At 39.5% G+C, this 115,343-nt stretch carries 104 protein-coding genes and 1 pseudogene (2 of these 105 running past the window's edge); 62 read left to right on the top strand and 43 right to left on the bottom strand.

Features of this window, described 5'->3' with window-relative positions:
* The 5 genes from rpoD to rsmD form a co-directional block, all read right to left on the bottom strand.
* Nucleotides 1–1,081: the 5' portion of an RNA polymerase sigma factor RpoD gene (gene rpoD / locus ATS76_RS13460; RefSeq protein WP_058552535.1), read on the bottom strand. It extends 764 nt beyond the left edge of the window; the window shows 1,081 of its 1,845 coding nt (coding positions 1–1,081); the start codon lies at nucleotides 1,079–1,081; the stop codon falls past the left edge of the window.
* Nucleotides 1,082–1,205: 124 nt separating this feature from the next.
* Nucleotides 1,206–2,957 carry a DNA primase gene (dnaG, locus tag ATS76_RS13455; protein ID WP_058552534.1) on the bottom strand — a complete coding sequence of 584 codons (1,752 nt, stop codon included), beginning with the start codon at nucleotides 2,955–2,957 and terminating at the stop codon, nucleotides 1,206–1,208.
* Between the two features lie 240 nt (nucleotides 2,958–3,197).
* Nucleotides 3,198–3,644, bottom strand: coding sequence for a GatB/YqeY domain-containing protein (locus ATS76_RS13450; protein WP_008114877.1), 447 nt, complete (start codon nucleotides 3,642–3,644; stop codon nucleotides 3,198–3,200).
* Nucleotides 3,645–3,663: 19 nt separating this feature from the next.
* Entirely contained in the window at nucleotides 3,664–3,879 is a 216-nt protein-coding gene (gene rpsU, locus ATS76_RS13445) for a 30S ribosomal protein S21 (RefSeq protein WP_002957797.1), read from the bottom strand.
* A 145-nt stretch (nucleotides 3,880–4,024) separates the two neighbouring features.
* Entirely contained in the window at nucleotides 4,025–4,630 is a 606-nt protein-coding gene (gene rsmD / locus ATS76_RS13440) for a 16S rRNA (guanine(966)-N(2))-methyltransferase RsmD (protein WP_058552533.1), read from the bottom strand.
* 206 nt (nucleotides 4,631–4,836) lie between these two features.
* Between rsmD and ftsY the strand changes: the two genes are divergently transcribed.
* The 5 genes from ftsY (at nucleotide 4,837) to ATS76_RS13410 (ending at nucleotide 10,468) form a co-directional block, all read left to right on the top strand.
* Nucleotides 4,837–6,600: a signal recognition particle-docking protein FtsY gene (gene ftsY, locus ATS76_RS13435; protein WP_058552604.1), complete on the top strand. Its 1,764-nt coding sequence runs from the start codon at nucleotides 4,837–4,839 to the stop codon at nucleotides 6,598–6,600.
* A gap of 85 nt (nucleotides 6,601–6,685) precedes the next feature.
* A complete protein-coding gene (ftsE, locus tag ATS76_RS13430; protein ID WP_058404528.1) occupies nucleotides 6,686–7,363 on the top strand; it encodes a cell division ATP-binding protein FtsE in 678 nt (225 codons plus the stop codon).
* Nucleotides 7,360–8,346 carry a permease-like cell division protein FtsX gene (ftsX, locus tag ATS76_RS13425; RefSeq protein ID WP_058552532.1) on the top strand — a complete coding sequence of 329 codons (987 nt, stop codon included), beginning with the start codon at nucleotides 7,360–7,362 and terminating at the stop codon, nucleotides 8,344–8,346. The genes ftsE and ftsX overlap by 4 nt, the downstream gene beginning before the upstream one ends.
* A 443-nt stretch (nucleotides 8,347–8,789) precedes the next feature.
* Complete coding sequence (gene rpoH, locus ATS76_RS13420) at nucleotides 8,790–9,653, top strand: RNA polymerase sigma factor RpoH (protein WP_008128777.1); 864 nt, start codon at nucleotides 8,790–8,792, stop codon at nucleotides 9,651–9,653.
* A 398-nt stretch (nucleotides 9,654–10,051) separates the two neighbouring features.
* Nucleotides 10,052–10,468 (top strand): hypothetical protein, encoded by a 417-nt coding sequence (locus tag ATS76_RS13410; RefSeq protein WP_058552530.1) that lies wholly within the window; start codon nucleotides 10,052–10,054, stop codon nucleotides 10,466–10,468.
* On the opposite strand, the gene ATS76_RS13405 is transcribed toward ATS76_RS13410, so the two are convergent.
* The 4 genes from ATS76_RS13405 to gpmM form a co-directional block, all read right to left on the bottom strand.
* A complete protein-coding gene (locus ATS76_RS13405; RefSeq protein ID WP_058552529.1) occupies nucleotides 10,469–11,218 on the bottom strand; it encodes a divergent polysaccharide deacetylase family protein in 750 nt (249 codons plus the stop codon).
* Between the two features lie 76 nt (nucleotides 11,219–11,294).
* Complete coding sequence (locus tag ATS76_RS13400; RefSeq protein WP_058552528.1) at nucleotides 11,295–12,542, bottom strand: S41 family peptidase; 1,248 nt, start codon at nucleotides 12,540–12,542, stop codon at nucleotides 11,295–11,297.
* 34 nt (nucleotides 12,543–12,576) lie between these two features.
* Nucleotides 12,577–13,716, bottom strand: a complete 1,140-nt coding sequence (locus ATS76_RS13395) for a murein hydrolase activator EnvC family protein (protein ID WP_058552527.1) — start codon at nucleotides 13,714–13,716, stop codon at nucleotides 12,577–12,579.
* Between the two features lie 3 nt (nucleotides 13,717–13,719).
* Nucleotides 13,720–15,264: a 2,3-bisphosphoglycerate-independent phosphoglycerate mutase gene (gene gpmM, locus ATS76_RS13390; RefSeq protein WP_058552526.1), complete on the bottom strand. Its 1,545-nt coding sequence runs from the start codon at nucleotides 15,262–15,264 to the stop codon at nucleotides 13,720–13,722.
* Between the two features lie 271 nt (nucleotides 15,265–15,535).
* Between gpmM and ATS76_RS13385 the strand changes: the two genes are divergently transcribed.
* The 4 genes from ATS76_RS13385 to gpsA are packed head-to-tail and all read left to right on the top strand — an operon-like array spanning nucleotide 15,536 to nucleotide 17,791.
* Complete coding sequence (locus tag ATS76_RS13385; protein ID WP_058404523.1) at nucleotides 15,536–15,967, top strand: rhodanese-like domain-containing protein; 432 nt, start codon at nucleotides 15,536–15,538, stop codon at nucleotides 15,965–15,967.
* A gap of 32 nt (nucleotides 15,968–15,999) precedes the next feature.
* On the top strand, nucleotides 16,000–16,257 hold the full coding sequence (gene grxC, locus ATS76_RS13380; protein WP_058404522.1) for a glutaredoxin 3: 258 nt from the start codon (nucleotides 16,000–16,002) through the stop codon (nucleotides 16,255–16,257).
* A gap of 34 nt (nucleotides 16,258–16,291) precedes the next feature.
* Nucleotides 16,292–16,780 (top strand): protein-export chaperone SecB, encoded by a 489-nt coding sequence (gene secB / locus ATS76_RS13375; RefSeq protein ID WP_006794821.1) that lies wholly within the window; start codon nucleotides 16,292–16,294, stop codon nucleotides 16,778–16,780.
* A 3-nt stretch (nucleotides 16,781–16,783) separates the two neighbouring features.
* On the top strand, nucleotides 16,784–17,791 hold the full coding sequence (gene gpsA, locus ATS76_RS13370; RefSeq protein WP_058552525.1) for an NAD(P)H-dependent glycerol-3-phosphate dehydrogenase: 1,008 nt from the start codon (nucleotides 16,784–16,786) through the stop codon (nucleotides 17,789–17,791).
* Nucleotides 17,792–17,863: 72 nt separating this feature from the next.
* On the opposite strand, the gene trmL is transcribed toward gpsA, so the two are convergent.
* Nucleotides 17,864–18,328, bottom strand: coding sequence for a tRNA (uridine(34)/cytosine(34)/5-carboxymethylaminomethyluridine(34)-2'-O)-methyltransferase TrmL (gene trmL / locus ATS76_RS13365; RefSeq protein WP_058404519.1), 465 nt, complete (start codon nucleotides 18,326–18,328; stop codon nucleotides 17,864–17,866).
* A gap of 157 nt (nucleotides 18,329–18,485) precedes the next feature.
* Between trmL and ATS76_RS13360 the strand changes: the two genes are divergently transcribed.
* On the top strand, nucleotides 18,486–19,352 hold the full coding sequence (locus ATS76_RS13360) for a cation diffusion facilitator family transporter (protein ID WP_082664351.1): 867 nt from the start codon (nucleotides 18,486–18,488) through the stop codon (nucleotides 19,350–19,352).
* On the opposite strand, the gene ATS76_RS13355 is transcribed toward ATS76_RS13360, so the two are convergent.
* From ATS76_RS13355 to ATS76_RS13345, 3 genes are read right to left on the bottom strand one after another with little or no spacing between them, the layout of a single operon-like run.
* The gene (locus tag ATS76_RS13355) at nucleotides 19,312–20,259 is read right to left on the bottom strand and encodes an alpha/beta fold hydrolase (protein WP_058552524.1); all 948 of its coding nucleotides are present in this window, start codon (nucleotides 20,257–20,259) and stop codon (nucleotides 19,312–19,314) included. The two genes, ATS76_RS13360 and ATS76_RS13355, sit on opposite strands and share 41 nt — an antisense overlap.
* Nucleotides 20,260–20,262: 3 nt before the next feature.
* Nucleotides 20,263–21,678 (bottom strand): ATP-binding protein, encoded by a 1,416-nt coding sequence (locus ATS76_RS13350; RefSeq protein ID WP_058552523.1) that lies wholly within the window; start codon nucleotides 21,676–21,678, stop codon nucleotides 20,263–20,265.
* Nucleotides 21,656–22,345: a response regulator transcription factor gene (locus tag ATS76_RS13345; RefSeq protein ID WP_058552522.1), complete on the bottom strand. Its 690-nt coding sequence runs from the start codon at nucleotides 22,343–22,345 to the stop codon at nucleotides 21,656–21,658. The genes ATS76_RS13350 and ATS76_RS13345 overlap by 23 nt, the downstream gene beginning before the upstream one ends.
* A gap of 184 nt (nucleotides 22,346–22,529) precedes the next feature.
* Between ATS76_RS13345 and ATS76_RS13340 the strand changes: the two genes are divergently transcribed.
* Nucleotides 22,530–23,021 carry a Spy/CpxP family protein refolding chaperone gene (locus tag ATS76_RS13340; protein WP_058552521.1) on the top strand — a complete coding sequence of 164 codons (492 nt, stop codon included), beginning with the start codon at nucleotides 22,530–22,532 and terminating at the stop codon, nucleotides 23,019–23,021.
* Nucleotides 23,022–23,118: 97 nt separating this feature from the next.
* Here the strand turns inward: ATS76_RS13340 and yacG are convergent, their stop codons facing one another.
* The 7 genes from yacG to nadC all read right to left on the bottom strand — a co-directional run bounded on the left by yacG (nucleotide 23,119) and on the right by nadC (nucleotide 30,052).
* Complete coding sequence (gene yacG / locus ATS76_RS13335; protein WP_006794561.1) at nucleotides 23,119–23,349, bottom strand: DNA gyrase inhibitor YacG; 231 nt, start codon at nucleotides 23,347–23,349, stop codon at nucleotides 23,119–23,121.
* A gap of 110 nt (nucleotides 23,350–23,459) precedes the next feature.
* On the bottom strand, nucleotides 23,460–25,136 hold the full coding sequence (gene pilB / locus ATS76_RS13330; protein ID WP_058552520.1) for a type IV-A pilus assembly ATPase PilB: 1,677 nt from the start codon (nucleotides 25,134–25,136) through the stop codon (nucleotides 23,460–23,462).
* A gap of 132 nt (nucleotides 25,137–25,268) precedes the next feature.
* A complete protein-coding gene (gene coaE / locus ATS76_RS13325; protein ID WP_058552519.1) occupies nucleotides 25,269–25,901 on the bottom strand; it encodes a dephospho-CoA kinase in 633 nt (210 codons plus the stop codon).
* 17 nt (nucleotides 25,902–25,918) lie between these two features.
* Nucleotides 25,919–26,812, bottom strand: coding sequence for a prepilin peptidase (locus ATS76_RS13320; RefSeq protein ID WP_058552518.1), 894 nt, complete (start codon nucleotides 26,810–26,812; stop codon nucleotides 25,919–25,921).
* A 133-nt stretch (nucleotides 26,813–26,945) separates the two neighbouring features.
* Nucleotides 26,946–28,178 carry a type II secretion system F family protein gene (locus ATS76_RS13315; RefSeq protein WP_058552517.1) on the bottom strand — a complete coding sequence of 411 codons (1,233 nt, stop codon included), beginning with the start codon at nucleotides 28,176–28,178 and terminating at the stop codon, nucleotides 26,946–26,948.
* A gap of 62 nt (nucleotides 28,179–28,240) precedes the next feature.
* A complete protein-coding gene (locus tag ATS76_RS13310; protein WP_327078155.1) occupies nucleotides 28,241–28,678 on the bottom strand; it encodes a pilin in 438 nt (145 codons plus the stop codon).
* A gap of 528 nt (nucleotides 28,679–29,206) precedes the next feature.
* Nucleotides 29,207–30,052, bottom strand: a complete 846-nt coding sequence (gene nadC / locus ATS76_RS13305; protein ID WP_058552516.1) for a carboxylating nicotinate-nucleotide diphosphorylase — start codon at nucleotides 30,050–30,052, stop codon at nucleotides 29,207–29,209.
* A gap of 216 nt (nucleotides 30,053–30,268) precedes the next feature.
* Between nadC and ampD the strand changes: the two genes are divergently transcribed.
* The 11 genes from ampD (at nucleotide 30,269) to ATS76_RS13245 (ending at nucleotide 45,701) form a co-directional block, all read left to right on the top strand.
* Nucleotides 30,269–30,823, top strand: a complete 555-nt coding sequence (gene ampD, locus ATS76_RS13300; RefSeq protein ID WP_058552515.1) for a 1,6-anhydro-N-acetylmuramyl-L-alanine amidase AmpD — start codon at nucleotides 30,269–30,271, stop codon at nucleotides 30,821–30,823.
* Nucleotides 30,824–30,836: 13 nt separating this feature from the next.
* On the top strand, nucleotides 30,837–31,688 hold the full coding sequence (ampE, locus tag ATS76_RS13295; RefSeq protein WP_058552514.1) for a beta-lactamase regulator AmpE: 852 nt from the start codon (nucleotides 30,837–30,839) through the stop codon (nucleotides 31,686–31,688).
* A gap of 386 nt (nucleotides 31,689–32,074) precedes the next feature.
* A complete protein-coding gene (pdhR, locus tag ATS76_RS13290) occupies nucleotides 32,075–32,824 on the top strand; it encodes a pyruvate dehydrogenase complex transcriptional repressor PdhR (RefSeq protein WP_058552513.1) in 750 nt (249 codons plus the stop codon).
* An 89-nt stretch (nucleotides 32,825–32,913) separates the two neighbouring features.
* Nucleotides 32,914–35,580, top strand: coding sequence for a pyruvate dehydrogenase (acetyl-transferring), homodimeric type (aceE, locus tag ATS76_RS13285; protein ID WP_058552512.1), 2,667 nt, complete (start codon nucleotides 32,914–32,916; stop codon nucleotides 35,578–35,580).
* A gap of 10 nt (nucleotides 35,581–35,590) precedes the next feature.
* A complete protein-coding gene (aceF, locus tag ATS76_RS13280) occupies nucleotides 35,591–37,495 on the top strand; it encodes a pyruvate dehydrogenase complex dihydrolipoyllysine-residue acetyltransferase (RefSeq protein ID WP_058552511.1) in 1,905 nt (634 codons plus the stop codon).
* A 334-nt stretch (nucleotides 37,496–37,829) separates the two neighbouring features.
* Complete coding sequence (gene lpdA / locus ATS76_RS13275; protein WP_039038017.1) at nucleotides 37,830–39,257, top strand: dihydrolipoyl dehydrogenase; 1,428 nt, start codon at nucleotides 37,830–37,832, stop codon at nucleotides 39,255–39,257.
* A gap of 320 nt (nucleotides 39,258–39,577) precedes the next feature.
* The gene (locus ATS76_RS13265) at nucleotides 39,578–40,270 is read left to right on the top strand and encodes a tRNA-uridine aminocarboxypropyltransferase (RefSeq protein ID WP_058552509.1); all 693 of its coding nucleotides are present in this window, start codon (nucleotides 39,578–39,580) and stop codon (nucleotides 40,268–40,270) included.
* A 798-nt stretch (nucleotides 40,271–41,068) separates the two neighbouring features.
* Nucleotides 41,069–42,073: a Fe(3+) ABC transporter substrate-binding protein gene (locus tag ATS76_RS13260; protein WP_058552508.1), complete on the top strand. Its 1,005-nt coding sequence runs from the start codon at nucleotides 41,069–41,071 to the stop codon at nucleotides 42,071–42,073.
* Nucleotides 42,073–43,704 (top strand): ABC transporter permease, encoded by a 1,632-nt coding sequence (locus tag ATS76_RS13255; RefSeq protein ID WP_058552507.1) that lies wholly within the window; start codon nucleotides 42,073–42,075, stop codon nucleotides 43,702–43,704. The genes ATS76_RS13260 and ATS76_RS13255 overlap by 1 nt, the downstream gene beginning before the upstream one ends.
* Nucleotides 43,705–44,754, top strand: a complete 1,050-nt coding sequence (locus ATS76_RS13250; RefSeq protein ID WP_058552506.1) for an ABC transporter ATP-binding protein — start codon at nucleotides 43,705–43,707, stop codon at nucleotides 44,752–44,754.
* A 47-nt stretch (nucleotides 44,755–44,801) separates the two neighbouring features.
* Entirely contained in the window at nucleotides 44,802–45,701 is a 900-nt protein-coding gene (locus tag ATS76_RS13245) for a Dyp-type peroxidase (RefSeq protein ID WP_058552505.1), read from the top strand.
* On the opposite strand, the gene argR is transcribed toward ATS76_RS13245, so the two are convergent.
* Nucleotides 45,698–46,165 carry a transcriptional regulator ArgR gene (argR, locus tag ATS76_RS13240; RefSeq protein ID WP_006794541.1) on the bottom strand — a complete coding sequence of 156 codons (468 nt, stop codon included), beginning with the start codon at nucleotides 46,163–46,165 and terminating at the stop codon, nucleotides 45,698–45,700. The genes ATS76_RS13245 and argR overlap by 4 nt on opposite strands.
* 224 nt (nucleotides 46,166–46,389) lie before the next feature.
* On the opposite strand from argR, the gene mdh reads away from it, so the two are divergent.
* Nucleotides 46,390–47,322, top strand: coding sequence for a malate dehydrogenase (mdh, locus tag ATS76_RS13235; protein ID WP_058552504.1), 933 nt, complete (start codon nucleotides 46,390–46,392; stop codon nucleotides 47,320–47,322).
* 81 nt (nucleotides 47,323–47,403) lie between these two features.
* On the opposite strand, the gene ispB is transcribed toward mdh, so the two are convergent.
* Nucleotides 47,404–48,375, bottom strand: a complete 972-nt coding sequence (gene ispB, locus ATS76_RS13230; RefSeq protein WP_058552503.1) for an octaprenyl diphosphate synthase — start codon at nucleotides 48,373–48,375, stop codon at nucleotides 47,404–47,406.
* Nucleotides 48,376–48,796: 421 nt separating this feature from the next.
* On the opposite strand from ispB, the gene rplU reads away from it, so the two are divergent.
* The 5 genes from rplU to ATS76_RS13205 all read left to right on the top strand — a co-directional run bounded on the left by rplU (nucleotide 48,797) and on the right by ATS76_RS13205 (nucleotide 51,692).
* Nucleotides 48,797–49,108 (top strand): 50S ribosomal protein L21, encoded by a 312-nt coding sequence (rplU, locus tag ATS76_RS13225; RefSeq protein WP_006794538.1) that lies wholly within the window; start codon nucleotides 48,797–48,799, stop codon nucleotides 49,106–49,108.
* A 16-nt stretch (nucleotides 49,109–49,124) separates the two neighbouring features.
* The gene (gene rpmA, locus ATS76_RS13220; RefSeq protein WP_002957747.1) at nucleotides 49,125–49,382 is read left to right on the top strand and encodes a 50S ribosomal protein L27; all 258 of its coding nucleotides are present in this window, start codon (nucleotides 49,125–49,127) and stop codon (nucleotides 49,380–49,382) included.
* Between the two features lie 141 nt (nucleotides 49,383–49,523).
* On the top strand, nucleotides 49,524–50,675 hold the full coding sequence (gene cgtA / locus ATS76_RS13215; protein ID WP_058404498.1) for an Obg family GTPase CgtA: 1,152 nt from the start codon (nucleotides 49,524–49,526) through the stop codon (nucleotides 50,673–50,675).
* A gap of 71 nt (nucleotides 50,676–50,746) precedes the next feature.
* Nucleotides 50,747–51,238, top strand: a complete 492-nt coding sequence (gene folA / locus ATS76_RS13210) for a type 3 dihydrofolate reductase (protein ID WP_058552502.1) — start codon at nucleotides 50,747–50,749, stop codon at nucleotides 51,236–51,238.
* 79 nt (nucleotides 51,239–51,317) lie between these two features.
* Entirely contained in the window at nucleotides 51,318–51,692 is a 375-nt protein-coding gene (locus ATS76_RS13205; RefSeq protein WP_058552501.1) for a DUF3718 domain-containing protein, read from the top strand.
* A 335-nt stretch (nucleotides 51,693–52,027) separates the two neighbouring features.
* Here ATS76_RS13205 and ATS76_RS13200 read toward each other — a convergent pair whose 3' ends face one another.
* From ATS76_RS13200 to coaBC, 3 genes are all read right to left on the bottom strand, one after another.
* Nucleotides 52,028–54,802 (bottom strand): S9 family peptidase, encoded by a 2,775-nt coding sequence (locus ATS76_RS13200; protein ID WP_058552500.1) that lies wholly within the window; start codon nucleotides 54,800–54,802, stop codon nucleotides 52,028–52,030.
* 161 nt (nucleotides 54,803–54,963) lie between these two features.
* Complete coding sequence (gene slmA / locus ATS76_RS13195) at nucleotides 54,964–55,551, bottom strand: nucleoid occlusion factor SlmA (RefSeq protein WP_058404494.1); 588 nt, start codon at nucleotides 55,549–55,551, stop codon at nucleotides 54,964–54,966.
* A 101-nt stretch (nucleotides 55,552–55,652) separates the two neighbouring features.
* The gene (gene coaBC, locus ATS76_RS13190; protein WP_058552499.1) at nucleotides 55,653–56,846 is read right to left on the bottom strand and encodes a bifunctional phosphopantothenoylcysteine decarboxylase/phosphopantothenate--cysteine ligase CoaBC; all 1,194 of its coding nucleotides are present in this window, start codon (nucleotides 56,844–56,846) and stop codon (nucleotides 55,653–55,655) included.
* 141 nt (nucleotides 56,847–56,987) lie between these two features.
* Here coaBC and radC point away from each other — a divergent pair, with 141 nt between their 5' ends.
* The 3 genes from radC to rpmG all read left to right on the top strand — a co-directional run bounded on the left by radC (nucleotide 56,988) and on the right by rpmG (nucleotide 58,336).
* Entirely contained in the window at nucleotides 56,988–57,662 is a 675-nt protein-coding gene (gene radC, locus ATS76_RS13185) for a RadC family protein (protein ID WP_058404492.1), read from the top strand.
* Nucleotides 57,663–57,932: 270 nt separating this feature from the next.
* Entirely contained in the window at nucleotides 57,933–58,169 is a 237-nt protein-coding gene (rpmB, locus tag ATS76_RS13180) for a 50S ribosomal protein L28 (RefSeq protein WP_004335549.1), read from the top strand.
* An 11-nt stretch (nucleotides 58,170–58,180) separates the two neighbouring features.
* Nucleotides 58,181–58,336 (top strand): 50S ribosomal protein L33, encoded by a 156-nt coding sequence (gene rpmG / locus ATS76_RS13175; protein WP_058404491.1) that lies wholly within the window; start codon nucleotides 58,181–58,183, stop codon nucleotides 58,334–58,336.
* 393 nt (nucleotides 58,337–58,729) lie between these two features.
* Here the strand turns inward: rpmG and ATS76_RS13170 are convergent, their stop codons facing one another.
* A complete protein-coding gene (locus ATS76_RS13170; RefSeq protein ID WP_058552498.1) occupies nucleotides 58,730–60,865 on the bottom strand; it encodes a S8 family peptidase in 2,136 nt (711 codons plus the stop codon).
* A gap of 331 nt (nucleotides 60,866–61,196) precedes the next feature.
* Between ATS76_RS13170 and ATS76_RS13165 the strand changes: the two genes are divergently transcribed.
* Nucleotides 61,197–62,381: an NAD(P)/FAD-dependent oxidoreductase gene (locus ATS76_RS13165; protein ID WP_058552497.1), complete on the top strand. Its 1,185-nt coding sequence runs from the start codon at nucleotides 61,197–61,199 to the stop codon at nucleotides 62,379–62,381.
* Between the two features lie 73 nt (nucleotides 62,382–62,454).
* Nucleotides 62,455–63,360, top strand: a complete 906-nt coding sequence (locus ATS76_RS13160; RefSeq protein ID WP_058552496.1) for a tetratricopeptide repeat protein — start codon at nucleotides 62,455–62,457, stop codon at nucleotides 63,358–63,360.
* Between the two features lie 236 nt (nucleotides 63,361–63,596).
* Here ATS76_RS13160 and ATS76_RS13155 read toward each other — a convergent pair whose 3' ends face one another.
* Nucleotides 63,597–64,523, bottom strand: a complete 927-nt coding sequence (locus tag ATS76_RS13155) for a manganese-dependent inorganic pyrophosphatase (RefSeq protein ID WP_058552495.1) — start codon at nucleotides 64,521–64,523, stop codon at nucleotides 63,597–63,599.
* 118 nt (nucleotides 64,524–64,641) lie between these two features.
* On the opposite strand from ATS76_RS13155, the gene ATS76_RS13150 reads away from it, so the two are divergent.
* Together ATS76_RS13150 and mutM are read left to right on the top strand one after the other, a co-directional pair.
* Nucleotides 64,642–65,157 (top strand): hypothetical protein, encoded by a 516-nt coding sequence (locus ATS76_RS13150; protein WP_058552494.1) that lies wholly within the window; start codon nucleotides 64,642–64,644, stop codon nucleotides 65,155–65,157.
* Nucleotides 65,157–65,966 (top strand): bifunctional DNA-formamidopyrimidine glycosylase/DNA-(apurinic or apyrimidinic site) lyase, encoded by an 810-nt coding sequence (gene mutM, locus ATS76_RS13145; protein WP_058552493.1) that lies wholly within the window; start codon nucleotides 65,157–65,159, stop codon nucleotides 65,964–65,966. The genes ATS76_RS13150 and mutM overlap by 1 nt, the downstream gene beginning before the upstream one ends.
* Nucleotides 65,967–66,045: 79 nt before the next feature.
* Here the strand turns inward: mutM and ATS76_RS13140 are convergent, their stop codons facing one another.
* The 7 genes from ATS76_RS13140 to lptD form a co-directional block, all read right to left on the bottom strand.
* A complete protein-coding gene (locus ATS76_RS13140; RefSeq protein WP_058552492.1) occupies nucleotides 66,046–68,061 on the bottom strand; it encodes a methyl-accepting chemotaxis protein in 2,016 nt (671 codons plus the stop codon).
* A gap of 155 nt (nucleotides 68,062–68,216) precedes the next feature.
* Nucleotides 68,217–69,017: a symmetrical bis(5'-nucleosyl)-tetraphosphatase gene (locus tag ATS76_RS13135; RefSeq protein ID WP_058552491.1), complete on the bottom strand. Its 801-nt coding sequence runs from the start codon at nucleotides 69,015–69,017 to the stop codon at nucleotides 68,217–68,219.
* Between the two features lie 12 nt (nucleotides 69,018–69,029).
* Nucleotides 69,030–69,419, bottom strand: a complete 390-nt coding sequence (gene apaG / locus ATS76_RS13130) for a Co2+/Mg2+ efflux protein ApaG (protein WP_006793227.1) — start codon at nucleotides 69,417–69,419, stop codon at nucleotides 69,030–69,032.
* Entirely contained in the window at nucleotides 69,403–70,209 is an 807-nt protein-coding gene (gene rsmA / locus ATS76_RS13125) for a 16S rRNA (adenine(1518)-N(6)/adenine(1519)-N(6))-dimethyltransferase RsmA (protein WP_010556602.1), read from the bottom strand. Before rsmA ends, apaG begins: the two co-directional genes overlap by 17 nt.
* Nucleotides 70,206–71,198, bottom strand: coding sequence for a 4-hydroxythreonine-4-phosphate dehydrogenase PdxA (gene pdxA / locus ATS76_RS13120; protein WP_058552490.1), 993 nt, complete (start codon nucleotides 71,196–71,198; stop codon nucleotides 70,206–70,208). The genes rsmA and pdxA overlap by 4 nt, the downstream gene beginning before the upstream one ends.
* Nucleotides 71,199–71,200: 2 nt before the next feature.
* A complete protein-coding gene (gene surA, locus ATS76_RS13115; RefSeq protein WP_058552489.1) occupies nucleotides 71,201–72,496 on the bottom strand; it encodes a peptidylprolyl isomerase SurA in 1,296 nt (431 codons plus the stop codon).
* Between the two features lie 39 nt (nucleotides 72,497–72,535).
* Nucleotides 72,536–74,782, bottom strand: a complete 2,247-nt coding sequence (lptD, locus tag ATS76_RS13110) for an LPS assembly protein LptD (RefSeq protein ID WP_058552488.1) — start codon at nucleotides 74,780–74,782, stop codon at nucleotides 72,536–72,538.
* Nucleotides 74,783–74,894: 112 nt separating this feature from the next.
* On the opposite strand from lptD, the gene ATS76_RS13105 reads away from it, so the two are divergent.
* Genes ATS76_RS13105 through djlA form a run of 3 tightly spaced genes read left to right on the top strand, consistent with a single transcriptional unit; the run spans nucleotide 74,895 to nucleotide 77,437 of the window.
* The gene (locus ATS76_RS13105; RefSeq protein ID WP_058552487.1) at nucleotides 74,895–75,896 is read left to right on the top strand and encodes an aminoglycoside phosphotransferase family protein; all 1,002 of its coding nucleotides are present in this window, start codon (nucleotides 74,895–74,897) and stop codon (nucleotides 75,894–75,896) included.
* A complete protein-coding gene (gene murU / locus ATS76_RS13100; RefSeq protein WP_058552486.1) occupies nucleotides 75,893–76,558 on the top strand; it encodes an N-acetylmuramate alpha-1-phosphate uridylyltransferase MurU in 666 nt (221 codons plus the stop codon). The genes ATS76_RS13105 and murU overlap by 4 nt, the downstream gene beginning before the upstream one ends.
* 21 nt (nucleotides 76,559–76,579) lie before the next feature.
* Nucleotides 76,580–77,437, top strand: a complete 858-nt coding sequence (gene djlA / locus ATS76_RS13095) for a co-chaperone DjlA (RefSeq protein ID WP_058552485.1) — start codon at nucleotides 76,580–76,582, stop codon at nucleotides 77,435–77,437.
* Here the strand turns inward: djlA and ATS76_RS13090 are convergent.
* The 3 genes from ATS76_RS13090 to rapA form a co-directional block, all read right to left on the bottom strand.
* Nucleotides 77,420–78,325 carry a DUF3530 family protein gene (locus tag ATS76_RS13090; protein WP_152995649.1) on the bottom strand — a complete coding sequence of 302 codons (906 nt, stop codon included), beginning with the start codon at nucleotides 78,323–78,325 and terminating at the stop codon, nucleotides 77,420–77,422. The genes djlA and ATS76_RS13090 overlap by 18 nt on opposite strands.
* A gap of 120 nt (nucleotides 78,326–78,445) precedes the next feature.
* On the bottom strand, nucleotides 78,446–79,099 hold the full coding sequence (gene rluA, locus ATS76_RS13085) for a bifunctional tRNA pseudouridine(32) synthase/23S rRNA pseudouridine(746) synthase RluA (RefSeq protein WP_058405772.1): 654 nt from the start codon (nucleotides 79,097–79,099) through the stop codon (nucleotides 78,446–78,448).
* 200 nt (nucleotides 79,100–79,299) lie between these two features.
* Nucleotides 79,300–82,194 (bottom strand): RNA polymerase-associated protein RapA, encoded by a 2,895-nt coding sequence (gene rapA / locus ATS76_RS13080; RefSeq protein WP_058552483.1) that lies wholly within the window; start codon nucleotides 82,192–82,194, stop codon nucleotides 79,300–79,302.
* A gap of 307 nt (nucleotides 82,195–82,501) precedes the next feature.
* Between rapA and ATS76_RS13075 the strand changes: the two are divergent.
* From ATS76_RS13075 to ATS76_RS13035, 10 genes and pseudogenes are all read left to right on the top strand, one after another.
* Nucleotides 82,502–83,542: pseudogene (locus ATS76_RS13075) on the top strand (PhoH family protein); the annotation flags it as partial.
* 83 nt (nucleotides 83,543–83,625) lie between these two features.
* Entirely contained in the window at nucleotides 83,626–85,959 is a 2,334-nt protein-coding gene (locus tag ATS76_RS13070) for a hypothetical protein (RefSeq protein WP_058552482.1), read from the top strand.
* Between the two features lies 1 nt (nucleotide 85,960).
* On the top strand, nucleotides 85,961–88,243 hold the full coding sequence (locus ATS76_RS13065; protein ID WP_058552481.1) for a hypothetical protein: 2,283 nt from the start codon (nucleotides 85,961–85,963) through the stop codon (nucleotides 88,241–88,243).
* Nucleotides 88,236–88,787: a hypothetical protein gene (locus ATS76_RS13060; RefSeq protein WP_058552480.1), complete on the top strand. Its 552-nt coding sequence runs from the start codon at nucleotides 88,236–88,238 to the stop codon at nucleotides 88,785–88,787. Before ATS76_RS13065 ends, ATS76_RS13060 begins: the two co-directional genes overlap by 8 nt.
* Nucleotides 88,784–90,220 (top strand): tyrosine-type recombinase/integrase, encoded by a 1,437-nt coding sequence (locus ATS76_RS13055; RefSeq protein WP_058552479.1) that lies wholly within the window; start codon nucleotides 88,784–88,786, stop codon nucleotides 90,218–90,220. Before ATS76_RS13060 ends, ATS76_RS13055 begins: the two co-directional genes overlap by 4 nt.
* Before the next feature lie 499 nt (nucleotides 90,221–90,719).
* Nucleotides 90,720–90,875, top strand: a complete 156-nt coding sequence (locus tag ATS76_RS19230) for a hypothetical protein (protein ID WP_160327118.1) — start codon at nucleotides 90,720–90,722, stop codon at nucleotides 90,873–90,875.
* 12 nt (nucleotides 90,876–90,887) lie between these two features.
* Complete coding sequence (locus tag ATS76_RS13050) at nucleotides 90,888–92,270, top strand: PhoH family protein (protein WP_058552478.1); 1,383 nt, start codon at nucleotides 90,888–90,890, stop codon at nucleotides 92,268–92,270.
* A 191-nt stretch (nucleotides 92,271–92,461) separates the two neighbouring features.
* Complete coding sequence (locus tag ATS76_RS13045) at nucleotides 92,462–92,827, top strand: hypothetical protein (protein ID WP_058552477.1); 366 nt, start codon at nucleotides 92,462–92,464, stop codon at nucleotides 92,825–92,827.
* Nucleotides 92,828–93,034: 207 nt separating this feature from the next.
* Complete coding sequence (locus tag ATS76_RS13040) at nucleotides 93,035–94,072, top strand: hypothetical protein (RefSeq protein WP_058405776.1); 1,038 nt, start codon at nucleotides 93,035–93,037, stop codon at nucleotides 94,070–94,072.
* Entirely contained in the window at nucleotides 94,069–94,416 is a 348-nt protein-coding gene (locus ATS76_RS13035) for a hypothetical protein (RefSeq protein WP_058405777.1), read from the top strand. The genes ATS76_RS13040 and ATS76_RS13035 overlap by 4 nt, the downstream gene beginning before the upstream one ends.
* A gap of 137 nt (nucleotides 94,417–94,553) precedes the next feature.
* On the opposite strand, the gene ATS76_RS13030 is transcribed toward ATS76_RS13035, so the two are convergent.
* The 4 genes from ATS76_RS13030 to ATS76_RS13015 form a co-directional block, all read right to left on the bottom strand.
* Nucleotides 94,554–97,754: an efflux RND transporter permease subunit gene (locus ATS76_RS13030; RefSeq protein WP_058405778.1), complete on the bottom strand. Its 3,201-nt coding sequence runs from the start codon at nucleotides 97,752–97,754 to the stop codon at nucleotides 94,554–94,556.
* Nucleotides 97,755–97,765: 11 nt separating this feature from the next.
* Nucleotides 97,766–99,100, bottom strand: a complete 1,335-nt coding sequence (locus ATS76_RS13025) for an efflux RND transporter periplasmic adaptor subunit (protein ID WP_058552476.1) — start codon at nucleotides 99,098–99,100, stop codon at nucleotides 97,766–97,768.
* A 66-nt stretch (nucleotides 99,101–99,166) separates the two neighbouring features.
* Nucleotides 99,167–100,384 (bottom strand): TolC family protein, encoded by a 1,218-nt coding sequence (locus ATS76_RS13020; RefSeq protein WP_008128666.1) that lies wholly within the window; start codon nucleotides 100,382–100,384, stop codon nucleotides 99,167–99,169.
* An 83-nt stretch (nucleotides 100,385–100,467) separates the two neighbouring features.
* Complete coding sequence (locus ATS76_RS13015; protein WP_008128668.1) at nucleotides 100,468–100,818, bottom strand: hypothetical protein; 351 nt, start codon at nucleotides 100,816–100,818, stop codon at nucleotides 100,468–100,470.
* A gap of 166 nt (nucleotides 100,819–100,984) precedes the next feature.
* On the opposite strand from ATS76_RS13015, the gene ATS76_RS13010 reads away from it, so the two are divergent.
* From ATS76_RS13010 to ATS76_RS12990, 5 genes are all read left to right on the top strand, one after another.
* Nucleotides 100,985–101,884, top strand: a complete 900-nt coding sequence (locus ATS76_RS13010) for a cation transporter (RefSeq protein ID WP_058405780.1) — start codon at nucleotides 100,985–100,987, stop codon at nucleotides 101,882–101,884.
* 8 nt (nucleotides 101,885–101,892) lie between these two features.
* Nucleotides 101,893–102,264 (top strand): hypothetical protein, encoded by a 372-nt coding sequence (locus ATS76_RS13005; protein ID WP_235590936.1) that lies wholly within the window; start codon nucleotides 101,893–101,895, stop codon nucleotides 102,262–102,264.
* 72 nt (nucleotides 102,265–102,336) lie between these two features.
* Entirely contained in the window at nucleotides 102,337–103,629 is a 1,293-nt protein-coding gene (locus tag ATS76_RS13000) for a TolC family protein (protein ID WP_008128677.1), read from the top strand.
* Nucleotides 103,630–103,699: 70 nt separating this feature from the next.
* Nucleotides 103,700–104,596 (top strand): efflux RND transporter periplasmic adaptor subunit, encoded by an 897-nt coding sequence (locus ATS76_RS12995; RefSeq protein ID WP_008128679.1) that lies wholly within the window; start codon nucleotides 103,700–103,702, stop codon nucleotides 104,594–104,596.
* A 10-nt stretch (nucleotides 104,597–104,606) separates the two neighbouring features.
* A complete protein-coding gene (locus tag ATS76_RS12990; RefSeq protein ID WP_058405782.1) occupies nucleotides 104,607–107,735 on the top strand; it encodes an efflux RND transporter permease subunit in 3,129 nt (1,042 codons plus the stop codon).
* Between the two features lie 71 nt (nucleotides 107,736–107,806).
* Here the strand turns inward: ATS76_RS12990 and ATS76_RS12985 are convergent, their stop codons facing one another.
* Complete coding sequence (locus tag ATS76_RS12985; protein ID WP_058405783.1) at nucleotides 107,807–108,694, bottom strand: cation diffusion facilitator family transporter; 888 nt, start codon at nucleotides 108,692–108,694, stop codon at nucleotides 107,807–107,809.
* On the bottom strand, nucleotides 108,681–109,412 hold the full coding sequence (locus ATS76_RS12980; protein ID WP_058405784.1) for a transglutaminase-like domain-containing protein: 732 nt from the start codon (nucleotides 109,410–109,412) through the stop codon (nucleotides 108,681–108,683). Before ATS76_RS12980 ends, ATS76_RS12985 begins: the two co-directional genes overlap by 14 nt.
* A 77-nt stretch (nucleotides 109,413–109,489) precedes the next feature.
* Between ATS76_RS12980 and cadR the strand changes: the two genes are divergently transcribed.
* The 9 genes from cadR to ATS76_RS12940 all read left to right on the top strand — a co-directional run.
* Nucleotides 109,490–109,879 carry a Cd(II)/Pb(II)-responsive transcriptional regulator gene (gene cadR / locus ATS76_RS12975; protein ID WP_008128687.1) on the top strand — a complete coding sequence of 130 codons (390 nt, stop codon included), beginning with the start codon at nucleotides 109,490–109,492 and terminating at the stop codon, nucleotides 109,877–109,879.
* 42 nt (nucleotides 109,880–109,921) lie between these two features.
* Nucleotides 109,922–110,299, top strand: a complete 378-nt coding sequence (locus ATS76_RS12970; RefSeq protein ID WP_058552475.1) for a MerR family transcriptional regulator — start codon at nucleotides 109,922–109,924, stop codon at nucleotides 110,297–110,299.
* A gap of 61 nt (nucleotides 110,300–110,360) precedes the next feature.
* Complete coding sequence (gene merC, locus ATS76_RS12965; protein ID WP_058405786.1) at nucleotides 110,361–110,750, top strand: organomercurial transporter MerC; 390 nt, start codon at nucleotides 110,361–110,363, stop codon at nucleotides 110,748–110,750.
* On the top strand, nucleotides 110,738–110,962 hold the full coding sequence (locus ATS76_RS19435; protein WP_082653641.1) for a GDCCVxC domain-containing (seleno)protein: 225 nt from the start codon (nucleotides 110,738–110,740) through the stop codon (nucleotides 110,960–110,962). The genes merC and ATS76_RS19435 overlap by 13 nt, the downstream gene beginning before the upstream one ends.
* A gap of 133 nt (nucleotides 110,963–111,095) precedes the next feature.
* A complete protein-coding gene (locus tag ATS76_RS12960; protein ID WP_058552474.1) occupies nucleotides 111,096–111,476 on the top strand; it encodes a hypothetical protein in 381 nt (126 codons plus the stop codon).
* Between the two features lie 107 nt (nucleotides 111,477–111,583).
* Nucleotides 111,584–112,081: a DUF411 domain-containing protein gene (locus ATS76_RS12955; RefSeq protein WP_004589252.1), complete on the top strand. Its 498-nt coding sequence runs from the start codon at nucleotides 111,584–111,586 to the stop codon at nucleotides 112,079–112,081.
* Nucleotides 112,081–113,508 (top strand): TolC family protein, encoded by a 1,428-nt coding sequence (locus ATS76_RS12950; protein ID WP_004589253.1) that lies wholly within the window; start codon nucleotides 112,081–112,083, stop codon nucleotides 113,506–113,508. Before ATS76_RS12955 ends, ATS76_RS12950 begins: the two co-directional genes overlap by 1 nt.
* On the top strand, nucleotides 113,508–115,250 hold the full coding sequence (locus ATS76_RS12945) for an efflux RND transporter periplasmic adaptor subunit (protein ID WP_058552473.1): 1,743 nt from the start codon (nucleotides 113,508–113,510) through the stop codon (nucleotides 115,248–115,250). Before ATS76_RS12950 ends, ATS76_RS12945 begins: the two co-directional genes overlap by 1 nt.
* 14 nt (nucleotides 115,251–115,264) lie before the next feature.
* Nucleotides 115,265–115,343: the beginning of an efflux RND transporter permease subunit gene (locus ATS76_RS12940; RefSeq protein WP_058552472.1), read on the top strand. It continues 3,086 nt past the right edge of the window; 79 of the gene's 3,165 nt are visible here — the first part of the coding sequence; it begins with the start codon at nucleotides 115,265–115,267; its stop codon lies beyond the right edge, outside the window.

The following is a 115,343-nucleotide window of genomic DNA, read 5'->3' as shown; positions in this document are numbered from 1 at the left end:
TGTCTTTAATGCGCTCAATGCTTAAACCTGTTGTTTGCTCAATAATAGATAGCTTATTAATACAGCGAATTATTTCAGGTTTAACTTCTTCTAGTTTAGCTGAGTACTTTTCATTATTTGAAATTTCTAAATCAACCCACGAAGCGTCAGTTTCGTTATTAGCAAAATGCTTAACGAATGCTTTTTTAGGTAGCTTAGCAATTTGTACAGCTTGTTTCATGATTAGGCGCTCTTGAACACGAACACGATCCATCATTTCGCGCATGTTATTTACCATGCGATCAAACTGTTTAGGAATTAGTTTAAAGGTTCTGAAAAGCTCGCCAATTTCAAAAATAGCATCTTGTGAATCAGGATGTGAACGACCTTTAGCCTCAAACGTATCACGTGCTTTATTGTATAAATCACGTAAGTTTTCAAAATGAATTCGAGCTTCTTCAGGATCTGGGCCTGTGTCTACTTCTTCTTCATCTTCATCGTCGTCGCTTTTATCTTCATCGTCATCGTCGTCATCAAGTTGTTTTTCACTTAATTCTGAACCAATGTTAGTTGCTGAAATTGGCGCTTCGTCTTCGTTTGGATCAATGAATCCTACGATGATATCGCTTAAACGCATTTCTTCTGCTTCAAACTTATCCCACTGCTCTAGTAGGTAAGTGATTGCTTCAGGGTATTCAGCAACCGAAATTTGTACTTGGTTGATCCCTTCTTCAATACGCTTAGCGATTACAATTTCGCCTTCGCGTGTAAGAAGTTCAACGGTGCCCATTTCGCGCATGTACATGCGAACGGGATCGGTAGTGCGGCCAATTTCTTTTTCTACCGTAGCAAGTGCAGCAGCGGCAGCTTCAGCTGCGTCTTCGTCTGTCGTTGTTTCTTGCATCATTAATTCATCGGCATCAGGCGCATTTTCGCTAACCTTAATACCCATGTCATTAATCATGCTTATGATATCTTCTACTTGATCTGAGTCAATTATGTCTTGTGGAAGGTGATCATTTACTTCTGCAAAAGTTAAGTAGCCTTGCTCTTTACCTTTTTGAATCAGAAGTTTTAATTGTGACTGAGGAGTTGGATCCATAGAGATTGTTTCTTCCACTCTGATAAGTTGATACAACAGGCGCCATCACTTGGTTTACATTAATGCCAACCAGAACAATGTGACGCAGTGAATAGCACAGTATAACATCCAAAACTAGATCTGACTAGCTGTTAGTCGCTTTTAACGCTGTCATTAGTAAATGACATTCAAGCCTTTCGTCGCTATTTAGACCTTGTGTCTTGTCCTTTATTAATAGGGTCTCTAGTCGATAATTTAAACACTGATCTTCAATAAATTTAAAAGTATTTTTAAAAACAGTCTCTAAACGCTCTTCATTTATTTCATGTTGCCAAGTAGCGAGCTTAATAAGAGGCTCATAATCGTCAGTATCTCTAAAAAATTCGAGTAGCTGAGCCGTAGTGATATTCTCTTTTTCAAGTGCTTGTTGCTGCAAGCGAAGCAATAAACCAATACCTGCAATGTTCATTTGTGCAAGTTCTGGTAAAAAAGGAACGCTTTTAGCTAAATTGGGATGCTGAACTAAAATACCGATAGCCTGTCGCATCGGGGTTATTTTAAATTTTCGCTCAATAGCGTGCTGTTGTTTTGGTGTTTTTAAGCGGTTATTAAGTTGTTCACGCGTGCGCCCAATTAATCGGCCTAATTGCTCTAAAATGTTTTCTTGATAAAATTCACTCGGAATTTTTTCAATGAGTGGCAACGCTGCACTAAGTAATTTTGCTTTACCTGAATCTAATGTTAAGTCAATTTCTTGGCTTAATTTATTAAACATAACTTTAGTAAAGTCATCGGCCTCACTTAGACGCTGTTCGAATGCATCTTTACCTTCTTTTTGCACTAATGAATCGGGGTCTTCTCCGTCAGGTAAAAATACAAAATTTAATGCTTTACCGTCATTTAAATAGGGGAGTGCATTTTCAAGTGCTCGCCAAGCTGCGTCGCGTCCAGCTCGGTCGCCATCATAACAACAAATGACCTTATCGGTTGTTCTGAATAAGGTATGCATGTGCTCGCTTGTTGTGGCTGTTCCCAGTGCTGCAACGGCGTATTCAATCTCTTTTTCTGCAAGTGCAACAACATCCATGTAGCCTTCTACAATAAGAATGTGCTCTAATTTTTTGTGCGCTTGTTTTGCTTCATAAAGACCGTAAAGTTCAAACCCTTTATGAAAAATTCGGGTTTCTGGAGAGTTTAAATATTTAGGGCCTTGATCAGCTTGCATAACGCGTCCGCCAAAAGCGACTACTCTGCCGCGTTTATCACGAATAGGAAACATTAAGCGGTCGCGGAAAAAGTCGAACTGCCTGCCGGGTGTTTTTTCTGAGGCGAGCTTTAATTCTACGAGTTGCTCTTTTTGTTCTTTATTACGACCAAGTTGCAAACATAAACCATCCCATTCACTAGGGGCGTAGCCAACCATAAACTTTTTAACGGTTTCGCCACTCAGTCCTCTACCTTTAACATAGTCAATGACTGCGGCCGAGTTAGCGTGGTGCTTAAGTTGGTGCTGATAAAAGCGAGCTGTATGAAGCATCAAATCGTAATCTGAGCGTTTTTGCGCTGCAGTGCGCTCTGGCGCCGAACTACCTCCTTGTTCGCGAGGCACGTCTAAGTTAAGCATACTGGCTATTTCTTCAATAGCATCAACAAACTCAAGCTTTTCGTATTCCATAACAAACGAAATAGCATTCCCGTTAGCGCCACAGCCAAAGCAATGATAAAACTGTTTATCTTGTGATACAGTAAATGAAGGTGATTTTTCGTTATGAAAAGGGCAACATGCCTGATAGTCCTTGCCGGCTTTTTTTAGGCCAACTTTGGAGTCTATCAGATCGACAATATCGGTTCTGGCAAGTAAATCATCTATAAAACTTCGTGGGATCTTTCCAGCCATTAGTAAAATACAGTCCTGAAATATTAAGAAGAATAACGAAAGTGAAACTCACAGTTTATACCAGTGAGGTATAAACAATTGGACCTTAACTTACCAAAATGACGGCCAAATAAATAGAGTCAGTATGAATAATTTCATTTTTTGAATATAGGCCTAAAGTTTACTTTTTAGTGACGTAAAAACAAAGAAACCGAGCACAAGGCTCGGTTTACTTCAATTATACTTTACGTATAGGGAGTGTTAGGCAGTTAATCTTTGCTTAATTAAACCAGAGATCTTACCCATATCGGCGCGACCTTCAGCTTTGCTTTTGATTATACCCATTACTTTACCCATGTCTTGCATACCTGCTGCGTTAGTATCAGCAATAGCCGCGTCAATGAGAGCTATGATTTCTTCTTCGCTCAATTGTTGAGGTAAGAAGGCTTCAAGTGCTGTTATTTCATTGGCTTCAATTTCAGCTAAATCATCACGCCCAGCATCTTTATACTGAGTGTAAGAGTCGCGACGCTGTTTAACAAGCTTTACTATAACGGAGGTAATACCTGCGTCGTCTAGTGTTATCTGCTCGTCAATCTCACGTTGCTTGATTGCAGCAAGTACCATGCGAATAGGGTTAAGACGTTGTTTGTCTTTAGCTCTCATCGCATCTTTTTGCGCATCTTTTAGCGTTATTAAAAGGCTCATTTATACAAGACCAAATGTATTAGTATAATTTAACGCGACGAGCGTTATCACGAGAAAGTTTTTTCATGTGACGCTTAACTGCTGCAGCTTTTTTACGCTTACGCTCAGCTGTTGGCTTTTCATAGTGCTCGCGACGACGAACTTCTGAAAGGATACCTGCTTTTTCACATGAACGCTTGAAGCGACGAAGTGCTACGTCAAACGGTTCGTTCTCTCTTACTTTAATTACTGGCATTAAAAATTCACCTACCTAAATTATGAGCGTTGCTCAAGTTGATCAAACATTGATCAAGTGGTTCAAAAATGGTGCGGTATTGTAATCCGAAGCAACACCACATGTAAAGGATAATATTAACAGAAACCCATAGCGTTAAACAGTCTTAATTTGTTTGGCGACGGTAGAGCCTGCTAAACACTTGTCCAGATTTTTTTTCTTTAATTAACAGCCAGTTAGTTGGGGTGTTGAATGTATTTAGATCGCTCTCAACTTCAACATAAATAAGCGCATCTTCGTTAAGCCAGTTATTTATTTCTAATAAGTTACAGCTAGTTTGGGCTAAATTTTTGCGAAAAGGCGGGTCAACAAAAACCAAATCAAATGGCGTGTTAATATTTTTTTGTTCTAAAAATGAAAGTGAGTTTGTATGTTTTACCTGCGCATTGATCAGTTTTAGCGTTGAGATATTCTGCCCTAGTTGCTTTGCTGCACTTGGGTCAAGTTCTAAAAATGTAGCGTTGCTTGCAAACCGTGAAAGTGCTTCAAATCCTAATCCCCCTGATCCTGCAAAACAATCGAGAACATTTGCGTCGCGCGTGTCTTGCATCAACCAGTTAAATACCGTTTCTTTGATTCTGTCGGTTGTGGGGCGTAAGCCTTGTACGTCTTTTACTGGAAGCTTACGGCCCCGAAATTGCCCACTTATCACTCTAATAAAGCCATCAGTAGATTTGCTAATTGCTTTATTTTTAGTTGTTTTATTTCTCATTTAGCTCACTAAAAAATGGTATCTGGGATCTAGCTCAGATAATATTGTAGTAGATTACGTATAGCTTCATTTTTCAACCGCATTAAAAGTGTTACTATTGAACACTTATGTTTTGAATGGTTGTTTGGCTGGCAAAGTATGTTGGCTCTTCCAAGCTATTTTCAAATTTTAGTTTATCAGATTTTTATAAGTGGTTATTAGCAAGTATGGCAAAAAAAAGTAAATTAATGTCTTGGCTCGGCTTTGGTAAGTCAGATAAGAAACAAGCCGAACAAAAAGCAGAGGCTGATAAACAACAAGCTTTAGCAGAGCAGGAAGCTAAACGCTTAGAAGAAGAACGCGTTGTCGCTGAAAAAGCCGAACAAGAGCGTGTTGCTGTAGAGCAAGCTGAAAAATTAGCAATAGAACAAGCAAATGCTGAACTGCTAGCAAAAGAACAGGCGGAAGCCGAGCAGCAGAGAGTGGAGCTGCAAAATCGCCTTGCAGAGCAAGCAGAAGCGCAGCGTTTAGAACAAGAACGTGCTGCAGCAGAGCAAGCAGAGGCCCAGCGTTTAGAGCAGGAACGCGCTGCTGAGCAAGCTGAGGCGCAACGTTTAGAGCAAGAGCGTATAGCAGCTGAACAAGCAGAAGCCCAGCGTTTAGAGCAAGAGCGTATAGCAGCTGAACAAGCAGAAACGCAGCGATTAGAACAAGAGCGTGTTGCGGCAGAGCAAGCAAAAGCCCAGCGCATAGAGCAAAAGCGTATAGCAGCTGAGCAAGCAGAAGCGCAGCGCATAGAGCAAGAACGTATTGCAGCAGAGCAAGCTGAGGCGCAGCGTTTAGAACAAGAGCGAATTACTGCAGAGCAAGCAGAAGCGCAGCGTTTAGAACAAGAACGCATTGCAGCAGAGCAAGCAGAAGCCCAGCGTTTAGAGCAGGAACGTATAGCAGCTGAACAAGCAGAAGCGCAAGCCGAGGCGCAGCGTTTAGAGCAAGAGCGCCTTGCTTCAGAAAAAGCTAAGCAAGCAGAAAAGGGCAAGCGAGAAGAAAAACCTAAAAAAGAAGGGTTTTTCTCTCGTCTTAAAAAAGGGTTACTAAAAACTCGCGTTAATATAGGCGCTGGCTTTTCATCTATTTTTAGCGGTAAAAAAATAGACGATGATCTTTTTGAAGAGCTGGAAACTCAATTATTAACGGCTGATTTAGGTGTTGATACGACCATGAAGTTAATCGATAGATTAACGGATGGTGCAAATAGAAAGCAGCTGAAAGACGGCGATGCACTGTATGAATTAATGAAGCAAGAGATGGCCAGCATGCTCAAGACTGCTGAGCAGCCATTAATAATACCCGCAGAAAAAAAACCGTTTGTGATTTTAATGGTAGGTGTAAATGGTGTTGGTAAAACAACGACCATTGGTAAGCTGGCAAAACAGTTTCAAAATGAAGGTAAGTCGGTCATGCTTGCTGCGGGCGACACTTTTAGAGCCGCTGCGGTTGAGCAACTTCAAGTATGGGGTGAGCGTAACAGCATCCCGGTTATAGCGCAGCACACCGGAGCCGATAGTGCGTCGGTGGTATTTGATGCTTTTCAGGCTGCAAAGGCGCGTAATGTTGATGTGTTAATTGCTGATACAGCTGGCCGCCTGCAAAATAAAGATAATTTAATGCAAGAGCTTGAAAAAATAGCTCGCGTAATGAAAAAAATAGATCCTGATGCACCGCATGAAGTTATGCTAACAATAGATGCTGGCACAGGGCAAAATGCGATTAGCCAAGTAAACTTGTTTAACCAATGTGTAGGTTTAACGGGTATTACTTTGTCAAAACTTGATGGTACAGCAAAAGGTGGGGTTATTTTTGCAGTAGCGGATAAGTTTAACATTCCAATTCGTTATATTGGTGTTGGTGAAGGTATTGATGATTTACGTTCTTTCAAGAGCGATGATTTTATTGATGCATTATTTAGCCAAGATGAGGACGACGTTTAATTTACCAAGAAGGGAGCTTGCTCCCTTTTTAATTGCAAGGAATACCAATTGCATTAACACTTTAATGAGGTTGGCATAATAAAAAATGATAAACTTTCAGCAAGTAAGTAAAACCTATCCAGGTGGGCATCGAGCCCTCGAAAAAGTTAATTTTCATATCAAACCCGGCGAACTTGCCTTTTTAACAGGTCACAGTGGCGCAGGTAAAAGTACGCTTTTAAAATTAATTAGTTTAATGGAACGCCCTTCTGCCGGTAATGTGTTTATTAATGGTATTGATTTGAATAAAGTTAATTCGCGTCAAATTCCTTATGCACGACGAGATATTGGTATTATTTTTCAAAATCATCGATTACTAGAGCGATACACTGTATTTGATAATGTTGCGTTACCGTTGATCATTGAAGGTACTCACCGTAATCAAATTGCAAAGCGTGTTCATGGTGCGCTCGATAAAGTGGGTTTAATCGATAAGGTTAAATGTCACCCATCTATGTTGTCAGGTGGTGAGCAACAGCGAGTTGGTATTGCACGTGCTATTGTAAATTCTCCGCCAATTTTACTTGCCGATGAGCCAACGGGTAACCTAGATCCTGAACTGTCTATGGAAATACTTAAATTATTTGAAGACTTTAATAAACACGGCACAACCGTACTTATTGCTACCCATGACTTAGGGCTTGTTGCGCGCATGAAGTATAGGAGCTTAACGTTAAAGGATGGCAGAATGCTTGAAGATCCATTAGCGCAGGGGGCATTATGAGTTTATTGTTTAAAAGCCGCCAAAACAAAAACGAAAAACAAAAAAAATCATTCATTTCAAATGGCTATTTTTTTATCGTTAATATTTTCCGTCAAGGGATTCATAGTCTGGGTGAAATGTGGCGCACACCACTGGCATCTATGATGACAATTGCGGTACTTGGATTAAGCTTAACGCTTCCTGCTACACTTTACTTAGTGGTTAAAAACGTGCAGCAAGTAAGCAGTGGCTTTGAAGAGGCCAGTGAAATATCATTATTTGTAAAACAAACAATGACGGAACAAGAAACAACAACGTTAGTTAAGCGCTTAGCCTTATACCCTGAAGTAGAGAGCGTAACGTTTATTTCTAAGCAGCAAGCATTAAAAGAATTTCAGGAAGCGTCAGGTTTTGGGCAAGCGCTAGAATATCTAGATAGCAATCCATTACCCGATGTTGTGCTAGTTACACCCACTAAGCGGCACCGCCAGCCTAATGCTGCAAAGGTGCTTTTAACTAAGTTAGAAGCGGAGCGTGAGGTTGATTTTGGCAAGCTTGATATAGCCTGGTTAGAGCGCTTAAATGCACTACTTGGCTTGCTAAAAGAAAGTGTTATAACCATTACCTTGTTATTATTAACGTCTGTAACGCTCATAATAGGTAACACTATTCGCTTATCTATCATGGACAAAAAAGAAGAAATTCAAGTAATGAAGCTTGTAGGTGCTACAAATACGTTTATCCACGCGCCATTTTTATGGACCGGTATTTGGTATGGCGTTATTGGTGGATTGTTTGCTTTTATATCCGTTGCGCTAATGATGTGGTGGCTTTCTTCAGCCGTAAATAGCGTGGCTGGTGTGTATCAAACTAACTTTTTACTCATTGGTTTAACGCTTAGCGAATTTGGCTTTTTGGTTTTACTTGCTACAAGCTTGGGTTTTGTTGGCTCTTACTTATCTGTAAATAGATACATTAAAGAGATAGAGCCAGACAAAGTGTAATAGGCACCTGCATAGCTCGTTGCTAATTAAGCGAGCTATATAGGTTATGCTATTGATGTTTTATTCACTTTGAAGTGAAACTTTTTTGAATAGACATTTAACTTTATGAGTGTGCTGCTCTCTTCCTCATCTACACAAACTTTTATAAGTGAACTAACTCAGCGCTTAGCGCGTATGCTAACTAGTTGGGTTGTACAGCCTCTATATAAACTGTCACATTTATCTACTACCCTCCATATTTGGCATGAATTGTAAATAAGGTGAAAAACTCACGTTAATCACCTGCAATCCCTTAATTCATCGCTTATTCAGTCGCTTATAGTAGACTTGAATAACGCTAAAAAACCGCTTGATTTATGCTTTAAAAAAGTTTTAAATTGGGGTTAGCACTCTTAGAGAAAGAGTGCTAAGATGGTTTCAAATGTTTATCACCGAGGTGAAAAATGAGTAAAGATTTATACGCAATGGCACTTACAGTTGGACAACAAAGCGCAAGCATGGATGGCTACCTTCAAGCGGTGAGCACTATCCCTATGCTTAAAGTTGAAGAAGAGCAAGAACTTGCTAAAAAGCTTCAGGAAGAAGGCGATCTTAGTGCTGCAAAGCAACTCATTATGTCGCATTTGCGCTTTGTAGCGCATATAGCTAAAAGCTACTCGGGATACGGTTTACCACAAGCTGACCTTATTCAAGAAGGTAATATAGGCCTGATGAAAGCGGTCAAACGTTTCGACCCAAGCGTGGGTGTTCGTTTAGTCTCATTTGCAGTGCACTGGATTAAAGCCGAAATACACGAATTTGTTCTGAAGAATTGGCGTATTGTTAAAGTAGCTACAACTAAAGCACAGCGTAAATTATTTTTTAATCTTCGTAAAAATAAAAAGCGTCTAGGCTGGTTTAACCAAGCAGAGGTTAGCACGGTTGCTAGTGAGCTGGGTGTAAGTGAAAAAGAAGTGCGTGAAATGGAATCTCGCATGAGCGGTCAAGATATGGGGTTTGATTTAACGGGTGACGATAATGACGACGCGCCAACAAGCACTTATTCACCGGTACAATATTTAACAGATGGTTCTGCTGATTTAGCAGATGACATTGAACAACAGCAATGGCAAGAACAATCACATACTCGTTTGTTCAGCGCACTTAAAACACTTGATGAGCGTTCACAAGATATAGTTAGTGCTCGTTGGTTGTCAGACGATAAAGCAACACTGCAAGAGCTTGCTGAGAAATACAGCGTATCAGCTGAGCGTGTTCGTCAGCTTGAAAAAACAGCAATGAAAAAGCTTCAAAGCGCTATGAGTTGATACGTTCTAAAAGCGTAACATTTTAAAAGCCCTGCATGAAAATGCAGGGCTTTTTTGTTGAAAATTTATGCGGGTTCATGTAATTTCTAGTGATTATAAAAAAGCTTTAAAAGGATATTTAGCTTTGAATTACTACTTAATGTCGTTAATTATAGCCCTAGGAGTGATTATTAGTATTGGGCTTGACCCACACTATTACGAAGTAAACTACATCTTAATCCCCGCTTTTTTGCTCACTATATTTGGTTTTATTTATAGATTAACTAGTAAGAAGATATTTGGCTTTGTAGCAATGCTTGGCTTTATTTTTTTTGTGCCTATTGGCCTGATAGGTATCTACGCAATCAGAAACATGATGGATGATCATGCTAAATTACTATTCAAAAGGACACTGAAAAATGACAACAGAAACCATAGATGAACCTACAGGTATTATTAAAGTTGATAAAGGTAAACTACAAATACAATTATATGTAGGCATATTAATTTTACCTGTAGCCTTCTTTACACCAATGGCTGCATTTTATGGTGTACTACTCATTACTATGTATTTTGTTAATAGCAATATTGAAGTGATTAGGTTTTATTCTAAATATTCAGAGGTTAAACAAGGTTTAATTCGTTCTCGTTGGTTAATAGCTAATAGCGCGGTTGTAAGTGCAAAAAAGTTAGATGAACACATAGTTCTTACATTGATGGAAGATGAAAAGCTAATAACACGAAAAATAACACTGAAACCAATTAGTGAAGATGGCCAAAAGAGTATTTTGAAATACTATCAGGCACAAGCAAGAAAGAATAAGTACCCTATTTAATTATCGCGCGCTAATTGTTTTCCCTTGAGCCTGCGCTAACTGAATGTATTTGCGTTGTACTAACTGAGAAACTGGCACTAATTCATAGCCTTGTTGGCTCAGCTCTGGCAGTGCTTTACGCAAAAAATCTATCGTCTCTGGGTAGGGGTGGGCAATGGCAATAGCAAAGTTGTGTTTAGTTGCTTTTTGTTTTAGTTCATCGAGCCTAAACTGAAGCTGATCTGCTGTTGTTATGTTGTCTAAAAAAACATGACGACTAACATTTTCGACCCCAAAAAAATTGGCGGCATTTTGTGCTTGGCTTAGGCCTGTTGTCCGGCTATCTAAAAAGTATAACTGACGCTTTTTAAGTACTTCCATTGTCCATTTCATGGCTTGGCTTTGCTGAGTTAATGCCGAGCCCATGTGATTATTCACGCCTCTAACCTGCGGCAAACTTGCTAGTGCTGTTCCTAGGGTTTGTTGTAGTTGAGCTTTGTCCATATCAAGGGTTAGCGCACCTGGCCCAAGCGCTTTGCCGTTAAGCGCCTGCATAGGCACATGTAACAGTAACTCTTTATTTGCTTTGCTAGCACGTGTTGCAAAAATTTGTGAATAGGGTGTGTGGGGCAAAATTGAATAGGTCAATTGCCCAGGTAAGGTTAAAAACTCTAAGTCTCTTTGGTGGTAGCCTATATCATCAATGACTATCGCTATTTGTTTAGCGTTAGCGCTAAAGCAAGCAATACATATGCTGATAAAAAGCCACATTCGTATGTTTTTGTTAATAGTCTTCACGTTTATAATTTTTATTATCTTTTTCTCAGTAAATGCCAGAATTTAACTGTTACTGCATGCTGAGTAATTGTTTCGCTTTAACTAATTGTAAATCAGTTAAGGTATTAACAAGCTGGTTTTGGTTATTTTTTGCTTGCTCATTTTTTATTATAACGGCTTTATTGTTTTGTGGAAGTATTGTTTGATTAATCGTCACATCGGGTGTTATTCCAACGCCATCAATTGATTTACCAGAAGGGGTAAAATACTTTGCGGTGGTGAGCTTTAATGCGGTTTTACCATTCCCTAATGGTATAAGTGATTGCACCGACCCTTTCCCAAACGATTGGCTTCCAACCACTTTTGCTCTGTGGTTGTCTTTTAAGGCGCCGGCTAAAATTTCAGCCGCAGAAGCTGAGTTTTCGTTAATAAGTACAACAATTGGGGCGCCTTTGAGTATGTCGCCCCGTTTAGCATAAAAAGCCTGGTTAGCGTCAAAGTATCGGCCCTTAGTTGTAACTATTGTTCCACTTTGTAAAAAGAGATCCGAGACAGCAATCGCACTTTTTAACGTGCCACCGGGGTTATCACGTAAATCAATAACAAGTCCTAATAATGGGTAATCGTAATTATTTTGCATTGCTGCAATTTGCAGTGCTACTTCATGTAGCGTGTGATTAGAAAAACTATTGATAGCTAAGTAGCCAATGCCTAACTCTAAAATTTTACTGGTTACACTTTCTAGTTGTATTTGCGTACGAGCTACGTTAAACGACACAAGGTCTGGGCTTTCATTTCGCTTAACGGTGAGGTTAATCGTTGTAAATTGATTTTCTTTTATTAACACGGCCACCTCTTCAACGCTGAGCGTGTTTACCGCTTTTTGATTAACACTTACAATAATATCGTTTGCTAGTATCCCCGCTTTTTTGGCTGGAGAGTTACTCACTACATTGACAATTTTTATATCTTTATTAACTTTTTTAACCTCAATACCAATGCCTGTGTAGCGGCCATTGGTATTGTCAAATAAGGCGTCTAGCTCGTGTTGATTTAGGTATTTAGAGTAGGGGTCTAGCTTTGAGTATAAGCGCTCAAATTGTTTGTTGTTGTATTGTACATAATGGCTGTTTTGTAGATCTAAATCGTCAACATAATAAGCGTGTATGTTAAATAAAATTTCATCGATTTGTTGGCTTTTTAGATTTTTTACTGAGCTTGCGAGTGCACTGTTAAATACTAAAATAAAAGTGAATAAAAGCAGGCTGGAAACATAGCCTGCTTTTTTAAATGCGGGTATTACATTATTGTTTTTCATCAGCTGCTCCTCAGCGGAGCAGCGGTTTAGTCAATTAAATTCGTCTGCACCATTTTACGGGATTTACTGCGCGTCCTTTATGTCGTATTTCAAAGTATAGACCAGAACTTGCCTGCCCGCCGCTTTGACCAACCAACGCTAATGTTTCACCTTGTCGCACCATGTCACCTACGTCCCTTAGTAGCGTTTGGGCATGGCCATACAAGCTCATAAAGCCTTCACCATGATCGACTACAATTACCCAGCCATAACCTTTTAACCAATCTGCAAATACAACTTGCCCATTGTGGACACTATTTACATTGGTACCTTCTTTTGCACCTATAAGCACGCCTTTCCAGTCAATGCCGCCATGCTTTCGTTGGCCAAATGTGTGCTGTAATTTCCCTTTACTCGGCCAGTTTAATTTCCCTTTATTTTTATTAAGACCAAGTAATTCTATTTTTTCTGTTTTTTCTTTTTCAAGTTCTTCAATAGTGGTAACCAATATTTGCTGATTTTCTTTTAAATAATCGATTGAGCTTTTAGTACTTGTAAGTTGAGCCTGAAGGTTCCTGAGGTTTGCCTGGCGTTCACTTTGTGCATTTACTAAAGCTGTTTGACGCCTTTTTTGCTCATCGTACAAAGCTATTAGCTTTTGTTTTGTTTTGTTTAGTGCAACTTGGTTTAACGCGATTTGTTGTTTAAGTTCTTTTAATTCTTCTATCTGTTTAATTCGTGCTTTGTTGAGGTAATTATAATAGCTCAGTGTCCGCTCAAATTGCGCTGTGTTTTCTTGATTCAGTAACATTTTAGAGTAGTCATCACCACCTGCCATGTAAGCACTTTTTAACTGCGCCCCTAAAATACGTTGAAATTCGATATGTTTTTTATCTAGCTCATCAGCTTTTTTTTGTTGTTGATTTTGCTGTTGCTGGGTTTCTTTAACAGACTGCTCAGCCATGTTGAGTGCTTTAGCGTTTTTAGCTATTTCAAGCTCATGGCTTTTAAGGTTTTTTTGAAGTTGAGATATTTTTTTTCGTTGTTGATTATACTCAGATTGGCTTTGTTCAAGTGCTTGTTTCACCTGTGAGAGATCTTTTTTAGTGCGATCTTCATTGGCAACTGCTGATGCAGTCACCAATGAGGCGAGTATTAAGCCGCACTTACAGTATCGGTTAACACGTTTAATCATGGGTTATTTCAACGTCATGATCGGTGTGCCAGTCATTTCACTTGGCTGCTCCATGCCCATTAAGTGCAGCATAGTAGGGGCAACATCACTTAATGCTTTACCCTCTGATGGTGTAGCATCGCGACCAACATAAATAAATGGCACCGGTTCACTTGTATGCGCGGTATGTGCTTGGCCCGTTTTAAGGTTAGCCATTTGTTCTGCATTACCATGATCGGCCGTGATCAACGCTTCACCGCCAAATTCATTTAATGCATCAACTACACGGCCAATACATGCGTCAACGGCTTCACAGGCTTTTACGGCGGCATCAAATACACCTGAGTGGCCAACCATATCGCCATTAGGGTAGTTACATATAATGGCATCGTATTTTCCGCTTTTAATAGCTTCTACGAGTTTGTCGGTCAGCATTTCTGAGTTCATTTCAGGTTGTAAATCGTAGGTTGCTACTTGTGGTGAAGGGATTAATTCACGCGTTTCACCTTCAAATTCGTCTTCTCGTCCGCCACTAAAAAAGAAGGTAACGTGTGCGTATTTTTCTGTTTCAGAAATACGTAATTGCGTTTTACCTTGCTTTTCAAACCATTCCCCTAATACGTTAGCAAGAGGAGTTGGGCCAAATGCAACGGGTGCGTCTATATCGGCTGCATATTCTGTCATCATGACAAATGCGCTAAGAGCCGGAGATTTTTTCTTGGTAAAGCCGTCAAACTCAGGCTCAACAAAGGCGCGTGTAATTTCACGTGCTCGGTCTGCCCTAAAGTTTGCAAAAATAACGGTGTCGCCATCATTAATCTGGGCCGCTTCGGTACCTTCTGGTGTAATGGTTGTAGGAGCAACAAACTCGTCGTTTTCATCGCGTTCATACGCTGCATTTAATGCGGTTACGCCATTGGCGTAATTAAATTCTCCAATGCCTGAGGTCATTACATCATAGGCTTTTTCTACACGATTCCAGCGGTTATCTCTATCCATTGCATAATAACGACCAACGAGTGTTGCTAATCGTCCACAATTAAGTTTTGCAAATAACGATTCTATACGCTCAATAGATGCTTTGGCACTGCGTGGTGGGGTATCACGACCATCTAAAAATGCATGAAAATAGACTTCCTTAGCACCGCGTTTAGCAGCCAGCTCTATGGTTGCAACAATATGGTCTTCATGGCTATGAACGCCACCCGGGCTCAATAGCCCCATAACATGAACAGCTTTACCAGCGTTTACTGCTTTATCAATATTTTCAACAAGTGCAGGGGTTGAGTCAAATTCACCGTCATTTATCGCTTTGGTGATCCGAGTAAAGTCTTGATACACGATACGACCAGCACCTAAGTTTACGTGCCCAACCTCAGAGTTACCCATTTGTCCATCAGGGAGACCTACATCAAAACCAGATGCTGAAATTAACGTGCGAGGGCGAGTTGCCCATAAATCGTCTAATACTGGGGTGTTTGCAGCGAGTATTGCGTTGCTTTGCTCATCTTCACGATATCCCCACCCGTCTAAAATCATTAATACCAGTGGTTTTTTATGTTCAGTCATAGTCACTCCTAAAAGTTAGCACCTGTTTAGCTTTAGCATACCGTGTTTTGTTACTTGAATCAGCATACAAAACAGCATATTAAATTTTTTCACTTAATTGAATATCGTATTGATGACGATGTGCGGTTAATAACCTTTATATGGGGTGTTTTTAGTACTTTTAAACTCTGCGTAAACTCGCATTTTAAGTTGGTTTGGGTATACTTGCGTGGCTAAAGTCTAAAATGTCTAAAACATTGCGTTTTGGGATGTAATTTATAGTGGAAGTCGAATGGATCAATATATTGAATTTATAAGCAATCACCCTATTTTAAGCCTAGCTTGGGTTGGTATTGTATTTCTTATTGTCAGTGGTTGGATAAAAAGTAAGTTTTCAGCTATCCGTCAAATAAACCCTCAGCAGCTAACGCTACTTATTAATCGTGAAGACGGTCAAGTAGTCGATATGCGTGCACAAAAAGAGTTTACGTCTGGTCGTATTTCGGGTGCTGAACATTTAAGCCCTGAAAATGCAAAAAAATCTGACTTTTCAGCCCTTGAAAAGTACAAGACTAAACCCATTATATTAGTATGTACTACAGGTATGACAGCCCAAGGTACTGCTACAGCAATGCATAAAGCCGGTTTTGAGCAGGTTTATGTATTAGCAGGCGGAATGGGTGCATGGCAATCTGCTAGCTTACCAACGATAACAGGTCGCTAATCACATTTAGCTGGGCCGATAGAGGATTTATTATGAGTAACGTTGTTTTATACACCAAGGCATATTGTCCATTTTGTCAGCGCGCTATGGCGCTTTTAAAAAGCAAAGGCGTTGAGTTCACTAATTATGATATTGGTGTACAACCTGAGCTTCGTGATGAAATGATCACTAAAGCAGGTGGCGCAAGCACTGTACCGCAAATTTTTATTAACGATGAACATATCGGTGGCTGTGACGACATGATGGCTATTGAAGCGCAAGGCAAACTTGACGCTAAGCTACACGCTTAATTTAATTATAATAACGAACAAGTTAGGAATAACAATGAACGAAGAAACTCAAAACGCAGCAGCGGCACAAGACGCAGGCGCACAATTTACTATTCAACGTATTTACACTAAAGACGTGTCGTTTGAAACGCCAAACTCTCCGGCGATTTTTCAAAAAGAATGGACGCCAGAAGTTAAGCTAGACCTAGATACTCGCTCTAACAAGTTAGACGAAGGTGTATTTGAAGTTGTTTTAGCATTAACGGTTACAGCATCAATTGGCGAAGAAACTGCGTTTTTATGTGAAATTCAACAAGCGGGTATTTTTACTATTGCTGAGGTTGAAGAAGTACAGCTTGCTCATATGCTAGGTGCATTTTGTCCTAACGTATTGTTCCCATATGCACGTGAAGCAGTATCTAACCTAGTAAATCGTGGTACCTTCCCACAGCTGAACCTTGCGCCAGTAAATTTTGACGCGTTATTTGCACAGTACATGCAACAACGTACTGCGCAAGCTGACCAGGTTACAGCAGACGCATAACTTATGAGTACAGCAACTTCAGCTGTTACTGTATTAGGGGCGGGGTCTTATGGCACCGCCCTTGCTATTTGTTTAGCCCGAAATGGTCATAACGTGACGCTTTGGGGACGCAATAGCGACGACGTTGCCACGCTTGCAGCTGAGCGGAAAAATCAACGTTACTTACCTGACGCACCATTCCCAGAAACGCTAAAACTAGAAGCCGATTTACAACGTGCAGTTGCATGCAGTGCTATTGTGCTCGTTGTTGTGCCTAGCCATGCATTTGGCGACACGCTTGCGCAGATAAAGCCTGCGTTGCAAATCGATGCTAAAGTAGCATGGGCGACTAAGGGCCTTGAGCCTAATACGGGGCGCTTATTACAAGAAGTTGCACAGCAAGAGTTGGGTGATGAAATGGCACTTGCGGTACTCTCGGGTCCTACATTTGCTAAAGAAATGGCAATGGGTTCACCAACAGCTATTTCTGTTTCGTCTACTTCACCTGAGTTTGCACAGCAGCTTGCCGATTTACTGCATTGTGGTCGCTCGTTTCGTGTGTACAACAATGATGACTTTATTGGTATACAACTGGGCGGTGCGGTTAAAAATGTAATTGCTATTGGCGCGGGTATTTCTGATGGCGTAGGTTTTGGAGCGAATGCTCGTACAGCCTTGATCACTCGAGGCCTTGCTGAACTGACTCGGTTAGGTTGTGCACTGGGCGCTAAGCCAGAAACCTTTATGGGGATGGCGGGTTTGGGTGACTTAATTTTAACCTGTACCGATAACCAATCGCGTAATCGTCGTTTTGGTTTAGCACTGGGTAAAGGTGAAAGTGTTGAAGCCGCTATTGAGTCGATAGGCCAAGTAGTTGAAGGCTTTAGAAACACCAAAGAAGTGTATTTACTTGCCCAGCGTGCAGGCGTTGAAATGCCTATCACTGAACAAATCTATAAAGTTCTTTATGAAAATAAAGACATGAAAGCCGCTGCAATGGCATTGCTAGGTAGAGAGCAACGCTCAGAGTAACTTTCATCATTGTGAGTAAAACTAAAAAACCGACGTAATGTCGGTTTTTTGTTTTCTTTGATAAAGCGGGTATTACTGCGCGTTTGGAAAGCCCAGCTGTCGCCATGATTCGTAAACAAATACCGCTACCGCATTTGATAGGTTCATGCTTCGGCTATTGGGTTGCATTGGAATACGCACGCGCTGATCGTTTGGTAGCGCTTGAATCATTTCATCGGGGAGGCCACGTGTTTCAGGCCCAAATACTAAACAGTCGCCTGCTTCGTAACGTGCTTCATGATGAAATTGGCTACCTTTGGTTGTGCATGCATATACCTTTTTGGGTTTACATTTTTCAAGGTATGCTTCAAATGATGCATGACGCTGAACATGGCTGAATTCATGGTAATCAAGGCCTGCACGCTTTACACGTTTATCGTCCCACTCAAACCCTAAAGGCTCAATTAAATGCAACGAAAAACCGGTATTTGCACAAAGGCGGATAATATTCCCCGTGTTAGGTGGAATTTCAGGTTGGTATAAAACAATATCCAGCATAATTAGCCTTTTTAATTAACGGTATTTGACGGAAGCAGTATACACGAAACCCTTAAAAAAAATGATATACTCACAGCATTGAATACTCTTATTAGCGGATGAAAACGTGCATAACCGCAGTTACGAATTTTGGGTTAAAGCCTCTAGCATTATTACAATGGTAATGGTGAGTTTAATGATTGCAGCAAAAGCGTGGGCCTGGCTTGCTTCAGGCTCAGCTTCAATGCTTGGCTCGTTAACAGACTCATTAATGGACATTACCGCTACATTCATGAGCTTCTTAGTTTTGGGTTACGCACTGCGTCCTGCCGACGATGATCACCGGTTTGGTCACGGTAAAGCCGAGGCATTAGCAGGGCTTGGGCAAGCTGCGTTTATAGCAGGTTCGGGCTGTTTACTGGCATTCCATGGTATAGAGCGTTTATTTAATCCTATAGAGCTTACACATTCATTATTAGGTGTATGGGTAAGTGCTTTTGCTATTGCTTGTACTTTGGTGATTGTTTTTGTGCAAACAAAAGTAATTAAACATACAGAGTCTATTGCTATAAAAGCAGATTCGGTGCACTACAAAGGTGATTTGATTTTAAATGCCGCCGTTTTAATTGCGATTGCTTTATCTTATTACGGAATGATGTATGCCGATCCTGTTTTTGCAATAGGGGTCGCAGGCTACCTACTGTATAACAGTTGGGATATTGCTAGAGATAGTGCCGATCATTTAATGGATAAAGAACTCCCCGACGATGAAAAGCAAAGTATTTTTGATATTGCTAAAGAGCATACCGACGTGCATGGTGTACACGGAATTCGTACTCGCCAAGGTGGTAAAATTAAGTTTATTCAAATGCATTTAGAGCTTGATGACCATTTAAGCCTGATCCGAGCTCATACTGTGGCCGATGAAGTTGAAGCGATGATAGGTGCTCGTTTTGAATCTGAGGTTGATATATTAATCCACCTCGATCCGCTGTCTGTTCTGACTAAGCCGTCACCGACTCACAAAACTGATACAAGCTGTTAAGCACTGGCTGGCGTATTTCATCACATTCAAAAAATAGTTCATGTTTAGCGTCAGCAAAGCTTTCTAGAGTAATATTTGCGTGCTTATTGGCTAGCCTATAGTGCGCTTCATTATCGACAACCACATCGTTTTTAGCGCTGGCAATATAAACTGGAATATCAACATTGAGCTCATCTATTGAGGCTAAAAAAGTAAAGGTTGAGTTTAGCCACCCATAGGTAACCCCGCCAAGTTGCAATAAAGGCTCCTCGTTATAAGTTTGCCTAAATAAGCTATAGCGTAATTCGCAGCTTGTTAATACGTTTAAAGGGAATTCCTCAGGGGTATAATCGGTTTGCCCTAGTGCATAGCTAAACTGAAAACCAAGGCGTACGGCATTACTTGCAATTATTCTGGCTAAAGGCTTTGGGATCCCTTTGGTGTGTATATCAAACATGGGAGCTGATAAAAACGCACCGCTAAAACTATGTTCGTAGTTTGCCAAATAATCAAATGCAATAGCGCCGCCCATTGAGTGGCTCACGAGCACTTTTTTTTCTTGCCAGAGGGTATCTACTATTTGGGTATTAAATAAATTGAGATCGGCACTGTAATCGTTAAAATTATTTACATAGCCTTTATGTTTATTTTTTAAATAGCGGTAAGAGCGACCTTGTCCTTGGTGGTCAACAATGAATACAGCAAAATTATTAGTATAAAGCTCCCATAATAACTCTTTGTATTTATCGAGCCCTTCGATTCTGCCCGAGCTAATTACAATAGCAACGCGCGCATTGCTTGGCTTTGCATGAGCGTAAAATAGTTGCCCATTAGGCGTATTTAAATAGGCTTTAACCAATGTGTTTTGATAAAAATTATTAATGGCTGATTGGTTGCTTTTAAGCTCGTGCTCACTACTATAAAACATGGTTTACTCTTTGATTATTGGCAGTGTGATATTAGCACACAAGCCGCCCTGATCTTTATTAGATAAAACAAGCGTGCCATTATGAGCTGTAATTGCATTTTTTGCGATAGCTAAGCCTAAACCGGTTCCGCCACTGACTCTGTCTCTTGCATCAGATTGCCTAAAAAACGGCTCACATAGCTTATCAAGCTGATTATTTGGTACACCAGGGCCATCATCACATATTTCAATATGTACGGTATCTGCATGCGATAGGTTTATATTTATAGTGTTATTTGCATACTTAATAGCATTACGCAGTAGGTTTTCGAGCGCGCTGGCAATAAGGGCTTCATCGCAGTTAATGGTTACTTTTGTATCGCCAGATATTGTTAGCTGTTTATTATATTGCTTTGCCTCAAATTGTGCATCGTTTAATACGTGTTCAACAATAACTTGTAGCGATTGTTTTTGCAGCGAAAGGGTTTGGCTTTTCGCCTCTAAACGAGAGACTTGCAAAACGTCAGCAATCATTTTGTCGAGTTGGTTCGCTTCTTTTTCTATTCTTACTAAGTAGGGCTGACTTGCTTCGTTTGCTTGCATTTGTGCTAACCCTGTTGCCATTTTTAATCGAGTAAGAGGGGAGCGCAATTCATGAGATATATCGGCGAGCAAACGTTTTTGTGAGCTTATTAGCAGCTCTAATTGGTTTGCCATGCTGTTAAAGTCACGGCCAAGAACACCCAATTCGTCTTTTCGGTTTGCTGAAATAGAAGCGCGTGCGCTCAAGTCGCCAGAAGATAGTTTTACAGCCGCTTTTTTTAAGCTATTTATAGGCGCTATTAAATTACGGCTAAACAAAAAGCTTAAAATTAGAGACGCGCTAATAGCAATTGATATTTTTATCCAGCCAGGCATTAGCTTTAAGCGTATAAATAAAGGAGGCTGATTGTTTATGTCTATTTCATATAAATAAAAAGTGCCTTCGGGTAGTGTTAATTGAACAGGGCCAAATGCTTGGTATTGCTCTGTAAACACAACTTGTGGCGGCATGTTTTTTGTAAAATTAAGCAGGCTTAAATCTATATTTGCTGGAACGGTTTTATTGGTTAGCGAGTCTTCAGATTGCTCAGCGCTTAAATATAATAGCTTACGTTTAGAAAGTCGTGTATGTGAAAGAATACTATTAAGCGAACGCTTATGCTTAAATGCAGAGCGTTCTATGCTTTTAGCGGTATAGGCTAAGTTTTTTTCTATTGGCCCTTGTAATGGCTCGTTACTTACTAAGTTAAGAGCGCCTATATTACTAAAAAAAATAAGCGCGGTAACAGTGCCGATTATAGTCAGCCAAAACCATGTAAATATTTTAAAAAATAAGTAATGCTGAGGGTGCTTAAGCCAATAAAAAGCGCTGGGCTTATTCGCCTTGAATGAAAACATAACCCGTGCCTCTCATTGTTTTAATTCGTTCGGTTTTGATGTGTTCTGCTATTTTTTTCCGGATATTACTAACATGCATATCAATAGAGCGGTCGAACGATGCTAAACGTCTGCCTAGTACCTCTTCACTTATTTGTTCTTTACTAACAACTTCGCTAGCATTTTTACATAAAAGCGCGAGTATTTCGTACTCTGTGCCAGTAAGCGTGAGCGTATTTTCATCAATTGAGGCTTCTCTTGCTGCAAGATTAATTGTCACCCCATTAACCAGCAGCTTATTTGTGTTAGTAACACTTAAGCTATTTATATGCTCAATGCGGCGAGTAATTGCTTTTACGCGGGCTAGTAACTCCCTATGATTAAACGGCTTTGGTATGTAGTCGTCAGCGCCTAGCTCTAATCCAAAAATACGGTCAAAGTCTTCCCCTTTCGCAGTAAGCATAATAACGGGCGTAAGTTTTGTTTGCCTAAGCTGTTTTAGTACTTCAAAGCCATCTAAAGTAGGTAGCATGACATCAAGCAATATTAATGCATAATCATTACTTTGAGCTAGCTTTAGGCCTTGTGCTCCGTCGTGTACGCTCTGTACTTCAAACCCTTGGGCTGAAAGGTATTCGCTTAGTAATTCACAAAGACCCGTATCATCGTCAATCATTAATAGTTTCATTTACAAACCCTTAGGTAATATGTCATTCCTTTATTTTACGCCCTTAATTGGCCAAAAGTGAATCTTTACACAACCTTTACACTGCTTTGCGTTACTTTGCGTTGAGTTAGTTATAGTTAACTCACTGGCTAGGTAGTCACAACGACAGCTAACCACAACCAACCCAACAGTTAAGGTGATGATTATGACTAAAGTAAATACACTTTCAAAATTAGTACTTATTTGTGGCCTAGCAACAGCCACTCTTGGCGCAGGCAGCGTATTAGCTAAAGGCGGCATGCATGATAAGCAAGGCAACTCTCAAGCGCGTTTTTTACTCTCTGAGCGCGGCGCCAACAAGCTTGATTTAACCGACGAGCAGCAAACCAAGCTTAAAGCTATTTTTGAAGCACAAAAAACGCAAATGAAAGCCTTACGAGGCGGCGATAAAGAAGCACGTAAAGCGATGCGTGAAACGCATAAAGCCAAAATGGATGCATTACTTAGCGCTGCAACATTTGATGAAAATGCAGCTAAAGAGCTATTGAATGCACGCCAAAGTAAAGGCGAAGAGTTTGGTTTAATTAAGCTAAAAACGCAGCACCAAGTAATGCAGGTACTTAACGCTGAGCAGCAAGAGAAGTTTGCTAAAATGCAAAAGCGTATGGACAAAAAGCACCGTAAGCAAAGAGGTTAATTTGCCAAAATATAGGTTGTCATAACCTTATATTTTAGCTTAAGCACTAAAAAGCCAGCAATTAGCTGGCTTTTGTTTTTATAGATACTTTATGACATTACTTAAAAAAGTCATCTTCGTTTTTAGCCATCATGGCTTCTATGTCTTCAATCATGTCTTGGTTTATTTGATCTGCTGATGTAATGGGTGCTGAAATTTTATTATTTTCAAACGACCATTCACCTAGGTCAATGAGTTGGCAACGCTTAGAACAAAATGGGCGATGAGGGCTTTGCTCAGACCACTCTACATTTGTTTTACAGGTCGGACAGTTTACAACAGTAGGCATGTTTTACTCTCTACATTTTTCTTAGCCTAAAGGCTGGTTAAACTTTTTAACTTCCAGAGCTTAGGTTAGTCATTAGCGCTCGCTATAATAATAAAAAGCGCTAAATAGCTTTACATATTGGTTACGCGGTTTATTTCTGCAAGTGACGTTAAACCATCAGCGGCTTTACGTAAACCCGATAGGCGTAAATTATTAAAACCGGCTTTTAATGATACCTCTGCGATTTCTAATGAGTTACCGCCGCGCATAATTATTTGTGCAATTTCTGGTGTAATTTGCATTACTTCGTAAATACCGACACGGCCTTTGTAGCCATCGGTACAGCTATCACACCCTTTAGGTGCATATAGAGTCATATCGTCAATTTGCGCTGTGCTAAACCCTTGGCGAGATAGCTCTTCGCTTGGCAATTGCTCTGGCGTTTTACATTTTGGGCATAAACGACGTGCTAACCGCTGTGCAATAATCAAACTAATAGAGCTGGCTACGTTATAGGCGGGAACGCCCATATTTAATAGTCGGGTAATGGTTTCTGGCGCTGAATTGGTATGCAACGTAGATAAAACCAAGTGACCCGTTTGCGCCGCTTTTATTGAAATTTCTGCGGTTTCAAGGTCACGTATTTCACCCACCATTACCACGTCGGGATCTTGACGTAAAAACGCACGTAGCGCATTAGCAAAGGTCATGTCTGCTTTAGGGTTAATTTGTACTTGGTTTATTCCCTCCAGGTTTATCTCAACCGGATCCTCAGCGGTACTAATGTTGCGCTCAGGTTGGTTTAGTATGTTTAAACCCGTATAAAGAGAGACCGTTTTACCTGAACCGGTTGGGCCTGTAACAAGTATCATACCTTGTGGTTGACCAAGTGCATCCATGTATAACTTTTTCTGTTCTTCTTCGTAACCAAGTACATCAATACCTAGCATAGCGCTTGATGAATCAAGAATACGCATTACTATTTTTTCGCCCCACAGCGTTGGCATCGTACTGACACGAAAATCGATACTTTTTCGCTCAGTAATTTTTAATTTAATTCGGCCATCTTGTGGTTTGCGCTTTTCGGCAATATCAAGTCGCGACATTACTTTAATACGAGCAGAAAGCTTAGTTGCTAATGTATTAGGTGGGCTTGCCACTTCGTGTAAAATGCCATCAATACGAAAACGAATGCGGTACTTGTGCTCGTAAGGTTCAAAATGTAGATCTGATGCGCCTTTTTTTATCGCGTCCATTAAAATTTTGTTAATGTAAACAATAATAGGCGCATCGTCTTTATCATCATCTTGTGGTGTAGATTCTTTTTGGCTTTCGGTGTCTAGGTCGGCAAATTCTTTAAACTCATCTTCGCTTAAATTTAAGCTGCCGGTTGCGTCTAGCAATTGCTCAATTTTATTATCAAGCTGAATATAATCAACAACGACAATTTCGCATGAAAAGCCGGTACTAAATTCAAAGTTTTCGAATGCGCCGTAATCGGTTGGATCAGAGGCTGCCACATAAACCTTTCGGCCTTTTTGGACCAGCGGTAAAATATGGTGCTTGCGGATCAGTTTTTCTTTTACAAGGTCGGCAGGAATAGACGCAGGGTCAAAGTCTTTTAAATCAAAATAGGGAACACGGAACAAATCAATACATTGCTCTGCTAACTCTTTACTGTCTATTTTTCCGCATTTAGAAATCAGTTCAGCTGTTGAGGCAAACTCTTGCTGCTTTGCTTTTACCGTATCGGCATCAATACGCCCAAGCGTAAGAAACTTTCTTAATAACGGTGAGTTAATATTCATTGCGCACCTTTTTAATCCTTCAGAGAGAGTAATTTATCAGAAAAAAGAAGGGGATTACATTACTCTTCACAATCTAGGCTAAATTTATTATTTAATATAGGAGATTAGTTTGTTTTGACTCTGTTTTACAATTTAAGTTACTAGCATTTGTGCCATGTGTAGATAACTTTTATGCAGCGTTAATAAGTCGTGGTTAACGTCGGTAAGTGCGCGGTCGTTATTTAAAATATCATCTGCTTTTTTTTGTTTGTCTTCGCGTGACATTTGCGCTGCAATAATCGCTTTTACTTGCTCAACACTTACATTGTCACGCGATGCCGTGCGCTCTATTTGAACACTTTGAGGTATATCAATCAGTAGCGTTCGATTACACAATTTATCAAGGCCGTTTTCAAACAAAAGTGGCGCTACAAGAACAACGTATGCACTTTTAGCGGTAGTAATATCGTTATGTATTTTGTTTCTAATGAGTGGATGTAATAGGGTATTTAGCCATTCTTTGTCAGCGTTGTTAGTAAAAATACGTTCACGCAGAGCGCTTCTGTTGAGTGTGCCATCGCTCAATAAAATACCTTGACCAAATTTGCTCACAATGGCATTTAAACCATCGCTTTTAGGTTTTACAACTTGGCGCGCAATAATGTCGGCATCAACTATTGTTATACACAGTTGCTCAAACATATTACTTACCGCTGTTTTGCCACAGCCTATACCGCCTGTTAAGCCAAGAACCCAAGGTGATGTTTTATTTATGGTGTCACTCATTTTAGGCTGCACTCAAGTTAGTAACCAATTAAGTTAAAATACGCGCTTTGCAATTGGTTACCCCACAGTAACGTGATCCAACCAGCAATTGCTAGGTAAGGCCCAAATGGGATGGGGGTTGCTTTATCTTTACCCTGAATACTTAACAAAGCGATGCCAATAATGGCGCCAACAACACTTGAAAGCAGTATTATGGTAAGTAACGATTGCCAACCCAATAACGCACCAAATAACGCTAACAGTTTAAAGTCGCCATAGCCCATGCCTTCCTTGCCTGTTAACAGTTTAAATAACCAAAAAACACTCCACAAGCTTAAATAACCAAAGGCGGCACCCATAATGGCATCGCTTGGCGTAATTGTAATTCCGCCAACAGCGGCAATAAGTGCCAGCCAAACAAGCGGCAAAGTTAGTTGATCGGGCAGTAACATGTGGTCTATATCAATAAAGGTTAGTGCCACAAGTGCCCAGGTGATCACTATGTATAATAATGCTTGTTCTGTTGCGCCAAAGGTATAAGCAACCACTAAGCTTAATAGAGCCGTAACAGCCTCAACTGCAGGGTAACGAATAGAGATAGGGTGACTACAACTTGCGCATTTACCCTTAAGTATTAACCAGCTAATAATAGGAATGTTTTGCCAAGGCTTAATGGCCGTTTTGCACTTAGGACAGGTAGAGTTAGGTTTTACAAGATTAAAAGGCTCGCTGGTATTTTTTTGTTTAGCATGATTGGTATTTAGCTCATCATCTAATAATAGCCTACACTCGCTTTGCCATTCACGTTGCATCATAAGTGGCAAACGGTAAATAACAACGTTTAAAAAACTGCCTACACATAAACTAACTAAGCCAACAGTGGTTAAATAAAACCAGGGTTGGCTTAGCATTACTTCAATAATACTTTGCATTATAAACCTGAAAACTGCTTTAAAAAATTAAGTGTAATAATTATCAAAAAAATGATAGAGAATCAATGAGAAGACGTTAGCCGCCAACCTTATAAAAACAAGGCTATCTTTAATTCCTGTAAATTTTTATTAATTAAATGACAGATCCTAGCTGGAAAATTGGCAAATACATTGCAATAATCAACCCGCCTACGAGCACACCAAGTACCGCCATAATAAGTGGTTCTAGTAAGCTTGAAAGGCCATCAACCGCATCGTCAACCTCTTGCTCGTAAATAGTCGCTACTTTTGCCAGCATGCCATCTAATGAACCTGACTCTTCACCAATGGCCACCATTTGAATAACCATGTCAGGGAATATTTTAGAGTTACGCATAGCCCAGTTCATTTGGTTACCTGAGCTTACTTCGGCTTTAATATCTAAAATAGCATAACGGTATACTGCGTTACCGGAGGCACCTGCTGCAGAGTCCAGCGCATCAACGAGTGGTACACCTGCCGCAAAAGTGGTTGAAAGTGTTCGGGCATAGCGTGCAACAGCTGCTTTATTTAAAATCATGCCAATGACAGGGAGCTTTAAAATGGCTCTATCGGTTGCATCTCTGAGTTTTAAGCTTCTGAGTTTGGCTTCTTTAAACGCATAACCAAAGCCAACAATTGCAATTAAAATCATCCACCAATACGCTTGCATAAACTCAGATATCCCGATTACAAATAAAGTAAATGCTGGGAGTTCAGCGCCAAAGCCAGAGAATATATCCTGAAATTGTGGCACTACGAAGATTAGCAAAATAGAGGTAACGATAAGTGCTACAACCAAAACTGCAATAGGATAAAACATCGCTTTTTTAATTTTTGATTTTAACGCTTCAGATTTTTCTTTGTATAAAGCAACACGATCAAATATTTTATCAAGCGCGCCAGATTGCTCGCCCGATGCCACTAAGTCGCAATATAAGTCGTCAAAATAACGAGGGTGTTTTCTAAGTGCTTGCGATAGAGGCTGACCTGCCTTTACTTCATCGCCTATGGTTTCCATTAGCTTAGCAACGCTTTTATTGGTAGAGCCTGAACCAATCATTTCAATAGCTTGTATAAGCGGTACACCCGCCATTAGCATAGTGGCAATTTGGCGTGTAACAAGCGCTATATCTTTAGGAGTGATTTTTTGAACACTTTGAATGCCAAATAAAGGTTTTGGCTTACGCTTAACTTTTGAAGGGGTAATGCCTTGTTTACGTAATTGTGCTTTAACAAGTGCAATGCTATTACCAGTTAGTTCACCTTCAAGACGTTTCCCACGAGCGCTGACACCGACCCATTGAAATGTATCTAGGCTTTTTTTTCCATCTTTGTTTTTAGCCATTATAAGTCTTAGGTTCTTGAGAAGTTAGTAGCCGAGATGACTCGGCTACCTTTAGTAACTGGTTATCTGCAGCTTGAAGGGAGGTAGTTCGTTGAAATCGTCCCAGCAGCACAAGTCCATGTTACAGAACCAGCTGGAACAGTGCCTGATGCTAGAGCTGCTCCTCCTGAAGTTGGTGTAAGGGTTAGAGTTCCATTGCCTGCAGAAGCAGTATAAGTTACTGTCACAACACCCGTTGCTCCTGCGATTGCAACAGAAGTAACGTTATCTGTTGCAGTGGGTGCAACCCAGGCTTGATCTAACGCATTTCCGTTCATAGCATTTTCAGTTACAGTTGTTTTCGCAGCAGATGCAAGTGACAAACCTTCAGTAACTTTAGCTCGAATAGTATAGTCTTGGTAAGCAGGTAACGCCACCGCTGCAAGAATACCGATGATTGCTACTACAATCATTAATTCAATTAGGGTGAAACCCTGTTGTTTTTGAGTCATTGTTTTCATGTTTCCTCTCCTAAAGGATAGATTGTGTAAGTTAAATCACTTAATTGGCATTATGCCGAACTTAATTTAACTGATTTACTTTACAGTTTTGCTTAAAATAAACTTTTTGCGCTATCTCTCGGTTTGAATAAGATTTTCTGCGCTGTATATGCACTTTAGCTTTAGGGTATGAAACACAAAAGCTAGGTGTGAATTCATTATATTTTATATGTAACTTGCTATTTATAAATTGGATGCAAATAAAGTCTACCAGCAGCCAATAAAAGTGTAGGAATAAATAACAAAAGTTGCTTATTAACTTTAATTTAAACGTTAATAACTCATTATTTATGACGAGCTTTTATAATAAAACAGTACAAGTGTATCATTTTATTTTAGTTAATAGCACGTTACTTTTCCTAAAACAGCTAATTAATTTAACAAATTGTTACAATTAGTTATTTTTAACTATTAAATTACTTTTGTTTTAACTTGTCAACGCTTTAGCATTTATTAAATGTAGAACTAAATTATTACTTTGGCCATACATCATTCAAAACGCATCGATAAATCGATTGATTGTAAGTTTTTTGTTAATGCACCGCTAGATATAAAGTCTACGCCCGCTTGAGAATAGGTTTTGAGTGTTGCTAACGTCATATTGCCAGACACTTCTAGTTTAGCGCGCTTGTTAGTTAAAACAACGGCTTGCTTAATTTGTTCAACGCTAAAGTTATCAAGCATGATAATATCGGCGCCTGCGTCTATGGCTTGCGTTAGCTCTTGAAGCGATTCAACTTCAACTTCAACCGGTTTACTTGGGTGGTTTAGTTTTGCCTGAGCAACTGCTTTATCTATACCGCCGCAGGCTGCTATGTGATTTTCTTTAATTAAAAACGCATCAAATAACCCTATGCGGTGGTTTGCGCCACCGCCGCATTTAACTGCGTATTTTTGAAGTGCTCTTAGGCCGGGTATTGTTTTACGGGTATCGAGTAATTGTGTAGTTGTGCCGCTGAGTTCTTTTACATAATGCGCGGTGGTGGTTGCTGTGCCAGATAAAGTTTGTACAAAGTTAAGTGCGGTTCGCTCTGCTGTTAAAATTGCGCGGGCTGATCCTTTTGCTGTAAACAAGGTGCTGTTGGCCGTTACAACGTCGCCATCGCTAACAAGTACTGATACTTGTACTGTTGGATCCACTTGCTTGAATACTTCAATTATGATGTCTTTTCCACAAAATATGCAATCTTCACGAGTTATAACTTTAGCACTTGCTTGCTCGTTTTGTGGGATAAGCTGAGCAGTAATGTCACCATCGGCTGCGGTTTGGTAGTTTAAGTCTTCGTCGAGCGCAAGGGTAACAAGTTGACTAAGTAAAGTGTGCGAAATAGACATGGCTAAAAGCTCATAAGCATTAATAAATTAAAGAAAATTTTACTATGTTTAAATAATGAATAGAAGCGCTTTTAATTATTAGAGCATAGCGGAGAGCTTTAATAGCAAAATGTAAGGCGCTTTTAATTGCCTACCTTTTAAGGCGGGGCTTGGTTACTATCATTATTTTTACAAATCCTTTAGCATCAAGGTTATGAATAGTTTGGTAATAATGTAATGGCAATAGATTTAAATGGGGTTCTAGAAGCTGCAACTCAGCGAGCATGTACGCACTATGATGAGCGCCCTGAACACACAGATATTACCTTGTTGGTCATCCATAATATTTCACTCCCTGCAGGGCAGTTTGGTACCCCCTTTGTGGATGATTTATTTATGGGGGGTATTGACTGTAATGCTCATCAAAGCTTTGGTGATTTAAAAGGGCTGCGCGTATCAGCACATTGCTTTATTAAACGCACTGGTGAGGTGGTCCAATACGTGCCATTTAATAAGCGTGCTTGGCATGCGGGCGTATCTGAATTTGAAGGGCAAACTGCATGCAATAATTATAGTATTGGTATTGAGCTTGAAGGCACCGATACAACGGCTTATACCAGCGCTCAGTACGCCTCGTTATGTAATTTAAGTAAATCTATAATGCAGCGCTATCCCAAAATTACCCCTTCGCGTATTGTGGGGCACTGCGATATTGCACCTGGTCGTAAAACAGACCCCGGCCTTAGCTTTAACTGGCCATTATTTTTAAATATGCTTGAGCAACCAAGTTGAGAGAGTCACTGTCATGATTTTAGTATCTATTATTTTAGCGTTAATTTTAGAGCGTTTAGGGGCACGGTCTAACTATTGGCAAATAAGCTATTACGCCAATGGCTATTTAAAGCGCTCCAATCGCTTACTTGCCCATAACGGATTATTTAGCTCGGCAATTGGCTTTTTAATTTGGCTATTTTTACCTGTAGTAGCCATGGCATGCATTTATAGCTTGTCAAACTTTGTGTTGTGGGAGCTGGCTATTAATATTGCTGTTTTACTTGTTTGTTTTGGTTGTGCAAAGCAGCGCGCTTTATATAAAGCCTATTTAAATGCACTTACGCGAGATGATGGTACTGCAGCCTCTTTATATGCATTGCAAATGGGGCAAAAACGCACTGAAGATCAACAAGGCGGCGAAACCTTTGGGCAAACGCTTGCTTGGGTAAACTTTAGGTTTTACTGTGCGGTTATTTTTTGGTTTGTGGTTTTGGGGGCACCAGGCGCTGTTTTATATGCCCTTGTACGTACCTTTGCTGATTTAGTACGAGACAACCACAAAGTAATATTTGCTAAACATTTTAAGCTTATACATAAACTACTATTTTGGTTGGATTGGTTACCGGCACGTATAGCGAGTTTTGGTTATTTAGTGATTGGTAACTTTAATAAAGGCACTAGCTGCTGGTTACATTATGCGCTTGATTTTTCAAGCCCTAACCGAAAGGTCGTCACCTATACTGCGCTTGCAGCAGAGCAAGTAGAGAAGCGTTATTATGGTTGCACTTACGAGGCAACGTGTATGATTAAATTAGTCAAGCGTAATGTGCTCTTTTATTTAGTTTTAATTGCATTACTTACCCTGTTTGGTGGTTTGTCTTAACACCTTATTTATTTTTACAGCCAATTTAAAAGCAAAGCACTTATTGATGCCCAAGTGCTTTGCTTTTTGGTTACCTTTTCTATTTAAACATAGCGATTAGCCCCTCCTTAAAAATAGAGTTAAAACTCTAAAATCATCTGGTCAGACCATTTGAATGGCCGCCTTATCAGTTACTCAAAATTAAGCTATATTGTGTATTGTTTGATCTTCGTTCAAAATGCGTTACGCTAATACCCCCGTGCAAGTAACCTGTAAATTGACAGCTATATGGGTTTTTGATAACGTATTGCAAATTCTTGGTATGACCAATTTACCTTTTGGGTAAATCTTATAACTTTAAGCCCCAATTTTAGGGCTTGGTATTTATACAACGCGGACGTTGATTCATGTCTTTAAAGATTAAAGCAGCAAAATTATCTGATGTTATTTTACAGCAACTCGAAAATATGATTCTTGAGGGCTCGTTAGCACCAGGAGAAAAGCTGCCTCCAGAGCGTGAACTAGCAAAACAGTTTGAAGTGTCTCGTCCTTCGCTGCGCGAAGCCATCCAAAAGCTAGAGGCAAAAGGGCTCGTTACGCGTCGTCAAGGCGGTGGCACGTTTGTAAAAAATCAGCTTGAAGAAGGGCTAACTGATCCATTATTTGAGCTGATAAGTAAACACCCTGAATCACAATTTGATTTACTCGAATTTCGTCATGCATTAGAAGGTATTGCTGCTTACTATGCAGCACTACGAGGAACGAGTAATGATTTTACTAAAGTAAAACAAAGCTTTGATCAAATTGCGCTATCGCATGATGACTTACAGCAAAAAGCAAAAGCAATTAATGCCTTTCATTTTAGTGTGGCTGAGGCCTCACATAATGTTGTGTTATTGCACTTGGTTAGAGGTATGCAAGCGCTGCTTGAACAAAATGTATTGCAAAATTTAACGGTTTTATTAGAAAAGCCAGATATTAGCAGTCAGTTAGCTCAGCACAGGCGTTTGTTAATGGATGCGGTTATTGACGGCAATCCAGAGCAAGCTCGTTTAGCAAGTAATGCGCATTTAGCGTTTATTGAAGAAGCATTACTTGAAGCGGGCAAAGAATATTCGCGAATTGAACGTAGTTTAAGACGCACCAAACAAAATTAAGCTAATACTCTATTACTTGAACACACAAGTTAAGTATCAGTTGTATTAAATTAACAACATTCGTATTTTAAACATAAGGAAACCTCCATATGTCTGAAGTCAATAAAATTGACGTAGACGCGCTAGAAACACAAGAGTGGTTACAAGCTCTTGAATCAGTTGTGCGCGAAGAAGGTGTTGAACGAGCTCAGTACTTACTTGAGCAAGTATTAGAGCAAGCCCGCTTAGACGGCGTTGATATGCCAACGGGTATTACCACGAACTACGTTAATACTATTCCTGTAGATCAAGAGCCTGCTTACCCAGGTGATGTGAATCTTGAACGTCGTATTCGTTCAATTATTCGTTGGAACGCGATTATGATCGTTCTGCGTGCATCTAAAAAAGATCTCGACTTAGGCGGCCATATGGCGTCTTACCAATCGTCAGCTGCTTTTTACGAAGTGTGTTTTAACCACTTCTTCAAAGCACCAAACGACGTAGACGGTGGCGACTTAGTTTATTACCAAGGCCATATTTCTCCGGGTATTTATGCTCGTGCATTTGTTGAAGGGCGTTTAAGCGCTGCTCAACTAGATAACTTTCGCCAAGAAGTAGATGGCAAAGGTTTACCGTCATACCCACACCCTAAATTAATGCCTGAATTTTGGCAGTTCCCTACAGTATCAATGGGTTTAGGTCCAATTGCATCTATTTACCAAGCGCGTTTCTTAAAATACCTAGACGGCCGTGGCCTAAAAGACACTAAAAACCAACGTGTATACGCGTTTTTAGGTGATGGTGAAATGGATGAGCCAGAATCACGCGGCGCAATCTCTTTTGCTGCTCGTGAAAAGCTAGACAACCTATGTTACTTAATTAACTGTAACTTACAGCGTCTAGATGGCCCAGTAATGGGTAATGGCAAAATTATTCAAGAACTAGAAGGCCTATTTAAAGGCGCTGGTTGGAACGTAATTAAAGTTGTATGGGGAAGCGGTTGGGATATTCTGCTAGCTAAAGATACAACAGGTAAATTACTACAATTGATGAACGAAACAATTGACGGTGATTACCAAACTTATAAAGCAAAAGATGGCGCGTACGTTCGTGAGCATTTCTTTGGTCGTTACCCAGAAACAGCAGCCCTTGTTGCTGATATGACGGATGACGAAATTTTTGCACTTAAGCGTGGTGGTCATGAACCATCAAAACTTTATGCTGCATTTAAAAAGGCCGAGCAAACTAACGACCGTCCTACTGTGATACTTGCTAAAACTGTAAAAGGTTACGGCATGGGTGAAGCAGCTGAAGGTAAAAATATTGCGCACCAAGTGAAAAAAATGGATATGAGCCATGTTGAACACTTACGTGACCGTTTAGGCCTACAAGATTTAGTCTCTGAAGAAGCAATTAAAGACTTACCTTACTTAGAGCTTGATGAAAGCTCTGAAGAGTACAAGTACTTGCATGCTCGTCGTAAAGACTTAAAAGGTTATACACCAACGCGTATTGCAGAATTTTCTGAGACGTTACAGTTGCCAGAAGTCGAAGCGTTTAAGCCATTACTTGAAGAGCAAAAGCGTGATATTTCAACCACAATGGGCTTTGTTCGCGCACTTAATATTCTATTAAAAGATAAAGGCATTGGTAAAAATATTGTGCCAATTATTGCCGATGAAGCGCGTACCTTTGGTATGGAAGGTTTATTCCGCCAGATTGGTATTTACAACCCGCATGGTCAAAACTACACCCCTCAAGACCGTGATATTGTTTCTTACTACAAAGAAGCTACATCAGGGCAGGTACTTCAAGAAGGTATTAACGAGCTAGGTGCAATGTCGTCATGGGTGGCTGCTGCAACATCATACAGCACGAACGATTTACCAATGATCCCATTCTACATTTACTACTCTATGTTCGGTTTCCAACGTGTTGGCGACATGGCATGGATGGCGGGTGACCAACAAGCACGTGGTTTCTTATTAGGTGCTACTGCCGGTCGTACTACGCTAAATGGTGAAGGCCTGCAGCATGAAGATGGCCACAGCCATATTCTTGCAAATACGGTTCCTAACTGTATTTCTTACGACCCAACGTACGCATTTGAAGTTGCCGTAATTGTACAAGATGGTATTCGTCGTATGTACGGTGACGACCAAGAAAATATTTACTACTACCTAACGCTTATGAACGAAAACTACCATCAGCCAGCAATGCCAGAAGGCGCTGAAGAAGGTATTCGTAAAGGTATTTACAAGCTTGAAAGCTATGAAGGTAAAAAAGCCAACGTACAGCTATTAAGCTCAGGTACTATCATGACTGAAGTGCGTAAAGCAGCCGCGATTTTAAGTGATGATTACGGTATTGCATCTGATGTGTATTCAGTAACGTCGTTCAACGAATTAACTCGTGATGGCCAAGATGTTGAGCGTTTCAATATGCTTAACCCAGAAAGCGAGCAAAAAACAGCTTACATTACGAGCGTATTAAACGACTCAGTAACTGTTGCCGCTACCGATTACATGAAAAACTACGCAGAGCAAGCCCGTTCATTTATTCCTAGCAATAACTATAAAGTGTTGGGTACAGATGGTTACGGTCGTTCTGATAGTCGTGAAAACTTACGTCGTCACTTTGAAGTTAACGCAAGCTACGTTGTTGTTGCAACGTTATCTGAACTTGCTAAACGCGGTGAAGTTGAAAAGTCTGTGGTTGTTGACGCGCTTAAGAAGTTCGACATCGACACCAATAAACTAAACCCACTGTACGCATAAGAGGTTTGCAATGAGTATTGAAATTAATGTTCCAGATATCGGTGGCGATGACGTAGAAGTAACCGAAATCTTAGTAAGCGTTGGTGACAAAGTAGATGTTGACCAATCTTTACTGACAGTTGAAGGCGACAAAGCCTCAATGGAAGTACCTGCTGCGCAAGCGGGTACTGTAAAAGAAATTAAAGTAAATGTTGGCGACACGGTAACAACGGGCTCTTTAGTGTTTATATTTGAAGGCGAAAGCGCTGGTGCTGATGCAGCACCAGAAGCACCTGCTGAATCAACAGCCCCGGCTCAAGCTTCAGGTTCTTCAACTAAAGAAGTAACCGTACCAGATATTGGTGATGATGAAGTTGAAGTAACCGAAATCATGGTTGCTGTTGGCGACAGCGTAGAAGAAGAGCAATCTATCTTAAACGTTGAAGGCGACAAAGCGGCTATGGAAGTGCCTGCACCGTTTGCAGGTACTGTAAAAGAAATTAAAGTAGCTACTGGCGATACAGTTAAAACGGGTTCTTTGGTATTTGTTTTTGAAGTTGCTGGTTCAAGCGCTCCTGCATCAGATGAACCTAAGCAAGAGTCTGCACCAGCAGCGCAATCTGAAAGTTCTGCAACAAGTACAAAAGAAGTAAATGTACCAGATATTGGCGACGACGAAGTTGAAGTAACCGAAATCATGGTTGCTGTTGGCGATAGCGTAGAAGAAGAGCAATCTATCTTAAACGTTGAAGGCGACAAAGCAGCGATGGAAGTACCTGCGCCATTTGCAGGCACTGTAAAAGAAATTAAAGTAGCTACTGGCGATAAAGTTAAAACAGGCTCACTTATTTTTGTTTTTGAAGTAGCGGGCAGTGCACCAGCAAAAGCATCTGCGCCTGCTGAGCAAAAGCCAGCTGCAGCACCTGCAAAAACCGAGTCGGCACCAGCACAAGCTGCACCTGCGGCTAAAGCTAACAATGAAAGCTTTGAAAACAACAGCGCATATGCGCATGCATCGCCAGTTGTTCGTCGTTTAGCACGTGAGTTTGGTATTAACTTAGCTAACGTAAAAGGCACGGGTCGTAAATACCGTGTGGTTAAAGAAGACGTGCAAAACTATGTTAAAAGCCTAGTGAAGCAAGTTGAGTCTGGTCAAGTTTCAGCATCAGCAGGTAACGCCGGTGGTAGTGAGCTGGGCTTAATTCCTTGGCCTAAAGTAGATTTTGCTAAGTTTGGCGAAATTGAAGAGAAAAAACTGTCACGCATTCAAAAGTTATCGGGTAAAAACTTACACCGTAACTGGGTACAAATCCCACATGTAACACAGTTTGACGAAGCGGATATCACAAGTCTTGAAGCGTTCCGTAAAGAACAAAACGTGTTAAGCGAGAAGAAGAAGCTGGGCGTTAAAATTACACCACTTGTGTTTGTGATGAAAGCTGCAGCTAAAGTACTTGCAGAGTTCCCAACGTTTAACTCGTCGCTATCTGAAGATGGCGAAAGCTTGATACTTAAAAAATACATTAATATAGGTGTGGCAGTAGATACGCCTAATGGCTTAGTTGTTCCTGTGTTTAAAGACGTGGACAAAAAAGGCATTATTGAGTTATCTCGCGAGCTAATGGACGTGTCTAAAAAAGCGCGTGAAGGCAAGCTAACTGCATCAGACATGCAAGGCGGCTGTTTTACTATTTCAAGCCTTGGTGGAATTGGCGGTACGGCATTTACGCCGATTGTTAACGCACCAGAGGTAGCTATTTTAGGTGTATCTAAATCTGAGATTAAGCCTAAGTGGAACGGTAAAGAGTTTGAGCCTAAGTTAATGGTTCCGTTATCTATGTCGTACGATCACCGAGTGATTGATGGCGCACTAGCAGCACGTTGTACAGCAACACTTGCAAGCTACATGAGCGATATACGTCAATTAGTGATGTAACACCAATTTTATAAAAAAGGCGATCACTCTAGCGATTTAAATAGCACTTTAACGGCGTCAGAAATTACTCATATAGGAAAAACTATACAGCGTAATTTCTACCTTGTTATAGCGCTATTTTCTTGTCACGATAATTGCTCGCTAATTTAATTCAATTGATGTTTGTAAGAAAAACAAAATCAAATCCCAGCCAGTTGTTTTTAGCTGGGATTTTTACTATATGCAATGATACAATCTTTGCACTATTTGTGAATTGCTCTGATTTTCTGCCCATGCAGAAACATGGCAGTTAAATTTTAGGGCAGTGTCCCGTTCAAACAATTAAGGTAATAGCATGAGCAACGAATTAAAAACTCAAGTTGTTGTACTAGGCGGTGGCCCGGGTGGTTACTCTGCAGCTTTCCGTGCTGCTGACTTGGGCTTAGAAGTTACACTAGTAGAATCTCGTGAAACATTAGGTGGTGTATGTCTTAATGTTGGTTGTATTCCTTCAAAAGCACTTTTACACGTAGCTAAAGTAATTGATGACGCAGCTGAAATGTCATCTCATGGTGTTACTTTTGGCGCACCACAAATTGACTTAGACAAAATCCGCTCTTGGAAAGAGTCTGTTGTTGGTCAGCTTACGGGCGGCTTAGACGGCATGGCTAAAATGCGTAAAGTTAAAGTTGTACCAGGTTATGGTAAATTTACAGGTAGCAACACTTTAGCTGTTGAAGGTGCTGACGGCACAACAACTATTACATTCGACAATGCGATTATTGCCGCAGGTTCAAAACCAGTTAACTTACCATTTATCCCAGAAGATGATCGTGTAATTGACTCAACGGGCGCATTAGAGCTTAAAGATATACCTGAAAAACTACTTGTTTTAGGTGGTGGTATTATCGGTCTTGAAATGGGTACTGTTTACCGCGCGTTAGGTTCTGCTATTGATGTTGTAGAATTTGCTGATCAATTAGTTCCTGCAGCTGATAAAGACATCATCAAAATTTACCAAAAATACGTAAGCGATAAATTTAACGTTATGCTTTCAACTAAAGTTGTGGGTGTTGAAGCGAAAGATGATGGCTTATACGTTACATTTGAAGGCAAAAACGCACCAGCTGAACCAGTACGTTACGATAAAGTGCTTGTTGCCGTAGGTCGTACGCCTAACGGTAATTTACTTGATGCTGAAAAAGCAGGCGTAAATGTAGATGAGCGCGGCTTTATTAACGTTGATAAACAGTTACGTACTAATGTAAGCAACATTTTTGCAATTGGTGACTTAGTTGGCCAACCGATGCTTGCGCATAAAGCGGTTCACGAAGGCCATGTAGCTGCTGAGGTTATCTCTGGTCAGAAGCATTTCTTCGACCCTAAATGTATTCCTTCAATTGCCTACACTGACCCAGAAATTGCATGGGTAGGTGTTACTGAGAAAGAAGCTAAAGAGCAAGGTTTAAGCATTGAAACTGCGGTATTCCCGTGGGCTGCATCAGGCCGTGCAATTGCATCTTCTCGTACTGAAGGTTCTACTAAGCTTATTTTTGATAAAGAAAGCGGCCGTATAATCGGTGGTGCCATGATTGGTATTAACGCGGGCGAAATGCTTGGCGAAATCGGTTTAGGTATTGAAATGGGGGCAGATGGTGAAGATTTAGCGCTTACTATTCATGCTCACCCAACATTGAACGAATCAATTGGCCTTGCAGCTGAAATTTTTGAAGGTTCAATCACTGATTTACCAAATAAAAAAGCAGTTAAAAAGAAGAAGTAATTTCTTTTAACTAACACCGCTTTTTTAAAACCCAAGCTACGGCTTGGGTTTTTTGTTTTTATAACTGTTAATTTTAAAAATAAGCAAAGCTTGCTTTGATAAAGTGCCATTTTATTTTGAGCTGATAGCTGATAGCTGATAGCTGATAGCTGATAGCTGATAGCTGATAGCTGATAGCTGATAGCTGATAGCTGATAGCTGATAGCTGATAGCTGATAGCTGATAGCTGATAGCTGATAGCTGATAGCTGATAGCTGATATCTATTCATCACGTTTTTAGCTACAATACGCGCCGAACAATTTATAGGTAATTAATCACTGTGACTCACTCATCCCATAATTCAGTACTGTTATTACGCGCTCAGCAAATTAGTGAATCTCGTCGCGAATTTAATGCCCGTGGCGCTAAGTTAGCACGTTGTGAGCAATGCTTAATTGCAAAACACTACTGCATTTGTGAAGGTGTAGAGAAAGCGCAGTGTGATGCTGCAGTGTGTTTATTGATGTACCATAACGAAAGTTTTAAACCTTCGAATACTGGGCGTTTAATTGCCGAAATTATACCTGATAACCATGCTTTTAAGTGGGATAGAACTAACCCAGATGATGCGCTAATAGCGCTCATTAATGATGAGCAATATCAGCCAATGGTTATTTTTCCTGCTGAAGATGTAGAAGAGGGGCGAGCTATTACGCAAGTAAATATTGAGCCTAACAAAAAGCCGTTATTTATATTTTTAGATGGTACATGGCGTGAAGCGAAAAAAATGATTCGTAAAAGCCCATATTTAGATAACTTGCCCGTATTGTCTATAACAGCTGATAAATTATCAGATTATCGCTTACGAGTTGCGCCTCACGCGCATCAGTTAGGCACAGCTGAAGTGGGTATTTTAGTACTGGCACTCGCGGGTGAAATGGACGCAGCTAAAAAGCTTGAGGATCACTTTATAAAGTTTCGGGATGCGTATCTTATGGGAAAACGAAATAAAGGCAGACCAGAGTCTTTTTAATACCGATTGTATTGAGTGGTAGTATTAAATTTAGGGCAAAGAAAAGCGCGCTCTATCTCTAGGCGCGCTTGCGGAATCTTCTAATTTTCTGCATCCTGCAATTGAACTTAATCAACTCCAATTTTTACTGTTCCATGTTTATCGCTATATTACTTTCTAGTTCTATGCAATATAAGCCAATCCGGGCTTATCTCCTTTATTCCTAAACGTCCTGTTGTGGTAAAGCCTATTACCAAATCCTTCATGTGCACGTCCTAGTGCTTCCGTGTTGTTATCAATCCATTGTGTTGCCTGTTAAGGCCTGTCCTTTATATTCCTTCAACTTCCTGTTAAGCAACACTCCAATGTTGCACTCCTTTATGCATCTTCCTGATGCTGTCCGTTTATTAACACTCCGTTGCGATGCTCATCCTGAGCCTGTCCTAACTCCGTGTTATCCTTAATAACCAGTCACTGGTTTGCGAGTAATTAATCCCTGTCCTTTTACTCGTTAAGCGTCATTGCTTAATTGATGGGTTAAGTATAGGCGAATGGCTTAACTAAAGTAGGACAAAAACACGATACAGTTTATGTATTATTATTGTTAAATACTATAAAGGTTAACTTTATCAATGGTTTAAGTTGTTTTTGGTAGGTTTTTAATCGGCGTTTTACTTATAAGCTGGCACACCCGTGAGATATCTCTTACAAGGCATTTCTGTTTTGGACGTTTTTTTAGTATTTATGGCTATTTAGGGTGTGCACTTTTTAACTGTTCACGGTAGAATTATTGATAATAATTACTATTTAGGTGGAATAATGAAGAAAACACTCGCTATCGCTTTAGGGTTTATCGCATCGGCGCCAGCCTTTGCAAATGATGTTGTTAATATTTACTCTTTTCGCCAACCTTTTTTAATACAACCTATTTTAGACGATTTTACAAAGCAAACCGGTATTAAAACAAATGTTGTGTTTGCTAAAAAAGGATTAATTGAGCGTGTAAAACGTGAAGGTAAACATAGTAAAGCCGATTTAGTTTTAACGTCTAATTTTAGTGCACTTATTCAATTGGAAGATTTAAATTTAACTCAAACAATTAATAGCACTCACGTTGATAGTAACGTACCTTCTGCCTTTCGTGATGGTGATGGACAATGGGTCGCGTTAACAAAACGCGTGCGAAATGTATATTCATCAAAAGATCGTTTGGGCGCATTACCAAAGCTCACTTACGAAGAACTGGCTGATCCAAAATATAAAGGGCAAATTTGCACTCGTTCAGGTAAACATCCGTATAACTTAGGGTTGGTTGCTTCAATGATTGCGCATCACGGTGAAGCGCAAACTAAAACATGGCTTGAAGGCGTAAAGGCTAATTTAGCACGTAAACCACAAGGCAATGACCGTGCTCAAGTTAAAGCCGTTAAAGAGGGGCTATGTAATCTTGCGTTAGGCAATAGTTACTATTTAGGTAAAATGTTGCAAGACGAAGAACAAAAAACATGGGCAGAGGCAGTGCACATTAATTTCCCTAATCAAATTAATCGCGGCTCGCATATCAATGTGTCGGGAGCTGTTATTACTAAATATGCTAAAAACCCTGAAAATGCCTTGAAACTCATAGAGTATATGACCGACAATAAAGCGCAAAACATGTATGCATCACTTAATATGGAATACCCAGTTAAGCCTGGTGTGCAATTATCTAGTTTGGTTGCATCTTGGGGCAGCTTTAAAGAAGATAGCTTGTCACTTGATGAGATCAGTAAATATCGTCCGTTAGCGCTTAAGTTAATTGATGAGGTGAAGTTCGATCTTTAATGACTTATAAATTTAAGCTGTCTAAATGGCAGCTATTCGCGTGGTCGACAGGCTTGGTTTTGTCGGCCCCGTTGTTTTTCCTCTTATTTGAATCGCTACAAGGCAACTCCGAGGTTTTTACTCACCTTTGGGATACGGTGCTTTGGGATTACATTGCTAATACTGTACTACTTATTTTAGGGGTGTGTGTACTCAGTAGTGTTATCGCTTTGCCACTTGGTTGGCTAACCGCTTACTGCAACTTCCCAGGTAAAAAACACTTTGAATGGGCGCTCATGCTGCCTCTTGCCATGCCTACTTACATTATTGCCTACGTGTATACCGATTTACTAGATTATGCTGGGCCCGTGCAAATTACTCTGAGGGAGTGGTTTGGCTGGCAGTCACCCAATGATTACTGGTTTTTTGATATTCGCACATTGCCTGGTGCAATAGTCATGATTGCTTTGGTACTTTACCCCTATTTATTTTTAATTTTTAAAACAGCTTTGAGAGAGCAGTCTTTTAAATTGGTACAGGCAAGTCAATTAATGGGGCTTTCTCCTACCAAAAGTTTTTTTAAAGTGAGCCTTGTATTGTCTCGCGGCTCTATTGTTGCGGCCCTTGCGCTGATCAGTATGGAAACAATGGCTGATTTTGCAACCGTTAGTTATTTCGCTGTTAGCACGCTAACAACGGCGGTTTACGACACATGGTTTGGGTATTACTCATTGACTGCCGCTGCAAAAATATCAGGTGTTATGTTGTTATTGCTATTTTTAGCGCTTATGGCAGAGCGCTTTAGTCGTCGTAATCAAGCCGTATTTGAGCGTCAATCGGGTGTAAATAGCGAGGCACTTTATATTTTAAAGGGTAAGTCGGCTTGGTTAGCGACTGCATTTTGTAGTGTGGTTTTGCTTGTGTCTTTTGTGATCCCCATTGCGGTATTACTTAATTACGCGATTACCTATTTTGAAAAAGCGTGGAATGCTGAGTTTTTCAATTATGCATGGCAAAGTCTAAAAGTGGCAGGTGTTGTGAGTCTAATAACAATTGCATTGGGTGTATTTGTTGTTTTTTATCAACGCATAGCATCACACTCGTACCCACTTATTCCTGGGCGACTAGCGAGTACAGGTTATGCGCTACCTGGTACTGTGCTTGCCATTGCTGTGTTATTACCTCTTACCGTGTTAGAAAATGGCATTAATGCAGCATTAGAGTCATACAATTTAGACATAGGTCTGCTGCTAACAGGCAGTGTGCTTACTATAGTGATTGCTTATGTCGTTCGGTTTTATGCGATTGCTCACGGTGCAATAGAGTCGAGTTTTGTGCGTATTAGTCCATCGCTTGATATGGCAAGCCAGTCTATGGGTAAAAGCCAAGGCCAAACCTTGCGCTTAGTCCATCTACCTTTATTAAGGCGAGGCTTACTGACCGCTGCGTTATTAGTGTTTATTGAATGCATGAAAGAGCTGCCCGCAGCTTTACTCCTAAGGCCATTTAATTTTGAAAGCCTAGCAACGCATGTTTTCCAGTATGTAAGTGATGAGCAGTTAGAGCTGGCTTCTATATCTGCTTTGTTTATTGTTATTGTTGGATTTATCCCTTTGTATTTTATTAATCGTTCTATGGAGCAACACAGTTAAATGAGTAGTTTAATTTTGCAAGGTGTAAGCTATCACTATAACGGTACAAAGGTGATCGAAGACTTAGATTTAACGGTGGGTAAAGACGAGATTGTGTGTTTACTAGGTGCGAGTGGCTGCGGCAAAACCACCACACTAAAAGCCATTGCAGGTTTAGTTGAGGCCAAGCAAGGAAGTGTATTTATTGATGGTAAACTTGTCAGTGATGAATCAACATTTACAGCACCAGAGTACCGAAATATAGGTATGATGTTTCAAGATTACGCGTTGTTTCCTCATTTGAGCGTAGCAGATAACATTGCGTTTGGGTTAGGTAAAATGAGCCAATCCGAAAAGCAACAACGTGTAGATGAAATGCTTCAGTTAGTGCATTTGTCGGGTTGTGCCGATAGGTTTCCTCACCAGCTTTCCGGAGGGCAGCAGCAACGTGTTGCGATTGCACGTGCATTGGCCTACAAACCTAGTTTGTTATTACTCGACGAGCCCTTTTCTAATATAGATACTCAAGTTAGGTTTGAGTTAATTGCTGATATTCGCCGCATTATTAAGGCGCAACAAGTATCAGCGGTATTTGTTACCCATTCCAAAGAAGAGGCGTTTGCTTTTTCAGACACGCTTGCCATTATGCATCGTGGAAAAGTTGCCCAACAAGGCACGCCAGAGCAGCTTTTTGCTGCTCCTAGGTCAAAGGTGGTTGCAGAGTTTCTTGGTCAAGGCATATACTTACCCGCACAAGCATTAACGGCAACTGAATATAAAACACCTTTTGGTACTGTTGAGTCTGATACGCCAGCAAGCCACCATTCATGTAGTGGTGAGTTATATGTGCGGCCTCATCAAATAGAACTGGTGAAAGAGTGTCAAAGTGACAAACTCAGTAAACGGGCTACAATATTAAGTCGTCGCTTTATTGGTTCTGCTCATATTTATAAAGTTGTCATAGCCGAGCAAACGCTTGAAGTTGCAGCGCAATATGGCCAATCATTTGAAATCAATGAGCAGGTTATAATAAAAATAAACCCCCACACAGTGAACTTTTTTGAATCGTAATCAAATGTTATTTACTGTGTTTATATCTGTAAAACTGAGGAATAACAATGGCGCAAGCGCAATCTGGGATTTGTGCTGAAGCAAACCTACATGGTTTGCATTTATTTTTTAATGTGTTTGATGGTCAAGACGAATCATTGCGCGCTAAACTAAAGCAAGTAAGCGCTATTGAAGAGGAGTTTAACGATCAGTTTTCAGAGTCAATGTTGTCATGTGTTGTTGCCATTGGTGCCCAATATTGGCCTCATATCCTTCCTGAATATATTCCTAGTGAGCTGCAAAGCTTTCCCAATATAAATCATTCAGATCACCAAATGAGTGTCCAACCGTGTGACTTGTTTGTGCAGGTGCGTTCCGATAGAGAAGATGTAAATCACTTATTTGCACTGCAAGTTTTAAAGCTTTTTGCACCTGATGTAGAGCTGGTGGAGCAAATTCGTAACTTTCGCTTTTTAGATGGCCGAGACTTTAACGGCTTTATTTATGGTGGCGATATGCCACATGGTAGAAAAAAAAGAGCAACCGCGTTAATTAATAAACCAGGGTGTTTTGAAGATCAGGGAAGTTATATTCATGTTCAACGCTACAAACACGACTTAACTGTTTGGCAGCATTTATCGCTCAGTGAACAAGAACTAATAATGGGCCGTACACGCCTAGATAACACGTTAATAACCCCTGCGTTAAATACGAGCCATGCCACGCGCAGTGAATTAAAAGATGAAGAAGGGCAACCCCTTTTGTTGAATCAAAGTATGCCTTATGGTGATGTTTATGAACAAGGGATGTTATGCATAAGCTGCGCAAGCACTGGGACTGCATTTGAGGCTGTATTGAATAGCCGTTTAGGTGAGGGGGAGTGTTACGACCACTGGCTTGATTTTACTCAAGCCGATATGGGGTCAGCTTTTTTTGCCCCCTCAGTTGGGTTTTTAAAGCAAATTTAAACCGTATCAAACAAAATACGTACACGTTCAAGTGTTACGTCTATTTCAGAAATTTTTGCTGGAGCAATAAATATAGTATCGTCTCCGGCAATAGTACCGAGTACACCATCGGCCTTTCCTAACGAGTCAAGTAAGCGGGCAATAAGCTGCGCAGCACCTGGGCTTGTGCGAATAATGATCATCATTTCATTATGCATAATATCAATGACTAACTGGCGTAATGGGCTTTTAGCTGTAGGCACTCCCATTTCAGCGGGGAGGCAGTAAACCATTTCTTGCTTAGCATTACGGGTACGCACAGCGCCAAACTTACTTAACATGCGTGACACTTTACTCTGGCTTATATTATCAAAGCCTTGCTCTTTAAGCGCATCAACTATTTCGCCCTGAGAGCCAAAGTTTTCTTCTTTTAAAAGAGACTTAAACGCTTTTACCAATGCTTCTTGTTTATCTTGAGGTTGCATAGTCTTTGTTCATTATTTTTATTTATGCTGTAAATACTACACAAAAATGAATAATTATGCAGCAGTTGTTTAGTCAACTTGACAGTTTGATGCGATAAACCACCAAAGTTTACAACTATGGTCGAAAATATCGCAAAATAGGCCCGATAAATTTGTTTTTAGGCGCTAATTTCATTATCTTAAGGGCCACAAGTATTTCCTACCTCAAATGACGGAGAATTCCAATGAAAGTTGCTGTATTAGGTGCTGCAGGCGGTATCGGTCAAGCATTGTCTTTACTATTAAAAACAGGCTTACCAGCTGGTTCTGAATTATCACTTTACGATGTTGCACCAGTTGTACCAGGTGTTGCTGTTGACCTATCACACATCCCAACTGATGTTAAAGTAGCAGGTTTTGGTGCAGACGATTTAAACACAGCGCTTGACGGTGCTGATATTGTTTTAATCCCAGCGGGTATGCCACGTAAACCAGGTATGGATCGTGCAGATTTATTTAACGTAAATGCCGGTATCATCAAAACACTAGCTGAAGGCATTGTAGCTAGTTGCCCTAAAGCACTTGTGGGTATCATTACTAACCCAGTAAACGGCACCGTACCTATTGTTGCTGAAGTGTTTAAAAAAGCAGGCACATACGATGCAAGCCGTGTATTTGGTATTACTACGCTTGACGTCATTCGTTCAGAAGCATTTGTTGCTGAACTTAAAGGTGTAGACGTTGCTACAGTTAAAGTACCCGTAATTGGTGGTCACTCTGGCACAACTATCCTTCCTCTTCTTTCTCAAGTTGAAGGTGTTACTTTCACTGAAGACGAAGTTGCTGCGCTTACTCCACGTATCCAAAATGCAGGTACTGAAGTAGTAAATGCTAAAGCCGGTGGTGGTTCAGCTACATTATCAATGGGTGCTGCTGCAGCACGTTTTTGTATGTCTTTAGTTAAAGGCCTACAAGGTGAAGAAGTTGTAGACTATGCATATGTTGCTGTTGAAGATGGTGATGCAGAGTATTTTGCACACCCAGTACGCTTAGGTAAAAACGGCGTTGAAGAAATTCTTTCTTACGGCGAACTTAGCGCTTTTGAAGAAAAAGCGAAAAACGACATGCTTGAGACTCTGAAAAAAGACATCAAAGAAGGTGTTGATTTCATGGCGTAATAGCCAAATTGAGCATTAAAAAAGCCTGCATTTGCAGGCTTTTTTGTTGATCTAAATTTATTTACATCGAGCCACTAAATATTAATGGTCACGGTCCACCGCTATGCGGGCTAAGCTGACTAATGCGTGTTTGTAATCAGATTCAGGTAAAAAGTTTAGGCAAGCAATTGCTTTATCAGCTTCTAATTCGGCTTTTTTCATTGTGAACTCTAAAGCATTGGTATGCTTTAACGCATCTAATATAGCCTCTAAATTGTCCATTCCGTTACTGTGCTCAATGGCGTCTCGGATAAGCTGTTTTTGCTCACTGTTACCATGTTGCATCGCATATATGAGTGGTAGGGTAGGTTTTCCCTCGGCTAAATCATCACCAATATTTTTACCTAGCTGGTCTGCATCGGCATTATAATCCAGCACATCGTCAACAAGTTGAAATGCCGTGCCTAGGTGCATGCCATACAAGTTTAACGCATTGAGAGTGGCTTCATCATTGTCGGTAATAATGGCTGCAAGCCCAGTTGCAGCTTCAAACAACTTAGCTGTTTTAGAGTAAATAACTTGCATGTAGCTGGCTTCGGTTGTGTCCGGATCGTTGCAATTCATAAGCTGCAGCACTTCACCTTCAGCAATAATATTGGTTGCATCAGCAAGTATTTGCATAATTTGCATTTTGCCCAAACCGACCATTAACTGAAATGAGCGCGTGTAAATAAAGTCGCCAACTAATACGCTTGCAGCATTACCAAATTCAGCGTTAGCTGTAGGCGTGCCTCGGCGCAAATTTGACTCGTCAACAACGTCGTCGTGTAATAAGGTCGCGGTGTGAATAAACTCAACAATGGTCGCAAGCGTAATGTGATCTTTACCAGTATATCCTAGCGCTTTGGCTGCTAGAATAGCTAACATAGGGCGAACGCGTTTGCCGCCGCTGCTAACTATGTATAAACCAAGTTGGTTTACTAACGCCACATCTGAGCGCATTTGCGCATGTATAAGTTGATTGACGTCATTCATATCGCTTTCTATTAACGCCTGGATAGCTTTTATATCCATTGATCTCCGAGCCAATTTTTATGTGTGAACGGCGCAGATTGTACAACAAAAAACGCACTAGCTCGATATTTTGTGACGATTGATTTAAAAAAACCACTTAAAGTGCTTAATAAGTGCTTAATTTAATAATAAGTCTGTTTAATTATTGGGCAGTGGAAGTGGTTTTTGAGTTTGAAGAATGTACTGCATAGGTTGCATTTTGCTCAGTAGGATTATTTTTGCAAAGAGTTAAAAAGCGCTTGGCAAAAGGCTTAATTAATATAAAATAAAGAAAATATTGAATTGCTCTCAAAGCAGCTACTTTTTATTCATTTTAATTACAAAATAGGCTTGCTAGTTATTTCGCGTTAGCGTAAACTTCGCGCCCTATCGAAGAATATTTTAGTTGCACCGATTTGAGGGTGCACAGACGGAGTTAATTATGTACGCGGTTTTCCAAAGTGGTGGTAAACAGCATCGTGTGACTGAAGGTCAAACGATTCGTCTTGAAAAATTAGACGTTGAAACTGGTGCGGCAGTTGAATTTGATTCAGTGCTTTTAGTTGCTGATGGTGAGAAGATCGAGATCGGTGTACCGTTCGTAAACGGTGGTAAGATAACAGCTGAGGTTGTTTCACATGGTCGCGGTGAGAAGATTAAGGTTGTTAAATTTAGACGCCGTAAGCATTCTCGTAAGCAAATGGGCCACCGTCAATGGTTCACAGAAGTTAAAATCACTGGCATTAGCGCTTAATTAGAGGTACTTAGAAATGGCACATAAAAAAGCAGCTGGTAGTACTCGTAACGGTCGCGATTCAGAAAGCAAACGCCTAGGTGTTAAGCGTTTTGGTGGCGAATCAGTTCTAGCGGGTAGCATCATTGTTCGTCAGCGTGGAACACGTTTCCACCCTGGTACAAACGTAGGTATCGGTAAAGACCACACTATCTTCGCAAAAGCAGATGGTAAAGTTCAGTTTGAACAAAAAGGTCCTTTAAACCGTAAATACGTAACTATCGTAACTGAGTAATCAGTAAGGTAGTTAAAAAACCCCGCCTTTGCGGGGTTTTTTGTTTTGAGAAAAAAATATATACCAAAGCCAAGCCTGCAATCGGCTTGGCTTCGGTATATAATGTATAAATTAGCAAGCCAATCCCTAAAGTGAGTAATCATGAAGTTTGTAGATGAAGTAGAAATTCGCGCAGAGGCCGGAGACGGCGGAAGCGGTATCGTGTCTTTCCGACGTGAAAAATATGTCCCAGATGGTGGGCCTGACGGCGGTGACGGTGGAGACGGTGGTAGTGTTTATCTACAGGCTGATGAAAACTTAAATACCCTGATTGATTATCAGTTTGAGCGCTTTCACAGAGCTGAGCGCGGTACAAACGGGCGCAGCCGAAACTGTACAGGTAAAAAAGCAGACGACTTATTTGTAATGGTGCCAGTGGGTACGCGTATTACCGATGTTGATACGCAAGAAGGGCTTGGGGATTTGACTCAACATGGTCAACGAATTTTGGTTGCAAAAGGTGGTTTCCACGGCTTGGGGAATGCACGTTTTAAATCAAGTACTAACCGAGCGCCTCGTCAAAAAACATTAGGTACCCCTGGTGAAGTACGTAACTTAAAACTAGAGCTACTACTATTAGCCGATGTGGGCTTATTAGGTTTACCAAATGCAGGTAAATCAACGTTTATCCGCAGTGTGTCAGCAGCAAGGCCAAAAGTAGCCGATTACCCATTTACAACACTTATTCCTAATTTAGGTGTGGTGCGCCCTGAAGCTAATAAGTCATTTGTAATAGCTGATATACCAGGGTTAATTGAAGGTGCATCTGATGGTGCTGGTTTAGGTATTCGTTTCTTAAAGCATTTAGAGCGCTGTCGTGTGTTATTGCACATTATTGACGTAATGCCTGTGGATGGATCAAATCCAGTCGATAATGCGTTTGCAATTATAAACGAACTGCATCAATACAGTCCTAAGCTTGCAGAAAAGCCGCGTTGGTTAGTATTTAATAAAATAGACTTATTGCCTGAAGATGAAGCACAAGCATTATGCGATGCGATTGCACAAGAGCTAGGTGAGTCTGAAAATATCTATAAAATTTCAGCTATTAACAAGCTGCATACTCAACCGCTTATACACGACATTATGACATTGCTTGATAGCATGCCTAAAGAGAAGTTTGAGCAAGTTGAAGATGAAGAAATAGAATTTAAGTGGGATACCTACCATCAAAAAGCCACCAAAGGCGACGATGATGACTGGGATGACTGGGATGAAGATGATTACGATGTAGAAGTAGTCTACGAACGTTAATTTTCATTAGATATAAAAAGGAGCAGTGGCTCCTTTTTTGTTTTTTAATAGTAAAGTATTAGGTATTTAATGTGATTATTTCAATGATTGCCGCCATGGCAAATAACCGTGTTATTGGTCTTGATAATAAAATGCCGTGGCATTTACCTGCAGATCTTCAACATTTTAAAGCCGTTACTACAGGCAAGCCTGTGATCATGGGTCGTAAAACTTTTGAGTCTATTGGCTGTCCTTTACCTGGTAGACGCAATGTTATTATAACGCGCAACAATGAATATAAGGCCGAGGGTATTGAAACGGTAACAAGTCCAGAGGCCGCGCTGAGCTTGGTTTGTGATGTTGAAGAAGTGATGGTTATTGGTGGTGGAAATGTTTATCAGCAGTTTTTAACACAAGCTGAGCGCTTATATTTAACCTTTATTGATCTCGATGTTGAAGGCGATACACAGTTCCCTGATTACCAAGCTATTGCAAATTGGGAAGTGAAAGAAGAGCAATCTAAACAGCCAGACGAAAAAAATAAATATAGTTATAAATTCGTAACTTTATATAAATACTGCTAACATTATTGCGTAAGGTTAACTAGGTTGGTACAATATTAACCAGTTAACGTAGGAATAAAGTACCAAACAAGGGTCAACAATGTTTAAATTATCAAAGTTAGTTGTTATTGCTGCTATCGCTGCAGTTTCACTTTCGTACACAGCTCCAGTAAAAGCTGATGATCAACTAGCACTATCTATTTGCGAGTATATCGCAGCAGATGATAAAAACCGTTTACGTAGCAAGCTAAAAAGCTCTCGTGTAAAAATTCGTAACATATATGATTCTATTCAATGTAACGGTAATAACTTATTGCGTCATGCCGTTGCCAGCAATGCTGTAGATGCAGGTGAGTATATTGTTAAAAACTTATCTAAAAGTTCATTGTCAGACGGTGCTGACATAGCGTGGGCTGAAGGCAATCATGCAGGTTCTGCGCTTATTCCTGTAATTAAAGACCGTGCTGGTTTGTAATTATTAGTAGATTTAAAAAAGCCGCGATTATCGCGGTTTTTTTATTACTTAAAGTAAGTTAATGCGTTATTCCAATCTGCAATTATACTTACTTAAATTGCATGGCTAAATTTGGCGCTAACTGATTGAAAGTATATGATAGTAGACGACGTTAATAAATTTTTCCTTGTTATTGACGAGATTTAGTGACTTCGAAAGAGGATACTTAATTAAGCGAGTTACTATAACTAAAAAGCCGATATTACTTAGTAATATCGGCTTTTTACGTGTTCAACCAATTTAGCCGGTTTTAGCCTATTTAATTTAAAGGCGAACACTACTTTATAGTAACGCATTTAATCGCTTATAAAAGCTTCACCGTCAGTTATCCACTTGGCTGCGGGTTGACCTTTTAAATAATGATCGAAGTACTGCATCATACGCACTGAAAAATCGACCTGATTAGGAAACTTTTTCAAGTGATGTGGTTCGCCTTCGTACTGTAAAAAGGTCGCATCTTTACCTGCACGACGCAGCGCTAAATAGTACTGCACCCCTTCGTGCCATGGTACGGCATCGTCTTTGTCACCAAACATAATTAAGATTGGCGTATTTACTTTGTCGGCAAAAAATACAGGCGAGTTTTCAATATACAACTCTGGCGCCTCAAATAAGTTTTTACCTATGCGGCTTTGCCCTGTTTCGTACTGAAACTGGCGAGCAAGGCCTGACTTTAAGCGTATGCCACTGTATGCGCTGGTCATGTTAGATACCGGTGCGCCTGATACAACCGCTTTAAACATATCTGTTTGGGTGATCATAAATGCACTTTGGTATCCAGCCCATGAGTGGCCTTGCAAGCCAATTTTGTTTGGATCAGCAATACCAAGATCTATTAACTTTTGGGTAGCGTTGATCATAGTTTGCGTTGACGATTTGCCCGGGTGACCTATTTCAAAACGAATATCAGGTAAAAAGATGGCGTAGCCATTTGATGTAAACATTGGGAAATTAGGGCGATGATTTAACTCCATTTTAGGAAAATCAAACATACGCTGGCTCATGTAACGATAAAAATAAACGACAACAGGCACTTTATCGCCTTTTTTGTAACCGTCAGGTTTTATTAAAACACCTTGCAAGTCTTCACCATCAAAGCCTTTGTAGCTAATCAGTTCAGGTTTTTCACCCCAAGCAAAATTTGCGGTTTGAGGGTTCAAATCAGTTACTTTTTGTGTGCTTAAAAAGCTTAAGTCGGTTTGATAAAAATCTGGGAACTGATGATAAGTCTGTTCTGTAAATAGGTATTTATCTGCTTTCTTGGCTTTTTTAACAATATCAAAACGTTTATCACCACTGAGTACTTTAGTGATGATTGTGTTTTCTAAATCAAGCTTAGCCACTTCGCTTTGCTTTGTTTGAAGGTTAACAGCAGTAACTAGCAGTGTTTCATCTTGTTTAAAGCCTACCTGGCTGTTATCGAGCTTAATGACGCGATACTGTGTATTAGTCTGCTTTCCATTTGTTAAGCGTTTAGCTTGTTTGGTGTTTACATTAAACGCCCAAATATCATATTTGCTATAAGCAAGTACTTGGCTGCTATCGCTCATCCAGCCTGCAAAACCATAGCCTGGTTGATCTGATGGGTAATCGTGTTTGTCGTCGGCAAAGGTTGCTTTTAGGGCTTGTGTAACCGGAGTAACCTTATTGTTAGCTAATTCTTTTAGTTGTATTTGGTTGTCGGCAAAGTAAGCCGCAAATAAGCCATTAGGAGAAAGAGAAGGCCTAAAAGGGCTGTTAGTCACAATAGGAGTTTGCTTGCCTGTATTGATGTTTACAGCGTAGTAATCTGCAAAAAATCCGCCATACATTATTTTTTCTAAATAGGGAGTGTTTGACGAGCCTAGCAAGGAAGTATCGCGCTCTGTATTGAGAGCAACACTCGGCATTGCAGGAGTACTGAGTTGAACTACTTTTTGTGAATTTACATGATATACGGCTTCGTAGTGACGGTGCTTATTAACCGCGTTCCATTGTTGTTTTTCGCGTGGTTTTATCTCTGGGTCTTTGTTATGCCAAATATCCAAGCCTTTTTGCTCGCGAATGGTCTCAATGTCATAGAGTGAGGTTTCATCTACGAATTCTTTTGCTTTTACTTTCGCTGCAAGTTTTGGTCGGTTTTCAAAGTATAAGCGTTTGCCGTTTTCTGACCAGCTTAGTTTTGCAGTTTTGCCTATAGTCCACTCTTTGTTTGAAGATTCAATAGTTAAAAGTGTTTCGTTTTTCCATAATTGTAGTGAGTGGTTTCGACGGCGAGTATCTTCGTTTACATAATTACCCAATGTAAATGCCACGGTTGTTTCGATTGGGTGCCACGCTATTTTATTCGCAACAACACCGGGTTCATCAATTAGCACTTCACTTTTAAAAGATGTAAGTGAGATTAGCTTTATTTGGTTGTCGTTACCATCAGGGTAACTTTGGCTTAGCAAAAGCTGATCATTGGTAGCACTTATACTGTAACTAAAAACGTTATCAATAGTTTCACTTTGTTGGTTTTTTAAATTAACAATAACAAGCGAGTAAACCTTGTCTTTTTTGTCAGGTGAAATAGCGCTGCTGTCTTCCTCTTCACTCTCATCCTTGGGTTTTTTTTCTACATTATCAGTTTTATCTGCTTTTATATCTAAGCGATAGGCAAGCCATACTCCATCGTTTGATAATGCGTAGTCTTTTACATTCTCAAAACTTTTTTGCTCACCTGTTTCAGTATTCACTAGCACTAAGTTATTTTTAAGCGTGTTTTTTTTCTTGGTGGTTTCTTTTTCGAGTAATGTGGGTACTTGCGTAAAAGCAACCCAGTTAGCCGCTTTGTTTATAAGCGGTTTTGTACCTCGTTCAACTTCACTTATTAAGCTGTTATTTGTTAAAGAGTATACTTGCCCTGTCGCATTGCCGCGATATGGCGTAGCACTCAAAGATAAAATACGGCCATCTTCAGATAGCTGTGTGCTTTTGGCTGATTTGAAGTTAAATACGTCTGTAAATTCTAATGCATCTTTTGCACTAGGCGCGGTGCTGACTAAGCTAGTAATAAATGCGCTACTAAGTAGGGTGAGCTTTGTTTTCATTATTGAATCTCGTTTTTTAACATTATTTGATTGTAACGAGTTTGGCTAATATTTCGACCAGATAGGATAAAACGCAGGCAGCGACGATAAGTAACAGGTATAAACAATAAAACGACCATTTGGTCGTTTTATTTAGATTAAACTTGGCAATTAAAATGAGTTTAAAGCCAGATTTTTTGTAACTCAGGCCATTGTTTTTCAAACTGAACACTGGGCTTCGTTTTAAAGTCACTACGAACAAATTGGTTCATTTTTCCTTCAACGTAAGCAAGTAAAAAGTTAGCTAGTGTAAGTTCATCACTTTGAAAGTTTTTACCTTCACGAAGTTTTCGTTCTCTGAGGACTTGCTTAAGTTGAGTTTCTAATTTTTCAAAAAAGCTTTGTACGCGTTCACGTAAGCGCTCTTGCTCACCTTGCAGTGCATCACCTGTTAGAATACGAGTAATACCTGGGTTTTTTTCGGCGAACGTTAAAAGCAAGAGTAGAATATTATAAATGCGGGTTTGGCTTTCTTTTTCGTTTTCTAAAATGAGGTTGATGCGCGATAAAAGAGTATCTTCAATAAACTCAATCAAGCCTTCAAACATGCGCGCTTTGCTAGGGAAGTGACGGTAAAGTGCCGCTTCAGATACGCCTACCTCTGCAGCTAATTTTGCTGTGGTGATACGCTGGCCCGGGCTTGTTTCTAACATTTGTGCGAGTGCTTGTAGTATTTGCTCTTTGCGATTACTTCTTTTTGTCGCAGGCATGAACATTCCTTTTTTATTAGTTATTTTTAGCTAGCGCTAATCATTTTTTGTTCAAATGAAAGACGTATGTTAATGTTTTATTCAGTTTGTTTCCAGCCTTTTTATAGATGTTTAGCCAGCTGTTCGATCACTTTTAGGGCAATTTCCGTTTTGCTGTTTACAGCCAATTCTAACTGTTCATTTTGCCAATATAGGGTAAGCGCGTTTTGGTCAGAATTAAAGCCCAAGCCACTTAGCGATACGTCGTTTGCACAAATCATATCGAGGTTTTTATTGACTAGCTTACCTTTTGCATAGCTTTCTACGTTTTGCGTTTCGGCGGCAAATCCAACAGTGTATGGGCGGTTATGTTTAATATTAGCAACAGCGGCAATAACATCAGGGTTTTTTACCAAGGTGAGTGTTAGTTCGTCGCCTTGTTTTTTCATTTTTTGAGTCGCTACTTCTGCGGCTCTGTAATCTGCAACTGCTGCACAGCCTATAAACGCATCTGACTGTGGTGCATAGATTAGTGCTTCATTTAATAATTGCTCTGCACTTTCTATATTTATAAGGTTTACGCCAGTAGGGGCTTTAATAGTTACAGGGCCTGAAATTAAATTAACGTTAGCACCGAGTAGTAACGCCGCTTCTGCAAGTGCGTAACCCATTTTTCCAGAACTATGGTTTGATATAAACCTAACAGGGTCAAGCGGCTCACGGGTTGGGCCTGCCGTTATAGTAATTGTTTTACCGGTTAAAATTTGAGGAGGTTGCTTTTCAACACACAGCGCTACTAGTTCATGTGGTTCAAGCATACGTCCTGCACCTACATCTCCACAGGCTTGCTCTCCTTTACCTGGGCCCCAAATGAGTACGTTACGTGCTTTTAAGGTGGTTAGGTTTGCTTGCGTTGCTGCATGTGCATACATTTGCTGGTTCATGGCTGGGGCTACGGCAACTTTTGCTGGGGTCGCAAGTAGTAGGGTAGTCAGTAAATCGTCTGCAATACCAGATGCCATTTTAGCAATAATATTACACGTTGCAGGAGCAACTAAAATAAGGTCAGCCCATTTGGCAAACTCAATGTGTCCCATTGCAGCTTCGGCCGCAGGGTCGAGCAATGAATCCGATACTATTTCGCCGCTTACGGCTTGCATTGTGAGTGGTGTAATAAAATGCTTAGCCGATTCGGTCATAACAACCTTTACTTCACAACCATGGTCTTTTAATCGTCTTACAAGCTCAGCGCATTTATAAGCTGCAATTCCACCGCTAATACCCAATACAATTTTTTTGTTTGTTAACGTCATCATGGTTGTCTATCAATCTTATTAAATATTGCGCTTAAAATAACAAATCTTTTACGGTTCAGCTAAGTTTTTAATTTAAAATTGCAGGCTAAATTTTAATTTTGCATTACATTTATAAGACAGCTTGTTACTCAAGGATAAAAAATGCAATTGACCTCTCTGCCTAATTCTTTGCGCCCGCGTGAAAAGCTCATTGAAAAAGGCGCTAAAGCGCTAAGTGATGCAGAACTTCTCGCCATATTTTTACGTACTGGGCTCCCGGGAATGAATGTGATTGAGTTAGCTCAACACTTACTGAACGAAAATAAAACCTTACATAACTTGTTTAATGCCAGTATGGATGAGTTTTGTTCACAAAAAGGGTTGGGAACGGCAAAGTACGTTCAATTACAAGCGGTGCTTGAATTAAGCCAGCGTTATATGCAGGAGCGCTGCCAACGCGACGCCGTGTTTAACTCCCCCAACTCAGTATATGATTATTTGACGATTCAAATGCGTGGGCTACAGCAGGAGGTGTTTATGGTGCTTTATCTTGATAGCCAAAACCGCTTAGTAAAAGATGAAATTCTTTTTTACGGCACCATTAATGCTGCTAGTGTGTACCCTCGTGAGGTGGTTAAAGCTGCACTGAAAAATAATGCCGCGGCCGTTATTTTTGCCCATAATCACCCAAGTGGGATTGCAGAGCCTAGCCAAGCCGATAAACTTATTACTAATAAATTACAGCAAGCACTGCAATTAGTAGACATAAACGTACTTGACCATATCATTGTGGGAGGTGAAACATGCGTTTCGTTTGCCGAGCGAGGCCTAATTTAACTCTCTTTAATATAGAAATGTGCTAAAAATGAGCGGTTTAATGCATTTTAGCAAATTAGTTTAATTTAAATGCAGTTTTTACTTTCCCTAAGGGCATTCGATCTTTATAATTGGCCGCTATCAAATTTACATATGAGCTGGTTGGATAGATCAGTATTTGATCTTTGCCTGTAAAAGCTGTATAAAGAGCGCCCTTCGATTTATCTAGGGCAGAAATACACGGCCTTAGATTAAATTAAGCTCGAGCGAAGTTATTGGAGATATATAGACATGTCTAAAGTATGTCAAGTTACAGGTAAGCGTCCAGCGGTTGGTAATCACCGTTCACACGCGAGAAACGCGACTAGACGTCGTTTCCTACCTAACCTACAAACACACCGTTTTTGGGTTGAAAGTGAAAAACGTTTTGTAACATTACGCACTACTACTAAAGGTATGCGTATTATTGATAAAAAAGGCATCGACACGGTTCTTACTGAAATCCGTGCTCGCGGCGTTAAAGTTTAAGGATCTGAATCATGCGCGATAAAATCCGTTTAGTTTCAACTGCCGGTACTGGTTTTTTCTACACTACTGACAAAAACAAACGTAACATGCCTGAGAAGATGGAAATCAAAAAGTTTGATCCAAAGATTCGTAAACATGTTGTTTTTAAAGAAGCTAAAATTAAATAATCTTAGTTCTTTTAGAATATAAAAACCCAGCTTAGGCTGGGTTTTTTGTTTTCTGGTGGTGAGTTAGCAATATATTTGAACTAGTACTTATATCAAACCAGCCACAGTACCAATCAATTTAAAAAGTTAAACCTGACGCTAATACCAATCAGCAATAATACTTAATCATTTTGCGGGGCTAAACGTGTAGCTACCTGCGTTAACCCCCCCTCATTTAGAATAACTAAATAGCAATTTTTTTACCTAGCTATCAACACGCTTTTCCATCCTCAAAATAGACCACCTAATTAAGCGAGTAAGCATTAAACCCAAATAAGCTGAAACCTTCTTACTCATAAAAAAGGCCAAACAGTCAGTTTGGCCTTTACTATCCCAAAGATTATGAATTTACTATTATGGTTGGTATTGTCCGCTAATAGTTAAACCAGAAAAGGTTCTGTAAGCATTTACACTTAAATGCCATGTACCGGCTTGCGGGTTATTGAAGGTACATGTTTCAGCATTACCGTTTTTATATGGACGACAATCGTAGCTAGACGATGTTGGTTGACTACCAAACTTCACAAATAAATCAGCATCACCCGTGCCACCAGAGCTAGTTACAGTAAATGTAGACATGCCTGCAGGTACATCTAGCGTGTAGTGTTTCCACTGACTAGCACTTGCACTTACATCACTCACAGTACCGCCACCTGCTTCAGGTGTGCCTGAACCGCCACCAGAAGATGCACCTGTAATATTACCGACTAAACTAACACCTGAATAAGCAGAGTAACCACGAAGCATTACATGGTATGTGCCTGCTGTTGGATTATCGATAGAACACTCTTCGCTGTTGCCGCCTTTGTAAGGACGACAGTCGTAGCTTGATGTCGTTGGTTGGCTTCCAGCACGAACGTATAGATCGGCATCACCTGTGCCACCGCTCATTGTAAACGTAACATTCGTTGCTCCGCTTGGTACGGTCATTGTGTAAAAGTCTTGTGCGTTAGCACCACCGCTTAAGCCTGTTTTAGCTTCGCCATCAACAAGTTCACTATCACCTGTTGTAGGTGGTGTTGTGCCGCCACTTGCTGCGGCAACAGCAGCTGCTGCATCAACAATACCTGTACCACAGTTGTTACATGTTGCAGGGAATGAGCGTGTAGACGATTTTAAAATACTCTCTATTTCATCAGGCGTAGCATTTGGCTTTGCTTGCTTGATAAGTGCAGCTACACCCGCTACGTGCGGAGCCGCCATAGATGTACCTTGAGAGAATGAGTAGCTGTCAGTCGATGGAGAAGACGATCCTGAGTTATACGTAGACAGAACACCTTCAGAGTCGTTAGCGAAGCTTTGCGCGCCACCTGGTGCTGCAACATCAATATTGCTACCGTAGTTTGAGTAATAAGCACGGCCACCATTTCGGCCAACAGACGCCACATTAACTACACCACTACAGTTACCTGGGTTGTAGTTAGCTGAATTATCGTTGTCGTTACCTGCTGCAATAACAACAACAGCGCCATTGCTGCGAGCTGTATTGATTGCATTTTGTGTTGTAGAACTACAAGAGCCGCTGCCACCTAAGCTCATGTTAATAACATCAGCTGGATTAGGGTTTCCAGGAATGCCCGATACGTTACCGCCAGATGCCCAAATAATGCCGTCAGCAATATCAGACGTTAAACCACCACATTTACCAAGTACACGCACTGGAACTACTTTCGCATCATAAGCAACACCGGCTACGCCTTCACCATTATTTGTAACGGCCGCAACAGTACCTGCAACGTGAGTACCATGCCAGCTAGAACCTTGCGCACCATTATTACCACATTCACCGGCTGCGACTGCATCGCCCGGATCACGTGCATCGCTATCACGTCCGCCGCCATCATTAGCAACTGACAGGTTAGAAATCATATCGTAACCCGGCAAAATATTAGCGTTTAAATCGGCATGAGGGCGGTAACCTGTATCAAGAACAGCCACTACTACACCACTACCTGTTGCGGTGTCCCAAGCCGTTGGTAAGTTTAGACCGCCAGCTTGCTCATAGTAGTGCCACTGGTCGCCATAGCGCGGATCGTTTGGTGTCGCAAAAGGTTTTAACATTTGGTCAACTTCAATGTACTCAACGTTGCCTGAATCAACCATTTCTTGCATAAACTCTTGCGCTTCTGCTGCGCTAAGCTTTTTATCAGCTCGCATAACGTGGTGGTTATTGAGTGCCATTGCGCGAATGTACTTTGCTTTTACCTTTCCTTTTTTAGAAGCAAAGTTTTTAACAAAGTTTTTTGCACGCGCTTTCATGTTTACAGGGCTTTCATCTGCAGTTGAATAACTCAGTGCGTCAAAATTGTTATTTTTATATTTAATGATGAATTGCGTTTCAAAGCCACTTTGATTTTGAAGTTTAGCCGTTGTATCTGCCACTGAAGGGCCAATTGCTTGTGCTGGATTAGCCATGCTTGATGCGGTGGCAAAAAGCGTACTAATGGTAAGTGCTAATGCGCACTTATTAAATGTCTTACTTGTTGTCATAATTTTCCCTAGATTTTTTTATTAGTTATATCGTGATGGATTGTCACAATGCAGGTACAAAGGTAAAATATGTGTTAACAAAGTTAAAATACTAAATCATTATGTCCCTATTTCATTTAGTTATAACGAGGCTTTTAAAGGGGTTTGTCATTGTTTTGTATTTGTCATACAAAACAAAAATGAGATAAAGGTACTGCTTTTTGGTTTGTGTTTTTAATACTTCTAAAAAGTAGAAAGTATATTTATTGTGTTATTTGTAATAATTAATTCTGTGCATTGCTGGCGATTAAATTTTGCTATAATCGAGCAAATTGTTAAGTGAGATAAATAGATGACCCAGGTAGATGTAATTGTAATTGGCGCGGGAGCGGCTGGATTAATGTGTGCAGCACAAGCTGGATACCGAGGCCGACGTGTTACAGTACTTGATATGGGTAAAAAGCCGGGTCGTAAAATTTTAATTAGTGGTGGCGGGCGTTGTAATTTTACAAATGAGAATGCAGCACCGGAAAATTACTTATGCAGCAATCCACATTTTGTTAAATCATGTTTGAGCCGTTATACGCAACATGACTTTATTGAGCTGGTGGACCGCCACGGTTTGGCATACCATCATAAAACGTTAGGCCAGCTGTTTTGCGATAATAGCGCCCAAGATATTGTTAATATACTTCTTACCGAATGCGAGTGGGCGGGTGTAAACATGGCCTTGCGTAGTGAAGTGATTAATGTTCAAAAAACAGAGTCTGGTTATAGCGTTACCACAGAGCAAGAGACCTTACATTGCGAGTCGTTAGTGGTTGCGTCGGGTGGGCTTACTATGCCCAAGCTTGGGGCTTCACCCATAGGCTACAAAATTGCTGAGCAGTTTGGTTTAAACGTACTACCTACTATGGCCGCGCTTGTACCATTTACCCTTCATCAGCACGACAAAGAGCGCTTTGAAGGGTTATCAGGCGTTAGCATACCGTGCGAAGTAACAAGTGAAGACGGCACCACATTTAAAGAAAATATATTATTTACGCACCGTGGTTTATCTGGCCCCGCTATATTACAAATAAGTTCATTTTGGCGTGCAGGGCAGGCTGTTACTATTAATCTACTTCCAGAGCTAGATTTAAAGCAGCAGCTTGCAGACTGGAGAGAAACGCAACCTCAAAAATCACTAAAAAATAGCCTAACGATAATATTGCCAAAACGGTTCATTGAAATATTACATGAAAGCAATGCTATTCCTGATTGTAATATAAATCAGCTTACCCATACTCAAATTGATGAGCTGGTCAATTATATTCACTCGTGGAAAATAAAACCGAATGGGACAGAGGGTTATCGTACGGCTGAGGTAACTTTGGGCGGCGTTGATACCGACGAGCTTAGCTCTAAAACGTTTGAAGCCAAAAAATCACAAGGCTTGTACTTTATAGGGGAAGTAACCGATGTAACCGGTTGGCTTGGAGGGTATAACTTTCAGTACGCTTGGAGCTGTGGATTTGCAGCCGGGCAATACGCGTAGTTATTTTATCCATTGTTAAATAGAGCACACTCATATTACACTTAAAGCTTATGTGGCTAATATGAGTGTTCTAATGCTGAAGCATGTTTTAATTGTTTTTTTGCTTTTATATGTAAGCATGGGTGCAAAAGCCTCTGAAAACTTAAGTGATCATGAAGTGTTTTGTATGAAAACAGATCAAGACTGCTTAACCTACATTAAATCTCGCCTTTTAAATACACAAAAGAACTCCTCTAATTGGTATAAATTGAAAACGTACGAGTTTGACTATTATTTTGATTATCAAAAATTCGATAATCTTCATAGCGCATTAAGCCCCTTTGTTGACCAAGAAGAATTACCCGGCGCATTTAAAATACAAGTTTATTTTTATTATGCTAAATCGCTTAATTACTTAGGTGATAAGCAACAAGCGAAAGCCTATGCGGCAAAAGCATTTGCTCAACTTGATGAAATTTATAATGTATTTGGTGATCCTTTAAGGCTTGTAGAGCTAGCTAATTTACAGCACATATTTGGTGATAAAAAAAAGGCTCTTCGTGTATTGCTCGATGCTGAGCAGCGCTATGCAAAAAGTAATGATGTTATTTTTCACTTTGAGTTACACATTAATAAAGGGCATATTTTTTATAACTGGCAACAGTACCCTCAAGCGATAGAAAGTAACTTAAAAGCCTATAACGCTATAAAAAATACAGAGCATGATGCAAAAACGGCAATAGCATTAGGTAATTTAGCGTTTTCTTATTTTAAGCATAATGATTTTAATAACGCTGTAAAATATTTCAAAACTGCGTTCGATTACATCGAACCGGATAGCATTTACCACGCAACCTACAGTTTACGTTTAGCGCAATCATATTGGGAGTTGGGTAATAAAACGCAAGCAACTTTGTGGTTAAATAACATAGATATAGATAATGTCGAACTTTCAAAAAGCCATGCAAAAGTTTATGATGAGCTAAAAAGTAAAATCTAATATTTATTTGCTCGATTAAGTGTTCGATTTTGGTAATTAAATCTCATCGATAGCAAGGCAAAAATTTAGTAAAATAATTGTCCTAAATTAGGTGTTTTAAATATTATTTGAGTTATATTTTTCCTCGACTTGATTAAGGCTTACTGCGGTATTGTAGTTTGTGCTTTAAGTTTAAAAACAAAAAAGCCGATAATGCATATGCACTATCGGCTTTTTAGTGTTATTTATTAAAGTTATTAGGCTTTAGCAAACGCATCTTGTAGTGGTGGTACTACTTGCTTTTTACGGCTTAATACACCATCTAACCATACTTTATCATTTTCTGGTTTTACGCCGTAAGCCTGCTCAACTAGGTTTGCATCGTCAGATACAATTAGCATCTCTGAGCCTTCTTTCATGATATCGGTAAGCAGTAAAAATACAGAGTGACGATTACCTTCAGTTTTAAGTTTTGCAATATCAGCTTCAAGGTCAGCTTTAATATCGTCAAACACAGCAAGGTCGATTACTTCTAGTTGGCCAATACCTACTAGGTTACCGTTCATGTTGAAATCTTTAAAGTCACGCATAACTAAGTCACGTGCAGGTGTATCTTCTACTGCAGACTTAACGCGGAACATATCCATGCCTAGTTCTTTAAAGTCTTCAACACCCGCAATTTCAGCAAGTGCTTCAACACATTTAATATCGGCAGTGGTACATGTAGGTGATTTAAATATTACGGTGTCGCTTAAAATTGCACACATCATAATACCTGCGATGTCTTTAGGGATTTCTATGCTGTAAAAATCGTACATCATTTTAATAATGGTGTTTGAACACCCTACAGGGCGAATCCAACATTCAAGCGGAGTAGATGATGTTAAGTCACCTAATTTATGGTGATCTACCACGCCAACAACACGGGCTTGGTCGATATCATCAGGGGCTTGTGTTTTTTCTGTGTGATCAACAATATACACATCTTCGCCCGCGTAGCTTAATTTAAGCTCTGGGGCTTCGAAGCCAAATTTATCAAGGATAAATTGAGTTTCTGGTGAAACATCACCAAGACGAGTTGGTATCGCTGGCTCATCAATTTGGTTTTTTAAATAAGCCAGTGCAATTGCACCACAAATAGAATCTGAATCTGGGATTTTATGGCCCACTACATACATAGACATTGACGGAACTCCTTTAAATTTGCCGATATTCTAACAAAGTCTGCGCTCTTTAACATATAGACAGTGCAATTAAGTTTTAGTTACACTTTAAAATATTGAATTTACTAGGTGTATAACTATGCGACTGGGCCGAAAAGGGTGGAACAACGTTATTATCTTCTCGATGTTGATTATGATTTTCTTTTTAAATGGCTGGCATAAGCAGTTTTTAAGTGCTGAAAAAGAGCCGACATTGCAAGCTGTATTACCTGCACAAAGCTTTGTTTTAACACTCAGTTTTGTTGATCAAAAAATTGAGCGTATTGGTACTAGTTGGCGTACAACTGCGATAAAGAAAGACGCACCTGTTTTTTGGTCTGCATCTGAACTTCAATTACAAGAGCTTGTTAACCTTTGGCAGGGTATTCAGCTTTTGGTGGTTAATGAACCGGTGGTGTTTAACCCAAATGCGCCTTTGTTTGTTGCCACATTTGAACTAGCTGGAGAAAGTTTGCCTTGGGTATATTTACTTTACAAAGGAAATAAGCAGTATTACTTGCTAGAAAAAAGTACTCAGCGTGTATTTGCACTTGATATAAATGCGGCAAAGCAGCTGTTTCCTAGTTATGATTTTTCACTAAGTGAGCCTAATTAATGCCTGAATTACCAGAGGTAGAAGTGAGCCGTATGGGGATCACTCCCCATATAAAAAACCAAGTTGTCACTAAGGTTAATATTTATAATGCCAGTATGCGCTGGCCTGTACCTGATGATGTTTACCAGCTAGAAGGGTTAACGGTTACTAGTATTGAGCGCCGTGCAAAATATTTATTACTGCATTGTGAGCTTGGTAGCACTATTTTACATTTAGGTATGTCGGGCAACTTACGGGTTGTAGATAAAAGCGAGCCTTTAAAAAAGCACGACCATGTAGAGTTTGTATTTGGAAATAATAAGGCGCTGCGCTTAAACGATCCACGCCGTTTTGGTTGCTGCTTATGGCAAGAGCCTGGCGAAGTACATAAGTTGCTTTCAAAGCTTGGGCCTGAGCCTCTTACTGATGATTTTTTTGCAAAGCGGGTGTACGAGCAGTCACGCAATAAAAAAGTACCTGTTAAACAGTTTATTATGGATAACGCTGTGGTTGTTGGTGTAGGAAATATTTACGCTAACGAGTCATTGTTTAAAGCAGGGATACATCCAAAACGCGAAGCTGGGAAGGTTTCTCTTAAACGCTATCAAGCGCTTATTCCGATAATAAAAGACACGTTAGCGGCCGCTATTACCCAAGGTGGTACAACCCTTAAAGATTTTGCACAAAGTGATGGCAAGCCAGGCTATTTTGCACAAGAGTTATTAGTGTATGGGCGAAAAGGAAAGCCCTGTTTAACGTGTGATAATGAGTTAGAAGAAATAAGGCTGGGGCAGCGTAGTACCGTTTTTTGTTCACATTGCCAAAAGTAACTACCTTTACTTTTTAATGCTACAAAGAAAACCCCGTTAACACAGTGTGCTAACGGGGTTTTTAATATATTAAAGCGTTTTATACTTTAAATTCGTCTACCGATAAACGCAGCTCTTCGGCTAGTTTTGCAACTTCAGAACTTGAGATGTTAGTTTGACTTGCGCCTTCAGCTGTTTGTTCTGCAATAGCAACAATAGACTCTAAACGTTCGCTAATTTCTTCAGCCACTTGTTGTTGTTCAAGTGCTGCTGTTGATATTTCTTCACTCACGTCATGGGCTTGTGATACAGCAAAGGTAATTGAATCAAGCGCTGTACTTGCTAGGTCAGTTTGCTCTACACACGATACCGCACGTTGCTTACCTTTGGTCATTGCTGTTACAGCCGCTTCTGCGCCCGTTTGTAGCGATTCAATCATTGATTGGATCTCTTGGGTCGATTCTTGCGTTTTACTTGCCAGTGAGCGTACTTCGTCTGCTACAACGGCAAAGCCTCGGCCGTATTCACCTGCACGGGCGGCTTCGATTGCGGCGTTAAGCGCGAGTAAGTTAGTTTGATCTGCAATACCACGAATAACATCAAGTATGCTGCCAATCGATGCGCTATCTTGATGAAGCTTATTAATAACTTGTGAAGCGTCATCGACTTCGCGCGCAAGTTGCTCAATAGTTGCTTTGTTATTGTTTGAAATACCTTTAACACGTTCAGCTTCTTTATCTGCGTTTTTAATTTCGCTCAATGCTTGCTGTGCACTATTACTTACTGTTTGCGATGTGCTGCTCATTTCAGTCGTTGCTGTTGCTGCTTGTTGCACTTGTGCCTGCTGATTGCTAATAGCTTGGCTTGATTCGGCAGTAATGGCTGAGGTTTCTTCTGATGCAGCTGCTAATTGAGTAGAACGAGAAATAATCCCTTTAATTAAGCTGCGTAAGCTGTCTATTAGGGTATTACAGCTTTTTGATAGCTCGCCAAATTCGTCTTTAGCGCTGTCATCCAAGCGTTGAGTCATATCACCACTGGCTACAATATCTAAAATTCTGTTTACTTCGGCAAGTGGTTTTGTAATACGGCTTACGGTTATATATGCAATGGCGATGGCAAGTAAAGTTGCGATAACCATACCAACCCATGTCCATAAGTTTGCTGAGTCTACGTCATTACGAACGCCTTTTTGAAGCTCAAAAGCAACATTACTTGCTTGCGAAACTAACTCGTCAATTTGATTAAGTGCTATTTTTGTTGCGGCTTCTGAGTCGGCTAGCTCTTTTTCAGTGAGCGCAATTGAATCAATTAAACGTTTTTTATTCGCGGCTAAACTGTTGTTACCTTTTACGTTACTCTCAAGTGCTTCAACATGCTCTTTGAGGTCATTAAACAAGTCGCTATGGCTTTGCTCAATAGCCGGTTTAATTAGCGCAACAGTGCGTGTTACTTCTTCAAGGTAATAGGTTTGCTCGCTTTTAACGATATCTAATGTGGTTAACGTTTTTACTGTTAACATATCGGTACTGTTGGTAACCACCGACATAAAGTTATTTTCCAAGTTATTTGCAGCTTGGAAAGCACGAGGGTGGTCTTGTTCAAAACCATCTATATCAATTATGTCTAAAACTACTGAGTTAGCATCTTCTGCGCTAAGCTCAATGGCTTCAATTTGTGCAGTGAGTGTTTTATTTAATGCCAGTTGTTTATTTTTATCTTCGAGTAAGTTTTCAACAATACTTAAAAAGTTTTCATAGGTTTTCTCAACACTTTGGCTACTTTTGCTTAGTTCAGGATCGTTTTTAACAACGTTCTGAAGCTGTGCATGGAGCTCGTTGAATGATTTTTTTTGTTCGAATACTCTTTTTTTAATGGGTTCAAGCTCACTTGCCGATGAAGTATAAAAACTTGCTTGTGCTGCCTTACTCATTAATATGAATTCAGCTTGTAGCTCTGAACTTTTATTTAATGCAGGCAGTGATAGCTGATTTACCTGCTGAGTAGAACGATCAATGTTTGCTATTTTAATTAACGAATTGCCGCCAATAATTAAAAGTAATAGCGTGATAAATATAAAACCACCCCAAATACGTTGGCTCACTGTTAGATTCATATGGATTTCCACTCAAAGATACTTTAATTAAAACTTATCGGCTTTTATTCGGATAAGTTAAGTAATTAAAATCAATTACTTTAATTAATTTTAACTATTAGTTTATAAATCTAACAGATGTATTGGAATTTTTCAGGTTATTTAGGTAAAAAGAGTCATTTTTCTATAAATAGATTTTTTGTTTTAAGTTCCATTAACGTCATCCCGTTACCCCATACACAGCCTGTGTCTAAAGCATGAACATGGTTAACCCCTGTTTTACCCTCAAGTGATGCCCAGTGACCAAAAACAAGCTCATTCTTAAGTATGGCAATGTTAGGGTGCATAAACCAAGGTGTTAACGAATTACTATCTGCTATTGCGCCTTTTGCATTAAGGTCAAGCATATTATTGCAGGTTAAAAAACGCATTCGGGTAAAGTAGTTAACTATATATCTAAACTTTTCATAGTCATTAAGTGTTGTTGACCACGTTTTAGGATGAGGAGAGTACATATGTTCAAAAAAGTTTTTTGCATTCTTTGATTGATAGCAATTTTGAGCAAATTTTGCGTGTTGCAATGCGTCTTCAATTGACCAATCAGGGTTTAAGCCTGCATGGGAGATAAAGCAATTATGTGCTTTTAAATATAAAGCGAGTGGTTGGGTTTGTAAAAAAGAGATATAACGCTTAAGTAAGCTGCTTTTAAAAATAGGGGCTAATTTATCTTTTGGGTTAGTGGGCTTATTTAAAAAATAGCAAGCAATCATGTGCAAGTCATGATTACCCAGTGTGATGGTCATGCTGTCTTGATGTTGATAGATGAAATCAAGGCAGGCAAGTGAGTCAGGACCACGGGCAACAATGTCACCTACTAAATATAGGTGATCTTTACTTGGGTTAAAATCTACCCGCTGTAACAAGGTGCTAAATTCTTTAAAGCACCCTTGTAAATCACCTATTGCATAGTCGGCCATGTAGTGCTTCTATTAATGCAAAATATTAGGGCAAGCTAAACGAAATACATTAATAGGTGCTTCAAACTCAGCTCCAAATTCGTTGCGTAGCGTATAGTGGCCTTGCATTGTTCCGACAGGTGTGTCAAGAATTGCACCACTGGTGTATTTGTAACTTTCACCTGGGCCAATTGTTGGGGTTTCGCCAACAACGCCTTCGCCTTCAACTTCAACTTCTTTGCCGTTTGCGTCTGTAATTAACCAATAACGGTGTAATAGCTTAGCACTGCATAAGCTATGATTTTTTATTGTTACAGAGTAAGCAAATACGTACTTTTCGATTTCAGGCTGCGATTGACCTTCAACATAAAATGTTTCTACAGACACCTTTACAGGTGACCCAATATTACTGCTCTTTGTCATAAATCCAGTTAGCTATATCGATAAATTGTTGTAGAGACAAGCTTTCAGCACGTAATGTAGCATCAATACCTATGCTTGCCATTTCATCGGCTGTTAGTAAGTTGCCAAGACTGTTTCGTAATGTTTTACGACGTTGATTAAACGCTTCTAAACAGACTGTGTTGAGTATTTTTACGCTTTTGGCTGTACGTTGCTCTGGCTTTTTAGGAATTAAGCGAATAACTGCAGAGTCAACCTTAGGGGCTGGCTTAAAGCACTCTGGTGGCACTTCAATTACAGGCATTGCATTACAATAGTACTGAGTCATTACACTCAAACGACCAAATGTTTTACTACCAGGGCCTGCAACCATGCGTTTTACAACTTCTTTTTGAAGCATAAAGTGCATGTGCTCAATGTTATCGGCAAACTCAAAAAGATGAAATAACAATGGCGTGGAGATGTTGTAAGGTAAGTTACCAAACACTTTTAACTTTTTGTCGTCTTTAACTAAGCTTGCAAAGTCGTATTTCATTGCATCGCCTTGGTTTACCGTTAATTTTGGCCCTAAAAATGGGTGTTCAATTAAGCGTTTTGCAAGGTCTTTATCTAGCTCTACAACTGTTAGGTGTCCGCTAAGTTCAGCCACAGGTTCGGTGATTGCACCTAGGCCTGGGCCTATTTCTACTAAATTATCTTCTGGTTTAGGATCGATTGCTGAAACTATTTTATCGATGATCATTTCATCAAATAGAAAGTTCTGTCCAAAACGTTTTCGGGCGCGGTGTCCTAAGTGTACTTTATCGGTCATTGATTCTGTGCTTTTTCATGGGCGAGCTTAATTGCTTCGCGGATCGCTAATTCAAAACTTCCAACATCGGCGGTACCTGTACCAGCTAAATCTAGCGCTGTACCGTGGTCAACTGAAGTGCGAATAAAAGGTAAACCCAGCGTGATGTTCACCGATTTACCAAATCCTTTGTATTTTAGCACAGGTAAACCCTGATCGTGATACATAGCAAGTACGGCATCGGCTTCAGAAAGGTATTTATCCTGAAATAATGTATCGGCAGGTAGTGGACCAATTAAATTCATCCCTTGGCTTCTTAAAATATCAAGGGTAGGGGCAATTGTGTCTATTTCTTCTCGGCCCAAGTGACCATCTTCACCAGCGTGCGGATTTAACCCACAGACTAATATACGCGGCTTTTCAATGCCAAACTTAGTCCGCAAATCGTGATCTAAAATAGTGGCAACCTTGGTTAGGCGATCTTCGGTGATTGCACGTGATACATAAGCCAGCGGGATATGTGTTGTTACAAGTGCAACACGAAGACCTTCTGTGGCTAATAACATGACAACATCAGCGGTATTTGACTGCTGTGCAAAATACTCAGTATGGCCACTGAACGAAATGCCGGCTTTATTTATAATCCCTTTGTGAACAGGGCCTGTCACTACAGCATCAAACGTGCCATCCATGTTTTTTTCGCTTGCGATACGCAAGGTGTCTAACACGTATTGGCCATTAGCATCGTTAAGTACGCCTAGCTCTACATCATCACCTAAATTGACTTGATAAATATACACGCTGCCTGCGGGTGTAGCTTTAGCGGGGGCGTTTTCATCAAACTCAATTAGGTTTATAGGTAAACCTAAAAGCTTTGCACGTTCTTTTAATAGTTTGGCATCAGCAAGCACAACAAGTTGTGCGTCCCACGCTTGCTGAGCAAGCGTAATAAGCAAATCTGGACCAATACCGGCAGGTTCCCCTGGTGTAATTGCTATTCTTAAGGTCATATTTATTCGTCTGTAGGGAAAATTTCAACATGGGCTTGTTCGCGCATTTCTTGCTGCCAGTTGAAGCTTTCTTCTTTAAATTTACGGTTAAATAGCATGCCATGTGCGCGGTTACGTTTAGCTAACTCAGTTTTATCAGCAACACGTTTGTCGAGAAGTTGTACAATATGCCAACCAAACTGGGTTCTAAATGGCTCGCTAATCTCGTTTTGTTTTAGCGATAGTAATGTATCTCTAAACGCAGGAACGTAGGTTGTTGGATCAGTCCAGTCGTATTCACCGCCTTTAAGTGCAGAGCCTGGGTCTTCTGAATATTCTTTCGCGAGTTCGCCAAAATCAGCGTTGCCTGCGCGCAAGTCTTTAGCAAAACCAGCAAGCATGTTACGTGCTTTTTCTTCGCTTAAAATTATTGAAGGTTCAATAAGTATATGGCGCGAGCGCACTTCAGTTGTTTCTACCACTTGTAGGCCACGCACATCTTGGACTTTAATAATATGAAAACCAGCACCTGAGCGAAGCGGTCCTACAATAGCGTCTTTCTTTTTGCTCTTTACAGCTTCAGCGAAAAGAGAAGGCATTTCGTTTATACCCATCCAACCTAATTGGCCTCCTTCAAGTGCTTTTGAGCCGCTTGATGATGAGATTGCAATTCGTTTAAATTCTTGGCCATCGTTAAGTAATTCAATAACTTTATCAGCACGTGTTTTAGCCGCTGAAATTTCTTCTGCTGTTGCTTCGTTAGGAATATCAATCAGGATGTGGCCAATGTCATATTCTTCAGCACTTTGACCTTGGCTAGCCATAATTTTTAATAAATTATCGACTTCTTGCTCACTAATATAAATACGTCGATCAACATTTGCGCGAGTAACCTGTTGTGTTGTGATCTCTTTACGTATTTCTTCACGGTATGCTTGAAAGCTATCGCCTGATGCTTCAACTGTACGTCGTAAATCGCTAATTGTGCCGCCTTGCTCTTTTGCTATGTTAGCGAGCGTTTGATCTAATTGGCTATCAGAAATTTGTAACCCCATGCGCTCTGCCATTTGCATCATTAGTGCTTGGCTAACTAAGCGTTCCATGGCTTGCACACGTAAAATTTCGTCTTTAGGTAATTGTTGACCCTGTTCTTTTGCTTGTTTTTTTACACGATCAACAATGGAGTTTACTTCGCTTTGTAAAATAACACCTTGGTTTACAACGCCAACAACTTTGTCTATTTCTACTGGTTCAGCAAATGCACCTTGGCACAGACTGATACTTAAAACGGTTGATACTAATAATTTTTTTAAAGTCATGTTCTATTTACTACTCTTGCTAATAGTATGTTTGTGATACTAGTTATTAAGAAAATACGGTCTACGATAGCCAAAAATACCTTGTTGTAATAGTTTTTGTGCATCATAGCGGCTTTTACTACCCAGTCCTTTTAGTACAAAATTAAAACTAATACCTGAATCAAAGGTGGCTTGTTCTGTACCTATTGACTGATTTAAATCAGTTTCGATCTGGCGGTGACCAGTAATCTGGAACGCCCAACAGCATGATTCATACTGTAATCCACTTAATATTTCGACGCTTCGGTTGTTTTCAAGGTCACGGTGGTAGCTTGCAATAAACTGCCATTCATCACTTATTGGAATACTTGTGAATACACCTGTTTGCTCGATTGTATTTCCTGAGACATCATTTGCATAGCGATGGTTCAATTGCACAAGCTGATTATTATCACCTTTGTAATCTAACGTGGCATTTGATTGGATCATCTGTTTGCTGTCAGTGTTGTATTGTATCCCCGCAGAGAAATACCAACGACGGTGCCAATGTAACATGGTTTGCGCTGCAAATAATGCATTGTAATTTGTATCTGAGTTTAAATTTTGCTCGGTTGGCTTGGCATCATCAGATAAATAAAATATTTGTCCGGCACTAAAGTTAAAAATTTCTTCTTGTTTTTTATCAAATAAACGCGTTGTTGCACCCAGCGTAAACTGATTTGCAGCGGCTATTCGATCAACGCCAGAAAAGCGCGTATCTCTAAATAAGCCGTAATAGTCGTCTTGTAATTTGGTTGTATCGTATAAACCAATATCAGACTGATCCTTGTTAGGTGTATATAAATACTGAATTTGTGGCTCTAACGTTTGAATACCATCTTCTACAAGGTAGGAAGTATCACGCTCAAAATTAAGCTGTGAATATAAACGTACTTTTGGCAAAGTACGCGATACGCTTTGTTTAAATTGTGTGCCAGATAGGTCACCATGTTGGTCGTAGTTTGTTTGTAATAAGCTAACTTCAGATAAAAATGACCATGCGTATTGATCGTAATCAAACCGCGCTTTTGGCTCAATATGAACTCGTGTTGCTTGATCTATGATTGCAGAGCTGTTAGTAAAATGGCTCAATTCGCCAGACACGCTAAAATCAAAATGATCAAATTTCCATGGTGCTGTTTGTGTGAAATTAATTTGTGGGATAGCAGTGTACGACTCTAAGTGATCACCCAGTACCTCAAAGTTTTGAACTTTTATATCGGTCCGCCATGTGTCTCCTAAATGAGTCAGTACGCCGGTACGATAAAGTTGAGTGTCGGTTTTACTCGCATAACTTGATTCTAAATCAGTAATGTAGTTATCGTCGCTTACATTGGTAACGTCAACACTTGCTCGCCAATTTTCGTTAAAGTAACTTTTTTGCTGCCAATGAAACATGTAGCGCTCATCAAGCGCTGGCTCTGAGTCGTCCTTGTTTAGGTATTCTATTCCTATTAGGCCTTCATGTTGCTTGGTTAAATATCTAAGCTCTGTTTTTAATTGTAAACCCTTGTTAGCCATATAACGCGGCGTGATGGTGGCATCTAAGTTAGGCGCAATATTCCAATAATAAGGAGTAATGGTTTCTAAACCATACTTGTCTGAACTTGAAATACTAGGCGTGAGTAATCCCGACTTTCGGCGCTCGTCTAATGGAAAAGTAAAATAAGGTAAATATAAAACAGGGGTATCTAAAATTCGCAGTATGGCATTGTGAGTTTCGCCCCAGCCTTGTTCTCGAGATAAGTTAATCTCGTCGGCTTCAATTTCCCAAGCTGGCGTTTCTCCCGGACAAGCAGTAAAGCTTGCATTCATCAGTACTAAGCCAGAATCGTTTATAGTGAGCTTTTCAGCACCACCTTTGCCTTGTTGTTCTGTAAGCTTATAATCAGCACCTAATAGGCTAATTTCTGAATTATTTAAATCGGCATTTAAACCAGAGCTATTTACGTTACTTACAGCATCGCGATATACAATCGGGCCAGTGGCATTAAGTAAACCACGCTGCTTGTCTATCAATGCAGTTTGTGCGGACAAACTCATATTAACGGTGTTAATATCAACATTGCCGCTAAATTCGGCACTCTGAGTACCAAGGAGTTCTACATCATCAGCTTTAATGTCAACATTACCAAGCTTAATGCCAGGTAGCGGTTGCCAAGCTCTGGTTTGCATTGAAGTGCCACAAAGTTTGTGTGTCAGTTCAGTTTCGGCAAGCGATGGTGCGCTAACTACGCTTAGCATCAAAATGCCCCAGGTTTTGCTCATTTATTGACCCTAATGCTGTGTGTATAAATATAATTTACACATAATAAAGGAAAATAATGGCAAATACAGTAATTGACCTAATTAACTTAGTTAAAAATAGATATCTTATAAAATGACACGCTTTGATAATTTACAACAGTTCATAATGGCCCACTTTGGCAAACAGCCAGATACATTTGAGGCGATAACCGGAGATGCAAGCTTTAGGCGTTATTTTCGCTTAACAATTAATAATCAGCACTTTATTGTAATGGACTCCGATCCATTAAAGGTCAATAACGCACCGTACTTATCTTTGAACCAAGTTTTTACCGACCAAGGTTTTTTGTTACCGCATATTATTAAAAGTGATGAACAACAGGGTTTTTTTATTTTAATTGATTTAGGCAGCACACACTTAGCCGACATGCTTAATGATGCAAATAGAACCAACTATTACACACAGTTAATAAGTTTATCAGCCAAGTGGGCAAAAACGCCTGAAGCCTCAGATATGTTGGCCTATGGTAAAGACTTTATAGCGCTTGAATTGTCGATATTTAGCCAATGGTTAGTAAAAGATTTTATTGCTGAAAGCTTTGATAAAAATCAGCTTAAAATGTGGGAGTCGAGCTGCGATCTACTCACTAAAGCCATGCTTGAACAGCCCACAGTAACAGTGCATCGCGACTACCATAGCCGTAATATTATGCACAGCAATTCGCAGTGGGCGATAATAGATTACCAAGACACCGTGCGCGGGCCGCTTTGTTACGATTTAGTTTCGTTATTACGCGATTGCTATTTTAAGCTACCTGATGATGAGCTCGCTCAACTATTAGTATTTGGTTATAACGAATTTAAACGTCAAGGCTTAGTCGCTAACACGTCGTTTGAGCAATTTAAAGTTTGGTTTGACTTAACCGGTTTACAGCGTCATTTAAAAGCCGCTGGTATATTTTGCCGTCTGTATTTACGTGATGGTAAAACAGGTTATTTAGCTAATATTTTGCCCACCCTTGAGTATATTACAGAAATTGCTGCACGTTACCCTGAGCTCAATGCGCTCGGTGATTGGGTTAAAAATACAATAGCGCAAAAAGTGATTAAAAAATTAGAGCAGGTAAGCTTATGAAAGCCATGATTTTAGCCGCAGGACGTGGGCAGCGTATGATGCCGCTCACTCACGCTATGCCTAAACCTATGCTTAAAGTGCAAAATAAGCCATTAATAGAGCACCATGTTAATAATTTAAAGGCCGCAGGTATTACCGACATAGTGATAAATCTTGCATGGCAAGGTGATAAAATTAAAGCGTACTTCAAAGATGGTAGTCAATTTGGTGTAAGTATTGTTTATAGCCAAGAGGTTGAAGGCGGCCTTGAAACCGCAGGGGGAATTATTCAAGCACTTCCCTTATTAGGTGAGTCGTTTATTGTGATAAATGGCGATGTATTTACCGATTACGATGTAAGCTCACTTATGCAATTGCATTTGCAGCCAGGAGAGGCGCATTTGGTGCTTATTGAAAATCCACCTCATAATCCTGATGGCGATTTTGCATTGAGTCATTTATCGCCTGAGAGTCCAAAATATACATTCTCGGGTATTAGCCGCTATCAGGTTGACTTTTTTAATGATTTAGAGCCAGGCATTCGTCCGCTTGGGCCGTTACTTCGAGAAAAACTAAGCAAACACTTAGTGTCTACCGAGCTTTATATTGGTAGTTGGGATGACATAGGCACACCAGCGCGTTTAACGGCATTAAATGAACGCTTGGCGCAAGCCGACACATAATTAATAGGAGTAGCAGTTTATATGTGGGGAAAAATACTCGGATTTTGTTTTGGTTTTATGTTTGGCAAAATTTTTGGTGCTATTTTAGGTCTATATCTAGGGCATTTATTTGATAAAAGTTTAAAAAATAATTTTGATAAAGCAGGTGGCTTTTCAAGTTTATTTAATGGTGATGATGTCCATCAACGCCAAGCGTTATTTTTTTCCAGCTGCTTTGCAGTGATGGGCCATATTGCAAAGTCTAACGGCCGAGTAAGCGAAGTACATATAAAAGCCGCCAGCTTATTTATGGATGAAATGGGCTTAAAAGGCGAAGAGCGCCGCGAAGCACAGCATGCTTTTCAAGCGGGTAAACAAAGCGACTTTTCATTAAAAGAAACCGTCTATGATTTCAAAGAACGTTTTGCTAAGCGTCATGATTTACTGCAATTATTTTTAGAAATACAAATTCAAATGGCGTTTTCTGATGGCATTTTGGCTGAGCAAGAAAAGCAATTACTGAGTGAAGTAAGTAAACAGCTAGGCATTTCTAAAACTCATTTTGCGTTTGTGCTTAAACGCTATCAAGCTGAGTTTAATTTTAGAAAACAGCAACAGCGTTATCAACAGCAGCAAGGGCAAAGTAGTAGTTATAAAGAAGGTTCAGGCCATCATGTGCCACCTAATAACAACATGAATCGTACTCAAGCGCTTGGGCTTTTAGGGCTTAACGAGGGAGCAACAGAGCGAGAAGTAAAAGTAGCTTACCGTAAGTTAATGGCGCAACATCACCCTGATAAATTAGTATCGCAAGGTTTACCAAAGCATATGATGGAATTAGCCGTTAAAAAAAGCCAAGATATTCAAGCGGCCTATGAATATTTAAAAAAGGCGGCGTAAAAAGCCGTCTATTTCTTTTGTTAGCCGAGCATGTTGTTGCGACTGATCACGAAGCCCAAATAATTGGCGCTGGCGGTAGTCGAATTTAGCGTTTCGGTTAACCCAGCGCTGGCGATTTTTTAGGTTAATTAAAATGTCGCGATTGTCGCCGGCGTAATAAATATCTAAAAGGGCAGGCGTAACAAGAGACGTTGTTTGGTTTAGGCTTTTATTGCGTTTTGCATTGGGTAAATAGCTACTTAAACTAATAAACGCATCTACGCGTTCTTGCGGAAAATCTGCATAATATTCAGTTAATACCCCTGCACTGGTGCCTTGGGCAATAATAACAATATTGCTAGGCTCTTCCATCGCTGTTTGGTAAAGGGCTTTGTAGCGCGCCAGTAAATTTAATTTGTAGTTGTCGAGTACTTCATCACTGACGGCTTCAATAGCATCCACATGGTGAGGCGCTTCGTTTTTACTTGAAACATTAGGCTGCTCTGATTCACTGTTGGCTTGACTCTCTGTTTCAGTGGCGGTGCTTGGTGCTGTTTCTGCGGCCGTCTCTGCTATTTTACTCGCTTGCCAATCAATATCAGGGATGGTCATTGCATAAGTGGTGTAGCCTAAATTGTTAAGCTCCTTGCGTAAGTAACTCATTCCAGCATTGTTAGTAGGGGTTGATTGCCAGTCGGGGATCAGTAATACAGTCCCTCTAAAATCAGCACTCATGTATTCACTGTGCAAACTTAAAAATTCAGTTTCACCTGCCAATAAGGTTTTCACTTCATCGCTGGGTAGAAGGCGTTTAATATCGCTATTTTCAACACTCGAAAAAGAAGGCGGAGCAATATGTTCAGCGGCAGTTGCAGGCATTACTAAAAGGGCCACGCAGCTATATGCCATGTAACACAAAGTCTTTTTAATTAATTGCAAAAACACCATAACACGCTCAACTAGTGGTCATTAGTTAGGTATCGGCATGTTTAACTAAAAGTTTAATCCTTTGCTAAGTAATTGAGCCCGTTAAAACTCGGGTTCTGCTTCGAAGGTCATTATTTGCTCGGTGACTGGGTGTTTTAGTTGCAACATTTGTGCGTGAAGTTGTAAACGCGGAGCGGCTGCGAGCGCCTCTGTGTGGGCATAGAGTCTGTCACCTAGAATAGGATGGCCAAGGCTTAGCATATGTACACGTAATTGATGTGAACGACCAGTAATAGGAGTGAGCTCAACGCGAGTGGCGCTTTCTTCTCGTTCAAGTATTTTATAGTGAGTGAGCGATGGCTTACCATTTTCATGATCTACCATTTGCTTTGGGCGATTAGGCCAGTCGCAAATAAGTGGCAAATCAACAGAACCATTGTCTTGTTCAAGTTGCCCAAATACGCGAGCAATATACCGCTTAGCGGTTTCACGTTCTTGAAACTGCATGCTTAAATGCCTATGGGCAGCTTTATTCATAGCAAGGCAAAGTATGCCGGAAGTTGCCATATCAAGGCGGTGAACAATTCGTGCGGTTGGAAACACGCGATTCACTCGGTTAATTAAGCTGTCGGCATGTTTAGGATCTTTACCCGGTACGGTCAATAATTCGCTGGGTTTATTAACAATGAGCAAGTCGTCGTCTTGAAAAAGTATGGTTAAATACGGGTTCATTGGGGGATTGTAATTAACTAACACGGCCGACCTTAATGATTTTGAAGGGCACTATTTTAGGGGAGCAAGGGCAAAGGCTCAAGGAAAACATTGATAGTCTGTACAAAGGCTTCTAATTTATATGCCTTGTTTGAATATAAAAAAGCGCGGTATAAATACCGCGCTTTATTAAGCTGTCATTTTTACTAACGACTGACAGCTATAAACTTAAAGCTCAAAAACCCCTAGTGCGAAACCACTATTAAGCGAATTGCATCTAGTTGTAACTGCGCTTTTTCAATGTGCGTAGTCAACTCGCTGCGCTGCTTATCAAAGAAAGTAATTTCTTCTTGGCGAATATTCGGGTTAATTTGTTTAAGGGCTTCTAAACGAGATTGTTCTTCAATTAGCGTGCTTTGCATTTTAGCTAGCGACTGTGCACGAATAACCTCGAGTTTTTCTTGTGCCATGTCTTTTGCTGTTGTGATCATAGGGTGAATTGCGCTTTGTAGTGCACCCGCAAGTTTACTTGCTGTTTGACGACCAACGGCTGAAAGTTGTTGGTTAAACCCATCAAATGCAACGTTTTCGCCTAAGTTATTACTGGCTTTATCAAGCAATATACGAATAGGCGTTGGGGGTAAAAAGCGGCCCACTTGTAATGCTTTAGGCGCCATTGCTTCGGCTACAAAAATAAGCTCAACAAAAAAGGTGCCCGCAGGGAGTTTTTTGTTTTTGAGTAAGGCAACCGATGCGCTACCAAAGTCATCATCACAAATCATGTCCATTGTGCCTTGTACCATTGGGTGATCCCAACTGATAAAGTGTACATCTTCTTGTGAAAGTGCGGTGTCGCGGTCAAATGTCACAGTCATTCCATCATCTTTAAGCGATGGAAATGACGCGTTTAACATATGCTCTGTAGGCTTTAAAATAATGGTGTTCTCGCCTTTGTCTTCTTGGCTTACACCGAAAGTGTCGAACACGTTGATCATGTAACTTGGCAGTTCAAACTGGTTATCGAGTTTTTCTATGTCAGTAACCAGAGAGTCTGCAGCACCTTGGCCCGATGAATGCAGCTCTAATAAACGATCGCGTCCACTTTCCATTTTTTTACGTAGCACGGCATTTTGCTGAGCAACCTGTTCAAGCAGTGGATCTAGCTCGTCTTCATCACAGTTATGCGCTGAAATGTATTCAAGTAAATCTTCGCGGAACTCTTTATACAATAATTGCCCTGTAGTTGATGTTGTTTCAAACGCATCAAGGCCTTCGTTGTACCAACGCAGTAATACTTCTTGCGCCGTGTTTTCAAAGTACGGTACGTGAATATTCACGTCTTGTGTTTGGCCTATACGGTCTAATCGGCCAATTCGTTGCTCTAGTAAATCGGGATTTAATGGTAAATCAAATAACACTAAGTGATGAGAGAACTGGAAGTTACGACCTTCTGAACCAATTTCTGAACACAATAGTATTTGTGCGTTGTCGTATTCGTCGGCAAAAAATGCAGCCGCGCGATCACGTTCTATAATAGACATACCTTCGTGGAAAACCGAGGCTTTAATCGCTTCGCGCTCACGCAGTATTTGCTCAAGGCTAATAGCGGTTTCGGCTTTTGCACAAATAAGAAGTACTTTTTCATGTTTTAGTGTTTTAAGTGTGTCGATTAACCAATCTACACGTGGGTCAAATAATCCCCAGCTTGCGCTTTCGCCTTCAAACTCTTGAAATATTTTTTCAGGGAAAAGAGCGCGGTGTGCACTTAGTTCTGCATTTTGAATACCGCTCATGCTACCGAGTACAGACATGGCCGTTTTGTACTGTTTTGGCAATGCCATAGGGTAAGCATGTAATTTACGGCTTGGATAGCCATCAATGCCACTGCGGCTGTTTCTGAATAATATACGGCCAGTACCGTGACGATCGAGCAACATATTAAGTATTTCTTTACGCGCTGGTAAATCGCCTTGCTGCGCTTTTTCAAGAATAACGGTAATGTCGGTTTCTTTTAATAGCTCAATAAGCGTTGCTTTTGCATTATCGTCAAGAGCTTGATCTTGTAATAACTGGTTTGCCGCTTGCGCTACGTCTTTGTAATTTGCTTCCTCTTCTTTAAATACGTCGTAGTCGTAAAAACGATCTGGGTCGAGTAACTGTAGGCGTGCAAAGTGACTGCTATGGCCTAGCTGATCTGGCGTTGCAGTTAATAAAATAAGGCCAGGGATATCTTGGCTAAGCTCAGCCATGCGTTGATATTCAGTGCTTGGTTTACCGTTATTAATGCTTAAGTGGTGCGCTTCATCAACAACTAATAGATCCCAATCAGCCAATGTGGCTTGTTCAAACCAGCGCTTTTTCTTGGTTAAAAACTCAAGGCTTGTAAGGACAAGTTGCTCTGTATCAAATACGTTTGGTGAATCGGCAAAGGCTTCGTCGCAACGCTCTTCATCAAAAATAGAAAAACGTAAGTTAAAGCGGCGTAGCATTTCGACTAACCATTGGTGCTGCAGGTTTTCAGGTACAACAATAAGTACGCGGCTTGCGCGGCCACTAATAATTTGCTGATGCAGAATCATGCCTGCTTCAATCGTTTTACCAAGGCCTACTTCATCAGATAAAAGTACGCGTGGTGCGAAACGTTTACCTACTTCTTGGGCAATATAAAGCTGGTGGGGTATAAGATTAGCACGCTGACCAATTAAGCCTTTAATAGGCGATTGTTCACGTTCAAATTTATGTTGCCATGTTTGGTAACGCAGTGTGTAACGATCAAAACGATCTACTTGGCCAGCAAATAAACGGTCTTGTGGCTTATTAAACTTTATAAAATGATCTAAAAAAGTTTCTTTTAACTTTGCTTCTTCGCCATTATCAACACGGGTGCCCACGTAACAAAGTAGTTCACCCTGAACTTCAATAGACTCTACTTCTAATTCCCATTCTTCAACGCTTTTGATCACATCGCCTGGATTAAATGCCACACGGGTAACCGGTGCTTCTGCTGTAGAGTAAACACGGTTTTCGCCACTGGCTGGAAATAATATGCTGACCTGTCGGCCTTCAATGGCAACAACGGTGCCTAATCCTAAATCTGACTCTGTATCACTGATCCAACGCTGACCTAAGGAAAAATTCATGTATGTCTCGTCTATGATGAAAAAGGCGGCTATGTTACCTGTAAGCTAACACCACTGCAAGGCGCTATTTATCTCACTTTTAATTAATTTTATAAGTGTTAATTATAAAGAATAAAACCGCCATTTTTTAACCTATTAAAAAGGTAAATAAAAACTAAATTCAGGTTGTAATAAAACGGACTTTTATGGCAAATAGACTAAACTTTCAATATGCCTTGGCAATTAAGTATTGCAGGTTTTGATTTTTGCCCGTTTTACTTAGTTATTTTGGTATAGCATAAAAATCATAAAACGTAAGGAAAGTGCTATGGAAAAAGCTTCGAACCTTGAAAGTAAAATGTATGTGCTAGACACCAACGTACTCCTCCACGAGCCCCTCGCTTATTTGTCTTTTCAAGAACATAACGTGGTTATTCCGATGACCGTACTTGAAGAGCTTGATCACATTAAGGACCGAAAACACGATGTAAGCCGCGATGCCCGCGTTGCAATTCGTGGTTTAGATGAGGTACTTAAAAACGCAACCCCTGAACAAATGTTACAAGGCGTTGCTTTGCCAAGTAATAAAAAGGCTAAATCGAGCTCTGCCGGCACGCTCATTATTGTTAATGACCATTTATTTGCAGACTCAATTTCGGGGTTGCCGGGCAATGAAAACGATCATCGGATTATTAATTGTGCGGTATATTTACAAAAGCACCATAGCGATTCAAAAGTGATATTGGTTACCAAAGACATAAATATGCGCTTAAAAGCAAAAGGCGCAGGACTTAAATATGTAGAGGATTACCGAACTGATCAGCTTATTGATGATATTAGCTTGCTCACTAGCGGTTATAAAAAAATAGAAGGTGATTTTTGGGGACATGTAGGGCAGTGCAACACAGAGCAACATGGGCGAGATACGTTTCATCATGTGCCTAAAAATCTAATACCAGATGTATTTTGTAATGAGTATTTACTTGATGAGGGTAATCACTTCGCGGCTAGGGTAAAGTCGTTTAATGATGAACACATTACTATAAAAGATATTAGTGTTGAGCGGTTAATGCATCATCATGCATGGGGAGTTAAACCTAAGAATATTTATCAAGGTATGGCGCTGGATGCATTACTTGATACTAGCATTGAATTGGTAATATTAACTGGACCTGCAGGGTGTGGAAAAACATTACTAGCGCTTGCTTGTGCGCTTGAATTGGTTATTGAAAAAGGTATTTACGATAAAGTTATTGTAACTCGAAACACGCCTGAGATTGCAGAATCTATTGGTTTTTTACCGGGCACGGAAGATTTCCTAAATTACAGTAGTTGTCAAAAAGATGTTGTGTTGCCGTATTTAGCTGCTTGAAGTGTTGTTTGATGAATTTATTTTTATTGACAACTGTCAAAAAATAATGGTAGTCTGGATAAAAGTAAAGTTTTATCCTAATGACAAATTTAATCAATACAAAAATATTATCGCAGTTTCCTTTTAAAGTATTATCCGAACCGCAACGAGCTACATTTGAAGAGCATAAACTAAGTTGCACTGACAAAGTACAAAAGAACTACTCTCTTGTTCTAAAAATTCTTGACGCCTATCTTTATTCTACTGAGCAGCACTTAACTTTAAAGTCATTCAATAGTAGCAGCGAAATCAACCGTTATCTTTCATCAGTGATTGGTTTTATTTATGAAAGACTAGATGGCTCTCTTATTCATAAATACAATTACAGTACTTACATGGTTCAAGTGTTTTCTCATGTCGCTGAAAAGGCAAATATAGCATTGGCTGCTCCAGTGTTATCTAAGGTAAAAGTGCATACCGATGTTCAAAAAATACTTGATAGTTCTAGTGATGTTAATGAAGAAAAGCTTGGCTTTTTTTCAGGCTGGTTACTAGAAGATAATGCAGGCAACAAAATATCAGTAGAATTTTCTTTTATTAGAGAAGCTTATGGTGACAAAGTAGCTCAGCAACTTTTTTCAGCACTTTCACGTTTTTGTCGGAAGAATAAAGAACAGACGGTTCAAACAAACATTAAGCACTTTAAAGGCTTGTTTAAATACTTTATAAAATTAGCTGATGATTTTCCTACCCTTAAGCAGTATCTACAGTCTAGTTTGGCGGTCAAATATCTTTCCGTCATCTTCAATATAGAGCTGAAAAGCCATATCGAGAAAGGATTGGATGGAAGCGCATTTGTAAAAGCTTGGTCGATAAAAATGAGTATTTATCGAGAGTGTTTAATCACCTATGCTATTTTTGAAGAACCCATTTTCCCTCTTCCTGTGCCCAGATTTAGACAAGCTATCACATTGTCAGGCTCTCATAATTCAATGGAAAAGTCTGAAGGGTGTAGTTCCGGCATTTTTAACAATAAATTATTAACGAAAATTCCACTTGAACGAACTGATAAGCAAGCCATAAAAGAAGTGGTTAAGGACATTCGAAGAGATATAGGTCATGTGATCACCATATCTGACAGAGCAAGTGAGATTAATTACAAAAGACTAAAACGATATGAAAAATATGCAGCTCTTGCTGCACCGAAGGAACTTGGTGATGTCATAGATTATGATTCAATCGCTCAAAAACGAGCAATAGCTTGTGCAACGTTCAATCATTTTTTGTGGGCGCAACCCGGAAAAAATGGAGGTTATTCAACGTTTTTAGGTTTTCGAGATCAAACCGAATACCTCAACAAATTGTTATGTATTCCCACATACCATGTTCTATATCCTCTTATACTTTCTCTAGTTCATGAGCACCCTAAGATAACAGACTCATGGTTATTGAACTGGCGCTTTTATGATGATGGTGGAAAACCATTAGGTTATGTAAAAGTGAAAGATGGCTGGGTTATTCGAAGTGTTAAAAAACGTAGAGGTCCAGTTAATGCAGAACAGATAATTAAGTTAAACGAAACTTCCAAAGTTATTGTTGAACGTATTGTTGAACATACAAAATTGGCGAGGGAATTTTTGAAGCGCCAAGGCAATAATGACTATCAGTATATGTTATTGATAGCTTCTTTGGAAAAGCTGCCAGCTAAGCTCAAAGGTATTACAAATTTAAAGAAAATAAAATCTAGTTCTGTATTTACGAGAAGTTTATCTTTGCCATCTTCGCATGTATCTAAAGAAAGAGCACAAGAAGTTGCAAGTATGTTGACTATTAACAGGCTGAGATCTAGCTCAGGTGTTGAAGTTTTCTTAAAAACCAATTCAGTTAAAAAAATGTGTGAAGCGCTAGGGCACAAAGAAGAAAGAGCTGACTTGGTTAATCGTTATTTACCTTTGCCAATATTGAAATATTTTAAAGATCGCTGGATAAGGATTTTTCAGAATGCAATCGTATATGAAGCAATGAAGGGATCTAAGCATCTGCATAAAGCTATTGATATATCGCCTGATGCGTTAGAAGAGTTTTTAGAAAACCATAGACTAAATAGTATGCATGGGCATGTAAAAGATGGAAATGTCTTTAATATTAATGAAGCAAAACCTAAACAGGATGGGTCTATAGTTTTATCTACACCGTTACTGCGGATATTACTCTTTTTCTTTGAGGCAACAAGTGAAGAAATTGAACGATTAGATTATGTGGTTGAAATTATCAATACGTGGGAAGAGCTATCAACGTTGATAATTACTCAATTAGAGTATCAGTTGACAAGTAATGATGTCACATCAGAGTCGTTTGAAGAAGAAGTGTTAGATATGTATCAAGAGGCCAAAGCGAACCCGTTGACGATAAGTAATTTTAGAGTGAGAGGATGATATGAAATTAGTTGATGTTGAAAACAAAAGTGAATATCACCGCTTGGTCGTAGGACTTTCACCATCGGAGAGCTTTGTTCAAAGTAAAGAGTTGGTTGATAAGTATGTTGAAGGATATGACTCTGACATATTAGCTCCCCAATGGCTGCTTTCGAATTATCCAGATACAGTTTGGAGTATAAAACTAGATAGAGCTACTGTTAAGATAGACTTCGATGTCGTGTTTGTTAATAGCGAAGGAGGGTTAGAAAAGTTACTTTCTCCAGCACACCATAAGTTACTCAATACATTTAAATGTTGGTTGTTAATTCAATCGTCCACATTACATAGTGGATTTCAAAAACTATCGCTAACCACGATATCTAAAAAAATTAGGAATACTCTATATTTAATTGATTATCTGTTATTAAACTCGGATAAATTTCATTTGGAAAAACATTTTTCTAACTGGAATTCTGACTATGTTTATTCAATGTTAGCTGACTTATTCGATAAAGATAAAATAACAGTTGGTGTTTATGACACAGAAGAGCGACTAGCTAGTTATATTGAGCAGAATATATCTTCATATAGTGCTAAAGAATTAGATAAACAAATTAATAAATTATCAAAAAAAATTCCGATAGATGGCTCGGTTTTAGATAATAAGAATCAAATCCGAAAACTTGCATTTTTGATGTCGCAGGGAGCTTTTGATTTTAAAAAGGGAAGTAATCGATATGGAAATATTAGCGCATCATTTTTGCGCAAAAAACTATACTCAAACACGCTTTATGGGCATAGAGTTCAGCTTCCCATGCCTCAGGCATATCAGATCATAGCTAACCCTGCATATAATCAAACCAGTGAATTTAAACAGCACCCTTTAAATAAAAGAGCTGAGATTGGGATCTCTCATGCTTATTTTAGTGCTATTCGCCAGAATTTCTTTTTATTGTCAGATATTGCTCATGTTGCAGAGCATAGTGGGCTGGAAGTTGTTGAAATTAATAGCCGCTTGTTTGGAGAAATAAACTTGGAGGCTCTGATGGCAAAACCTGCGAAGCGAGCAGGTAGAACCTTAACAATTGGTGCTGGTGAAGTTTTAATTCAAATGAGGAATGCATTTGAATTTATCTATGACAATAGAGAGATTCTTTTTGATTCAATTACCAAAATGCTTGAAGCGGGAAGCAAAGAAATAGAAGAAACTTCGTTGTTAGAGTTTATTAACTTTGGCTATAAAAAACACTTAACTCCTGAAATCATTGAGTTGGGAGTTGAGGTGATCGGTTATGCTTCGACAGAAAAGGATCGATATCAAAAAAGAAGAGAAAATAAAGATTTATTCTTTTTATTTAACGTCCTCCAAGGCTCATTGCAGATAGTTATCGGTGCGACAATGGCAAGAAGAATGGGGGAGCTGGTAGATTTGGACCCATTGAGCGCAATCTCACCATCGGATGTAGATCCTGATGAATCAAATGATCAGGAGTTTAGTCTTATTTTTGATAATAGAAAGTCTGGTGTCGCTTATGGTGGTGAAATTCTTAGGGAAGAGTTGAGTAGACCCATATTGAATAGTTTGGCTTCACTAATTTATAAATGGCAAACCTTTAATGCAAAAATAAAGGAGCAGGGACTGGTTGAACACCTTGATAATGTGGGGTTGTTTAACTCGTTAAGCTCTCATACATTGACTTTTAAAGAAGGAAATTCAGAGTCTTTTGTTGATAATCTAGATGCCTTTTGTGATTACTTTCAAACTAGAACCTATGTTGATGAAGATGGTATTACAAGAAGGCTTTATATTCGACAGCATCAATTGAGACGCTTCTTTGCCATGACTTTTTACTGGTCTTATGGTTATGAAGCTGGTGAAACACTAAGGTACTTTTTGGCACACACAGATATTTCTCATTTGGAACGCTATATCAAGGAAGAAATGACAGGGGAAGAATTACGAGGTGTACAAGCTGAACGGCTAATTGATGGTATTAAAAACGATGACATTAGTAATATTGGTGAGTTAGAAATCATTTTGAAAAATAGGTTCGGCATCAATAGCTTGGAATATCGAACTTATGAAGAGATATGTGAAGATGTAGAAGATGAAATTATATCATTGTCACCAGCTCATAAGCATGTTCTTCCTCAAAGATATAGCGGTTATGAAGCACTTTTAGTTTCTTTAGAGCAGATGTTGGCTGATGGGGTAATTGATTTAAAAGCAGATTATGCAGTAGTAGCCAATGCCAGTGGAAGTAAGGCTGAAGTTATGGATTTGGTATTGAAATATGAGTAGTCATGCTGAAAACAAAGAAAAAAAGCTGGCTTCAATACAACGAAGAAGTGACTTTCTCAAATTGTTTGAAGAAGCTGAAGAAATAGGGAAGTTTGTTAAAGATGAGGAGCTAATCAATGCACTTCAATCTCAATCTAGCTGGGCCAAATTTAGTCGAGGTGATGAATTTATATCAATGTCTTTAAATTCTTTTAAAAGTCATTGTGATCAAGCCTTGTTAGACGGGTTTAGTGGGTTAGATAAGCTTAGAGAAAAGGCCCTAAATGCGATTGATGAATACCAAAGAGAGCTAACTTGCAAAACACGAGATGTGAGGGCGGATACACGAGAAGGCTTGAATTTAAAGGTGGATGAATTAGAAAAGCAACTCCTAAATGTTCGTGCATCAAATTTAGTGCTGTCTAAAGCCATAGAGGTTACGCTTGAAGCCCTCGGTAGTTTGGCTGAATCATCGAAAGAACAAAAAGTTCTAAATACTATTGAGTCAGAGAGAAATCGAATTGAAAGCTTATTAATGAAAAGCTTCAAGTTAGATAAATCATGAAAAAGCATCAATTAAGAATAAACTTAGAGAATGTGGAAATACCATTATTTCACAATGTTCTAAGCGACGATTATAGATATCGTACTTTACCGAACATGCCTATGCTTTATTGGCCTAGTGGACTGCCATGTATTGAAGCTAATTTGTACATAATGAAAGGTATCACTACTAAAAATTGGTCATTAAAAGGGAAAGGTGGAACAGCGAAAACAAATGCTGATTTACTGCCGCATATTATTCGTTTTTGTTTTAGCAATAATATTCATTTTAGTGAATTGAATAATGCTTATTTTGAACTTTTCATAAATGGGCTAATGGCTGAAAAGCACGAGACGGGAAAAAAGAAAGGGCAGAAGGTAAGAAGCAATACTCGTGTAGGAAAAATTGGCCGCCAAACATTGGCTTTTTTAGTGGGTATAGGAAAAAGACTAAGTGATAAGTCGTTTATAGGGGAATCGGGCTGTCGATTGACGGTAGAGGAATGTGAATACAAGGAATATGGAAAAACAGTTACTTATTATAATCACGTATGTATTCCCACTAAAGATGAGTATAAGAAGCGGTTACCTGTCGCTATCAGCGATGTAGAAAAGCTAATGACTTTTATTTCTGCTGGAGAAAATAGGAATCTTGTTGAAAGGAATAAGAGTTTAGTCAAAGCTTATAAAGCGACTGGAGGAAGACGTTCAGAAGTGGCGAACCTTCAAGTATCCGATATTGAAAAAGCATTAGCTAGCGAAGACAAAATTCCATTATTACGCTTAATAACGCTTAAGCAGAGGGAACATGCACTTGAACAGGAAAAAGAAGAAAGGTTTGTTCCTGTCTACAGGACCACGTTGAAGTCTATCGCCAAATATATAAAGCGAAATCGTGCAAGAATACTCAAAAAAGTAAATAAGTCCCGTAAAGAAAAAGGGATGAGTTCTATAGAAGATCATGGTTATGTGTTTATAGGCGAGAATAGTGGGTTGCCACTGGGTCCAGATACGATTACCACTTATTTTAATCAGTGGGCGAAAGATATAGGTGCGACAGGAAATTTAATGGCTCATGCATTTAGGCATAGCTTTATTACCGACAAGATTGAAATGTTAATTGAGCTTTTCAATTTGCAAGATGAAGGGGAGTTTAAAGCTAAGTTTGCTGTTGAAAAAGCCTTTAAAGATAAAGTCATGGCTTGGACAGGGCATAAACATGAAAAGTCTCTTTCTCCTTATATTCATTTAGCATTTAGTGAGTTATCTGGTGTTAATAAAACTATGGATGCTGCACAAGTGATGCATGGTGTTAGCTCTGCAAAAGATGAGATGAAGGAGTTAAAAGCGAAAATTCTTTCGGGACAAATTAGTAGTGCTGAATTAATGGATGATGTTGGGCATATGCTTGATGACATTTATAGCTTATTAGATGGGAAAGCTGAGAATGGTTAATTATTGCTTAGAAAATGACTTTTAGTAAGTATTTCATAAATATAAGTAATCTCAGTTAACCATTGACTTTTATCATTATTAAGTGGTTGGAAGTGTAATTTTTTGCTAATGTTATAGGTGAGTATTAGATAAATTTTACTTTTCAATGATGTGTCATCGAAAAGTAATTATTAAGTGGCTTAATGGAATCATGGAATGTGATAAACGTTAAAGCAAATTAAAGAAGGATCTAATATTTGTATGCCTTTTCGTAAGATAGGAGAGTAGTGAAATAGTTAAAATTGCGCTGTTCTATGCCCTTTCAATATTGTTATTTCTATTTCTAGAAGTAATAGATAAATTTACCTCAAAATACTTCAAAAATTTAACAGAAAATTTCGTTATTCGAGTGCAACTTCTTTCATTAGCGTGTAAGGGGAATACTTTTGAATAAATTAATTATGGATTTAACTAGCAAGTACGCACTAACAAAAATAAATAAAGCTAAGGTAAATCTGATATGAGTAATCAAACTAACGTGTATTTAATTAACTGTCATGTTGAAAAACAAAAAAAAGAGAAGTTAAGAAAACAGAGAAATAGAGAATTAATGAGCAGTCGTATTGGTGATGACATTGAACCAAATGAATGCATTAATCCTAATGAAGAGAGCTAAGGAGAGTCTGCAATGAAAAATTCAAACGAAAACAGAAACCCAAGAGTATTAGATACGTCAGCACTAGTACATGATCCTAAAAGCTTACTTGCATACAAAGATGATATATACATTTGTTTAACTGTTTTAGAAGAGTTAGATAACTTAAAGGAACGAAGTAACAGTAGCGTTAGTGCAGATGCACGTGTTGTGATCAGAATGCTTGAAGATATTATCAATGGTCATAGTGCAGAACAAATGGAGGCGGGTATTGAGTTACCATCAACTGAGACTGCTACTAGAGGGAGATTATTCATTGGTATAGATACTCAGCTTGAAATGGCAAAAGAGCTGAAGCACGGTATTGGTAGTGACGCGGACAATCGAATTATTAACTATGCCCTTTATTTACAAAAAGAGTTGGATACGGACGTAACAATCGTTAGTCGCGACATAAACATGCGGCTAAAAGCAAGGACAATAGGTGTTGATGCGGAAGATGTACTTGTTGACAATCAAATTTCAGATATGGATCTCTTGTACACAGGAGTTCAGGAATTTGAAGGGGACTTATTTGATAAGTGTGATGAGCAAGATGGCTTTGCAATGTCTGGTGAAACCTATCGCTTTGGTCGTGATACGTTTAATGAAGAAGCTCAGCCTAGAATGTATTGGTTTGATGAATCAGGTCACGTTGGAAAGATAACAGAAGTAACTGATGAGCATGTTTACACAGAATTACTGTCTAGAAAACAAGAGAAAATTTGGGGAATACTACCTAAAAACCAAAGACAAGCGATAGCATTAGAGCAACTTACAAGTCCAGATTATGATTTAAATATCATATTGGGTCCTGCTGGTTCTGGAAAAACGTTTTTAGCGGTTGCGGCTGGGTTGCATCAAGTTTTGGAGTTGAAACAGTATAAAAAAATTGTAGTGGTGAGAAGTCGAGATTTTATGGACGATGATCCGGGATATTTACCGGGAGATCTTAAAGATAAGTCAATGCCATTGTTAGCAGGAGTTACAGATGCTTTGATTTCAATGCATTCCGATGACAATCATGAGACTAATATTCATGCGACAATTGAACATATTATCGAGAAAGCAAACATAGAGTTTACTTCGATGGCTTACTTTCGAGGAAGATCCATTGATGATGCGGTACTAATTATTGATGAAGCGCAGAATATGACGCGTGCTCAGGTCAAAGGAATGCTGTCGCGTGGGGGTAAAAATTGTAGGACAATCGTACTGGGAAACCTCGCGCAAATTGATGATCGCTTCATTACACCCGCATCGAGCGGCGCTAGTGCGGCGGTAAATGTGTACAGGAATTATGATAAAGGAAGTGTTTTAATTTTTGATGAAGTTGAAAGAAGTTCATTAGCTCAATTTACCGAGCAAAATCTCTAACATATTTCACATTTCTCTATAATCTTGCGACAATAGCCACTACTTAATTAAGTAGTGGCCTTTCAGAGCGGCCAGTTCCCACGAAGTGAACGAAATGGATTTACTCTGACGTTAACTATCTCAAATACCAAATAAAAATTTAGTAATGAAAGTGCGTGGACTTTTATTGCTGCTTTTTTGTTGGTATCTGAATGTCTCATAATAGTGAAGACCTGTTGAAGAATATAAAAAGACAGGCAAAACGATTAGCGAAGTTATTATCTTGTCAGCTTGGGCAAGCCCAAGAAACTCTAGCTATCTGTGTATATGGCTGCAAAAACTATAGTCAGCTATTAACGCAAATACATTCACACTCTTTTGAAAATCCCCAGTTAGCATTAGCTGCCTTAACTCCTAACTCAGAAATATTTTTATTAAAATTATTGGCAAGCCACCTAGGTAGAATTACTGGAAATTTTGAAAAAAAATTTCCCGGCTCTCAAATTAAAAATGAAGAGCTTGTAACCCTTTTTGGGCTTAGCTTTGAAGAGTTCAAAATCAAAATTTCTAACCAATAATTGTACAAATACGTAAGTTGTCATTTTATTTTTTCGCGATATCATGAGGTAAAGGCTGAACGGACAGCCTACGCCTACACATGTTTTTAAAATAAAAATATGAGCAGTGAAGCGGAGCATCCGTAAAAATTTGGTGATTCAAATAATCGAATAAATAGTGTGTTGGTAGGCCATTATTTTTTCGCAATAAATTATTTGGAAAATTACATGATATCGCTAAATCAATTACAAAATAAATTAAATAATCAAACAAAAAACTTCGCCTTACTATTAGAATTTCCCCAGCAATATGCTGAACGTCTATGGTCAATCGGTGTTTACGATTGTGCTACTATTCCACAAGCTCATGAGCGTCTTAGAGACGTTTTTGACAGCAATGATTTAAATTCAATTCTTACGCATGACTCTTTCAAATATCTGATTATTAATGAATACGATGATCAAGAAATAATTGAGTCACTTCATAAAGAAATAACGGCAATGGCATCCCGCATAGAAAGCCAGATGTTTGTTGATATCGAAACTTTAGAATTAGTTTCTGCAATTTATAAAGTTTTGGGTTTGTCTGAAGATGCCAAGTTCATCATTAATACAGGAGCTAACTTTAGGCTGGAATGGCGACCTTATTTTGACGCATATGATGATCCATTAGCCGTTCAATATGCGGATTTAAAGGTTCACGGCTGCTACTACAGGCTCATTGCCACTAAGTTTCCTTTTGAAAAAATATCTTTCGATAATATTAAAAGTTATTTGTACAAAATCAAGTGGGAGCACGATGGTGAGTTTGAGGGCTGCATTTCTAATGGTAACAGTTTCTCAAAGCATGAAGACTGGCTGATGATGACACTTGAGCTTTTCAACTCTGGAATAGGAAATGACGCTAGATTAAATCCAACGACCTTCGAAATTGAAAGGGTACGATATTTAGTTTATGGCTTTCCTCTGGTGCCTTCGTTGGTATCAGACTGGCATAAGCCTGACCTTAACCTTCAGGTTAAAAACCTAGACGGAGACCAAAAGTTTATAGTTCGTATTGACCAGCAGAGCCTAATATTTTACGCCCGTCGAGTAGAGGCTAGTTTGTTTAATACGATTGATTGTGAAAAGCATATTTCGTTGTATCGAGCTAGTGTTCTTGCTCATTTTGACGCAGATGACGAGTTATTAAAGGTCAATGGGGTTAAGTACTTAACATGCTTTCGTCCATATTCTCTAGAAGACACGAGAGGTGTTCAGATATGACAGAAAAAACTTACTTAAAGGACGTAAGCATAGTATCGGTTTATGACTACAAAGATTTTGAAAAAACATTTTTGATTGATGTCTTAGCTGGTGTAGTTATTGACGATGAAACATTTAGATTTCGTCCATTTGAGCAAATAGTTACTTCAAAAATTGTTAACAAAAGAGTTGTTGGCGACAAAATAGAAGTAATTACTCATAACGGAAGTTGTTATGTAATTGATGTTGAACATAAGTTATATGACATTTCATTTGCTGAGCTTGTAGTAATGAGAATAGGAGTGCATTCACCTGAACGTATTTTAGAAATGAGAGAACAGCTCAAAACTCCAAAATTGAATTGAATGTTAGTATGCTACGCGAGTTGCAATAACTATTACATTTAATTTCATTAAACTTTTTGGTGAATCTTTACTATTAATTAATAGTCCCACACAAAACGTCACTTAGGTGTGGGATATTGGTTCTTAATAAAATTATTCTATCTAGATAACTCCTCAATTTTCTTTCTAGAAAACCAGCTATATAAAACAGGCAAGACAAACAGTGTTAGCAGTGTTGCTGTTACCAATCCGCCAACAATAACGCTCGCTAATGGACGCTGGATTTCTGCACCAACACCATTAGACATTAACATCGGTATCAAACCTAAAGCCGATGTTATTGCTGTCATTAAAACTGGCCTCAATCTGGAGGTTGCTCCTTCAAATACAGCTTGAGAAACTTCCAAGCCATCTCTAATTCGTTGGTTAATACTCTCTACCATTACCACGCCGTTCAATACAGCAACACCAAATAGTGTAATGAAGCCAACGGAGCTAGGCACGGACAAGTATTGTCCAGATAAATATAAGGAAAAAACACCGCCAATTACAGCAAGCGGTACGTTGACCAATATCAGCATTGCTTGACCAACAGAGCCAAAAGCAAAGTAGAGTAGCAGTGCGATTAGTGCTAACGATAAAGGTACAACAATAGCTAGTCTATTTTGAGCACGTTGCTGGCTTTCGAACTGACCGCCAATCGAAACAGAATAGCCTGAAGGTAAATCAACCTTATCAGCAATTACCGTTTTGATATCAGCAACTACGCTACCCATATCACGGTTTTGAACATTTGCTTGGATAACAACCCGTCTTTGTACATCGTCGCGTCTAACTTGCGGAGGCCCCGATTCAAACGACACCGTTGCAACATCACCTAAGCGTACCCAAGCACCTGTTGGTGACTGAATGCGAATATCAGAAATCGCTTCCTTATTTCGTCGGTATTCTTCTTCAATACGTACATAAACATCATAACGCTCATTGCCGTTAATTATTTGCCCAGCTTCAACGCCTCCGATACCATCTCGTACAACTTCCATAATATTAGTGACGGAAAGCCCGAATCTTGAAAGCTCTTGCCTGTTAGGCTTTACAACTAGTTGCGCTTCCCCTGCAATTTGTTCAAGGGCAACATCTTTTGCTCCATTGACTTCTCTTATGGCAGCTTCAATTTCCTGACCTTTAGCCGCCAAAACTTCGAGTTCTGGCCCAAATAACTTAATCGCCAATTGAGCTTTAACGCCAGATATTAGCTCGTCAACACGAGTCGCAATTGGCTGAGAAAAGTTAAGTAGTAGCCCCGGAAACTCTTCTAATGATCTTTCCATCTTACCTTGAAGTTCATAGCGGTTAGATGCACTTGTCCATTGTGAGATAGGTTTTAAACCAATGTAAATTTCTATATTGTTTACAGGCTCTGGGTCGCCGCCAATTTCTGCCCTACCTATACGGCTAAGTGCATAGGTTACTTCAGGGAACGCCATTAATTTTTCTTCTAGAATTGGCGCGACAGTTAACGCAGTATCTAAACTTGAAGAAGGTGCCAGCGTTACTCTTAAGTTTATCGTGCCTTCTTCTAACTCTGGCACGAACTCAGTACCAATATAAGGCACGGTTGCCAAAGCAGATATAACTAATAGTATGGATGTAGAAACAATCAATTTAGTGTGTTTTAGAGAAAATTTCAGCCCTTTTTTGTAGAGCATGTTTAACGGCTTGAGAACGAAACTTTCTCTCTCTTTTACACCAGATCTAAATAGATAAGTTGCCAGTGCAGGTACGATAAACAACGCAACCACAATCGCAGATACAACGGCTAAGATGATGCTTATTGCCATAGGTTGGAATAACTTTGCTTCAACCCCTTCAAAACTGAACAATGGCGCAAATACGACTAAAATAATCGAGGCTGCAAAAAAGACAGGACGAGCCACTTCTTTACCTGCTTCTGTCAGGCGCAGTTCAATACCATGATCGTCGTGTTCGACATCGTGCGGATCTGCGTCAGAAGTTGGAACGCGTTCCTTTACCGATTTCGAATGTGTCGCGTCAGGTCTATTTAAATGTTTAAACATATTTTCAACCATAACGACTGAACCATCAACTAGCATACCAATGGCTACGGCAATGCCACCCAGTGACATAAGGTTTGCAGAAATGCCCCACCAAGCCATGATCATTAACGCGATACCAATTGAAATTGGAATAGATATTAAGACGAGAAAGGTTGCACGTAAGTTCATCAAAAACAGTGCTAGAACAATCGCGATGAAAATAAATGCAAGTAATAAGGCATCTACAACAGTGTTAACGGCTTTTTCAATCAAATCAGCCTGATCATAAAATGGCTCAAAGCGAACACCTTCCGGCAATGCTTGATTAATTAATGGAATTCTTGCATTGATACCATCAATGGTGGCTTTAGTATTTGAACCCATGCGTTTAAGTACAATACCAGAGACAACTTCGCCTAAATTTTCGACTTTTCCATTGGGTGATTTTCGCGTCATGGTGACAGCGCCTTGACGAATTTCACTGCCCATTTCAACTTTAGCAATATCTGAAACCGTCACAACCGTTCCATCAACCGTTTTAACGGGAACTTGTTTGATGTTACTGATGCCAGCCTCACCACTCTCAAACCAGCCTGTGCCTCTAATGACAAGCTGCTCTTGTCCACGGTTCATGTACCATCCGCCAACGTTGGCATTATTGCTATCTAATGCGCTAACGATATCTTCTTGCGTTAGTTCATATGCTAGGAGCTTAGAAGGATCGACGTTGACTTGATATTGCCTAACATTACCACCAAAAGAGAGCACATCAGTAACGCCATCGACTGGCATAATAAGCAATTTTACTATCCAATCATTGAGGCTCCTGAGTGCCATAGCATCATAGCCAGCGTTTTTATCTGAAATAAGTAAGTACTGAAACACCTGACCTAAACCCGATGTGTTTGGTCCCATTTCTGGCGTGCCGACACCTTCTGGTATTAACTCTTTTGCTGCTTGAAGCCGTTCAAATACGAGTTGTCTTGCAAAGTAAATGTCGGTGCCTTCTTTAAACACTACGGTTACGCCAGAAAGACCTGTTTTAGAAATTGAACGTACTTGCTCAACATCTGGTAAGGCGTACATAACCGCTTCAATGGGGTAAGTAATAAGTTGTTCGACTTCTTCGGCAGCCAGTCCCGGTGCTTCAGTATTAACAGCGACTTGAACGTTAGTAACGTCAGGAAAAGCATCCAAATTTAATTTTGGGATCACCATAATTGAGCCGACAATTGTGGCAAACAGTGCAATTAATATAAGGAGTCTGTTGTTAACAGACCAATCTATTATTTTATTAAACATAGTCTTGCTCCTTAGTGGTTATGCGGATCAAATCCGCCTTTAGCGATTTCAGAAGCAACAAAAAATGCGCCTTTGGTTACAATTCGAGTACCACTTTCTAGTCCGATAATTTCTCTGAAATCACCTAAAGCTCGACCAAGATTAACTTCAGTCGCTTTAAACTCTCCGGGATGGTCTTCAACAAATACTGTCCAATCACCATCGGCACTGCGGATCAGTGAACCTTCTGGTACAGCCATCACTTTCTGTTTTGTGGCGAACTGGAAATAGACTTTGACGAACATACCAGAGTGGAGTTTGTCATCAGCATTTTCTACCGCTAATCTGATAATTCGGGTGCGGGTCTTGGGATCAATAGTATGTGCTTCTTGGATAACTTTAGCTTTGTAACTTTGACCTTCTAATTTGATTGTCGCAGGAGAGTTAATTGATAGACTAAGCTTTTTGTTTGGCGAGACTTTAGCCTCAACCCATAATTGTTTTTCGTCCGCAAGTAACATAACAGTATCTCCGGCATCAACGCGTTGGCCTTGGATAAAGTCGTCTAGAAGCACGACACCTTCACGCTGGGCAGTTAATGTATATTGTCCAAATGCTTTAATGTCTTTGTTAGAAATACCATTTATTGCTTTTTCAGTTAACCCTAAAGCAATGAGTTTCCCATAACTCGCATTGTATGTTGTTTCAGCTTGTAATAATCGACTTTCACTCACCGTCTTATTACCCAGCTTTTTTACACGTTGCCATTCGGTGGAGGCAATTAAATAGTCCGCTTGCGCTTGTGCCATTGCCTCACTAAATAAAGTGACTAACTTTTGGCCTATTTCTACGTGCTCTCCAAGCGCTGCGTGACGACTAATAATGACGGACTCAGTACGAGGTGAAACCACGTAGCTTTTATAACCGTTGGCTTTTATTTCTCCGGGGGCATATATCGTGCTAAATTGATATTCTGGGATGACGCTTTCTACTTTGATGTTAGCAAGTGACATATTTTTCGGGCTAAGAGTTATACCTTCTTCATGTTCGTCTTCTTTATTCTCATTTCCGTGGTCATGGTCACCTTTTTCTTCCTTATGTCCTTTTTCGTGGCCGTGCTCGTCAAGATCTTCTTCTTGACCTTTTAGGCTTTCTCTTTCTGAGTACTCACTATGCTCAGGGTGTTCTTTAGCATGAACTCTCTCGTTCTCAGAGTGTTTATGTTCTTTTGTGTCTTGTTTGGAAAGCTTTGTGACAGAATCAGTAACATCTGACGACTGTGCAAAAGCATCATGACTTGTAGTAAGCCCTACTAACAGGCTGCTAATTACTACGGCTAATAATTTTTTACTAAATATTGTATTCATTTTTGTAACCTATATTTTTTATAAATTTAAGATTTCGCTTCTTTCGCTAATGAAAAATTAGCGCGTTCAAATCTCAAGTTTTGATAACTGACCTATACTTAAAACGAAGGATATTTCTGCAAGCTTAAATTGCTTTTCCAACCGGATGCCTGCATGAAGCGCTTCCGCGCGTTGATTTAATGCGAGTAAATAATCAGAAGTATTTATGTCACCAGCTTCCCAGCGTTTGTTGAGTAACTTTGCGCTGCTAGCCAACCTGCCTTGGGTGAGTTTGTGCCATTGCTGGTAGTAATTTTTACTGACAGTCAGCGACTCATAATTAGCTTTTGCTTCAAAAGACTGTTTTCGGTAAATTGAATGAAAGTGGGCCTCTGCTGCAATGGCTTCTGAATAAGCGGCTTTAACAGTATCTGAATAGTTATTTCTGATGTTTAAAGGAATTGAGAAAGTCACACCAACCAAGTCTTCATCTCCACTTTTACCTGCGCTAACTCCAATGGTTGGATTAGGTTTAGATTCCATAGTGGTTAGTTGAGCTTTAGATTGTTGCCCCTTCCATTGCGCTCTTGCGAGTTTAACTTTTGGATGATCCTCAACCCACTGTGAATCAAATGAATAGCTTGTTGCTCCAAAAGTAAATAAGGGTAAATTGGCGGTATTAGGCGTCCAATCTGGCAATAACTCCTGAACCTTTATCTCTGCATTTTTAAAAGCAATTTGAGACTCAGATATTTCACTAAAAATTTGCGACAAGTTTAAATAGACTAGCTCAGCGTCAAGTGGCTCTAGAAGTCCAGCTTTTCGTTTGTCTTCAACAATTCCAACGAGCGTTTGCAATTGCTCTTCTCTTTCTGAAAGTAACTGAGCAGCTTTTTTTGCTGCTTGCCAATTAACTAATGCAGTTAAGGCATTAGCCTTTTTAGAATCGAGTAGAGATAACAATTGTTGCTGGTTTGCATAAACATCAATTTCACCAATGGTTTTATTTGTTGATTGCTTATCCCAAAAATCTATCGTTTGACTGATACCAATAGAGTAATTATCAAAATCACCTTCTTTTTCATAGTTTGCTTCAAGCTCTGGGTTATATACGGCTTGAGTTAAACTTTTGGCTCTATGATTACTTGCATTAAGTAACTCTTTTGCCGCAACAACTTCGGGATCTTTATTTATTTGACTATCTAGCCATGAAATACTTTTCTGTTTGCCATAAGTGGCAACTGAAAAACTCACAGCCATGCATAAAGACAGGACTAAACCTGCATTTTTTAAATATATATACATAAAAGTTCTTAATTTTAAAATTAATAAACACGAACCCTTTATCCATTGTTAAAGAATAAATAGGTCATTAAAAATTAATCTAATTAAGAAATAGGTGGGCGATGTATCGCTTCTAGGAAGGCTTTTGTCTGGTCAAATTGATAAGGAGTTTTATTGATAATATTTAGCTTACCATCGACATTTGAATTACTGACTAAAATCCAAGATAAGTGGCTGCCACTGCAATGACCACAGTGATGACAATCCTTTACATCGTGCTGTTCATCATCTGTATTATCATTTAAAACATTTCGATCATCGTCATGATCATGTTGAGTTTGAAGGTGCTCTATATCTATCTGGTGATTCTCAGATGTTGCGGATACAACAGCAGTTAACGATTGCAAAACAATAGAAACGACTAATAGTATTTTTAGCACAACATTAAGGTTCAAAGTTATTACCTGTTAAATATAGTATTTAAAATACTAGCAGAAACTATTTACTTAAACTAGCCAATTTAGTTACTTCCCAATCTTTTCAAATTAAATAACTTTTTATTTGACTCTATAGCCACTATAGATTTTATACTTATTTTAATATTGTTTCGGAATGTTAAATATGTCAGAAAAATGTAGTGGTAAGTGTCAATCATCTCCTACCAACGAAGACGTAAAAATTGATACACAATTAGATAACTATAGTGGCGCGTTTGTCAGTACATATAAAGTGCCTCAAATGGACTGTCCTTCAGAAGAGAGATTGATCAGATTAGCACTTGACTCAATTCAGCCTTCAGTTGGATTGCAGTTTGATATTCCTAATCGCTTAGTCAAAGTTTTTCATGATGAAAATTTAGATGAGATAACAAAAAAGTTACAACAACTTAAACTCGGTGCAGAGTTAGAGTCAACTAAACAAAGTTGCAGTACAGAAGCTGCAAAAGCAAAAGACTTAGCCCAAAAAAATGAGATGAAAGAAGCATCAACCCTAAAATGGTTGTTAGCCATTAATGGAGTCATGTTTTTTATAGAAGTAATTGCTGGGATTATTGCACAGTCTGCTGGCCTAATTGCAGACTCATTAGATATGTTTGCTGATGCTGCTGTGTATGGTTTAGCTATTTATGCCGTAGGTAAAAGTATTAGCATGAAACTTAGAGCAGCACATATATCTGGTGTGCTTCAAGTTATTCTAGCGCTAGGTGCTTTGAGCGAAGTCGTAAGACGCTTTGTTTACGGTAGTGAACCGATCTCTTCTTTAATGATGATATTTGGTGGAATAGCACTAATCGCTAACGTTGCTTGTCTGTTTTTGATATTTGGCAACAAAGAAGACGGCGCTCATATGAAAGCGAGTTGGATTTTTTCAGCAAATGACGTTATCGCAAACGTTGGTGTAATTTTAGCTGGCTTATTAGTTACAGCAACAAGCAGTCGTTATCCAGATTTAGTGATTGGTTTGATAATTGCTCTTGTCGTTTTAAACGGTGCTCGCCGCATCTTACAGCTAAAGTATTAAGCAGAGAAATGAAAATAATGCACTCATCGTATATCAAATCAAATATATCATACGTGATAATGATTTTAATCGCGGTGCAATCTGTGTTTTTTTCGCTAGAAGAGCTTGAAGTAAACTTAATTGAAAGTTCTTTTAATACATCACTAACTGAGTCTATTACCCCGCTAAAATCTCCAGAAACCTCCAATATATTTGAGGTGAGTAATAGCAACACTTCAATTGATAATTGTAATTTTTGTTGCTGTTGTCACTTATTTTTAAATGCAGATTATTCTTGTAACATTTTACAAACAATAGAATATTTCCTTACCTACGCCTTAGTTTCTCCTGAGCTAAAAGGCTATATCTCGGTGCCATTCCGCCCACCTAAATACGCCTAAATTTTATAGAAAATTATGAAAGGTCAAATGTTAATGACCGAAAAAAACATATAAATTTATAGGAAAGTATACATGGCACTTAATACCTGTGTGCATCGCAAGATAGCAATTTTGAGGTGTGTAACACCTCGGCTTAAATATATCGCGTTTCTCGCGTTGTCACTTTTTACATTTAATGTTTATGCCTTTGAAAAGCAGTTAAATCTTCAAGAGGCAATTCAGTGGACGCTTAAACAAAATCCTGAACTCAAAATATTTGATTTCAAACAAACCGCATTAACAGGACAAGAACAAACAGCAAGTTTAAATCCTGCTTATGAACTAGAAGTTGAAGCTGAGAACTTTGCAGGCTCAGGTGAATTTAATGCATTCGACAGTGCTGAATTAACAGTCGCTCTATCTTCGGTTATCGAAATGGGAGATAAACGCTCAGCGCGGATTGGACTTGTTTCAAAATCAAGAGCACTACTCAATGCTGAGAAAGAAGTCTCTGCGCTTAATTTAATGGCTCAAGTCACTGAGAAGTACGTGGAAGTACTTGCAGCCCAACAAAGAGTTATATTGGCAGAAAATGCTTTGAGCTTAGCACAAGAAACGTTAGAGATTGTATCTCAGCGTAACCGCGCAGGTGCTACTCCTGAGGCTGAAGTGAAACGCTCAAAAGCAGTTATTGCTCAGGCTAACCTCACCCTTCAATCTGAACAAAAGCGCTTGGAATATCTAAAGCTTTCTTTATCAGCTTACTGGGGAGAAACATCAGTGTCATTCTCTAGAGTAACTGGAGATCTGTTTCAGTTTGGCAATGATAGTGATTTTAGTAGTCTCTTTGCGAAATTAGAGAAAAACCCTGCTATTCAAGTTTATGCAAGTGAGCAGCGACTAAAAGAGGCCGAATTACAGTTGGCTAAAACAGAGTCAACGGCCAATATCAAATGGTCTGTTGGTGTTAGGCGCTCTCAAGAAGTCAATGATACGGTACTGGTCGCTGGCTTTAGCTTACCTTTGTTTGCTGAAAAGCGAAATTCTGGTGCAATCGCTAGTGCGCTAGCAGAGCGTGACCAAGTTGCCATAGAGAAAGAGGCGACTAAGTTGAGGTTTAGAAATCACTTACTACGAGCATACTCCAATAGAAAACAAGCCATATTAACAGCTAATTCATTAAAGCAGTCGGTTATCCCAATGCTTGAAGATGCACTGGAAGATACTCAAGACGCCTATCAAAAAGGTCGATATGGATATCTTGATTATGTATCGGCTAGACAAGAGCTGTTAAATGCTCGGCGAACCCTCATTGATGCGGCATCTGCTGCCCTAATTTATGGCGCAGAGATAGAAAAACTAACAAACGAAGCGCTGTCACTCTAAATAAACATCACTTTAAGTTTAATAACAATTTATTGATTCAGTTATTAACTGAATCGTTTAGGAATTCAAAATGAAAAACTATTTACTCGCACTATTGATTTTTATTGGGTATCTATCACCCATTCAAAGTGTTATCGCTAGTGAAGATGAACATGAAGGCGAAGAAGGCATTAGCAAAATAAACAATAACATGGCAAAAAGGCTTGGTGTTGAAACAGCCTATTTAGCTTCAAAAACGTTGAACCAAACTATCCCTGTATACGGCGCTACGACGATAGGCGCTGAACAATTATTTCAAGTTGGCGCTAGATATAACGGCGTTATAAAGACAATTAACTCCACTGTTGGTGATAAGGTAAAAAAAGGAGATCTATTGGCCGTTATTGAATCTAACGAAAGCTTAAATACCTATAAAATAACGTCCCCTGTTTCTGGGGTAGTTTTACAGAGAAATGGAAATGTTGGCGGTATCACGCAAAACACTAGCTTGTTTGAAATCGTCAATTTTGACACCTTGTGGGCTGAATTTAAGGTGTTTACCAGCCAATATAATCAAATCAAAGTCGGTCAGCATGTTGATATTGAGCAAGGTGAACACGCATTCAGTTCAGTCATCACTAATATTATTCCAGCTAAAGACCAACCTTATGTATTGGCACGGGTACGATTAAACAACACTGAGTTAAAGCTAACGTCAGGTCAATTATTAAAAGGCAACGTCAAAATAAATCAATTCAAGGTGGATTTAGCCGTTGAGAAAGTTGCTATCCAAGAACTGGGGGGACAATTAGGTGTATTTGTTAAAGAAGATGAAGAGTACGAATTTGCACCGCTTGTATTAGGACGTTCAGATAAGAACTATATCGAGGTTATTGGTGGCCTCAGTAAAGACACTGAATATGTAAACAAAAACAGTTATCTGATAAAAGCAGATATATTGAAATCTGAAGTAGAAGACGACGATTAGGAGACGCAATATGATTGAATCAATTTTGCGTCTTGCAATAAATAGGCGCTATTTAGTATTAAGCTTGCTGATGGTAATCATCGGCGTTGGTATGTGGAGTTATCAAAAACTTCCCATTGATGCTGTTCCAGATATAACAAACGTGCAGGTACAAATAAACACTTCTGCCCCCGGTTATTCACCTTTGGAAGCGGAACAAAGGGTGACCTTTCCTGTAGAAACAGCCTTAGCCGGATTGCCAAAGCTGTCTCACACCCGCTCCCTGTCAAGATATGGATTATCTCAAGTAACCGTTATCTTTGAAGAGGGAACCGATATTTATTTTGCTCGCAACTTAATCAATGCAAGATTAGCTGCGATAAAAGGCGTTATTCCCTCTGGCTTAGAGCCAGAAATGGGTCCTATTTCGACAGGGCTTGGCGAAATATTTATGTATACCGTACAAGCTTCTCCTGACGCTAAAATGCCTAATGGAGAGCCTTATACCGCTATTGCCTTAAGAGAAATACAAGACTGGATCATTAAACCGCAATTGGCTCAAGTTAAAGGCGTCATTGAGGTCAACAGTATCGGCGGCTACAACAAGCAATATCACATAACGCCTAAACCCGAAAAATTACTTTTTCATCAGGTAACCTTTGAAGAAATATCTGATGCATTACGTAAAAACAATGACAACCGTGGCGCAGGTTATATCGAACAAAACGGACAGCAAGTGTTAGTGCGCTCCATTGGGCAACTTGAGACAATAGATGAGATCCTCAATGTCATCATCAAAAAGAACAATGGTATTCCTGTAAAAATAAGTGATGTTGCCAATGTTGCTATTGGCAAAGAACTTAGAACAGGGGCTGCTACTCGTAATGGCATTGAGACAGTGCTTGGTACAACCATGATGCTGATTGGTGAGAATTCTCGCACCGTTGCCTTAGCAGTTGAACAGAAGCTCAGCGAAATACAAAAATCTCTGCCAAAGGGCATTACCGCTGAGCCTGTTTACGACAGAACAACATTAGTAGATAAAGCGATTGCAACCGTTACCAAAAACCTCGTTGAAGGTGCGCTTTTAGTTATTGTTGTGTTATTTATTCTACTTGGAAATTTACGTGCAGCTCTCATTACCGCTGCTGTTATCCCTATTTCCATGTTAATGACAATCACAGGTATGGTGCAAGCAGGAGTATCTGCCAATTTAATGAGTCTCGGCGCATTGGACTTTGGCTTGATAGTGGACGGGGCTGTAATCATCGTTGAAAACTCTGTCCGTAGGTTAGCACAGGCCCAACACAACGGTCATAGGCAAGACTTAAGAGAACGCCTAAATACCGTTTTTGAAGCCACTTCAGAAGTGATACGTCCAAGCTTGTTTGGTGTGGCAATTATCACTGTTGTTTACATCCCCATTTTCACGCTAACTGGCGTTGAAGGGAAAATGTTCCACCCTATGGCGGCAACTGTCGTTATGGCGTTAATTTCCGCAATGATCCTTTCAGTTACACTGGTTCCTGCTGCTGTAGCTGTGTTTATGAAAGGTAAAATCAGCGAAAAAGAAAGTGTAGTTATTCGTTCAACCAAGTCTATTTATGAACCATTGTTAAAAATGGCGATGAAATTTCGTTGGATTATTGTTTCATTCTCAACGCTGTTAATGGGGTATAGCCTTTGGTTAGCAACTACGCTTGGGACAGAATTTGTTCCTCAATTAAATGAAGGTGATATTGCACTACAGGCATTAAGAATTCCATCGACTGGCCTAGAGCAATCAGTAGAAATGCAAGAAGTACTTGAGCAACGTATTAAAGCGTTTCCTGAAGTTGATAAAGTATTCTCGCGCATCGGCACACCAGAAGTAGCAACTGATCCAATGCCACCGAGTATTGCTGATATCTTTGTTATTTTAAAACCACGTAAAGATTGGGCCGAACCTTCAAAGCCAAAGAGTGAATTAGTTGAAGAAATGGAAGAGGTACTGAAAAACATTCCGGGCAACAACTATGAATTCACTCAGCCTATTCAAATGCGTTTCAATGAATTGATTTCTGGCGTTAGAGCTGATGTGGGCATCAAAGTATTTGGCGATGATTTGGATCGGTTATTACTTACCGCAAAAGATATTCTAAATATTGTGAAAACCGTAGATGGTGCAGCAGATGCCAGAATGGAACAAGTCACAGGTGTTCCATCTTTATCGGTAATCCCTAAACGCGAAGCACTTGGTAGGTATGGATTGAACGTTACCGAATTGCAAGATTGGGTTGCCACTGCAATAGGGGGGGAATCTGCGGGGATCATTTATGAAGGAGACAGACGATTTGAGTTAGTTGTTCGTCTACCGGAGCAAACTAGAACGGATATTGATGGTTTGAAATTTCTGCCGCTTCCACTTGAGAATGGTAACTATGTGCCACTTGAAGAAGTTGCAGAGCTTAAATCTGAGTCTTTACCTGCTCAAATTAGCCGTGAGAGCGGTAAAAGAAGAGTTGTGGTTACCGTCAATGTTCGTGGTAGAGATTTAGGCGGTTTTGTCAAAGAAGTGAAAGCTAAAATTAATCAGGAAGGAGAAATTCCAGCAGGATACTGGCTTGATTATGGCGGAACCTTTGAACAGCTAGAGTCAGCGAGTAAAAGATTAAGCTTAGTTGTGCCGATCACACTAATTGTTATCTTAGGTATTTTGGTTATTGCATTTGGTTCATTAAAAGATGCATTGATCATTTTCAGTGGTGTACCGTTAGCATTAACTGGGGGCGTAATTTCTCTTTATTTAAGAGACATGCCTTTATCTATTTCGGCAGGTGTCGGCTTCATAGCATTGTCAGGTGTTGCCGTATTAAATGGCTTGGTTATGTTGGCTTTTATTCGAGATCTTTGGCATGAAAAAGGCGACCTTTACGTAGCGATCATTGAAGGTGCCATCATTCGTTTAAGACCTATTTTAATGACGGCACTGGTCGCAAGTTTAGGTTTTATTCCAATGGCGTTAAACACTGGAATTGGTGCAGAAGTGCAACGACCACTAGCAACAGTTGTTATCGGCGGTATTATATCTTCTACAATTTTAACTTTGTTTGTATTGCCTATTTTATATCAATGGGCGCATGGCGCTGAGAGCAGTAAACAGCAATCTGACGAAATTTAAAAACAAAAAAGCAGCTTAATTTATGTTTAAGCTGCTTTTATATTTAATCTTTTTATTTTAATTTTTAAAGTTTAATTCGCATCATCTCGGCAAGTCTCTTTAGGAAACTCAAATTCAATGGTTGTATGAGACAAGCGATAGGCAGAAAGTCTCTTAGCCACTTGTTCCTTAAGTTTAATTAATTCATCAACGTCAATTTTTTCGACTAATTCTATGTGAGCGGTTAATACGTGACTTTCGCCATCTAACGACCAAAAATGCAGATGATGTACGCCATTAACTTCTGGAAGGTTAGTTAGCGACTCTTTTATACTTTCTTGAGTTTCTTCATCTGGCGCGGCCTGAAGAAACAAGACAATTGTTGATTTCAGATTTTTAAAAACATTGAACAAGATAAACAATGTGAAGCCAATAGATAGTAACGGATCTAAAATGGGCAAATCTACAAATAACAGCACAATAGATACAATAAGCACAGCAACCCAGCCAAGTACGTCTTCAAGCAAGTGCCATGTAAGTACTTTTTCATTTAAGGTTTCTCCAGCTTTTAATTTTAATACAGCATATCCGTTAACGGCAACGCCGAGTATCGCTAGCCCTAACATCCCCTCGACAACAGGCATTTCAGGATTGGACAGCCTTGGAATTGCTTCAAATAAAATCCAAATTGAGCCAATGATTAAAACAATACTGTTTATCAATGCGCCAAAGAGTGTAAGTCTACGATAACCATAACTAAACTTATCTGATGCTTCTTTATCTGAAAAACGACTTAAAATCCACGCAAAACCTATTGAAAGACTATCACCAAGATCGTGAACTGCATCTGCCATTATCGCCGTACTGTTAGTGAGCCAACCACCTATAAATTCTATAATAGTGAATGTCACATTAAGGAAAAATGCCCAACCAATACGGTCATCTTTACCATGTTGATGACTATGATTATGGTTGTGCATTTTGCACCTCCAGTACTGTCGTCTTTCTAATGTTGGCGACATTGAAGTTGATCAGGTGACGGATCACTCGTTGATACATCCAACGTTTAACGCCTGACAAATTAGTGCCTTTTTCTTGGTAGAACTTATCAGGAGAGTCATAAAGTCCGAAATCATCATGAATACCTTCTTTTTGAATATAGGTATCAGTTCCGCGCCAATTTATATCTGGAGTAGAGAAGCATTTTGTCGCAACACCATAACCACAAAAGTTATCTTTTTCTTCGCTAAATTTCTGTTGTAACGAAGTGAGATATTGCTCATCCAAGATAAAGCCTTCTAAGTTGATCCAACGTCCATCAAAGTAAACCTCTACCCAACTGTGGATAATGTATTTCGGCGCTAACCAAAAGACATACGTTGGAATAGCACCTTTTTGCAATTGCTGAGCAATGGTGAACCCGTGAAATCGGCATTGAATACCTAACCCTCGTAACAAGGCCATCAGTAAGTTACCTTTGGTATTACATTGTCCGTAACCATCCGCTAAAACATTGCTTGCAGAAATGTCATCGCTTTCATTGTAGCCAAATAATATTTCATCTTTAACAAATTGGTAGGCCGCACCAATTTTGTTGAAATCATCCAAGCTTTTCCACCTTCGTTGATTTATGAGGGATTGGATATTTTTGTGTTCAAAATTGACTATGCTGGTCTTGGTTAGATACTTATCACACATTTTTACCCCTTATTAACTTGTATGCTTTAACTATAAAACCTATAGTAACTATAGAGTCAAGTTTATTGGAAAGGTTTATGAAAATTGGCGAATTATCGAAAACATCAGGCTGTTCAATACAAACAATTAGGTATTATGAAAGAGAAGGGTTGCTTTCAGATCCTGAGCGCTCTGAGGGTAACTTTAGGTTGTATTCCAATAAGGCGTTAAAAGAGCTGGAATTCGTTAAGCATTGTCGCAGCCTCGATATATCTCTTGATGATATCAAACGTCTTATTGAATTAAAGAATAAGCCAGAAGAAAGCTGCTCTAGTGTGAATGAATTGATTAAGCAGCAATTAAATTTAGTCAACAAACGCATGAAAGAATTAAAGGCCTTAAAAAATGAATTACAACATATGGCAAGTACATGCAATTCTGATAATACCATTGAAGGATGCGGTATTATTAAGTCGTTGGATAGTTAATCTAAATTCTGCTTTGAGCTATTCTTAGTCGCAAAGGCAATTATGAAAACCATTGGTAAATTAGCACAATCATTAAATTTAAACGTAGAAACCATTCGTTTTTATGAGCGAGAAGGACTTATTACACAACCTACAAAACCAATATCAGGTTATAGACAATATGACGAAACAATAGCAGGACAACTTAGGTTCATCACAAAAGCCAAAATGCTCGGCTTTACGTTAAAAGAAATTAAATCGCTAATGTCTATGGACAACGACTGCGCTCAAATTGAGTTATTAAGCCGACAAAAGTTAGCAATCATTCGAGAAAAAATTAGCGACCTTCAACGTTTAGAGAAAGTAATTGTGGATATGACAAATACCTGTATACAAAACGATGATCCAACATATTGCCCTATTATTGATTCATTAAAATGATTGACTCCGTACTCATGTACGGAGTTTAAAGTGCTGGTAATATCAACCAATAGACTTTCAAATGATAAATAAAATTTTAGATAAAGTTGGCTCAGGCGGGGTTTGGCTTGCAGCACTTAGTTGTACAGGGTGTTTCCCTGCACTTGGTTCATTAGCATCAGCGTTGGGGTTAGGTTTTCTTTCTCATTTTGAGGGGATTGCTGTAAATACCTTGTTACCTATATTTGCAACTCTGGCGCTACTAGTAAACTTATACAACTGGCACAAAAATAAAAGCCATACCAGAGCTGCCTTCAGCATTCTTGGGCCTGTAGCAGTGCTATTAACGCTTTATCCTCTTTGGCAATATGATTGGAGCACATACCTATTTTACTTTGGTATTTGCTTAATGGTCGTTATGTCGGTTTTGGATATCGTAAAACCAGTAAGGGAGCAAACATGCAACGTATAGAGCTAAAGTCGACTATTACATGTCCAGAATGTGGGTATAGTAAAATTGAAGAAATGCCGACAAACGCTTGTCAGTGGTATTATGAATGTGAATCGTGCAAAGTTTTGTTAAAACCATTAAAGGGTGACTGCTGTGTTTACTGTTCATATGGAACAGTAAAGTGTCCACCAATTCAGGAAGGACATAATTGTTGCTCTCATACTGGTGATTAATTAGTTATTTTTTCTCGACTATATTCACTATTCTCCTGTATTAATCAAAATTTTTAAAAGCACCACGGTTTATCATTTACTTAGATATGACTTTAATTTAGTATTGTGATGGTATTTTTCTTAAGAGAACTTTATGTTTAAACCACTTTCAAAAGTCTTAGTTGTTGTAGCTATGCTGTTTGCCTTTGTTGGGCAAGCATTGGCTTATACTGCTATGTCTTGTGAAATGTCATCAGGTTCTCACGAATCACACATGAACATGGATCATTCCAAAATGAGTCATCATGAAGGAATGAATCATGGGGATATGAATAAAAGCAGTAATGGTCAATCAGAAGATTGTTGTGACGTTGAATGTATTTGTCCTGCAAATGCTTGCTCATCTACGACAGTCCTAAATTCCAGTATTGATTCGACAGATATTCAAATATTCAGTGAATCTGTAGCTGCTCTGCAATCTAAACAACCTCATTCAATTTCCACTTCCCTTTATCGTCCACCAATTTTTGCCTAATACAGGATTAGTGCGTCCAAATTTCTCGCACATGTAATTAATTTTTCTGTTAGTCAATATAGCGTCGTAGCGCTATAGATATTTTCCAGCGATGTCTGGGGGCAAAAATGATCAATAAGTATTTAAAAATAGCAGTAGTAATGCTGCTTTCACCTGCGTTTGCAAACGCCAACGAACATAACCATGCACACAATAACGACGTAACACCTTTGGAGTTAATCGTTTATAAAACCCCTACTTGTGGGTGTTGTAAAAAATGGATAACTCATATTGAAGACAAAGGGATCGTTGCGCATTCCAAAGATTTCCGAAACATCGGCAACATCAAAACTAAGTATGGTATCAAACCTAATTACCGTTCATGCCACACGGCAGTGAGTAGAAATGGATTTGCCTTTGAAGGTCATATACCTGCTAAATTTATTCAGCAGTTCTTATCAGAAGAACATCCCAATGCGATTGGGCTTTCAGTTCCAGCAATGCCAGTTGGCTCTCCCGGTATGGAAGTCGATGACCGCTTTATGCCATACAACGTGTTAATTCTATTTAAAGATGGAACGAGCAAAGTCTATGCAAAAGTTAAGACATACGAGGAGCAATTCTAATGAAATTGAACTCTTCAAACCTTACTTCACTTTCAACTGCATTAATACTCGGCTTATCTGTATTCTCAGCTCAAGCTGAGAAAGTAGTGTCGCTTGAACAAGCTATCACCTTAGCTCAGCAAAATGATCCTTGGCTTCATGGTAGCCGATTGAAACAAAGTGCAGTTGAAAATAGAAGTATTGCTTCAGGTACTTTGCCTGATCCGAAAGTATCGCTAGGGATAATGAATTTACCAACAGATACTTGGGATTTAGATCAGGAAGGAATGACTCAGCTAAAGGTTGGCGTCTCTCAAATGTTTCCGAGAGGCGACAGTCTAGAGATCAAGAAAGACCAGTTACAAATTGAGTCCACGAAATTTCCACTGTTACGAGAGGATCGTAAAGCTAAGTTGAAAAGCCAAGTGTCACAACTTTGGTTAGATGCTTACTTAGCCCAACAAACTATTAAATTGATTGAAGATGATTGGTCTCTCTTTGAGCAGATGGCGGAAGTGGCTAAAGCTAGCTATTCAAACGTTGTTGGTAAAACTAGACAGCAAGATGTTATTCGTGCTCAGTTGGAAATCGTGCAGTTAGATGACAGATTAACTTCGCAAAAGCAGAAACTAGAAACGACAATCGCTCGTCTCAATGAGTGGCTTCATATTTACGATGCGGATCGTTTGAATGAATCATTCAACTTTGACGCGCAACCATTAGAGTTTAGCGTCTCAAAAGAATTGCCTTCGATTCAATTGAATAATCCAACAGTCCTAAAAGCATCTAATTACTCAAGAAATCTATTGGCTCAGGAGCTTTCGAATCACCCAGCCATACTTGCGATTGATATAAAACGCAAAGCTTCAGAAAAAGGAATTGAGTTAGCCAAACAGCAATATGAGCCGCAATGGGGTGTTAATGCTAGTTATGCCTATCGCGACAATATGCCCTCTGGTGATAGCCGAGCTGATTTATTTTCTGTTGGGGTAACGTTTGATTTACCCTTGTTTACCGAGAACAGACAAGATAAGCAAGTTGCAGCTTCTATTGCAGATTCAGAGACTATTAAAACCGAGAAACTATTACTGACAAAGCAAATGATCAGTGTTTTAGAAAAAGAACTAAGACAGCTTAAACGCTTATCAGATAGACAATCTATCTATCAAGAACAACTCCTTAAACAAACTCATGACCAAGCAGAAGCGTCATTGACAGCCTACACAAATGATGATGGCGATTTTGCCGAAGTTGTTCGAGCAAGAATTGCCGAATTAAATACCAGAATATCAGCTTTAAGAATTGATGTTGACGCACTTAAAACAGTTGCTCGTATCAACTATTTCTTTGCGCATTCTCAATCTAACTCAAATGCTGAACATAAGTCGATGCAAACTTCACACAAAACTAATCAGCACTTATCCAGTCAGCAATTTGGAGAAAAATAATGTCAACGAATACAAAAACAATTATTGCCATCATCATTGGGGCAGCACTTGGTGCTGGAGCATTGAGTTTATATCAAGGTACTGGCTCAAACAGTAATAGTAATGAAGCAACATCAGGAGAAAAAAAGCCTCTGTATTGGGTTGCACCGATGGATTCTAATTACCGCCGGGACAAGCCCGGTAAGTCGCCTATGGGGATGGATCTAATTCCAGTGTATGAGGAAGGATCATCTGGTGATGACTTTGGCCCCGGAGCAGTAAAAATTGCGCCTCATGTAGTGAATAACCTTGGGGTTCGCACTGCACCTGTTGAACTGAAAAATATGCATACTGAAATCTCAACGGTAGGTTATGTTCAATATGATGAAGATAAGCTAATTCATATCCACCCACGGGTTGATGGCTGGATTGATAAACTTTACATCAAAGCAGCAGGTAACCCTGTAGAGAAAGGGCAGCCTCTTTATACACTATATTCTCCTCAGTTAGTTAATGCTCAGGAAGAGCTGTTAATAGCGTTAAAGCGCAACAATAGTTCTTTAATTTCAGCAGCCAAAGATCGCCTAAAAGCGTTACAGCTTTCAGCAGACTTTATTAAAGAATTAGAGCAAACACGAAAGGTTCAGCAAACAATTACCTTTTATTCACCACAAGCAGGTGTTGTCGATGGTTTGAAGGTTAGAGAAGGTTTTTATGTAAAGCCGGGAAACACCTTATTAAGCATTGGCCAGCTAGATCAAGTTTGGGTTGAAGCAGAAGTGTTTGAACGTGACGCAGCCTTAATTAAAAAAGGACTTCCTGTATCAATGACACTGGATTATTTACCCGGTGAGGACTGGGCTGGTGTCGTTGATTATGTTTATCCAACATTGAACAGTAAAACACGCACACTCCGAGTGAGATTGAAATTTGATAACACAGACTATCAATTAAAACCAAATATGTTTGCACAAGTCTCTATTCACGCTAATCAAGCTGATAGCACCATCCTCGTGCCTAAAGAAGCCGTTATTAGAACAGGTAAACAGGACAGAGTAGTACTTGCGTTAGGTGATGGGCAATTTAAATCTATTGAAGTGACTATTGGCCGGGTTGATATCGACAGCATCGAAATATTAGACGGCTTAAATGAAGATGACGTTGTGGTGACATCTGCCCAATTCTTGATTGATTCTGAATCAAGTAAAAGCTCTGACTTTAAACGAATGACTCATGATGAAGTGCCTAACTCTGTTTGGATGCAAGGGGATGTTAATAGTGTTATGGCAGGGCACCGCATGGTTAATATTTCACATGGCCCTGCTGAAGCTTGGGATTGGCCTGAAATGGTTATGGATTTTACTGTGGCTGAAAAAGTCGATATTGACTCATTAAAGTCAGGTCAATCTTTGCACTTTGAAGTGAGCAAAACCGAAGACGGTGGATATGAAATTACTGGAATTCATATCATGAGTGAGCCTGAAGTATCATCAGCAACAGTATCTGGTTTGATCAATGCGATTGATATTGATACACGGATTCTAAATATTAGCAGAGGCCCAATAGAGAAATGGGATAGACCTGCTGCGACGATGGATTTTATCATCGCGGACAATATAGAAATGGTTGATTTCAATGTCGGTGATAATGTCACTTTCACTTTTGAGGTTAGAGATGACTTAGTTATCACTGACATTTCTCTTGAATCAGATGAACAACACGGCAAGGAAAATAAAGCTGCTGTTGATCATTCTAATCATTAAGTGGGAGAAAAATAATGATTGAATCAATTATTAGATGGTCTATCGGCAATCGTTTCTTTGTTTTGTTGATTACCTTAATTATCGCGTTTGGTG

The organism is Pseudoalteromonas sp. 10-33 (genome assembly GCF_001469195.1).
GTDB lineage: Bacteria > Pseudomonadota > Gammaproteobacteria > Enterobacterales > Alteromonadaceae > Pseudoalteromonas.
The sequence above is the reverse complement of the archived record's forward strand: the minus strand, read 5'-3'. Positions and strand labels throughout refer to the sequence as shown.

What these genes read in the sequence shown, in the direction of transcription:
- dnaG (WP_058552534.1), bottom strand. Translation starts at nt 2,957, where the DNA reads ATGGCTGGAAAGATCCCACGAAGTTTTATAGATGATTTACTTGCCAGA.
- ATS76_RS13450 (WP_008114877.1), bottom strand. Translation starts at nt 3,644, where the DNA reads ATGAGCCTTTTAATAACGCTAAAAGATGCGCAAAAAGATGCGATGAGA.
- rpsU (WP_002957797.1), bottom strand. Translation starts at nt 3,879, where the DNA reads ATGCCAGTAATTAAAGTAAGAGAGAACGAACCGTTTGACGTAGCACTT.
- rsmD (WP_058552533.1), bottom strand. Translation starts at nt 4,630, where the DNA reads ATGAGAAATAAAACAACTAAAAATAAAGCAATTAGCAAATCTACTGAT.
- ftsY (WP_058552604.1), top strand. Translation starts at nt 4,837, where the DNA reads ATGGCAAAAAAAAGTAAATTAATGTCTTGGCTCGGCTTTGGTAAGTCA.
- ftsE (WP_058404528.1), top strand. Translation starts at nt 6,686, where the DNA reads ATGATAAACTTTCAGCAAGTAAGTAAAACCTATCCAGGTGGGCATCGA.
- ftsX (WP_058552532.1), top strand. Translation starts at nt 7,360, where the DNA reads ATGAGTTTATTGTTTAAAAGCCGCCAAAACAAAAACGAAAAACAAAAA.
- rpoH (WP_008128777.1), top strand. Translation starts at nt 8,790, where the DNA reads ATGAGTAAAGATTTATACGCAATGGCACTTACAGTTGGACAACAAAGC.
- ATS76_RS13410 (WP_058552530.1), top strand. Translation starts at nt 10,052, where the DNA reads ATGACAACAGAAACCATAGATGAACCTACAGGTATTATTAAAGTTGAT.
- ATS76_RS13405 (WP_058552529.1), bottom strand. Translation starts at nt 11,218, where the DNA reads ATGTGGCTTTTTATCAGCATATGTATTGCTTGCTTTAGCGCTAACGCT.
- ATS76_RS13400 (WP_058552528.1), bottom strand. Translation starts at nt 12,542, where the DNA reads ATGAAAAACAATAATGTAATACCCGCATTTAAAAAAGCAGGCTATGTT.
- ATS76_RS13395 (WP_058552527.1), bottom strand. Translation starts at nt 13,716, where the DNA reads ATGATTAAACGTGTTAACCGATACTGTAAGTGCGGCTTAATACTCGCC.
- gpmM (WP_058552526.1), bottom strand. Translation starts at nt 15,264, where the DNA reads ATGACTGAACATAAAAAACCACTGGTATTAATGATTTTAGACGGGTGG.
- ATS76_RS13385 (WP_058404523.1), top strand. Translation starts at nt 15,536, where the DNA reads ATGGATCAATATATTGAATTTATAAGCAATCACCCTATTTTAAGCCTA.
- grxC (WP_058404522.1), top strand. Translation starts at nt 16,000, where the DNA reads ATGAGTAACGTTGTTTTATACACCAAGGCATATTGTCCATTTTGTCAG.
- secB (WP_006794821.1), top strand. Translation starts at nt 16,292, where the DNA reads ATGAACGAAGAAACTCAAAACGCAGCAGCGGCACAAGACGCAGGCGCA.
- gpsA (WP_058552525.1), top strand. Translation starts at nt 16,784, where the DNA reads ATGAGTACAGCAACTTCAGCTGTTACTGTATTAGGGGCGGGGTCTTAT.
- trmL (WP_058404519.1), bottom strand. Translation starts at nt 18,328, where the DNA reads ATGCTGGATATTGTTTTATACCAACCTGAAATTCCACCTAACACGGGG.
- ATS76_RS13360 (WP_082664351.1), top strand. Translation starts at nt 18,486, where the DNA reads ATGGTAATGGTGAGTTTAATGATTGCAGCAAAAGCGTGGGCCTGGCTT.
- ATS76_RS13355 (WP_058552524.1), bottom strand. Translation starts at nt 20,259, where the DNA reads ATGTTTTATAGTAGTGAGCACGAGCTTAAAAGCAACCAATCAGCCATT.
- ATS76_RS13350 (WP_058552523.1), bottom strand. Translation starts at nt 21,678, where the DNA reads ATGTTTTCATTCAAGGCGAATAAGCCCAGCGCTTTTTATTGGCTTAAG.
- ATS76_RS13345 (WP_058552522.1), bottom strand. Translation starts at nt 22,345, where the DNA reads ATGAAACTATTAATGATTGACGATGATACGGGTCTTTGTGAATTACTA.
- ATS76_RS13340 (WP_058552521.1), top strand. Translation starts at nt 22,530, where the DNA reads ATGACTAAAGTAAATACACTTTCAAAATTAGTACTTATTTGTGGCCTA.
- yacG (WP_006794561.1), bottom strand. Translation starts at nt 23,349, where the DNA reads ATGCCTACTGTTGTAAACTGTCCGACCTGTAAAACAAATGTAGAGTGG.
- pilB (WP_058552520.1), bottom strand. Translation starts at nt 25,136, where the DNA reads ATGAATATTAACTCACCGTTATTAAGAAAGTTTCTTACGCTTGGGCGT.
- coaE (WP_058552519.1), bottom strand. Translation starts at nt 25,901, where the DNA reads ATGAGTGACACCATAAATAAAACATCACCTTGGGTTCTTGGCTTAACA.
- ATS76_RS13320 (WP_058552518.1), bottom strand. Translation starts at nt 26,812, where the DNA reads ATGCAAAGTATTATTGAAGTAATGCTAAGCCAACCCTGGTTTTATTTA.
- ATS76_RS13315 (WP_058552517.1), bottom strand. Translation starts at nt 28,178, where the DNA reads ATGGCTAAAAACAAAGATGGAAAAAAAAGCCTAGATACATTTCAATGG.
- ATS76_RS13310 (WP_327078155.1), bottom strand. Translation starts at nt 28,678, where the DNA reads ATGAAAACAATGACTCAAAAACAACAGGGTTTCACCCTAATTGAATTA.
- nadC (WP_058552516.1), bottom strand. Translation starts at nt 30,052, where the DNA reads ATGTCTATTTCGCACACTTTACTTAGTCAACTTGTTACCCTTGCGCTC.
- ampD (WP_058552515.1), top strand. Translation starts at nt 30,269, where the DNA reads ATGGCAATAGATTTAAATGGGGTTCTAGAAGCTGCAACTCAGCGAGCA.
- ampE (WP_058552514.1), top strand. Translation starts at nt 30,837, where the DNA reads ATGATTTTAGTATCTATTATTTTAGCGTTAATTTTAGAGCGTTTAGGG.
- pdhR (WP_058552513.1), top strand. Translation starts at nt 32,075, where the DNA reads ATGTCTTTAAAGATTAAAGCAGCAAAATTATCTGATGTTATTTTACAG.
- aceE (WP_058552512.1), top strand. Translation starts at nt 32,914, where the DNA reads ATGTCTGAAGTCAATAAAATTGACGTAGACGCGCTAGAAACACAAGAG.
- aceF (WP_058552511.1), top strand. Translation starts at nt 35,591, where the DNA reads ATGAGTATTGAAATTAATGTTCCAGATATCGGTGGCGATGACGTAGAA.
- lpdA (WP_039038017.1), top strand. Translation starts at nt 37,830, where the DNA reads ATGAGCAACGAATTAAAAACTCAAGTTGTTGTACTAGGCGGTGGCCCG.
- ATS76_RS13260 (WP_058552508.1), top strand. Translation starts at nt 41,069, where the DNA reads ATGAAGAAAACACTCGCTATCGCTTTAGGGTTTATCGCATCGGCGCCA.
- ATS76_RS13255 (WP_058552507.1), top strand. Translation starts at nt 42,073, where the DNA reads ATGACTTATAAATTTAAGCTGTCTAAATGGCAGCTATTCGCGTGGTCG.
- ATS76_RS13250 (WP_058552506.1), top strand. Translation starts at nt 43,705, where the DNA reads ATGAGTAGTTTAATTTTGCAAGGTGTAAGCTATCACTATAACGGTACA.
- ATS76_RS13245 (WP_058552505.1), top strand. Translation starts at nt 44,802, where the DNA reads ATGGCGCAAGCGCAATCTGGGATTTGTGCTGAAGCAAACCTACATGGT.
- argR (WP_006794541.1), bottom strand. Translation starts at nt 46,165, where the DNA reads ATGCAACCTCAAGATAAACAAGAAGCATTGGTAAAAGCGTTTAAGTCT.
- mdh (WP_058552504.1), top strand. Translation starts at nt 46,390, where the DNA reads ATGAAAGTTGCTGTATTAGGTGCTGCAGGCGGTATCGGTCAAGCATTG.
- ispB (WP_058552503.1), bottom strand. Translation starts at nt 48,375, where the DNA reads ATGGATATAAAAGCTATCCAGGCGTTAATAGAAAGCGATATGAATGAC.
- rplU (WP_006794538.1), top strand. Translation starts at nt 48,797, where the DNA reads ATGTACGCGGTTTTCCAAAGTGGTGGTAAACAGCATCGTGTGACTGAA.
- rpmA (WP_002957747.1), top strand. Translation starts at nt 49,125, where the DNA reads ATGGCACATAAAAAAGCAGCTGGTAGTACTCGTAACGGTCGCGATTCA.
- cgtA (WP_058404498.1), top strand. Translation starts at nt 49,524, where the DNA reads ATGAAGTTTGTAGATGAAGTAGAAATTCGCGCAGAGGCCGGAGACGGC.
- ATS76_RS13205 (WP_058552501.1), top strand. Translation starts at nt 51,318, where the DNA reads ATGTTTAAATTATCAAAGTTAGTTGTTATTGCTGCTATCGCTGCAGTT.
- ATS76_RS13200 (WP_058552500.1), bottom strand. Translation starts at nt 54,802, where the DNA reads ATGAAAACAAAGCTCACCCTACTTAGTAGCGCATTTATTACTAGCTTA.
- slmA (WP_058404494.1), bottom strand. Translation starts at nt 55,551, where the DNA reads ATGCCTGCGACAAAAAGAAGTAATCGCAAAGAGCAAATACTACAAGCA.
- coaBC (WP_058552499.1), bottom strand. Translation starts at nt 56,846, where the DNA reads ATGATGACGTTAACAAACAAAAAAATTGTATTGGGTATTAGCGGTGGA.
- radC (WP_058404492.1), top strand. Translation starts at nt 56,988, where the DNA reads ATGCAATTGACCTCTCTGCCTAATTCTTTGCGCCCGCGTGAAAAGCTC.
- rpmB (WP_004335549.1), top strand. Translation starts at nt 57,933, where the DNA reads ATGTCTAAAGTATGTCAAGTTACAGGTAAGCGTCCAGCGGTTGGTAAT.
- rpmG (WP_058404491.1), top strand. Translation starts at nt 58,181, where the DNA reads ATGCGCGATAAAATCCGTTTAGTTTCAACTGCCGGTACTGGTTTTTTC.
- ATS76_RS13170 (WP_058552498.1), bottom strand. Translation starts at nt 60,865, where the DNA reads ATGACAACAAGTAAGACATTTAATAAGTGCGCATTAGCACTTACCATT.
- ATS76_RS13165 (WP_058552497.1), top strand. Translation starts at nt 61,197, where the DNA reads ATGACCCAGGTAGATGTAATTGTAATTGGCGCGGGAGCGGCTGGATTA.
- ATS76_RS13160 (WP_058552496.1), top strand. Translation starts at nt 62,455, where the DNA reads ATGCTGAAGCATGTTTTAATTGTTTTTTTGCTTTTATATGTAAGCATG.
- ATS76_RS13155 (WP_058552495.1), bottom strand. Translation starts at nt 64,523, where the DNA reads ATGTCTATGTATGTAGTGGGCCATAAAATCCCAGATTCAGATTCTATT.
- ATS76_RS13150 (WP_058552494.1), top strand. Translation starts at nt 64,642, where the DNA reads ATGCGACTGGGCCGAAAAGGGTGGAACAACGTTATTATCTTCTCGATG.
- mutM (WP_058552493.1), top strand. Translation starts at nt 65,157, where the DNA reads ATGCCTGAATTACCAGAGGTAGAAGTGAGCCGTATGGGGATCACTCCC.
- ATS76_RS13140 (WP_058552492.1), bottom strand. Translation starts at nt 68,061, where the DNA reads ATGAATCTAACAGTGAGCCAACGTATTTGGGGTGGTTTTATATTTATC.
- ATS76_RS13135 (WP_058552491.1), bottom strand. Translation starts at nt 69,017, where the DNA reads ATGGCCGACTATGCAATAGGTGATTTACAAGGGTGCTTTAAAGAATTT.
- apaG (WP_006793227.1), bottom strand. Translation starts at nt 69,419, where the DNA reads ATGACAAAGAGCAGTAATATTGGGTCACCTGTAAAGGTGTCTGTAGAA.
- rsmA (WP_010556602.1), bottom strand. Translation starts at nt 70,209, where the DNA reads ATGACCGATAAAGTACACTTAGGACACCGCGCCCGAAAACGTTTTGGA.
- pdxA (WP_058552490.1), bottom strand. Translation starts at nt 71,198, where the DNA reads ATGACCTTAAGAATAGCAATTACACCAGGGGAACCTGCCGGTATTGGT.
- surA (WP_058552489.1), bottom strand. Translation starts at nt 72,496, where the DNA reads ATGACTTTAAAAAAATTATTAGTATCAACCGTTTTAAGTATCAGTCTG.
- lptD (WP_058552488.1), bottom strand. Translation starts at nt 74,782, where the DNA reads ATGAGCAAAACCTGGGGCATTTTGATGCTAAGCGTAGTTAGCGCACCA.
- ATS76_RS13105 (WP_058552487.1), top strand. Translation starts at nt 74,895, where the DNA reads ATGACACGCTTTGATAATTTACAACAGTTCATAATGGCCCACTTTGGC.
- murU (WP_058552486.1), top strand. Translation starts at nt 75,893, where the DNA reads ATGAAAGCCATGATTTTAGCCGCAGGACGTGGGCAGCGTATGATGCCG.
- djlA (WP_058552485.1), top strand. Translation starts at nt 76,580, where the DNA reads ATGTGGGGAAAAATACTCGGATTTTGTTTTGGTTTTATGTTTGGCAAA.
- ATS76_RS13090 (WP_152995649.1), bottom strand. Translation starts at nt 78,325, where the DNA reads ATGGCATATAGCTGCGTGGCCCTTTTAGTAATGCCTGCAACTGCCGCT.
- rapA (WP_058552483.1), bottom strand. Translation starts at nt 82,194, where the DNA reads ATGAATTTTTCCTTAGGTCAGCGTTGGATCAGTGATACAGAGTCAGAT.
- ATS76_RS13070 (WP_058552482.1), top strand. Translation starts at nt 83,626, where the DNA reads ATGACAAATTTAATCAATACAAAAATATTATCGCAGTTTCCTTTTAAA.
- ATS76_RS13065 (WP_058552481.1), top strand. Translation starts at nt 85,961, where the DNA reads ATGAAATTAGTTGATGTTGAAAACAAAAGTGAATATCACCGCTTGGTC.
- ATS76_RS13060 (WP_058552480.1), top strand. Translation starts at nt 88,236, where the DNA reads ATGAGTAGTCATGCTGAAAACAAAGAAAAAAAGCTGGCTTCAATACAA.
- ATS76_RS13055 (WP_058552479.1), top strand. Translation starts at nt 88,784, where the DNA reads ATGAAAAAGCATCAATTAAGAATAAACTTAGAGAATGTGGAAATACCA.
- ATS76_RS19230 (WP_160327118.1), top strand. Translation starts at nt 90,720, where the DNA reads ATGAGTAATCAAACTAACGTGTATTTAATTAACTGTCATGTTGAAAAA.
- ATS76_RS13050 (WP_058552478.1), top strand. Translation starts at nt 90,888, where the DNA reads ATGAAAAATTCAAACGAAAACAGAAACCCAAGAGTATTAGATACGTCA.
- ATS76_RS13045 (WP_058552477.1), top strand. Translation starts at nt 92,462, where the DNA reads ATGTCTCATAATAGTGAAGACCTGTTGAAGAATATAAAAAGACAGGCA.
- ATS76_RS13040 (WP_058405776.1), top strand. Translation starts at nt 93,035, where the DNA reads ATGATATCGCTAAATCAATTACAAAATAAATTAAATAATCAAACAAAA.
- ATS76_RS13035 (WP_058405777.1), top strand. Translation starts at nt 94,069, where the DNA reads ATGACAGAAAAAACTTACTTAAAGGACGTAAGCATAGTATCGGTTTAT.
- ATS76_RS13030 (WP_058405778.1), bottom strand. Translation starts at nt 97,754, where the DNA reads ATGTTTAATAAAATAATAGATTGGTCTGTTAACAACAGACTCCTTATA.
- ATS76_RS13025 (WP_058552476.1), bottom strand. Translation starts at nt 99,100, where the DNA reads ATGAATACAATATTTAGTAAAAAATTATTAGCCGTAGTAATTAGCAGC.
- ATS76_RS13020 (WP_008128666.1), bottom strand. Translation starts at nt 100,384, where the DNA reads ATGTATATATATTTAAAAAATGCAGGTTTAGTCCTGTCTTTATGCATG.
- ATS76_RS13010 (WP_058405780.1), top strand. Translation starts at nt 100,985, where the DNA reads ATGTCAGAAAAATGTAGTGGTAAGTGTCAATCATCTCCTACCAACGAA.
- ATS76_RS13005 (WP_235590936.1), top strand. Translation starts at nt 101,893, where the DNA reads ATGAAAATAATGCACTCATCGTATATCAAATCAAATATATCATACGTG.
- ATS76_RS13000 (WP_008128677.1), top strand. Translation starts at nt 102,337, where the DNA reads ATGGCACTTAATACCTGTGTGCATCGCAAGATAGCAATTTTGAGGTGT.
- ATS76_RS12995 (WP_008128679.1), top strand. Translation starts at nt 103,700, where the DNA reads ATGAAAAACTATTTACTCGCACTATTGATTTTTATTGGGTATCTATCA.
- ATS76_RS12990 (WP_058405782.1), top strand. Translation starts at nt 104,607, where the DNA reads ATGATTGAATCAATTTTGCGTCTTGCAATAAATAGGCGCTATTTAGTA.
- ATS76_RS12985 (WP_058405783.1), bottom strand. Translation starts at nt 108,694, where the DNA reads ATGCACAACCATAATCATAGTCATCAACATGGTAAAGATGACCGTATT.
- ATS76_RS12980 (WP_058405784.1), bottom strand. Translation starts at nt 109,412, where the DNA reads ATGTGTGATAAGTATCTAACCAAGACCAGCATAGTCAATTTTGAACAC.
- cadR (WP_008128687.1), top strand. Translation starts at nt 109,490, where the DNA reads ATGAAAATTGGCGAATTATCGAAAACATCAGGCTGTTCAATACAAACA.
- ATS76_RS12970 (WP_058552475.1), top strand. Translation starts at nt 109,922, where the DNA reads ATGAAAACCATTGGTAAATTAGCACAATCATTAAATTTAAACGTAGAA.
- merC (WP_058405786.1), top strand. Translation starts at nt 110,361, where the DNA reads ATGATAAATAAAATTTTAGATAAAGTTGGCTCAGGCGGGGTTTGGCTT.
- ATS76_RS19435 (WP_082653641.1), top strand. Translation starts at nt 110,738, where the DNA reads ATGCAACGTATAGAGCTAAAGTCGACTATTACATGTCCAGAATGTGGG.
- ATS76_RS12960 (WP_058552474.1), top strand. Translation starts at nt 111,096, where the DNA reads ATGTTTAAACCACTTTCAAAAGTCTTAGTTGTTGTAGCTATGCTGTTT.
- ATS76_RS12955 (WP_004589252.1), top strand. Translation starts at nt 111,584, where the DNA reads ATGATCAATAAGTATTTAAAAATAGCAGTAGTAATGCTGCTTTCACCT.
- ATS76_RS12950 (WP_004589253.1), top strand. Translation starts at nt 112,081, where the DNA reads ATGAAATTGAACTCTTCAAACCTTACTTCACTTTCAACTGCATTAATA.
- ATS76_RS12945 (WP_058552473.1), top strand. Translation starts at nt 113,508, where the DNA reads ATGTCAACGAATACAAAAACAATTATTGCCATCATCATTGGGGCAGCA.